Here is a 112,954-nt window from a genome sequence, read left to right on the forward strand (position 1 = left end):
AGCCGATCTATGGCGTTCTTTCCTCACTCAAGTGGTGGGAGGATTTGATCCACGACATGGAAGGGTGGCCTGGCGAGGTCTTTTACCCGGTCTACGAGTACCTCAATGACCTGACCGTTCGGGATGGTCTGGAGGAGTACTGCGAGGCTCTGCAGGGGATGGCTCGCACGAAGCTCACCAGCACGCTGAATCGCCTCGACGAGCGCTATCGCGCCGTGACGCATGAGGACGGTGGCGCTGAGCTCGCACGGTACTGGCGGCCCCTTTCAGAGGGGACCGAGACCCGATGGTGGTGGACTCGAAGGCCGAACCATCTACCCCCGGGTTGGGTTGGCGGTCGCTAGAGCCACGGCGACAACTTTCCCTACATGGTCAAGGCGTCGGCGCTGCGAGCCGCCCTCTCCGCCGGGCTGCGGCCTGGGGCCGATCCCGGCGGGAACGGCCAAGCCGCCCGCAGTCTGATGGCGCAGGTTCGAGCGCCATACTTCGGAGCGGCCCACGATCGCCATCGCCGGATTGATCTCCGTATCCGGCTGGGATCATCGACATCAGGCTGACGCAGGCAGGGGGCTCTGGGGGCCGTGGGTCGGAACCTGATGGACCACTCGCACATCGGTAGCGGTCGCACGGGCGCTCCGTACAGGGCGTGGCTGTCGATAGCCGTCATGCACGTCGCTCGCGATGCCCAGGCGGATCAACTCCCTATGTAGCGCCTCAGCGGCTTCGCGCGACTCCACCGGGCGTGAGGTCGGGCAGCGGGTGCGGCACCGTGGCGGCCAACATCCGCTCGTCCTTGACGTACTACCGGGACGCTGCCCGATCTCGACGGCTGCGAGGTGCTTCTTCGGGATGCCAGCCTGCATGGTCACAAGTAGGCCATCGACGCTGTGGTGGCGGCCGCCGCGCTGCGCTCGGTACGCCCTGCCATCGTTCTGACGTCTGACGCGCACGACAAGAGCAAACTGCGCGGGAAGCAGGGCAGGTGGTCCCTGTCTGACACTGTGCGAGGGCCGGGTGGAAGTTTCCGGAACCATTGCGGGAGGCGAACCGCTACCCAAGGCGTGGCGGCAGCTTCGCCGGCATCGGACATCAGCCCACGGAAGGGACAAAGGTTCGCTAACCTCTTCCGGTGATTTCCTACCGTGCGATCGTCCCTGCGGACCTCGACCGTGTGACCGCGTGGGTCGTGACCGAGCCCGTCGGCTGGATCCCCGCCGACCGTTACCTCGCAGAACTGGCCGAGAACATGTACCGGCCGGAGTGGACGTGGATCGCCAAGGTCGGCGACCGGGTCGTGGGACGGGCGCTGTGGTGGGGGCCGAGGGACAGCGCGCACCCGGTCGCGCTCGACTGCCTCGACGTGGATCCCGCGGTGGGGGAGCGCACCGCCGTCGCCGCCGAGCTGATCAGGGCCGCACTGGCGGTGTTCCCGCGGCCGGTGCAGTACGCGATCAAGGCGGCCGGCGGCTGGCGCGACGATCCGGCCACCTCGGCGGCCGTGGAATGGCGGCGGGCGGCAGCGCACGCGGCCGGCCTCACCCGGGAGGTGGAGCGGCTGCAGTTCGAGTGGGCGCCGGCCGACGGGGTGCCCCCGGCGACCGGGGTGCTGCGGTTCGCCGAGGCGTCCGATGAGGAGTTCCTGGCGGTGTTCACGAGAATCGCCGAGGGCAGCCTGGACTTCCAGACCCGGACGAGCGTGGCGGCCAAGGGCGTGGACGCGACCGCGCGCGAAGAGATGGACTTCTATCTCGGAGCGCCGGGCAAGCGGGAGTGGTGGCGGATCGCCTATACGCACGAGGGCGAGGTGGCAGGCATGGCGATCCCCTCGGCGACGCCGTACAGCGTGAACGTGGGGTATCTCGGGGTGGTCCCGGAGTTCCGGGGGCGCGGATACGTGGACGAGGTACTCGCCGAGATCACCCGCATGCACGCGGCCAACGGAGAGCCGCGCATCACCGCCTCCACCGACGTGGGCAACGCGCCGATGGCGGCCGCGTTCCTGCGCGCCGGATACCGCAACACGGAGATCCGGATCAACCTCTCCAACGCCCTTTAGTCCTACCGGCACGAGAGGTCCCGGCCTGGGCGAGGCGTCGACGTGTCACCCGTCGGCGGGATCTGCCGAGGAGTAGGAGGAGGCGATCCTGGCGTGGTCGTGGTAGATCGACAGTACGCGCGGGCCGGCGGGCGTCCCGTTCCTACGGAGGCACGGGCGTGGCCCTGCCCGGTCGGCCGGACGTCCGGCGAGGGACGGTCAGGCGGTGCGGGCGCCCTGTCGGGGGCTCACGGGGACCTCGAGGACGATGGCGTGGGCGCCGTCGGCGTCGATGAGGTGCTCTTCCAGGGTGGGGCCGGTGACAGCCAGGCGGTGGCGGTGCAGCCAGCCGAACAGGTCCTGTCCGGCTCGGACCATCCCCGCTGAGGGTGGAACGACGGCACGGGCAGGCAGGAGGAGCTGCTCGCCGGTGCCGGTGAGGTCACCGCGGCGGCCTCGGCCGTCCTGCTCACCGCCACGTGGGCGGTCAATCTGGCCGGGCTGCTGTGGGTCGCCGCCACAGCCGCCGGCGCGGCGGGCATCCCGACGCCCGCCGGGCTTCGTGTCACCGGCTTGATCGCCGCGCTCAGCGGCCTGGCCGCGGTCGTGCTTCCGTGGACGACCGGAACCGGCGGCCCCACGGGGGCGCTGGAACAGCTCGGGTACGCGCTCGACCTGCCCGTCATGATCTGGTACGGGGTCCTGGGGTGGCGGTATCTGCGCACGCCGCAGGGGTTCAGGCCTGCGCGGTGAGCAGGGCGTCGGCGAGGGCGGTGCGGGCGTAGAGGACCGAGCGGCCCGCCCGGTGGGTGCTGGTCAGGCCGGCGGCCCGCAGGGCGGTGAGGTGCTGGGACACCGCCGCCGCGGACAGGCCCGAGCGTTGGGCGAGCTCGGTGGTCGAGGCGGGCGTGTCCAGTCCGGCCAGGATCGATGCCCGGGAACGGCCGATCACGGCGGTAAGGGCTTCCAGCTGCGTACGTGTCCGGCGCTCCCACAACAGGCCGATGCCGCGCGCCGGGTAGGCCAGCTGCGGTGGTTCGGACTCGACGGACCGGGTCAGCACCCGCGGCCAGGCGAAGACCGACGGCACCAGGAGCAGCCCGGCTCCGGTCTCGATCCTGGTGATGGCGCAGTGCCGCTCTGTCAGATGGAGGCTGCCGCCGGCCCAGCGCACCGTGTGGTGCAGCTCGTCCAGCGCCTGGGCCGTGCCCTGCTCGGCCACCTGGCGGCCCCGGTGGAAGATGTCCGCCTCCAGGACCGAGCGGATCCTGGCCCAGTAGGGCGCTATCGCCAGGCCCCAGTAGACCTCGATCTCCGCCACGATCCGGGGCAGGCAGCTCCGCGGGGTGCGGTGAAGGCTGCGCAGCCGGGAGGGAAGAGCTCCTTCGCGCTCGGCGGCCAGGTGATCGACGTCCCGCCGTACCTGCTCGGGGTCGGTGGCCTCGATGGCGGCCAGCTCGTCGGAGAGGCCGGGCGAGGGGGCGGTCGGCGTCGGGTTGAGGAAGTCGGGGAGGTGGCCGCTGGGCGGGATCATGTCGGCCAGCCAGCCGCGATCGAGGCCCGCGGCGGCGAGCCGGGGGCGTACCTGGTCGGCCCAGCCGCGCAGCGGGCGCGGCGCCACGGTGGCGGCCAGCGCCCTGAAGCTGGTGACGACTTCCCACATGGGCGAGACGGCGAAGCGGGTCTCGGCCAGATCGTTCACCGAGAACGCGAGCCGCGCCTTCATATCGCCCTCCTTGATTCGGTCTGAGCTTAATCAGTGGATCCTCGACCCGCTGCCCAGCAGTATCCCGGAAGCAGGACGACCCGAAAGGCAGTCACGTACATGTCCGTTGACATCTCCTCCTCCGCCGATGCCGCGACCCAGCGGAAGGCCCGGCTGTTCCGTGCCCTGAGCACCGAGCCCGTGCTGGTGCTGCCCAATGCCTGGGACGCCGCCAGTGCGGCCGTCATCGCCGCGGCCGGCGCCACGGCGATCGCCACGACCAGCGGTGGCGTCTCGTGGTCGCTGGGCCGCGGGGACGGGCAGCGGCTGAGCCGGGACGAGATGGCGCAGGCCGCGCGGCGCATCGTGGACTCCGTCGACGTGCCGGTGACGGTGGACGTGGAGGGAGGGTACGGGCCGGACCCGGCGGATGTCGCCGCGACCGTGCGGGCGGTGGTCGAGGCCGGGGCGGTGGGCGTCAATCTGGAGGACTCCACGGCCGTCGGCGGTCCTCTGTTCGACGTGGCCGAGCAGAGTGCCAGGCTGCGCGCCGCCAGGGAGGCCGCGGCCGCCGCGGCCCTGCCGGAGCTGTTCGTCAACGCCCGTACCGACGTCTTCCTGTTCGGGATCGGTGCGGCGGACGGGCGGTTGGGCGAGGTGCTGGAGCGTGCGGAGGCCTACGCGGAGGCGGGAGCCGACGGCATCTTCGTCCCGGGCCTGCTCGACCTGGACACGCTGAACACCCTCTGCGCGGCATCGCCGCTGCCGGTCAACGCGATGGCCGTCGCGGGCGGACCGAGCGTCAGCGAGCTCGCGCAGGCCGGGGTACGCCGGGTCAGCCTGGGCACCGGCCTGGCCCAGGCCGCCTACGCCGCGACCCGGAGGGCCGCAGCGGAGCTGCTGGGCACGGGCGGTCTCACGGCGCTGGACGGCTCACTGGACTTCAGCGAACTCGACGTCCTGTTCCGCCGCTGATCGAGAAGCCGGAGGGCGGCCGCGTCAGCTAGGACAGGAGGGAGTCGTACGCGACCGAGTGCTGCTGCCCCGACATGAAGGACAGGAACTGCCTGACGAAGGCGCTGCGCGAGTAGGCGTCGGCTCCGCCGGTCAGATCGCGGCGGAAGGCCGTGCGGAACAGGCTCTGGAACTCCTGCGCGTCGATCGCCTGGTCGTCGTCGGCGTCCGTGACGTCGAACAGCACGTCGGCGACCTTGATCAGCCCTGCGCCGGGCAGAGAGACGGCCGTGGCGGCGTATTCCTGCCGGGTGACGCGCCCGTCGTCGTCGGCGTCGAGATTGGTCTGCAGCTCCCGCCACCAGGCGGCGTAGGCGTCGTAGAGCCGCTCCTCGTCCTGCTCGTCCAGGTCGAGCCGGGTGGCGAGCTCTCTTGCCATGGCCGCCAGGTCGGGCCAGGTGAGGTAGCCGTCGCCCGTCTGGTCCAGGACCTCGGCGAAGAACCGGTCGGCCGAGCGGGTGGTCGGGCTGACGTCGTCGGGGGCCGGGGTGACGAGCCTGACCAGGGCCGCGGCCTGGCCGGCCTTGCGGCGTACGGTCTGCCATGGTCCGGAACCACCGGTGTGGCTGGGATCCAGCAGGCTCACGAGCGAGTTGACGTCCACCCAGCCGTCCGGGAGCACGCGGCTGGCGAAGCCGGCGGTGAGGTAGGCCCCGTGCATGAGCGTCCGCGCACCGGGGAGGTCGGGCAGGGCGACCCGGCGGCAGAAGGGCTCCGGCAGCGACGCGATGGTGATCGCGGCGGCCACCGGGCCCGCCACGCTCCGGCCCGCGGCCCACACCGCGGGATGGTTGCGCAGCAGGGGCGGCGCGGGCACGTTGGCGAAGAGCCGGTAGAGGATGACCCGCACGGCCTCGGTGCTCTCCAGGCGGTGGGTGATCATGTCGTCGTAGTAGGCCCAGAACTCCAGCAAGGTGGCGGGGAGCTGGTCGCTGTCGCCCTCGATCAGGGCCAGGAACGCGCGGAACTCGGCGTAGAGCTGCTCCAGCGCGGGCCGGTCGAGCGACTCGCCGCTCAGCCGGTACATCGTCACCGTCGACTCGAACAGGGTCGCCACCACCCAGGCGCGTGCCCCGGCGTCCGTGCCGTCGTAGTGGCGGCCCTGCGGGTCGGTGCCCGAGATGCGGGCGTGCAGGCGGTTGAGGCGGGTCGCCTCCCGGGTGCGAACGTGCTGGTCGGGGTCGAGCACGCGCTGCATGCTCACCAACGTGTTGCGCAGCCGCCGCCACGGATGCGTCACGAACGACGAGTTTTCGATCAGCGCGGCGCCGATCTGCGGGTGCGCGGCCTCCAGGACCGTGGCGCGGGTCACCGCGAGGCCCCACCGCGCGTCGTTGACGAGGCGGCGCAGCATCGAGTCCGGCCCGAAGGCGTCCACGGCCTGCTCCGCGGTGCTCTGGCTCATCGAGGTTCCTCTCCCGTGGTGGCGCTCGACTGGCGGACGTCGCCGAACCGGCGCTGGCGCGATCGGTAGGCGTCAAGGCATTCCCAGAGGTGGGTCGCGCGGAAGTCCGGCCACAGCACCTGCGGGAAGACCCATTCGGCGTAGGCCACCTGCCAGAGCATGAAGTTGGAGATGCGCTGCTCTCCGGAGGTGCGGATGACCAGGTCCACGTCCGGCGTGTCGGAGTAGGGGAGATGCCGGGCGAAGGTGGCCTCGGTGACCTGCTCGGCCGGCACGTCGGCGCGGATCAGCGAGCGGGCGGCCTCCACGATGTCGCGGCGCCCTCCGTGGTCGAAGGCGACCGTCAGCGTCATCTGCCTGTTGTCGCTGGTGAGCGTCATCAGGTCGGTGATGTCCCGGACCAGGGTCGGCGGGATCCGCGGATCCGACATGCCCAGGAACCTGCACCGGACGCCCCGCGCGTGCAACGCCGGCGCGTGCTTGCGGATGGCCCGGCGCACGAGCCTCATCAGGATGTCGACCTCGCCCGCCGGCCTGCGCCAGTTTTCGGTGGAGAAGGCGTACAGGCTCAACCACCTGATGCCGGCCGAGCGGGCCTCCTCGATGATGTCGATGACGGCGGCCTCCGCCGCCTCGTGGCCCGCGGTGCGCGGCAGCGATCGCTGCGCGGCCCACCGCCCGTTTCCATCCATCACGCAAGCGACGTGACGCGGCAATCCGCTGACGACTTTCATAGCTGAGCGTGACTATATCATTACTCAAAGTGTTGTCGAGCGTGGGCTCACTGCGACCAGTGCGAATAGGGCTCCCGCAACTGCGTCTCGAGGATCTCGGTCGCTGACTCCTTGGGCAGGATCGGGTCCTGGAACGACTCCTTCCAGGGGTTGTCGAACAGCCAGGAGAACGGCTCGTCCTTCTCCAGGCGGTCGAAGTACGTGCCCTGTTCGTCGTGATAAAGGTCGACGTATTCGACGTAGGCGATCTGGGGCAGCAGCAGCTCGGCGTCCGCGGGGATCAGGTCGTAGCAGACGCCCATGTTCTGGTTGAACTCGCGCAGATACTGGCGGGCGCGGTCGTCGTCCTCGTCGTCCTCGCCGCCGGCCCACTCCCACAGGTCGTCGATCTCGAAGTCGCCGACGGCCTTGGCGCAGTTTTCCTTGTATCGCCAGTAGAGCTCGCCGAACGTCAGGAGCACGTCGCCCGTCCGGCCCGCGTCGTAGGCGAGCGTCTTCGAGCTGGCGTGCAGCATCCTGAGCGCCTGCTGGCACAGCTCCGCCGCCTCGCTGCCCCACACCTGGGCCAACCCCTTCGAGTGCCCCTCGATCGCGGCCGCCGCGCCGGCCATCCGGCCGGCGAAGTCGTGGAGCACCACGCCGAGGTCCAGCAGGCGTTCCGGATGGCTCCGGTCGAAGAACTTCCTGATGCCGGCCGCGCTGTTGGCCGAGACGTCCTCCTCGCGCCACGGCTCGGTGTCGGACGGAGGCCGGGAGTGACCCGGATCCCGCTGGCCGTGGACGGCTTTCCGCAGCTTGTCCAGACGGCGGTGGAGGATGCCCTCGGCCGTGTCGTAGTTCATGGCGGCGACGTACACCAGCTGGCCGAAGCCCTCGTACGACTCGTGGAACGCCTCTGACCGTTCCTTGAGGCCGGAGAACTTCCGGTTGAGCGCGGTCATCATCTTGTCGGCGGACGTCCATGCGCCGTCCAGATCGGTGCGCATGACCGCGACGGGGGAGTAGGCGCCGAAGTCGGTCCCCCAGACGTAGTGCCCGAAGGCCGAGCTCGGCATGCGGTCCGAATGCGTGCCGTCGCTGACGGAGGTCTTCGCGCCGAGGGCGTCGATGACCATCTGCTTCGAGCGCTTCTTGAGCTCCGCCCGGTCGACGACTATCCCGCGCTCAGGCGATGGCCATGATCGGTCCAGCTCAAGCCCGTCGTGCCACTGCCGCCAGGGTTCGGAGCTCGGGGGGTCCTGCATGCGCGTGTCCTTCCGGCGCCACGGGCCGATCGCGGCGGCCGGGCGCCGCCTACATACATGTTAGGCATGTCTGTAATCTTCCCGTCAAGATCGTGTAACCCCCGACTCGCCGGCTCTTCATCGTGGATCGCTCCAGGTGGCGAGGCGGTGCTGACGCAGGCGGTTTTCATGCGGAGATCATGCGCCCCGTGATCGATCGTGGTCAGTGACGACATTCGCGCTACGGAGGTTACGCATGAAGCACATCCGACACGCAGCCGTCCGCCTCGTGGGCCGGGTCCGCATGGGAGGCATGTACACCTACTGGAACTTCTTCAACTAAGAGGGCCGACGAGTGACGCATGCACCTGGTTCGGAGCGGCCCCCCGGGCCCCGAGGGCACTGGTTGTTCGGCAACACCGAGGAGTACGACCAGGACAGGAACGGCTTCCTGGAGCGGTGTCACCGTGAATACGGGGACGTCTTCTCGTTCGACGCCCGCACCATCGTGGTGTCCTCACCGGATCAGGTGCATGCGTTGCTCACCAGGACCAACAGAGACTTCCTGGCCGAGAATTCGCCGCTGGCGGGAAGCGTGGACACCGAGCGGATGGCGGCCGACGCCGAGCTGTGGACGACGACCCGCCGCGCGGGCTGGCAGGGGCTGCACCGGAGGGTGGCGCAGGCGCACGCCGAACGGCTGCGGGAGATCTTCCTCAAGACCGTCGGTGACGGGGAGATTGACGTGCTCGCCACGATGGCCGACTTCTCCGGCCGGGCGACCGCCGACTTCTGCCTGAGCGCGGACGCGGCAGGCGTCCCGGAGACGCTGGCCGAGAACGTCGCCGCCATCGACCCCCTGTCGCGCGACTCCCTGCAGCTGCCGCCGTGGTGGCCGTCGCGCAAGGTGCGGCGCTTCGCCCGCTCCCGCAAGCGGCTCCTGGCGCTCATGACCGACATCGTGCGCCGCCGCCGGTCGGCCGGGGACTCCGCCGCCGCGCAGGATCTCCTCGGCGTGCTCCTCGCCCCGGGCGATCAGCAGCTGTCCGACCTGCAGATCGAGCGGTTCCTGCGCGGGATCATGCTGGCCGCGCTGGGCGTCCCGGCCGCCGCGCTCACCTGGATCGTGTACGAGCTCAGCACCCGGCCCGACGTGCTGGCCCGGCTGGAGGCCGAGGCCGCGTCGGCCGGCGAGGTCCCGGTCATGGGGGACCTGCCGTACACCGAGGCGTTCGTCAAGGAGGTGCTCAGGCTCTGGCCGCCGACCTGGCTGATCGGCAGGACCGTACGTCACGGGACCGAGCTCGACGGGTGGCGTCTCAAGGCGGGGGATCAGGTGCTGTTCAGCCTGTACCGGCTGCATCGCGACCCGCGCTGGTGGTCCGACCCGGACCGGCTGGTGCCGGAACGGTGGCTGGAGCCCCACGTCGCGCCCGTCAGGCACACCTATCTGCCCTTCGGCGCCGGGCCGAGGGTGTGCGTGGGGACCCAGCTCGGCATGATGCAGCTGACCCTGGCGACGGCCTGGCTGGTCAGCGGCATGAGCCTGGCGCGGACGCGGGAGACGGAGATGGTGCCCGACTTCAGCGGTCTGCTGGTGCCGCGTGACCTGAGGGTCCGGCTGGAGCGGAAGGCGGTGCGGCAAGGCGCCTGAGCTTCTCCTGGACGTTGCCGGCTTCGAGCGCGCGGTGCTGCTTGTGGTAGAGATCGAGCGCCCGCTGCCAGGCGTCGCGGGCGGCGGCGGGCCGGCCCGTCTCGTGGTGGAGGTCGCCGATGCGGACGAGGGTGTCGGCGCCCTGGTAGGCGTTGCCGAGCTGCTCGCGCAGGTCGAGGCACCGGTCGTAGTAGCCGAGCGCCTCATCATGCTGCCCCGTCCGGTGGGCGATGTAGCCGAGGCTGTCGAGGGTGGCGGATTCGCCGTTCAGGTCCTCGTGCTTCTGGAACAGCTCCAGAGCCTGCTCGCAGTACGACCGCGCCTGCGGGTGACGGCCCAGCTTGGCGTGGCACCAGCCGGCGGCGCTGAGCGCGTTGGCCTCCCAGAGGGGGTCCCGGAGCTCGCGCTGCAGGCGCAGGGCGTTCTCGACGTGCGGGAGCGCGCGCTCGGGCGCGCCCAGCTCCAGCCAGCAGAACCCGAGCGTGTGGCTGGTGTGCGCCTGCCCGGCGAGGTCCTCCTCCTGCTCGAACAGCTTGAACGCGAGCAGCAGGTGCTCCAGGCCGTCGTCGGCCCGGGAGTCCTGCGCGTAGGCGTACCCCAGGTACCAATGGGCGAAGGCCCGGGGGACCGGCCGCCCCAGCCGCTCGGCGGCGGCCAGGGCCGTCTCCCAGGACTGGATACGCAGCTCGTGCTGGCACCGCTTGTGGTACGTGTCCATGGCCCACGCCAGCCGCCAGACGGCCGCGTCCAGGCCCAGCCTTTCGGCGTGCCGCTGAACGGCGATGAGGCTGGACTGCTCGTCCTCGAACCACGCCCAGGCCGACGCCGCGTCCTCGAACTCCTCCCGCCCGGCCTCGCCGGAGATCCGCCCGGCCTCGCCGGAGATCCGCGCGGCGAAGGGACGGTTGGGGTTGAGCAGCCGGTCGCCGGCGCACGCGGTGACCACGTAGGCGTCGACCAGGCGGGTCAGCGCCTCCACCCGCTCCTGCTCGGGCAGATCGGACTGCGCGCGTTCGGCGGAGTAGAGGCGGACCAGGTCATGCGTGCGGTAGTGCCCGGGGCGGTGCTGCTGGATCAGGTTGGCGGCTTCGAGGCGCCGCAGCGACACCCTGGTGCGGGAGTCGGGCAGGCCGGCGAGCGCGGCGGCCGACCGCAGGCTGATGTCCGGCCACGGCGCCAGTCCCAGCAGCGCGAACAGCCGGGCGGTGCCGGGGTGGAGTGCCTCGTACGAGGACTTGAACGCGGCCCGCAGGTCCGCGTTCAGGTCACCGGTCTGCAGGGCGTCGAGGCGGGTGGCGGGGCTGCTCAGCTCCTCGGCGAGGACCGACAGGGGAAAGCCGGGGTGCATGGCCGCGCGCGCGGAGAGCACGCTGATCGCCAGGGGGAGGCCGCCGCTGTGCTCGACGAGGGCGGCCGCGCTGTCGGGGTCCGCGCCGAGCCTCGACTCGCCCAGGTGCCGGCCGAGCAGGCGGCGCGTCTCGGCGGGCGTGAGGGCGTCCAGGCCGATCAGGCTCGCGCCGCGGGTGGCGTTCAGGCCCGGGAGGCGGTTGCGGCTGGTGACCACGACGACGCAGCCGGGGCTGCCGGGCAGCAGCGGCTCGACCTGGGCCACGTCGCGGGCGTTGTCGAGGACGACGAGCAGGCGGCGGTCGGCGACCAGCGACCGGTAGAGCCCGGCCTGGGCCTCCTCCCCGGCCGGGACGGCCGCCGCCGGGACACCGAGGGAGCCGAGGAAATGGCGCAGCGCCACATGGGCCGGCAGGGGGTCGCTGCCCGGGTCGAACCCGTGGAGGTTGACGTAGAGCTGGCCGTCGGGGAAGAGGTCGATGGTGTCGTGGGCCCAGTGCAGGGCCAGCGAGGTCTTCCCCATTCCCCCGGTGGCGCTGATCGCGGCGATGGCCACGCTGTTCCTGGTCCGGTCGCGGGCGAGGCGGTCCAGCTCGGCGCGCTCGCGCTCGCGGCCGACGAAGTGCGGTGGCGGGGCGGGTAGCTGCCGGGGGATCGGCGAGGCCGCCGGACGCGGCTGGGGTTCGGGCGTGCTGTCGGAGGTGAGGATCCGCTGGTGGAGCTGTTGCAGCCCGTTTTCGGGCTCCAGCCCCAGCTCCTCGGTGATCCGTTCGCGCAGTCTCCGGTAGACCGCCAGGGCGTCGGCGCGCCTGCCGCTGCGGTGCAGCGCGAGCATGAGCTGGCCGTGTGCCGACTCGCGCAGGGGATGGTCCGCGACGACCGCGGTCAGCTCGGTGACGGCTTCGGCGTGCCTGCCCGCCGCGAGCATGGCCGAGCCCCGCTCCTCCACCGCTTCCAGCCGCAGCTCCTCCAGCCTGGCCACTTCCGCCTGGACGAAGGAGCCGTCGATCCCCACCAGCGGCGCCCCGTGCCAGAGGCTCAGCGCCTCGTCGTAGCGGGTCACCGCGGTCTCCGGGTCGCCCGCGGCCGCCGCCTTGCGGGCCCGCGCCACCCCGTCGAGGAACCTGGACAGGTCGAGCTGGCCGGGTGCCAGCCGCACGACGTACCCGGGCCGCTGCGTGCGGATCAGCTCGTCCCCCGCGGCGGCGCACGTCTTCCTGAGGTCGGAGATCAGCATCCTGACGCGCGAGGAAGGGGAACTCGGCAGCGGTTCGCCCCACAGCGACTCCGCCAGCCGCTGGACCGACACCACGCGGTTGGCGCTCAGCAGCAGGATCGTCAGCAACGCCCCCTGCTTGCCGGTCAGGACGACGGATCCGCTCCCGGTCTGGAGCTCCACCGGTCCGAGAAGGCGGAACCTGGCCCGCGTAAGACCTTCAGCACTCACCGGCGACCTCCCGCGGAACCAGCTCCCCGAGGTGAGGATAGTCGAGGCTTGATCACCGCGCCGGATTCGCATTTCGCAATTGGCGAGGCGCGGCTGCCGCCGGACCTGCCGTGTTTACTTCGCTGTCATCCGGATCTTTCATTATGAAATGAGTACGGCGCAGGCCGATGCCGGCCGCTGAATCACCGTCCAACCATGAAACCACAGGTGGACAGGGGGATTCGGGCGGCAGAAAACGGAGGTATGCATGGACGTGCGGCTCGACCATCTCGTCTGCTGGGTCTCCGACCAGCTCGATTCCCTGCATTTCTACGAGCAGGTTATCGGCCTGCCCGGGGTGCGGGCCGAGGAGTTTCGCGAGGGAAAGGCGGCGTTTCCGAGTGTACGGGTCTCGGCCGAGACCATCCTCGACCTGATGGCGTACGAGGCCTCCATGGGGGTGGACGAGGGCACCGGGGTCAAGGGCAGCACCGGGCATCCGATCAACCACTTCTGCCTGGCCGTCGGAAAGGAGGATTTCGACGAGCTGCAGGTCCGGCTGAAGCGGCACGGGGTCGAGATCACGGGCTCCGGCGTCAACTCCTTCGGCGCCCAGGGCATCGCCCCCGAGACGATGTTCTTCCCCGACCCTGACGGCAACGTCGTGGAGGTGCGCTACTACGAGTGACGGCGCAGCTTGGCCCGGGCGGCGCGGCGTACGAGGGGGCCCATGTCCTCCAGGGCCGCCACCAGGCCCGCCAGGCTCTCCAGGGCGTCGAACGCCTGGTTCGCGCCGTCCGGGTCCACTCCTTCGTAGAGCTCCAGGCCCACGAACGCCGCCGCCGTGGCCTTGGCCAGGCCCGTCACGTCCACGAACTCCGCCAGCGGCGACCTGGCCAGCACCCTCCCCAGCGCCTGCTCGACCTCCTCGATCCACAGGTTGAGGCCGGTGGCGGTGGCCGGTGCGAGCTTGGGGTCGGTCTGGCCGCCCGCGAGGACCTGGGCGAGGGCGGCGACGGTGCCTTCCGCCCGTTCCTCCGCGTGCAGCGCGCGGCCGAGGTCGAGGAGCTCGCGGAGGGTGGTGACGGCGGCGAAGCGGGCGCGGTAGAGGGCGACGCGCTGCCGGGAGCCGTGCTCGACGGCGTCCGCGAGGAGCTGGTCGACGCTGCCGAAGTGGTAGAAGACGAGGGCCTGGTTGACCCCCGCCGCCGCGGCGATCGTCCGGGCGGAGACGCCGGCGATGCCGTGCTCCTTGAGCGTCTCCAGCGCGGCTTCGAGCAGTTTGGTACGTGTGTCGGCCACCGGTCTCACGTTAGCGGGCTCCGGCGTCGCTGCCGGAACTGTCGGTCGGGTCTGGTACACAGGCGGGCATGGGTGTGAGCGTCGATGAGTTCCTCCAGTTGCTGGACGAGTTGCCCGGGGTCCACATGAGCCACGGTGGCGAGTGGATCGGGCTCAAGGTCCGCGACAAGGGCTTCGGCTACCTGTGGGAGGCGACCGAGACCGTCGGGCTCAAGGCCACGATCGAGGAGCAGATCGCGCTGGTGGCCGAGCGGCCCGACGTGTTCGAGGTGCAGTTCACGGCCGGGCGGTTCGGCTGGGTGGTCGTGCACCTCGACAAGATCGACTCTGACGAGCTGTTCGAGCTGGTGGCCGAGGCCTGGTGCCTGACCGCGCCGAAGGCGATGGTGGCCGAGTTCGAGGCCGCGCATCAAATCGGGCAGGGCGCGTTATAGGTGCATTCCGGGTAATCTCGGGCATTGTGGGCGCTGTGCACGTGCGGTTGCGGGAGTGGCGCGCGGACGACGCGCCGGTCGTGCTGAGGGCCTTCCGGGCGCCGGACCTCCGGACCCAGGCGTCCTGGCCCGTCGTCACGCTCAAGGACGCCTCCGGGTGGATCGCCGCCTGGCGCGGGGTGGGCCACGCGTTCGCCATCACGATCGAGGGCCCCGAGGGCGAGCAGGTGGTCGGAAACGTCGCGGTGTCCCGCCTCGACGACCACGACAGCGGCTGGGTGTCCTACTGGGTCGTGCCCGAGGCCAGGGGTCGGGGCATCGCCGCGGCGGCCACCGGGGAGCTGGCCCGGTGGGCGTTCGGCGAGCTGGGGCTCTGCCGGCTGGAGCTGGAGCATCACGTCGACAACCCGGCGTCGTGCCGGGTCGCCGCGAAGGCCGGGTTCCGGCCGGAGGGCGTCCAGCGCGGCGAACGCCAGGAGGTGGAACGCCACGTCCGCCTGGCGACCGACCCCCCGATCGCCGCCTTCCCGGCCCCGTGACCGGCCCCCCGATCGCCGCCTTCCCGGCCCCGTGACCGGCCCCCCGATCGCCGCCTTCCCGGCCCCGTGACCGGCCCCCCGATCGCCGCCTTCCCGGCCCCGTGACCGGCCCCCCGATCGCCACCTTCCCGGCCCCGTGACCGGCCCGCCGATCGCCGTCTTCCTCGCTGCTCGGTGACCGTCACGCACAGCTGACCCGTGGCCACGTACCGCCCCGCTGATCTACCCTTTCTTGGTGGACAGCGAGAGTCTGGCCGCAGCCGGTCTCCTGGAAGCCCTGAGCCGGGCGTCAGGGATGCTCGCGGAATTACGTCACCCGTTCGCCAGAAGCGAGCCCTTCTCCTATTTCCTCCCGCCCGCCGGCGCCCGCGTCGGCACCGGCCTCACGCTGCCCGATGGCCGCGAGGTCCGTTTCGAGGTCTCCATCACCGTCTTCGCCGGCGCCTTCCACATCGAGGGGTCGATCACCGCGGAGGACGAGCCGCTGTTCGAGCTCCCGCGCAAGAGCGTGCCGGACCTCCGTGACGCCCTGGCCGTGCTGGACGACTACGCGGGGGAGGTGGTGGCCCCGGCGGGACGGCTGATCGACCAGCAACTGGACGAAATTGTCTAACTGTCAGACAATGGTGGGCATGAGAAACGGACCACCCGCCGTTGTCGCTGCCTCCGTGCTCTGGGGCACGGCCGGGACGGCAGGACTGCTCGTCTCCGCCGACTCCGTCGCACTGGCCGCCGCACGGCTGGTCATCGGGGGGACGGCGCTCGCGCTCGTGGCCGGGGCCGGCGTCAGGAAGGCGATCAGGCCGAGCCTGCTGCTGGCCGCCGTCGCGGTCGCCGCGTACCAGCTCTGCTTCTTCGCCGCCGTCGCCCGCACGGGGGTCGCCATCGGCACCGTGGTGGCGATCGGGAGCGGGCCCGTCTTCACGGGGCTGCTGTCCTGGCTCCTCCACGGTCACCGGCCGACCGCGCGGTGGGCCGCGGCGACCGCCGCGGCCATCTGCGGGTGCGCCGCGCTCATCGTGGGCGGCGGGGCCGAGGCCGGCGGGCAGACGGTCTCGGGGGTGCTGTTCGCGCTGCTCGGCGGCCTGCTCTACGCCTTCTACGCGGTCATGGCCGCGCGGGCGATCGGCCGCGGGGCCGAGTCCAACGCCGTCATGGGGGTCATGTTCGGCGGTGCGGCGCTCATCATGCTGCCCGTCCTCCTGGCGAACGGGCTCGCCTGGATGAGCGAGCCGCGCGGGCTGCTCGCCGTCCTCTACCTGGGCCTCGGCACCACGGCCCTGTCCTACTTCCTGTACGGCAGGGGCCTGCGGACCACGCCGGTGGCCACGGCCGCCACGCTGGCCCTGGCGGAGCCGGCGGTCGCGGCGCTGCTCGGCCTGGTGGTGCTCGGCGAGCGGCTGGCCCCGATCTCGATCGCGGGCCTGGTGCTCCTCGCGCTGAGCCTGGTGGCCGTGGCGATCCCGGAGAAAGCACGCGACCAAGAGCCCGTGCCGGAAAGGGAGCTAGAGTCGCAGCCGTGACGTTGCCGCTCAGACCCGTCTCCACCGTCGGCGCGCTCGCCGACTCCCTGCGCAGCAGGGTGCTGTCCGGCGAGATCCCGCCCGGCACCCCGCTGCCCGAGCAGGAGATCGCCGCCTCGTACGGCGTCGCCAGGCCGACCGTGCGCGAAGCGCTGGCGAGCCTCGTCCACGAGGGGCTGCTGAGACGCGAGCGCAACCGCAGCGCTTATGTCCCCGAGGTGACGCTTTCGGACCTCGACGATCTCATGTACGTGCGCAGGCCGCTCGAAGACCTCATGGCGCAGGCCGTGGCCGGGCAGCGGGTCCCCGGGGCGGAGGCCGCGCTGCACCGGATGGCGGCCCTGCCCGCCGACGCGCCCTGGTCGGAGAGCGTGGCCGAGCACATGGCGATGCACCAGGCGCTGATCGAGGCGGTGGGCAGCCCCCGGCTCGAACGGCTCTACGGAGTCCTGGCGGCGGAGACGCGGCTCGGGCTGGTGCGGCTCCGGGAGGTCTACACGGACCGGGACGTTTTGGTGCGCGAGCATCGCGAGCTGCTCGACGCCATCGCCGACGGCCCACCGGACGCGGCCAGGGCGGCGGTGGCCGCGCATCTCAGCCACTCGTGGGGCGGTCACTGAGGGGGTCAACCGCACCATTGTGTGCGAACCCTTGCGGGACAGCCCCTGAACTCGCAAGAATCGCGCCCATGCACGGCAATCCGATGCCGGACTCCTACGTATATGTCACGGAAGAGGGCGTCACCCGTCACTACGCGGACGGTAGCGTCGAGGCCCTCGCCTGGGAGGACGTGGTGGAGGTCCGTGTCGTCACCGAGGCCGGGGAGGACGTCCTCTACATCCTGCTCGACCGCGACGGCGAGGGCTGTGTCGTGCCGCGTTCGGCCACGGACGCCACCTTCCTGGCGCGGCTGCGCTATCTGCCCGACTTCGACCTCGATCGGCTGGCCCTGGCCGCCGACTCCACGGGTGACGGGGTTGTGGTCGTCTGGCGCAGTCCTGACCCGCCGTCCGCATTGCCGGATCTGGAGTACGACTAGCGGCTTGATTCAGCCGCAACCTGCCGAAATACCCCCGTAAACCGCACATTTTGCCAGCCAGAACGCTGCACTTATGGATCGTTCCGTCAAGCCCTTCTGTTGCTGAGCCCTCGTCCGATTGTGGACATTGGACGTTATTCCCCGTACCGGAATCGATCTTTACTCTTTAGTGGGGGCCGCCGCCCTTGATTGTGCGTGGGACATGTCAACCCATGTGGTTCAAGGAACGTCCTGTTATCGCGGTGCACAAAAGTTTCTCAGGGTGGTGCTATGAGGGTGGGGACTGGGGAGTCCGCTGTCGTGCTCCTCGGGGCCGTGCCACGCCGCGCGTCGAGCATCTGGACGCGCGCGTACCTGCGGCTCCTGTTAGGCGGGGACACGACCTGCGCACTGCTGGCATGCGTCTGCGTGCTGGGCATCCGGCTCGTCGCCGGGGTGTTCATACCGTGGATCGAGTTCATGCTCGGACTCGGCCTGATCGTCGCCTGGCCCGTCGCGCTCATGATGGGCGGCGCGTACCGGCAGCGCGCCAACGGCGAGGGAACGGACGAGTTCAAGGCCGTCTTCAACGGCGGCGTCGGCCTGATGGCGACCGTCGCCATCCTGGCCTATGCGACGCAGACCGCGGTCGCGCGCAGCTTCGTGATGGCGATGCTGCCGCTGGCGCTGCTGTCCACGCTGTACTTCCGCTACCGGATGCGTAAGCGTCTCCACCGCAGGAGAGCGGTCGGCGACTACATGCGCCAGGTGATCGCGGTCGGGCACCGGGAGTCGATCCTCGACCTGGTGATGCAGTTCAGGCGGCAGCCGCACCACGGGATGCAGGTGGTGGGAGCCTGCCTTCCCCACAGTGCGATGGACAGCGCGCTGGACATCGACCTCGACGGCATCCCCGTGCTCGGCTCCTTCGGCGACGTGGCCGAGGTGGTCGAGCGCGTGCGGGCCGACGCCGTGGCCGTGCTGGCCTGCCCGGAGCTGGACGGGGCCGCGCTGCGCCGGCTGGCCTGGAGCCTGGAGACCGCGCGCACCGACCTCTTCGTGGCCCCCGCGCTCATGGACGTGGCCGGGCCGCGCATCAGCATCAGGCCGGTCGCGGGGATGCCGCTCCTGCACCTGGAGCACCCCGAGTTCGACGGCACCAAGCAGGTCGCGAAGACCGTCTTCGACCGCCTGGTGGCGGCGACCGCCCTGCTGCTCCTGGCGCTGCCGCTGCTGGCCATCGCGCTGGTGATCCGCCTCACCAGCCAGGGGCCCGCGCTGTTCCACCAGGTGAGGGTGGGCAAAGGCGGCAAAGAGTTCCATGTCGTGAAATTTCGTACGATGGTGGTTGATGCGGAGCGGCTCAAGAGCGCGCTTCTGGACTCGAACGAGTTCGACGGCGTGCTCTTCAAGATTAGGAACGATCCAAGAATCACTCGGGTAGGCGCTTTCCTGCGGAAATACTCGCTCGACGAGCTGCCCCAGCTGCTGAACGTGCTCCGAGGAGAGATGTCCCTGGTCGGCCCCCGCCCGCCGCTGCCGGAGGAGGTGGGCCAGTACGGCGCCGACGTCCGCCGCCGGCTGGTGGTCAAACCGGGCATGACCGGGCTCTGGCAGGTCAGCGGCCGCTCCGACCTGAGCTGGGAGGAGTCCGTACGCCTCGACCTGCGGTACGTGGAGAACTGGTCGCTCATCCTCGACCTGCAGATCCTCTGGAAGACCTGGTCCGTCGTCACCCGTGGAGAAGGGGCTTACTAGCGGTGAAAGCACTCGTGCTCGCCGGCGGGTCGGGCACACGGCTCCGGCCCATCACGCACACCTCGGCCAAGCAACTGGTGCCGGTCGCGAACAAGCCGGTCCTCTTCTACGGGCTGGAGGCGATCGCGGCGGCGGGCATCAGGGAGCTCGGCCTGGTGGTCGGCGACACCCATGCGGAGATCGAGTCCGCCGTGGGGGACGGCTCGGCCTTCGGGCTGCAGGTCACCTACCTGCGGCAGGAGGCCCCGCTCGGGCTCGCGCACGGTGTGCTGATCGCCAGGGAGTTCCTGGGCGACGAGGACTTCGTCATGTACCTGGGCGACAACTTCGTCGTGGGCGGCATCAACGACCTGGTGGACAGGTTCGCCCGCGAGCGGCCCGCCGCTCAGATCATGCTGACCAGGGTCGGCGACCCGCGCCAGTTCGGGGTGGCCGAGCTCGACGCCGCCGGCCGGGTGATCGGCCTGGAGGAGAAGCCCGCCCGCCCCAAGAGCGACCTGGCGCTGGTCGGCGTCTACCTGTTCAGCCCGGCCGTCCACGCGGCGGTGGCCGAGCTCAAGCCGTCGTGGCGGGGCGAGCTGGAGATCACCGACGCGATCCAGTGGCTGATCGAGGCGGGGCTGCGCGTCGAGTCCTCGGTGATCTCCGGCTACTGGAAGGACACCGGCAACGTCACCGACATGCTGGAGGTCAACCGGCTGGTCCTGGAGTCGGTCGAGCCCAGCGTACGCGGGCACGTGGACGACGCCAGCGAGCTGGTGGGCCGGGTGGTCGTCGCGGAGGGGGCCGTGGTCGAGCGGTCCAGGATCGTCGGCCCGGTGATCATCGGTCACGGCGCGCGGATCCGTGACAGCTACGTCGGCCCCTTCACCTCCATCGGCGCCGACTGCGCCGTCACCGGCAGCGAGATCGAGTATTCGATCGTGCTGCCCAGGGCCTCCATCGCCGGGGTCGGCCGCATCGAGTCGTCGCTGATCGGCCACGACGTCGAGGTCACCCCGGCACCCAACACGCCCAGAGCCCACCGTCTCGTGCTGGGCGATCACAGCAAGGTACAGATCAGTTCATGACCCGGATCCTGGTGACGGGCGGTGCGGGCTTCATCGGCTCGCACTTCGTCCGCAATCTGCACGACATGTACGTCACGGTGCTGGACAAGCTCACGTATGCCGGCAACCGGGCCAACCTCGAAGGAGCGCGCCACGAGTTCGTACACGGGGACATCTGCGACGCCGAGCTGCTCAGGCGCGTCGTCCCCGGCCACGACCTCGTCGTGAACTTCGCGGCCGAGTCGCACGTGGACCGGTCGATCGAGGGCGCGGCCGAGTTCATGCGCACCAACGCGCTGGGCACCCAGACCCTCCTCCAGGCGTGCCTGGAGGCCGGGGTGCCGAAGGTGGTCCAGGTGTCGACCGACGAGGTGTACGGGTCGATCGACATCGGCTCGTGGGACGAGGACGCGCCGCTGCGCCCGCGCTCGCCGTACGCGGCGTCGAAGGCCGCCGGCGACCTGATCGCCCGGGCCTACGCGATCACCTACGGCCTGAACGTCTCGATCACCAGGTGCGGCAACAACTACGGGCCGAGACAGTACCCGGAGAAACTCATCCCGCTGTTCCTGACGAACCTGATGCGCGGCCGGAAGGTCCCCCTGTACGGCGACGGCGGCAACGTCCGCGACTGGATCCACGTCGCCGACCACTGCGCCGGCATCCGGCTGGTCGCCGAGAAGGGCGAGCCGGGCGAGGTCTACAACATCGCGGGCACGGCCGAGCTGACCAACAAGGAGCTGACCGGCCGCCTGCTCCAGGCCTGCGGCAGGGGCTGGGACGCGGTCGAGTACGTCGAGGACCGCAAGGGCCACGACCGCAGGTACTCGATGGACGACGCGAAGCTGCGGGCGCTCGGCTACCGGCCGGAGATCCCGTTCGAGCAGGGGCTGAAGGAGACCGTCCGCTGGTACGCCGAGCACCGGGACTGGTGGACCTCGTGATCGATCGGCTGTGCCGGGAGGCGGCATGAGGTGGCTCATCACGGGCGCCGGCGGCATGCTCGCCGCCGACGTCCTGGACAGGGCGGCATTGACCGGGGAGCCGGTGCTCGCGCTCGGCCGGGCCGAGCTGGACCTGCGCGACAGGCGCGCGGTGCGGGACTTCGTGTCCGCCTACCGGCCGAGAGTCGTGATCAACTGCGCCGGCTGGACCGCGGTGGACGACGCCGAGGCCGGCGAGGCGGAGGCGCTGGCGGTCAACGGGCATGCCGTGCGCTGGCTGGCCGAGGCCTGCGACCTGGCGGCGGCGCGGCTGGTGCACGTCTCCACCGACTACGTCTTCGACGGGGACGGCGTGGTGCCGTACGCGGAGGACGCGCCGACGGGGCCGATCAACGCGTACGGGCGGACCAAGCTCGCCGGGGAGTACGCGGCGCTGGAGCACGGGCACTACGTGGTGCGCAGCGCCTGGCTCTACGGCGCGGGCGGCGCGAACTTCGTGCGGACCATGATCCGGCTGGCGGACGAGCGGCCCACGGTCGACGTGGTCGACGACCAGCACGGCCAGCCGACCTGGGCGGCCGACCTGGCGGACTACCTCGTCCGGCTGGCCCGCTCCGACCTGCCGCCGGGCGTCTACCACGGCACCAGCGCGGGCGAGACCACCTGGTGCGGGTTCGCCAAGGAGATCTTCGGCCTGCTCGGCGCCGACCCGGACCGCGTACACCCCGTGACCAGCGAGGCCTTCCCCCGCCCGGCCAAGCGGCCGGCCTACAGCGTGCTCGCGCACACGAAGGGGGAGCCGATCCGGCACTGGCGCACGGCGCTGCACGCGGCCTGGCCGGTGCTGATGCGTGGGCGTCGGTGCAGCGTCGTCTGAAGGACTCGGTGCTGTGGCTCATGGTGGCGGGCCTGGCCGGGTGGGCGGGCCTGCGCCTGTGCGGCTGGGAGCCGAAGTTCGTCTGGTCGCAGCTGGTGTCGTTCACTCCGTACGCGGCCGTGCTCGCTCTGGTGCCGCTGGGGTTCGCGATCTACCTGCGCTCCGGGGCGCTGGTGGCGGCCGCGCTCGTCGTGGCCGTCGCCTTCGCGGTCATCGTGCTGCCGCGGGCGATCCCGGAGGGCAACCCGCCCGCCGGCGGTCCGGTGCTGCGGGTGATGGCCGTCAACCTGCTGCACTCTTCCGTGCTGCCGCCCGATCTGGTCGACGCGGTCGAGCGCGAGCGGCCTGACGTGCTGCACCTGCTGGAGTTCACCGACCTGATGCGGGAACGGGTGGAGGAGCTCGGGCTGGGGCGGCTGCTGCCGTACAAGATCGTCTTGCCGGGGGAGGACTCCCAGGGCGCGGCGATCTACTCGCGCTACCCGCTGCGGCCGGGGGACGCGCCGATCGCGGCCCCCGCCTTCGTGGAGAGCCCGCGCCACCTTCCCGCCGTCGTCACCCTGCCGGGCGGGCGGGAGGTGGACCTCGTCGCGGTCCACGCGTGCGCGCCCTCCGAGGGCTGGCGTACGGCGTGCTGGGCGTCGAGCATCCGGGCGCTGCCACCTGCCGGAGGGCGCCTGCGCGTGCTGGCCGGGGACTTCAACTCCACCCTGGACCACGCGGTGCTGCGCGACCTGATCGCCACCGGCTACCGGGACGCCGCCCACGTCACCGGCCAGGGGCTGTCCATGACCTGGCCCTACTACGAACAGTCGCGGTTGTTCCCGAAGGTGGCCATCGATCACGTGCTGGCCGACCCCCGGATCGCGATCCGGAGCTTCCGGACCCTGCGGATGCCCAGGACGGACCATCGCGCGACGCTCACCGAGCTGGTCCTTCCGTGATGTCACGTTTCCGGAGCCGGAACCGATATGTCATGGACACCCAGGGGGATGGATGACGAGGTTGCCGGAGCAGGCCTCCAGGAAGACGATACTCGGCACCACACTGGACGCCCTCACCATGCGCCAGGTGATCGCGCGGTGCGTGGCGGCGGTCTCGGAGAACAGGAGACTCACCATCGGCGTGGTGAACGCCGCCAAGGTGGTCAACATGCGGACGGACGCCGCATTACGGCAGTCCGTGGTCGACAGCGATCTCGTGCTGGCAGACGGGCAGTCGGTGGTCTGGGCGGCGCGGATGCTCGGTCACCGGCTTCCCGAGCGGGTCGCGGGCATCGACCTGTTCACGGAGCTGATGGCCGAGGGGCACCGGCGCGGCTACCGCGCCTATTTCCTCGGCGCGACCGACGAGGTGCTGGCCGGGGTGCTGGCGGAGGTACGGCTGCGCTTTCCCGGGCTGGGCATCGCCGGTTCGCGCAACGGATACTTCGCGGTGGAGGACTCGGCCGAGGTCGCCGCCGAGATCGCCGAATCCCGAGCCGACCTGCTGTTCCTGGGCATCACCTCGCCGAAGAAGGAGATCTTCATCCGCGAGTGGGGCGAGAGCACCCGGGCGCGGATCATCCACGGCGTGGGCGGCTCGTTCGACGTGCTGGCCGGGCACACCCGCAGGGCGCCGCTGCGCTGGCAGCGCCTGGGCCTGGAATGGCTCTACCGCATGCTGCAGGAGCCGTTGCGGCTCGGTCCGCGCTACGTGCGGACCAACGGCAGATTCCTGCTCCTGGTGCTCCGGGAGCGGGCCGGTGTCAAACGCAGGATCGAGGAGACGACGTGACGGATCACCGGATCGCTCTGCTGAGCTCCGGACATCAGGACTTCGTGACGGGCATGGTGGACCTGTCCGTGCGCGGGCTGCCGCCGGGCTACGCCGACGGCGAGTTCGTGTTCACCCGCCGCGGACGCCAGAACGCCGACGGGACGTGGACGGCGGCGCCGGAAGGGCGCAGCATCCGCTACTCGGCGATCGTCGCGCTCGGCGTGGGGACCCTGACGGAGCAGCGGCAGCGGGCGGCCCTGGCCGGTGACAGCCTCCTCGACCTGGTGGGCAACCTGATCAAACGGCTGCCGGAGGTGACGGGGGCCGGCGACGCCGCGCTGATCTGCTGGGCGGCTGCGGAGGCCGGACACGCCGATCTGGACCTGGCGCTGAGCCGGCTCGCGGAGCTCGACACGGGCGCCCAGATCCACACCGTCGAGGCGGCGTGGGCGCTGGCCGCCCTGGTCGCGGCCGGCGTGACCGACGGCCGGGCCGAGCGCGCCCGCGAGCGGCTGCTGGCAGGGCTGCGGGGCAACCGGCTCTACCCGCACGCGCTCGGGAAGGGGCCGCTGGTCCCCCGGTACCGCGCCCACGTGGGCTGCTTCGCCGACCAGGTCTACCCGCTGCAGGCGCTGGCCAGGCTGCACGCCGCCACCGGCGACGCCGAGGCGCTGCGCGCGGCCGAGCAGGTGGCGGAGGGCATCTGCCGCGCGCAGGGCCCGCAGGGGGAGTGGTGGTGGCACTACGACGCCCGTACCGGGTCGGTGGTCGAGGGCTATCCGGTCTACAGCGTCCACCAGCTGTCGATGGGGCCGATGGCGCTGCTCGACCTGGCAGACGCGGGGGGCACCGCCTACGTGGCGGAGATCTCCAAGGGGCTCGACTGGATGATCGAGCGGCCCGCCTTCGTGCTCGAAGAGCTCGCTCTGACCTGGCGCAAGGAGGCCAGGGCGGATCCCCGCAAGCTGGTGCGCGGGGTGCGGGCCGCGGCGACGGGGGTGCGTCAGGGGATGCGGCTCGGCGTGCTGGACCGGATCTATCCGCCGGTGGCCGTCGATCGGGAGTGCCGGCCGTACGAGCTGGGGTGGTTGCTTTATGCGTGGCTGTCCACTTGTGGACAGACCTCGTGACTTCTCCCTGATTCGGTGCGATAGATCGAGTTCAGGGCTCGGGGGAGTTTCGGCTCAAGGGGGTTCTCGTGTTGAGGCGGCTTCGCCATGCGCTCCTTTCCGTCCTGCTGCTCACCACCGGCCTGACGCTCATCGCGCCGTCCGCGGCGCAGGCGCTGCCGGGCAGCTTCCAGAGACAGGTCGTCTTCAGCGGACTGACCAACCCGACCAACATCGAGTTCGCCTCGGACGGCCGGGTGTTCGTCGCCGAGAAGAGCGGCCTGATCAAGGTCTTCGACTCGATCACCGACACCACGCCGGCGATCTACGCCGACCTGCGCACGCAGGTGCACAACTTCTGGGACCGCGGGCTGCTCGGCATGGCCCTGCACCCGAACTTCCCGGCCGACCCGCGCATCTACGTCCTGTACGCCTACGACGCGGTGCCCGGTGGCACCGCGCCGCGCTGGGGCACGGCGGGCGTGAGCGCCGACCCCTGCCCGACCCCGCCCGGCCCCACCGGGGACGGCTGCCTCATCACCGGGCGCTTATCCTCGCTGGCGCCCTCGGGCGGCTCGGTTGTCGAGACCCCGCTGATCACCGACTGGTGCCAGCAGCACCCCAGCCACTCCGTCGGCGACCTCAAGTTCGGCCCCGACGGCATGCTCTACGCCAGCGGCGGCGACGGTGCCAGCTTCAACTTCGCCGACTACGGCCAGGACAACCTGACCAGCTCCGACGTCACCCCGGACAACCCGTGCGGCGACCCGCCGTCGCCGGTCGGCACGGCGCTCACCCCGCCGGCCGCCGAGGGCGGCGCGCTGCGCTCGCAGGACCCGCGCACCGGCGGTGACCCCGCGGCACTCAACGGCACCGTCATCAGGATCAACCCGGACACCGGCGCGGCCGCCCCCGGCAACCCCAACGCCGGCAGCAGCGACCCCAACGTGGCCAGGATCATCGCCTACGGCCAGCGCAACCCGTTCCGCTTCACCATCCGGCCGGGCACCGGCGAGGTCTGGGCCGGTGAAGTCGGCTGGAACACGTGGGAGGAGATCAACCGGATCGCCGACCCCACCGGCCCGGTGAAGAACTTCGGCTGGCCCTGCTACGAGGGCGCCGCCAGGCAGGGCGGCTACGACAACCTCAACCTGACCCTCTGCGAGAACCTCTACGCGGAGGGCGCCGCGGCGCACGCCCAGCCGTACTTCGCCTGGAACCACGGCTCCAGGCCCGCGCCTAACGACCCGTGCCCGTCCGGCGGCTCCTCCTCCAGCGGCGTGGCCTTCTACAACGGCGGCCCCTACCCCGACGCCTACGACGGCGCGATGTTCTTCTCCGACTACAGCCGATCGTGCGTCTGGGTCATGACCAAGGGGGCGAACGGCCTGCCCGACCCGGCCACCATCACCGCGTTCGACTCGGGCATGCCCGCCGTGGAGCTGCAGACCGGCCCCGGCGGAGACCTCTTCGCGGTAGACTTCAGCAACGGGCAGGTCATCCGCTACCTCTACAACAACGCCCCGCCGAGCGCGGTCATCGGCGCTAGTGCCACCTCCGGCAGCGCGCCGCTCGCGGTGAACTTCACCTCCGCCGGATCGGCGGACGCCGACGGCGACCCGCTCACCTTCCGGTGGGACCTGGACGGCGACGGCGACTTCGACGACTCCACCTCCGCCACCCCGTCCTTCACCTACACCCAGCCGGGCTCCTACGTGGTGAAGCTGCGCGCCGACGACGGGCGCGGCGGCCTGGGGGATGCCACCGTCACGATCAACGTGAGCAACACGGCGCCGACCGCGACCATCAACTCCCCGTCGGCCGCCCTCACCTGGGCGGTCGGGGACACGATCGCGTTCTCCGGCACGGGCACGGACGCCCAGGACGGCACGATCCCGGGGGCGCGGATGTCCTGGAAGCTGATCATGCATCACTGCCCCGGCACCTGCCACGAGCACGAGATCACCACGTTCACCGGCGCGAGCGGGTCCTTCGCCGCCCCGGACCACGAATACCCCGCTCACCTGGAGCTCAGGCTGACCGTGACGGACGCGCACGGCCTCACCGACACCAAGAGCGTGACACTCCAGCCGAAGACGGTGAACCTGACCTTCCAGACCGCGCCCGCCGGGCTGCAGCTCGGCTTCAACAGCGAGCAGACCGTCGCCCCCTTCACCCGGACGGTGATCGTGGGCTCCCACAACTCGGTCTCCGCGCCCTCGCCGCAGAGCGCCGACGGCTTCAGCCACACGTTCACCTCCTGGTCCGACGGCGGCGCGGCCGGCCACAACCTCACCGCGCCCGCCACCGCGGCGACCTACACCGCGACCTACCAGCGCTCACAGGCGCCGGACGGCCTGGTGGCCGCCTACGCGATGGACGAGGGCGGCGGTACGGCCGTCGCCGACGCCTCGGGCAAGGGCAACAACGGCACGGCCGCGAACACCGCGTGGAGCGTGACCGGCAAGTACGGCCAGGCGCTGTCGTTCAACGGCACGTCGAGCTGGGTGACCGTGGCCGACTCCGCGTCGCTCCGGCTGACCGGCGGGATGACCCTGGAGGCGTGGGTACGGCCCACGAGCGTCTCCGGGTGGCGGACGGTGCTGATGAAGGAGTTCGGCGCCGACCTGGCCTACGCGATCATGGGCAGTGGCGGCAGTGGCCCGGCGGCGTTCATCTACACGTCGTCGGGGGCCAATGCTCCGGCGGCGAGCAATCTCCCGTTGAACACCTGGAGTCATGTGGCGGCGACCTATGACGGGTCGACGTTGCGGATGTTCGTGAACGGCACGCAGGTGGCCACGAACCCGACGGGTGGCAACCTGCGTACCGGGACGAGCCCGTTGCGGATCGGCGGCAACAGCGGCTCCGGTGAGTACTTCAGCGGTCTCATCGACGAGGTCCGCGTCTACAACAAGGCGCTCACCGCGGCACAGATCACCACCGACATGAACACCCCCGTCGGCCAGCAGGGACCGCCCGACACCCAGGCGCCCACCGCGCCGGGCTCACTGGCGGCGACCGGCGGGCCGGGCAGCGCCCAGCTGACCTGGGCGGCCTCGACCGACAACGTGGGGGTGACCGGGTACACCGTCCACAGGTCCGCCACCGCCGGGTTCACCCCGTCCGGCGCCAACCAGGTGGGCTCGACCGCGAGCACCTCGTTCACCGACGCGGGCGTCGCGGCGGGCACGTACTACTACCGCGTCGTGGCCTTCGACGGGTCCAGCAACACCAGCCCGCCGTCCGGCGAGGCGTCGGCCGTCGTGACCCAGCCGCCCACGGTCAGCGGGCTGGTGGCCGCCTACGGGATGAACGCGGGCAACGGCACCGCCGTCGCCGACGCCTCCGGCAACGGCAACCACGGCACGGCCACCGCGGCGACCTGGTCGGCCGGCAAGTACGGCCAGGCGCTGTCGTTCAACGGCACGTCGAGCTGGGTGACGGTGGCCGACTCCGCGTCGCTCCGGCTGACCGGCGGGATGACGGTGGAGGCGTGGGTGCGGCCGGACAACGTCTCGGGGTGGCGGACGGTGCTGATGAAGGAGTTCGGCGCCGACCTGGCCTACGCGATCATGGGCAGCGGGAGCAGCGGCCCGGGGGCCTTCATCTACACCTCGTCGGGGGCCAACGCTCCGGCGGCGAGCAATCTCCCGTTGAACACCTGGAGTCATGTGGCGGCGACCTATGACGGCTCGACGTTGCGGATGTTCGTGAACGGCACGCAGGTGGCCACCAATCCGACCGGTGGCAACCTGCGTACCGGGACGAGTCCGCTGCGGATCGGCGGCAACAGCGGTTCGGGTGAGTACTTCAGCGGCCTCATCGACGAGGTCCGCGTCTACAACAAGGCACTCACCGCGGCCGAGATCACCGCCGACATGAACACGCCGGTCGGCTAATCCCGGCTGCTCTCGTCACGCAGCCAGGTGGTGTAGTCGCCCGCGCGGACCGCGCGGGCGGCTCGCCGCCTGGCCAGCACTGCCACCATGACGAAGACGACCGCCGCGCCCACCAGGCGCGGGTCCCCGGCCACGATGGCCAGCAGGTCCCGCAGGCCCGTGCGCTCCCCGGCCGTGGCCGAGGTCTGCTCCAGCTCGCTCACGCTGGTCGTGGCCCGCACCCGGCGGCGCATCAGGTCGGCGACGGTACGCGGGGTCTGGATCACCGCCCGCGCGCCGGCCACGATCACGCGCTCGTCCGGCGAGAACGCCAGCGACGCGGCCAGATCGTCGGCCATCGCCGGCGGCAGGGCGCGGATCCGCGCGTTGCCCGCGTCGTTCACCGCGATGACGCCCCGGCCGAACAGCCCGGCGCGCACGTGCGGCAGCCGCGTCCAGATCGCGTAGTAGGCCCGGATCGGCCACGGGCGACCGGCCAGCGCCAGCTCCCGCTCGGGCGCGGCGGCGAGCGGCCCGTCCGGCGCGGCCAGCACCTCGGCCAGCGCGCGGACGGAGGCGGTGCTCAGCTCGATGTCGGCGTCCACGTACAGCCGGGGATACCCGCGTGCCGCCTCGTCGCCCAGCCGCAGCGCCTCGCGCTTGGAGGGGACCGGCGTCGACAGGACGCGGACGTCGTACGGCTGCGCCGCGGCGGCCGTGCCGTCGGTGCAGCCGTTGGCCACCACGACGACGTCGAACTCGCCGGGCGCGGCCTCCCGGAGGAGGCCGTCCAGCAGGCGGCCGATCACCTTGGCCTCGTTGTGGGCCGGTATCACGACGCTCACCACGAGGGGAGTATCCCTGCTTCCTGAGCCTGCTTGAGCGTGGGCGCCGCGGCGTCCTTGGCCGACAGGACGGGCTCCCCGTCGAGCGGCCATTCGATGCCGAGATCCGGGTCCAGCGGGTGGACGCCGTGCTCGCGCGCCGGGTCGTAGGTGGTGGAGCAGAGGTAGAGGACGGTGGCCGACTCGCTGAGCGCCATGAAGGCGTGCCCCAGGCCCTCGGAGAGGTAGACCCCGCAGCGCGAGACGTCGTTCAGCCGCACCGCCTCCCACTGGCCGAAGGTGGGCGAGCCGACGCGCACGTCCACGACGACGTCCAGCACCTCGCCGGAGACGCACATGACGTATTTGGCCTGGCCCGGCGGGACGTCGGCGAAGTGGACGCCGCGCAGCACGCCGCGTCTGGAGACCGAACAGTTCACCTGCGCGAGGTCCATCGATTGCCCCAGCGCCTCCCGCAGGTCGGCGGCGCGGAAACTTTCCAGGAAGTCGCCCCGCGGATCGCTGTGGATGCGGGGGGTGTAGACAAGTGCTCCACTGATGCTCAGGTGCTTCATGAAGATACTTGTAACACTCCTTGGCGCCCCGCCGAAGTACGGAAGTGGGTTTGCCATAGGGGGAAATCTTGTCATTTTCGGGTGGGGCCCATTGTTGAGGACATCGTGCCGGCTATGTGGTTCGGCCGACCTGGTCGGTGTGGTGGATCTCGGGGCGACTCCGCCCTGTGAGCTCTTCCTCACCGCGGAACAGCTCGACGAGCCCGAGCTCACTTATCCACTTCACCTTCGGGTCTGCACCAGTTGCTGGCTGGCGCAGATACCGCCGCTCATCACACCGGAAGAAACTTTCACCGAATACGCCTACTTTGCCTCTTATTCCGCCTCATGGGTGGAACACGCACGGCAGTTCGTCGACTCCGCTGTGGAACGTTTGAAGCCGTCGTTCGTGGCCGAGGTGGCCAGCAACGACGGCTACCTGTTGCAGCACGTCGTCGAGCGCGGCATCAGGTGCCTGGGCATCGAGCCGTCGGCCAATGTGGGACAGGCGGCCAAGGACAAGGGCGTGCCGACGCTCACCGCGTTCCTGACGCCGGAGACGGGCGCCGCGGTGCGGGCCGAGCACGGGCCGGCCGACCTGGTCGTGGCCAACAACGTCTACGCGCACATCCCCGACGTGGTCGGCTTCACCGAGGGCCTGCGCGCCCTGGTGGCCGACGACGGGTGGGTGTCGATCGAGGTCCAGCACCTGCTGACGCTCATGGAGCTGAACCAGTACGACACGATCTATCACGAGCACTTCCAGTACTACACGGTCGCCTCCGCGCAGCGGGCGCTGGCCTCCGGCGGGCTGACGCTGGTGGACGTCGAGCTGCTGCCCACCCACGGCGGATCCATCCGGCTGTGGGCCCGGCCGTCGGGGAGCCCGTCCGACCGGGTGCTCGACGTGCTCGCGCGGGAGAAGGCGGCCGGACTCCATGACCTGTCCGGCTACGCCGGGTTCGCCGACCGGGTCGCACGCGTCCGCCGCGACCTGCTCCGCTTCCTGATCGACGCCGCGGAAGAAGGCAGGACGGTCGTCGGCTACGGCGCGCCGGGAAAGGGCAACACGCTCCTCAACCACTGCGGCATCCGCCAGGACCTGCTGGCCTACACGGTTGACCGCAACCCCTACAAGCACGGCAGATTCACTCCGGGCACCCGGATCCCCATCGCCGCTCCGGAGCGCATCGCCCGAGATCGCCCGGACTATGTGCTGGTCCTGCCGTGGAACCTGCGCGAAGAGCTCACCGCTCAGCTCTCCTATGTGCACGAATGGGGAGGCCGGCTGGTCTTCCCGATCCCACACCTGGAGGTCGTGTGAAGGTTGTCCTGTTCTGTGGAGGCTTCGGCACGCGCATGCGAACGGGCGTGCCGGGCGAGGTGCCCAAGCCCATGGCGCTCGTCGGCCCGCGGCCGCTGCTCTGGCACGTCATGCGGTACTACGCGCACTTCGGGCACAAGGAGTTCATCCTGTGCCTGGGCTACGGCGCCCACCACATCAAGGACTTCTTCCTCGGCTACCAGGAAGCCACGTCCAACGACTTCGTCTTACGCGGCGGCAAGGTCGAGCTGCTGTCGAGCGACATCTCCGACTGGTCCATCTCGTTCGTGCAGACCGGGACCAACTCCCCGATCGGCGAACGGCTGCGCCGCGTCCGTCACCACCTGGACGGCGACGAGGTGTTCCTGGCGAACTACGCGGACGTGCTCACCGACGCGCCGCTGCCCGACATCGTCGACCGCTTCGTCGAGTCGGGCGCGGCCGCCTCGATGATGGTCGTGCCGCCGTCCCAGACCTTCCACTGCGTGGACGTGGGCGAGAACGGCCTGATCGGCGGCATCTCGCCGGTCAGCGAGATGCCGGTGTGGGTCAACGGCGGCTACTTCGTGCTGACCCAGGAGGTCTTCGAGCACATCCCGGAGAACGGCGACCTGGTCGCCGACGGCTGCGTGGAGCTGGCCAAGCGCGGACGCCTGCTGGCCTACCCGCACCGCGGCTACTGGCGGCCGACCGACACCGTGAACCAGCGGATGGAGCTGGACGAGGCCTACTCCCGGGGCGAGCGCCCGTGGGCCCTTTGGGAACGGTCCCGGTGATCGGCCTGCGCGCGGGGCGGCTCGACGGCGTCGTGGCGCTCGCCGCGCACTGTGACGACCTGGCGATCGGAGCGGGCGGCAGCCTGCTGACCGTCTGCGCCGCCCGCCCCGGCCTCCGCGTGGACGCGCTGGTGCTGTCCGGCGGCGGCACCGAGCGCGAGGACGAGGAGCGCGCGGCGCTGGCGGACTTCTGCCCGGGCGCGGACCTGCGCGTCACCGTGCTGAAGCTGCCCGACGGCTACCTGCCGGCCAGGTGGGAGGAGGCCAAGGCCGCGGTGGAGGAGCTGCGCGCCCGTACCGACCCCGGCCTGATCTTCGCGCCCTGGCGCGGCGACGCCCACCAGGACCACCGCGGGCTGGCCAAGCTGGTGCCCACGGCCTTCCGCGACCACCTGACGCTCGGCTACGAGATCGTCAAATGGGACGGCGACCTCGCCGCGCCCGCCGTTTTCCAGCCGCTGACGGAGGAGGTGGCGGAGCTGAAGGTCGATCTGCTCCAGCACCACTACGCCTCCCAGCGGCACCGGCCCTGGTACGACCGCGAGGCGTTCCTGGGCCTGGCCCGCATCCGCGGCATCGAGTGCCATGCGCGCTATGCCGAGGCGTTCCACGTTGCCAAGCTCATCGTCGATCTGGAGAACTGATGCGGGTACTTCTCACCGGCCACCAGGGCTACCTGGGCAGCGTGATGGCCCCCATGCTGGCCGAGGCCGGGCACGAGGTGGCCGGCCTGGACTCCGGCCTGTTCGCCGACTGCCTGCTCGGCCCCGCGCCCGACGCGGTCGAGACGCACGCGGTGGACCTGCGTGACGCGGGTCCCGAGCACGTGGCGGGATTCGACGCGGTGATCCATCTGGCCGCGCTGTCCAACGACCCGCTCGGCGCGCTCGCGCCCGGCCTGACCTACGACATCAACCACCACGCCTCGGTCCGGCTGGCCAGGCTGGCCAAGGAGGCGGGCGTGCGCCGCTTCCTGTACGCCTCCACCTGCTCGGTCTACGGCGCGTCCGGCGGCGAGGAACTGCTGGCCGAGGACGCGCCGCTGCGGCCGGTGACGCCGTACGCCGAGTCCAAGGTGCGGGTCGAGGACGACCTGATCACGCTGGCCGACGACGACTTCACGCCGGTGTTCCTGCGCAACGCCACCGCCTTCGGGTTCTCCCCGAGGCTGCGCGCCGACATCGTGCTGAACAACCTGGTGGGCCACGCGCACCTGACCGGCGAGGTCCGGGTGCTGTCCGACGGCACGCCCTGGCGCCCGCTGGTCCACGCCAGGGACATCGCCGACGCCTTCGCCGCCGCCCTCGTCGCGCCCCGCGAAGCCGTACACGCGACGGCCTTCAACGTGGGCACCGAGGTCAACAACGTGACCGTCGCCGAGATCGCGGCCGAGGTCGTCGCCGCGGTGCCCGGATCGACGCTGACCATCACCGGAGAGACGGGATCCGATCCCCGCTCCTACCGCGTCGACTTCTCGCGGATCAGGGCCGCGCTGGGCTACGAGGCGCGCTGGACGGTCAAGGCGGGCGCGGTGGAGCTGATCGACGCCTACCGCGAGCACGGCCTGACGAAGCAGGACTTCGAGCGCCGCTTCACCAGGCTGGCCCGGCTCGCCGACCGGCGCGAGGCCGGCACCGTCGACGACACCCTGCGGCCATGACCGGCGAGGAGATGCACGACCTGGTACGGCGGCTCTACCCGCTGTGCCGCAGCATCACCGGCGACGGGCTGCGGCGGACCCTGGAGATCATCGGCGAGTCGATCCCGCTGGAGATCACCCAGGTGCCGACCGGGACCAAGGTCCTCGACTGGACGATCCCCCGGGAGTGGAACATCCGCGACGCCTACATCAAGGACGCCGCGGGCCACAGGGTGGTCGACTTCCAGGACTCCAACCTGCACGTCGTGGGGTACAGCGTGCCGGTCGAGGCCACGATGTCCCTGGAGGAGCTGCGCGGGCACCTGCACACCCTGCCCGAGCAGCCGGACCTGATCCCGTACCGGACCAGCTACTACGCCGAGACCTGGGGCTTCTGCCTGAGCCAGGACACCCTGGACGGCATGGCCGGCGGCCCGTACGAGGTCAAAATCGACTCCACGCTGGCCGACGGGCACCTGACCTACGGCGAGCACGTGGTCCGCGGCAGCAGCTCCGAGGAGGTGCTGATCTCCTGCCACGTCTGTCATCCCTCGCTGGCCAACGACAACCTGGCGGGCGTGGCGGTGGCCGTCGCCCTGGCGCAGCGGCTGTCCGACCCCTGGTACACCTACCGGTTCATCTTCGCGCCCGGCACCATCGGCGCGATCACCTGGCTCGCCCTGAACCGGGAGCGCACCGACCGGATCAGGCACGGCGTGACGCTGGCCTGCGCGGGGGACAGCGGCACGATCACCTACAAGCGCAGCAGGCGCGGCGACGCCGAGATCGACCAGGTCTTCGCGCACGTGCTGAAGGACCGGCCGCACACCGTCCTGGACTTCTCACCGTACGGCTACGACGAGCGGCAGTACTGCTCGCCGGGGTTCAACCTCGCCGTCGGCTCGCTGACCAGGACGCCGTACAGCGGATACCCGGAATATCACACCTCGGCCGACAATCCCGACTTCGTGCTTCCCGAGGCGATGGAGGACACCCTTGAGACGCTGTGGACGGCCGTGCGGGTTCTGGAGGGCAACCGCCGCTACCAGAACCTCAGCCCGTACGGCGAGCCCCAGCTCGGGGCCCGGGGCCTGTACGGGTCACTCGGCGGGCGCAGTGACACGAAGCAAGCGCAGATGGCGATGTTGTGGGTGTTGAGCCTTTCCGACGGGCTGAACAGTCTCCTGGACATCGCGGAACGGTCGAACCTGCCGTTCCAGGCAATAGCGGACGCGGCTCACGCCCTGCAGAACGCGGGCCTGGTGAAGGAGTGGATGGGTTGAACCTGGCGCTGAAAGTCGGCGACGCGGTCGAGGTCCTCAGCGCTGAGGAGATCCTCGCCACGCTCGATGACAAGGGAGAGCTGGACAGCCTCCCTTTCATGCCGGAGATGCTGCGGTACTGCGGCCGGCGGCTCACCGTTCACAAGGTGGCCAACAAGCTCTGCGACACGATGACCAGGACCGGGATGCGGCGCATGGAGGACGCCGTCCATCTGACGGGCTCCCGCTGCGACGGCTCCGCCCACGGCGGCTGCCAGACCGCCTGCCTGCTCTACTGGAAGACCGCCTGGCTCAAGCGGGTGGACGGGCCGCCCACCTCGGATCCGGCCATCCGCCCCGAGCGGCCGCTGCTGCCGGTCCTGGAGGTCAACACCCGGAGGGAGCCGGGGCCTGAGGGCGAGGAACGCTTCCGCTGCCAGGCCACGGAGCTGCTGCGCGCCGCCCCGGAACAGCTCCCGTTCCGTGACATGAGGCAGTACGTCACCGACATCCAGGTGGGCAACGCCGGGGTCGGCTCGACCCTGCGCACGCTCCTGTTCGGGCTGTTCAACCGCTACCAGCGCCTGTCCAGGAAGTTCCCGAAGTGGCTGCGCATCAAGGGCGGCCTGGCCTGGGGCTTCGTACGGCCGGGCCCGCACACCGGCCGCACGCCGACGGGCACCACCGACCTCCAGCCGGGCGAGCTGGTGCGGATCAAGTCCAGGGACGAGATCATCGCCACGCTGAACACCAAGGGGTTCAACCGCGGGCTGGGCTTCGAGGAGGACATGGCGCGTTCGTGCGGCCGCGTCGCCCGCGTGAGCGCCCGCGTCGAGCGCTGCATCGACGAGAAGACGGGCGAGATGCTGGAGATGAAGAACCCCTGCATCGCGCTCGAAGGCATCATCTGCGACGGCGTCTACAAGTCCAACTGCCCCCGCGCGTTCGTCCCGTTCTGGCGGGAGATCTGGCTGGAGCGGATCAGCGAGCCTAGCTAGGGAAGGCCGGCATGGCAGAGCAACCGGGCCCGGACATCAGTGACATCGGGCGTAAAGCGGGCCGAGGGGCCGTGTGGAGTTTTCTCGGCACACTGGTCACCCGCGCGGGCTCGTTCATCCTCGGCCTGATCCTGGCCAGGCTCCTCGCACCGGAGGACTTCGGCATCTACGCCGTCGCGCTCGCGGCCACCCAGTTCGTCATGGTGGTCAAGGACGTCGGCGTCATGTCGGCCGTCGTGCAGTGGCGCGGGCGGCTGGAGGACATCGCGCCCACGGCGACGACCCTGACCATGATCTCCGCACTGGGCCTGTACGGGATCTTCTGGGTCGGGGCGCCGTACTTCTCGGCGCTGGCGGGCAGCGCGGAGGCCACGTCCGTGGTGCGCATCCTCACCGCGGTCATCCTGGTCGAGGCGGTCACCGCGGTGCGCAGCGCTGCCCTGTTGCGCTGGTTCCGCACGGGCAAGAACGCCAAGGCGGTCCTCGCCGGCTTCCTGGTCAACGCCCCCGTGGCGATCGTCCTGGCGGTCAACGGGGCGGGCGCCTACAGCTTCGCCTGGGGGCAGCTCGCGGGCGCCGTGGTCACCGGCGTCTTCATGCTGCTCTACGCGCGCCTGCCCTACCGGTTCGGGTTCGACCGGCAGATCGCGGCCAAGCTGCTGCGGTTCGGCATCCCCTCGGCGGCGGGGATCGCGCTGGAGATCATGCTGCTCAACGTGGGCTACATCATCGTCGGCAACATCATGGGCGACGCGTGGCTGGGCTTCTACCTGATGGCCTTCAACGTGTCGAGCTGGGTGCCCGGCATCATCGGCAGCGCCATCCGCATGGTGTCGATCGCCGGCTTCTCCCGGTTGGCCGAGCGCGACGAGGAGTCCCTGTCGCTCGGCGTGCAGCGGACCGTGCCGCTGCTCATCGCCATGGTGCTGCCGCTGGCCGTCTTCATGGCGCTGCTCGCGCACCCGTTGATCATCTTCATCTACGGCCCGAAGTGGGAGCTGGCCGCCGGCGTGCTGCGGTTCCTGGCGGTCCTGATGGTGGTGCGCATGCTCACCTCCTTCGCCCTCGACATCCTGAACGGGCAGGGCGCCACCCGCTCGACGGTCTGGATGAACCTCGGGCACGCGGCGGCGATGATCCCGGCGGTCATCGTCGGCACGCATCTCGACGGCATCCGCGGCGCCGCGGTCGGGCAGGCGGCCGCCGCCGTGTTAGTCGCCCTCCCGCTCGCCGTGCTCGCCGTGCAGCGGGCCGGGGTCCGGCTCGCCCCGGCCCTGCCGGGTCTCGTCCGCCCGGCGGCGGGAGCGCTGGTGTGCGCGGCCGTCATGCTGGGCCTCGCGCTGCTGACCCAGGGGAGCCCCCTGGTCCAGCTCATCGTGGCGGGCGGTGGCGGCCTGCTGGCCTACGTGCTGGTCGTGGTGACCCGCGACCAGTTCCACATTGTGAGCGATCGCCTGGTGCGGCTGCTTCCCGCCCGCGCGCGATGACCTCGAGGAGAAGCGATGCTGGTGTCCATCGGAATCCCGGTCCGCAACGGTGCGGACCGCCTGGAGGCGGCCGTGCGCTCGGCGCTCGCCCAGGACCACGCCGAGATCGAGGTGGTGATCTCGGACAACGCCTCCACCGACGGCACGGAGGAGCTCTGCCGTGAGCTGGCCAGGCAGGACGGCCGCATCGCCTACTACCGGCAGCCGCGCGACCTGCACGTGGTGGGGAACTTCGTGGAGGTGTTACGGCGGGCGCGGGGGGAGTTCTTCCGCTGGATGGGCGACGACGACCTGCTCGAACCGCGCTACGTCTCGCGGACCCTGGAGCCGTTCCTGGCCGATGAGCGGCTCATCCTGGTCACCTCGGACGTCAGCTACACCGGGGCGGACGGGACGGTCCACCAGCCCCGCTACCGCGGCACCCAGATGCTCTCCGACGACCCCATCGACCGCCTGGACGAGCTGTGGGACGTCGTCACCACCCAGCACCACGGGCTCGACCCCCTCTACGGCCTGATGCGGCGGGAGCAGGTGGCAGCCGTGCCCCGGCCGCTGATGATCCGCGAGGACGAGGTCTACGCCACCATGCTCGCGCTGACCGCGCCCTGGGGTCACGTGCCGGAGACGCTCGCCCACCGCAACCTGCGCGAGCGGCGCCTGCCCGGGATCGCCGCGGCGCTCGGCGTGCCGGCCTGGACCGCGCATTTCGCCACCACGCTGCAGTTCCGGGCGATGTACCGAGCCGTGCGGCTCATGGAGCTGTCCACGGAGCAACGCAACCGTGCCCACGCCGTGCTGCTGCGTACCTACTACCGCCGGCAGCACCAGATGCTGACGCACCGCAGCCGCAAACTCGCCGGGTTGGCCGCCCGACTCGTCTCCTCGAAAGGGTGATCTCCTCGTGTTGATCCGCATCGTGCGGCTGCTCATGCAGCCGGGCCGGATCCTGCTGGCCGCCATGCGGCGCCTGCCGTTCGGCTCGTACGAGCTGCGCTGCTCGCTCGACCTCTACCCGAGGCCGCACTACGCCTACGGCGTGCAGCAGGCGGCCGAGCTGGCCAGGCGCCTCGGCGTCGGCCGGATCAGCGTGGTCGAGTTCGGTGTCGCGGGCGGCGCGGGCATGGTGGAGCTCAACCGCATGGCGGCGCTGGCGTCGGCCGCGTCGGGCGTGAAGATCGACGTCTACGGCTTCGACACCGGCGCCGGGCTGCCCAAACCCACCGACTACCGGGACCTGCCCTACATCTGGCGCGAGGGCGACTTCGTCATGGACGTCGACGCCCTGCGGGCCCGGCTGGGAGAGGCGAGCCTGATCCTGGGCAACATCGAGGACACGGTCGGCGAGTTCCTCGACGGCGAGCGTCCGGCGCCGATCGGGTTCGTCTCCATCGACGTGGACTTCTACTCCTCGACCGCCGCGGCGCTGCGGCTGTTCAAGGGCGACCACAAGTACTTCCTGCCCCGCGTGTTCTGCTACCTCGACGACACGGTCGGCGACGACGACCAGATCATCCACAACGACTTCGTCGGCGAGCTCAGCGCGATCCGGGAGTTCAACGAGGAGAACGAGTTGATGAAGCTGGCGCCGATCAACGGGCTGCGGCACAAGCGCCCGGTTCCCGCCCCCTGGAACGACAACATCCAGGCGCTGCACCGCTTCGACCACCCCGACTATTCGGTCTACGTGGGCAGGCCGGACACGCAGACACAGTTGCCTCTGTAACCCCTCCGACTCCCTGTAACGAAGATGCGGGCCAAGGCGAGAGAAGGGAAAAGAACCACGCGAGGGGGAAAATCTCGCTATGTCCGTTTTATTGGCAAATAGCCGAATCAACGATGATGTCCGGCGCAAAATGCTGTTCCAGGGAGACCTCTTCCTCTACTCCGCGACGCCTGCCTCGACCAAGCTGATCGAGTTCGCCCGCGAGTTGATCGAGGAGGCGTTCGAGGGCCGCGACCCCCAGACCGCCCAGCACGAGATGCCGGTGGAGGAGTTCGCGGCACTGCTCGCGGACCTCAAGCCGCGCTTCATCCACCACCCCACCAGCAAGAAGCTCCTCGTCACCCTGCTCGACGAGCTGGGCATGGCGCTGGACAAGACCTACTTCGACGTGCCGAGGCTGCGCACCTCCACCGCGGACCACTACCTCGACTCCGGCATCTCCTACGCCTACCACGCTCATCGCGACTGCTGGTACGCCGCGCCGTTCTGCCAGGTCAACTGGTGGATCCCGATCTACGAGGTGGTCCCGGAGAACGTCTTCGCCCTGCACCCGCAGTACTTCGACCGCCCCGTGCGCAACGGCAGCGGCCGCTACGACTACGCGGAGTGGACCGCCGTGAGCCGGCCCACGGCCGCCCAGCACATCTACACCGACACCCGGGAGCAGCCCAAGCCGGAGGAGGCGCTCGACCTCGAAACCGAGCTCCGGCTGGTGCCGGAGCCGGGCGGCATGCTGCTGTTCTCCGGGGCGCACCTGCACTCCACCGTCACCAACACCTCCGGCAGGACCCGCTTCAGCATCGACTTCCGCACCGTCCACATCGACGACGTCCGCTCCCGCGCGGCGGCGCCCAACGTGGACGCCGCCTGCCGCGGCACCACCCTGCGCGACTTCTACCGGGCCGACGACCTGACGCGCATCCCGGAGGAGCTCGCGGCGGCGTACGAGGCCGAGGCGCTGGCCAAGCTCACCTGACCAACCGCGCGCGTACGGCGTCGCGCAGGCCCCTCCAGCTCCGGTGCCGCTGGAAGGGCAACTCGAAGACCGAGGCGAACAACCACGCCGTCCCCACGCTCACCGGCACTGCCAGGGCGAGCGTGAGGAGAAAGGCAGGCATGCCCGGTGGCACGTGCGGAGCCACGACCAGCCGGTTGATCATGACGACGAGCGGCGAGTGGATCAGGTAGAGGCTGTAGGAGAAGGAGCCCAGCCGCCGGAGCGGACGCGTGTCGAGCAGCCGTACCAGCCAGACCGGTTTGCCCGTCGCCACGCCCGTCAGCAACAACCCGGCGGCCGGGCCGACCGCGAGATCCACCCAGAAGAAGTTGGCGACCACCCAGACCGGCCCGGCGACCACGATCAGCAGGAGCACCGGGACCGCGGCCGCCGCCGCGAACCAGTGCCAGGGCAGGCGCTCCGTACGCTCCTGCGCGCGCACGACGCCGGCGCAGACCGTGCCCATGGCGAAGAGCGCGGCGAACTGCGGGGTCAGCCGCATCAGCAGGTCCACGGCCGGCACGGAGGGCGCCAGCGCCCCCACCGCCACGACGATCAGGGTCACCGCGCCGAGCATCACCGCCGCGCCCAGCTTGCGCAGGACCAGCAGCATCAGCGGGAACACCAGGTAGAGCTGCGCCTCGACGGCGATCGACCACAGGGCCCCGTTGGGGCTGGGGGAGCCGAAGACGTCCTGCAGGAGGAGCCCGTAGATGACGACCGAGTGCCCGGTGGGCGGCTGCTGACCGGGCTGCGGGATGACCGCCCACGCGATCACCAGGCTGAACGCCAGCGCCGCCCAGTAGGGCGGCAGGATGCGCCAGGCGCGGCGGTTGAGGAACGTGGGGATGCCGCCCAGCTGCCAGCCGGACCGGGCGGGCGAGATCGCCAGCGAGAAGCCGGACAGCACGATGAACACCACGACCGCGAAGTGGCCGTAGAGCAGCCATCCCGTCCACCAGGGCGCGTCGTTGACCGGGAACCCGGGGAAGGACAGGAGCCAGCAATGGTGAAGGACGACGAACAACGCCGCCAGCCCCCGTAAGCCGTCGAGCCCGGCCAGCCTGCGCCGCGTCGCCGGACGCTCTACCGTCATCCCCACCGAAGCCCCCGTCGCCGTAGTCGGTAGGTCTATCGCTCCGGCTACGCGCGGTGTAACCGTTCTACGGAGATGTAACGTCTGGCCGCGAATGGGCGATGGTCCGCTATAGAGCAAGCATTGCTGATGCGGGGGAACGTACCAAAATGGAGTTCTGGAAGGCGATCCTTGGTCTTCTCCGCCGAGTTCTCATAGGCCCGCCACTGGTCTGTCTCTCGATCCTGGTGGGCGTGGTGGTGTACGCGGTCATTCCGGCGCACTACACGACGGACGTCTCCCTGGTGCTGGCCACCCCGGTGAACGGGGGCACCGTCCCCTCCGACAGGACCAAGCAGGGACTCACCAACCCCTTCCTCTCCTTCAACGACGCCCTGAAGACCGGGGCGAGCATCGTCATCCTGTCGATGAACACGCAGGACGTCTGGACGCAGCTCGGCGCGCCCAAGGACGGCCCGACGGAGATCACGATCGACGACGGGCGCTCCAACCCCAACGTCCTGGACATCAACGGTCCCTACATCTACATCAGGGTCGACAGCGAGTCCCCGCGGCAGGCCACGGCCGTGCTGATGGCGGCGCGCGAGCGCGTGGCGACCGAGCTGTTCAAATGGCAGAAGGCGCTCGGCGCTCCGCCGAACACCTTCATCACCTCCACCGACATCGTGCCGCCGTCCACCCCCGAGGCCGACTACAGCGTGAACTGGCAGGGGGGGATCGGCGGCGCCGTGCTCTGCCTGTTCCTGGGCCTCGGCATCGCCTACGGCGTGGTGACCAGGCGCGCCCCCAAGCAGCCGGAGCCCCCGGCGCCCCCGGCGCCTCCGGCGGTCCCGGTGGCCGCTCCTATCGCGGCCCCGGAGCCGGTCGAAGCGCCGGAGCCGGTGCCCGTGGACCTCGACGAGGACAGCTCCTCCACCATGGAGTTCCCGGCCTATCGCGGCGAGTCTCTCTCGCCCGTGCCCTGGCCCGGCAAGGCCGCCCAGGACAACGGCGAGGGATGAGGCCCGCGCATGGACTTCTGGGCGACGGCGACCGTTCTGTTCAAGCGGTGGTACGTGACGATTCCGGCCTTCCTGCTCACGATCGTGGGAGCCGTCGGCGTCTTCGCCGTGGCGCCCAAGACCTTCATCTCCAGCTCGGCGCTCGTGCTCACCCTGCCGGTCACCGGCGGCAGCGTGCCGAGCGACCCCAAGTTCCCCAACCCGCGCACCAACCCGCTGGTCTCCTTCGACCAGGGGCTGAGCATGACCTCGTCGATCCTCATCCAGGCGCTGAACACCCCTGAGGCGGTCGCCAAGGTCGGCGCGCCGATCGGCGGCGACGTCACGCTCAAGATCACCAGCGGCGGCACCAACCCCGAGATGATGCCGGCGACCCCGTTCATCGTCATCACCTGCGAGGCGCCGACCGCCGAGCTGGCCCACGGCATCGTCGTGAAGGTCACCGAGCTGGCCAAGCAGGAGCTGCGCGCCCGCCAGCAGCAGGTCAAGGCGCCGCCCACCACCTACGTGAGCGCCACCGTCGTGGTGCCGCCCACCCAGCCCGACGAGAAGAAGGGCAGCCGGATGCGCAGCGCGGTGGTCACCGGTGCGCTGGCGTTCTTCATGAGCCTGTTCGCCGCCTTCGCGGCCGAGAGCTTCGCCCGCCGTCGCCAGGCGCGCCGCCCCATGCCGCCCGAGCTCGGGCTCTACGAGCCCGTCGCGAGCAACGGCACGCGCTCGCTGGCTGGACGCGAAGGATGACCGCGGCCGACCTGGTCCAGCGGCCGCTCCGGCGCGCCGACGGCGCCACGCTGGTCTGCTTCTTCGTCGTGGTCCTGCTGATGCTCCCGGCCCGCCTGGCGGTGGCCGGGCTTCCGCTGTCGCTCACGCCCGCCGAGATCATGGCTCTGGTGCTGGGCCTGGTGTGGGTGTGCGCGCAGATGATCAGTACGACCGGCGTCGCCAAGGGCGGCAACCCGGTCCGCACCGCGATCTTCGTGTACGGCATGATCCTGCTGGCGATCTACGGGTACACGACCTACCTGTACCTGCCGTCCGACGAGCTGAACCTCTCCGACCACACGTTCGTGCTCTACGCGGGCTACGTGAGCCTGCTGCTGATGGTCTGCGACGGCATCGACAGCCGCGAGCGCCTCGACTTCGTGCTCAAGGCGGTCGTGATCGGCGGCACGTTCGCGGCGATCGTCGCCCTGCTGCAGTTCAGGCTCGACTTCGACCTCACCAAGTACATGCAGATCCCCGGGCTGCGCCACTCCTCCGTCGAGGAGGTGCCGACCGTGATCTCCCGATCGGACCTGCGCCGCGTCGCCGGCACGCTCGGGCACCCGATCGAGTTCGGCGCGCTGTCGGCGATGCTGCTGCCGCTGGCCGCGCATCTCGGCTTCCAGGCGCGCAGCCGCGGCCAGGCCGCGAACCGCTGGTGGATCTGCGCCGTCATCATCGCGGCCGGCCTGATGTTCTCGGTCTCCAGGACCGCCGTGCTCGGCCTGGCGGGGGCGGGGCTGATCCTGCTGCTCGGCTGGTCCAACCGGCGCCGGATCGTCACCATCGGCGCGTTCGTGGTGTTCCTGGGCTTCATGAAGGTCCTGGCGCCGGGCCTGATCGGCACGTTCTACAACCTGTTCGCCGGCGCCGGCGAGGACAGCAGCATCATCTACCGCACCCACGACTACCCGTTCGCGATGCGGGAGGTCGACAAGAGCCCGATCTTCGGCCGGGGGCTCGGCACCTGGTACCCGTTCAAGCATCAGGTGTTCGACAACCAGTACCTGCTGTCACTGGTCGAGACCGGGGTGCTCGGGGTGCTGGGGTTCGTCGGCGTGATCGGGTGCGGGATCGTCGTGGCGCTCTGGGTCCGCCGGCTGAGCTCCGATCCGAACGTCCGCAACCTGGGCCTGACCATCGCCGCCTGCCTGGTGATCCCGCTGCTGGGAGCGGCCACCTTCGACCTGCTCTCCTTCCCCGGCATCACCAGCGTGATGTTCCTGCTGGTCGGCGCGGCGGGGGCGCTGCTGCGGCTGGAGCGCCGGGATCAGGCGGACAGGATGCTCCTGAGCTCCTTCCACGAGCCCGCCGACCTGTCGCGCTCGCTGATGGCGGTGACCGGCAACGGCCAGGGCAGCGCGAGGTCGGGGTCGTCGTAGCGGACGGCCAGGTCCTCGGCGGGGTCGTGCTCCCGGTCGATGCGGTAGCAGACGTCGGCGTGCTCGGTCAGCGCCTGGTAGCCGTGCAGGATGCCCGGCGGCACGTAGAGGTGCGCGAACGACACGTCGTCGAGCCGGACGGTGACGTGGGAGCCGAACGTCGGCGACCCCGGCCGCGCGTCCACCAGGAGGTCGAGCACCGCGCCGTGCGCGGCCCGTACCAGCTTGGCCTCGCCCCGGCCCGAGCGGCCGTGCATCCCCCTGATCGTGCCCAGGCGCGAGCGCGACTGGCTGTCCTGGACGAACGCGGTGTGGTCCAGCCCGTGCTCGGCGGCGATCGCGGCGTCGAAGGTCCTGGTGAACAAGCCCCGGTCGTCGTGGCTGGGCGTCGGCACGAACAGCAGCACGCCTTCGAGCTCCAGATGCTCGACTCTCATGGTGTTCCTCTCATCCGGGTAGGGTCCGCAGCCGGCGGGAGGGCCGCAGGAGGACCACGACCGACGCTCTGGCCGTGCGGCGGCCCGCGGCGGCCCGCATGGCCTCGCCGAGCAGGACGGCGAGATAGAAGCCCGCGCTCGCGATCCTGCCCCTGCGCCGCCGGAACAGCCGCACGCGGTTGACCGTGAGCAGCGCGGCCAGCATCGGGCTGGTCTTCGCCTCGCCGCCGATGTGCTCGACCACGGCGGCGGGCTCGTACCAGAGGCTCCAGCCCTTGTCGGCGGCCCGCAGCGCGTACTCGGTCTCCTCGCTGTAGAGCAGGAAGGACTCGTCCCACGGGCCGACCTCGGTGAGCGCCGCGGCGGAGATGAGCATGGCGGCCCCGGTGGCCCAGTCGGCGGGGCCCGGCCGTTCGTAGCGGCCGGGATCGACGATCATCTCGCCCAGCGTGCCGACGCGGCCCGCCAGGTTCCCGCCGAGCAGCGCCTCGGCCAGCGCGCGGCGTACGGCCGGCGTGCGGCGGAGCGAGTGGTGGAGCACGCCCTCGGTGCTGATCAGCCGGGGGACGGCGATGCCGGTGCCCGGACGGCCGAGGGCCCGGCTCAGCACGGCCAGCGAGCCGGGGCGCAGGCGGCAGTCGGGGTTCATCACGAAGACCGCGTCGAGCTCGTGGAGGTCGAGCGCCGCGATCCCGGCGTTGATCGCCGCCGCGTACCCGGCGTTCCTGCCCACTCGCACGGGACGCATGGGCAGGCCGGCGGCCTGTTCCGCGATGCGGAGCGAGTCGTCCTTGGAGGCGTTGTCCGCCACGACGACGGCGGCGAGATCCACCCCATCGGCGCCCTCGGGCAGAGAGGCCAGGCAACCGCCGAGGACCGGAGCGCTGTTGTAGGTCACGATCACGATCGCGACTCGGGGGCAGCCGGGCTTCACATGTCCCCATCGCGCCCCAGGATTGGAGCGTTACAGGTAACAGCTGACACCGCTGAGGCGATGAGGGGGGTAGGGGCCGCGGTGTCGTAGAGACGGAGACACATTTCATGCAGGATCTGCAGGCTTTCACCTTCCGCCGGGATGACCTCTTCCCGCTGGCGGACAAGTATTCCGAGCAGTTCCGTACGGCCTCGCCGTTCCGCCACGTGGTCATCGACGACTTCCTGCCGCCCGAGGTGCTGGAGCCCGTCCTCGACGAGTTCCCCGAGCCGCGGGACGCCACCTGGCAGCGGTTCGACACCGCGCGCGAGGTGAAGCTGGCGCTGGCCGACACCGAGCGCATGGGGCCGGCCACCCGGCACCTGCTGGCGGAGTTCAACAGCGGGGTGTTCGTCCAGTTCCTCGAACGGCTGACCGGCATCACGCAGCTCGTCTCCGACCCGCACTTCGAGGGCGGCGGCCTGCACCAGATCCGGCCGGGCGGCTTCCTCAAGGTGCACGCCGACTTCAACAAGAGCCGCAAGCTCAACCTCGACCGCCGGCTCAACGGCCTGCTCTACCTCAACAAGGACTGGGAGGAGAGCTACGGCGGGCACCTGCAGCTGTGGAACAAGGACATGACCGAGTGCGAGGGCAAGATCCTCCCGGTCTTCAACCGGTTCGTGGTGTTCGCCACGACCGATGACGCCAACCACGGGCATCCGGACCCGCTCACCTGCCCGCCGGACCGGGCCCGGCGCTCGATGGCGCTGTACTACTACTCCAACGGCCGGCCCGAGGACGAGACCACCGACGAGCACACCACGCTGTTCAAGCAGCGGCCCGGCGAGGCGTGGAAGAGCAACCTGCGCCAGGTCGCCAAGCGCTGGACGCCACCCGCGCTGGCCGACCTCGTCGGCGGCCGGAAGCCCACCGCCTAGTGAGGCCGTCCGCCATAGGCTGGTGTCTCGGCCTGGGCCTGGTCGTGCTGCTGACCGGGTGCCAGAACGGCGGCGCCCAGGACAAGCCGCTCGCCACCCAGTCGCTCGCCACGACCCCGACCACGTCCGCCTCGGCCCCGCCGCTGAACCCGGCCGAGCGGAGCTGGCCGGGGCCGGACAACACGGGCGTGCCCAGCAACGTGCCGCTGCGCGAATCCGGGTCCATCCGGGTGACCAAGAACGGCACCGTCATCGACGGCGTCGAGGTGACCGGCTACATCACGGTCGAGGCCGACGACGTGACCATCCGCAACACGCGCGTGCGCGGCACCAAGGGCTGGTGGGGGATCCTCCAGCGCGAGGGGCGCACCGGGCTGAAGGTCGAGGACAGCGAGATCTTCGGCAACGGCAAGGAGCGGACCCAGTTCGGCATCCTCAACCAGGGCAAGATGATCACGGTGCGCCGGGTGGACATCCACACGATCTCCAACGGCATCCTGACCCAGCAGGGCCTGGTCGAGGACTCGTACGTGCACGACCCGAAGTACTACTCCGGCGACCACACCGACATGATCATGTCGACCGGCCCGCCCGCCCCCGGCACCGAGCTGATCATCCGGCGCAACACGGTGATCAACACGCTGGACCAGACGGGCGCGATCGCGCTGTTCCAGGACTTCGGCGTGGTCAAGAACGTGACGGTGGAGGGCAACCTGCTGGCCGGGGGTGGCTGGTCGCTGTACGCGGGAGCCGGGGCCAAGGGCACCTCGTCGAACATCAAGGTGATCGGCAACGTCTTCAGCCGCAGGGTGTGGCCGAAGGGCGGGTCTGCAGGGCCGGTTTCATATTGGGATAAGGACGGGCCCGGAAATACGTGGCACAGTAACACCTGGGAAAACGGTGGTGCGGTAAGTCCGGGATGACGGCCTTTTTTGTGATCAATGCTGATCATTGAGAAAGCTGAGCTTTCTGGGAATTGAGGGGTAAAGGAGTCCTTTTCGGCAAAAAGCCCCTCTTAGTGCTTCCGGCATGGTTACTCTCTCCCCTTGGGGACTCGATGTGGCCGTGATCGGAAGGAGTCACCTGTGTCCAGGCATCGGCGGGGTACTCGAAGTAAGAGGCGGACCGGGTGGTTATCCCTGGCCGGTGTCTCCGCCGTGGCGGTGCTGGCAGGCGGGTACGGCGTCATCGCCTCTGATGTGCTGAAGCCGCAGGCGGTGCTGACGGACGCGAGCGGGGCACGGGCTTCGGCGTCACCGCGGGCCGCGGCCGGTCAGAAGTCCCGGCCGCGTCCCACCACCGAGAGCCCGCGGCCGCGGAAGACCAAGGGGCATTGGTGGTGGCCCCGGCCTACCAAGAAGCCGACCTCGCGGCCGACGCGCAGGCCGACGGAGACGCCGGCGCCCGGCGATTCCGAAGCTCCGGCCGTGACGCCCATCAAGACGCCGACCCTGATCTCCTCACCGACGCCGAGGCCGACGAGGACGAGGACGCCCACCCCTCCTCCCGTGACGCCCACCCCTCCTCCTGCCACGCCGACTCCTCCCGCCACGCCGACTCCTTCTACGACGCCGACTCCTCCTCCCGCGACTCCGACGGTGACGCCGACCCGGACCCGGACCCCGACCGCGACTCCAACGGTGACGCGGACCCCGACGCCGACCGCGACTCCCACCAGGACGCTTCCCGGCACCCCCACGCAGACGCCCCCTCGTACTTCCACTCCCACTCCGACGAAGACGCCGACGACCGCCCCGCCGCCGAGCGGTGGCTGGCCCGGACCGGGGAACACGGGCGTCCCCGAGGGCACCGAGCTGGTCCGCAAGACCGGCTCGATCGTCATCAAGGAGGACGGCAAGGTCATCGACGGCTGGGACGTCACCGGCGACATCACGGTCGAGGCCGACAACGTGACCATCCGCAACACCCGGGTGCGCGGGCAGACCGACTACTGGGGCATCCTCCAGCGCGAGGGCTTCTCGGGCCTCAAGGTCGAGGACAGCGAGATCTTCGGCAACGGCAAGCAGCGCACCCAGTTCGGCATCCTCAACCAGGGCAAGATGATCACGGTGCGCCGGGTGGACATCCACACGATCTCCAACGGCATCCTCACCGACCAGGGCCTGGTCGAGGACTCGTACGTGCACGACCCGAAGTACTACTCCGGCGACCACACCGACATGATCATGTCCACCGGCACCGCCGCCGCCGGCACCGAGCTGATCATCCGGCGCAACACCGTGATCAACACGCTCGACCAGACGGGCGCGATAGCGCTCTTCCAGGACTTCGGCGTGACCCGCAACGTCACCGTGCAGGGCAACCTGCTGGCCGGGGGCGGCTGGTCGCTCTACGCGGGCGCCGGCAGGAAGGGTCTGTCCTCGAACATCAAGGTGATCGACAACGTCTTCAGCCGCAGGGTGTGGCCGAAGGGCGGCTCCGCCGGCCCGGTGTCGTACTGGGACTCCAACGGGCCGGGCAACGTCTGGAAGGGCAACACCTGGGAGAGCGGAGGCGCGAGCGTGCTGGCCGCGGACTAGCTGCGGATCGCGATGACCGACTTCACCAGCCCGGCCAGCCGCTCGAAGCGGATCTGGGACTTGGGGAAGTAGTGCCGCATCTCGGTCACGCTCAGCAGTTCGACCTCCATGGCGATCATCCGGGCGGCGTCGCGGTCGGAGGTCGGGGTGTGGACGAGCGGCCAGCGGCGCAGGATCGTCGTCCGCGCGGCGAGCGGCAGGAACTGGAACCCCGGGAACAGGAAGTGCGGCTCGACCGGGAAATAGCGGTAGGGCGTCTGCACCCAGTGCCGCTCGGCCATCTCGTGGACGGTGTCGGCGAAGCGCTGCCGGCGCTGGTGCCCGCCGACGTGTTCGATGACCGCGTTGGAGAAGACCAGGTCATAGCGCGCGCCACGGATCGCGGCCGGCAGGTCGCAGGCGTCGGCGACATCGGCCCGCAGCCATCCCGGCAGGTCGGTGGGCGGCTGCTCGAGGTTGACGATGTGTACGTGGGCCGGCCTGACCGGGGCGCGCATCCAGGCCCCGGCCGTGCCGCCGAGGTCGAGCACGTTCATCTGGTCGAGGTCGGGGAACCGGTCGGCGAACCATTGCCACCTTCGCGCCCGCGCCTTGGCCCCCAGCGAGTCCGGAGCGTCCACGAAACGGCTGCGCAGGGCATTAAGACGGCTCATAAAGGCGCTCCTCGGGCCAGACAAGTACCCCTATGCTCGCAGAATTATGCCGGCCGGGCTAAGCGTGCGATTCTTTGTGACATTCTTGCGACGCGTACCAATCGACAGTTCGGCGCAACCCTTCGTCCAATTCCGTGACAGGACGCCAGCCGAGCCGGTCCGCGGCCGGTGCTATGTCGCCGACCTGCGTAATATCGTGCGGGCGATCAGGGGCGGCGCCGAATTCGGGTCGCGTGTCCGTGCCGGTGATCCGATAAATCCGCTCGACGACCTCATGGGCCGGGGTCTTGACGCCGGTGCCGATATCCAGCGTGTGTCCGATGGCTTTGTCTGTTTCGCCCGCCAGGACGAACGCGTCGACGACATCGTCCACGTAGATCCAGTCGGCGAGCTTGGCGGCCTTGGTGAGCCGGGGGTGCTGGCCCCGCAGCAGGCAGAGCGTCACGTACGGCACGAGCTTGGTGGTGTCGGGCTGGGCGGGCCCGTAGACCATGCTGGGGCGCAGGACGGTGACGGGCAGGTCCCAGAGCCGGTGGTAGAGCTGCGCGTAGCCGGTGGCGGCCCACTTGGACATCGCGTACGCCGACGACGGCGGCGCCTGGTCGTTGCCCGGGCGCGGCTCCTCGATGGAGCCGGTGAAGACGGTCTTGATCCCGCGTTCGTGCGCGGCGGCCAGCACGTTGACCCCGCCGATGACGTTGCTCTCCAGGGTGGCGCGGAGGACCTCGTCACCTCTCGATCCGGTGACCTCGCCGGCGAGGTGGAACAGGAGCGTCGGCCGTACCGACCGGAAGAGCCGCGTCGTCGCGTCGGCGTCGCTCAGGCTCGTTACGTGCCAGGTCTCGCCATGGCGAGCCTGTTGGGGGCGGCGGCTGACGGCGTGCACCTGGGCGCCGAGCGCTCGTAAGCGCGTCACCAGGTGTGAGCCGATGAATCCGGCCGCCCCTGTCACGAGCACCACGGTCTCCGGCCAATGCAGCATCGTGGATTGACCTCCGTGGGAGATGGAGCCGTCACACCGACGGCTCCATCTAACCATCAACTAGCCGATGCGCCAGGTGTCTCCACCCAGGAGCAGCTCGCTCAGGTCGCCGGGGCCCTTCTGCGCCACGGCCTCCTCGAGCTGCCCGGCCATCAGCACGTCGTACGCCGGCCGGTCGACCTGCCGGAAGATGCCGATCGGCACGTGCTCGAACGCCGGCTCGTCCAGCCTGCTGAGTGCGAAGGCCACCGACGGGTCGGGGGAGTGCGCGTCGTGCACGAGGATCTGGTCCTCGCTCACGCCGTCGCGCGCCACCACCTCGATGCCGCCGTTGGCCGCCCGCACGACGGCCTTGGAAGCGCTCACGATCGGCTGTCCGTGCTCCAGGCGCAGCGTGATGTCGTCGCGGACCTCGGGGTCCTTGAGCTGCTCGAAGGCGTTGTCGTTGAAGATGTTGCAGTTCTGGTAGATCTCCACCAGCGACGTGCCGCGGTGCGCGGTGGCCTCGCGCAGCACCGACTGCAGGTGCTTGCGGTCGGAGTCGATGGTGCGGGCCACGAACGACGCCTCGGCGCCGAGGGCCAGCGAGATCGGGTTGAACGGCTTGTCCAGCGAGCCCATCGGCGTCGACTTGGTGATCTTGCCGACCTCGGAGGTGGGCGAGTACTGGCCCTTGGTCAGCCCGTAGATCCGGTTGTTGAACAGCAGGATGTTCAGGTTGACGTTGCGGCGCAGCGCGTGGATCAGGTGGTTGCCGCCGATCGACAGCGCGTCGCCGTCACCGGTGATCACCCACACCGACAGGTCGGGCCGGGAGGCGGCCAGCCCCGTCGCGATGGCGGGCGCGCGACCGTGGATCGAGTGGAAACCGTACGTGTTGAGGTAGTACGGGAACCGCGACGAGCAGCCGATGCCCGACACGAACACGATGTTCTCGCGCTTGAGCCCCAGCTCCGGCAGGAAGCTCTGCACCGCGGCCAGGATGGCGTAGTCGCCGCAGCCGGGGCACCAGCGGACCTCCTGGTCGGACTTGAAGTCCTTCAGGGTCTGCTTGGCGTCGGTCTTGGGGATGAGCGACAGGCCCTTCCCGTTAACGAGCTCAGTCACTGTCGATCACGTCCTGGATGACTCCGGCCAGCTCCTCGGCCTTGAACGGGAGCCCGCGCACACGGTTGTAGCTGATCACGTCGACGAGGTAGCGGGCCCGCAGCAGCAGCGCGAGCTGGCCGAGGTTGATCTCGGGCAGCAGCACCTTGTCGTAGCTCTTGAGCACCTCGCCGGTGTTGGCCGGCAGCGGGTTGAGGTGGCGCAGGTGGGCCTGGGCCACCTTGCCGCCGTTCCTCCTGATGCGGCGGACGGCCGCGGCGATCGGCCCGTACGTCGAGCCCCAGCCGATGACCAGCACCTTCGCGTCGCCGTCGGGGTCGTCGACCGCCAGCTCCGGCACGTCGATGCCGTTGATCTTCGCGGCACGCGTGCGGACCATCAGGTCGTGGTTGTTCGGGTCGTAGGAGATGTTGCCGGTGCCGTCGGCCTTCTCGATGCCGCCGATGCGGTGCTCGAGGCCGGCCGTGCCGGGGATGGCCCACGGGCGGGCCAGCGTCTCGGTGTCACGCTTGTACGGCAGGAACTCGCCGTCGGCGCCGTTGGGGGCCTCGGTGAAGGGCTGCGAAATATCCGGCAAGTCGGAAACTTCGGGCAGGCGCCAGGGCTCCGAGCCGTTGGCCAGGTAGCCGTCCGAGAGCAGCATGACCGGGGTGCGGTACTTGACCGCGATCCGGGCGGCCTCGATGGCGGCGTCGAAGCAGTCGCTCGGCGACATCGGCGCCACGATCGGCACCGGGGACTCGCCGTTGCGGCCGAACATGGCCATGAGCAGGTCGGTCTGCTCGGTCTTGGTCGGCATGCCGGTGCTCGGCCCCGCGCGCTGCACGTCCACGATGATCAGTGGCAGCTCCGTGGTGACCGCCAGGCCGACGGTCTCCGCCTTCAGCGCCACACCCGGACCGGACGTGGTGGTCACGCCGAGCGCTCCGCCGAACGCGGCCCCGAGCGCCGCGCCGACGCCCGCGATCTCGTCCTCCGCCTGGAAGGTGCGGATGCCGAACCGCTTGTGCTTGCTCAGCTCGTGCAGGATGTCGCTGGCCGGGGTGATCGGGTAGGAGCCCAGGAACAGCGGCAGCTTGGACTGCACGCTGGCGGCGATCAGGCCGTACGCGAGGGCCTGGTTGCCGGAGATGTTGCGATAGACGCCGGGGGCGAGCTGGGCGGGCTTGACCTCGTAGGAGACGGAGAACGACTCGGTGGTCTCGCCGTAGTTCCAGCCCGCCTGGAAGGCGGCGATGTTGGCCTTGGCGATGTCCGGCTTCTTCGCGAACTTCTGCTCGAGGAACTTGACCGTGTGCTCGGTCGGCCGGTGGTAGAGCCAGCTGAGCAGGCCCAGCGCGAACATGTTCTTCGACCGCTCGGCGTCCTTCTTGGACAGCTCGAAGCCCTCGAGGGCCTTGACGGTGAGCGAGGTCAGCGGCACCGCGTGCACGCGCCACTCGCTGAGCGAGTCGTCCTCCAGCGGGTTGGCGTCGTAGCCGACCTTCTGCAGGTTGCGCTTGGTGAACTCGTCGGTGTTGGCGATGATGTCCGCGCCTCTGGGCAGGTCGCCCAGGTTGGCCTTGAGGGCGGCCGGGTTCATGGCCACGAGCACGTTCGGCGCGTCGCCGGGCGTGAGAATGTCGTGGTCGGCGAAGTGGAGCTGGAAGCTCGACACACCCGGCAAGGTGCCTGCGGGCGCGCGGATCTCGGCGGGGAAGTTGGGGAGCGTCGACAGGTCGTTGCCGAACTCCGCCGTGCCCGCGGTGAAGCGGTCGCCGGTGAGCTGCATGCCGTCGCCGGAGTCTCCGGCGAATCTGATGATCACGCGGTCGAGTTGCTGGACCTGCTTGTTCACAGCGCCTCCCTCGTCAGTGCTGTGAACGGAACTCGACTGTGCTCATTGGTGCCCTCGCTGCGCTGGGTCACGGCTCAGTCCTCCTCGACGCCCGAGGCGCGGTCGCCCGGGGCGCGTTCTCTGTATCCATGCTAGATCCTCGGAAGGTCACGCGTTTGCATCCCGCGCATAGCGGGTAAACGCGGTCAAAGTCAGGGTGAGGTGGGAGAACGACGACACAGCCCGGACGCGAGCCTGCAGAGGTCCACATGCAGGCGGGCGTACAGAACGGTTCGGGTCACGAGCGCCAACTATACGTCCCCCCAATACGTGTCCTACGTCAGGGGGCGCTTACCCGGCAGCTCGCTCCCCGACCGGTACAGGTGTCCGGCCTGCATCCCTGCCGAGCCGTACAACTCAGGAACGGTGACGAAGCTGTAACCCTTCCCGCGCAGCCGTTTGAGGATGTCCGGAACGGCGTCAACGGTTTCCCGGTGGATGTCGTGCATGAGAATGATCGCACCTGGATGCGCCTTGCGCACGGCAAGGTCTGCGATGTCGCCCGCTTTATCTGCGAAGAGATCCTTGACGTCGACGTCCCAGTCGACCAGGGCCAGCCCCAGCTCGGCCGCGACGTCGCGCACGGCCTGGCTCGCGGTCCCGTACGGCGAGCGCGCGAGCGTCGGCCGCTGCCCGATGGCGGTCGTGACCGCGTCCTCGGTGCGCGCGAGCGAGTCGGTGATCCTGCTCGTCGCCTGTTTCGACAGGTCCTTGTGGTCCCAGGTGTGGTTCCCGACGAGGTGCCCTTCGGCGCTCATCCTCTTGACCAGGTCGGGCTGGGCGGCGGCGTTGGAGCCGACCACGAAGAACGTCACCCTCGCCTGGTCTTTCCGCAAGATGTCCAGCAATTTCGCCGTATAGGGTCCGGGGCCGTCGTCGAACGTCAGCGCCACACACTTGGCCTTGGCGCAGTCCACGGTCCCCGCCTGGTTGCTGACGGCCTCCGGGCTCTCCGACGGCGCCCTCTTCGCCGCCGCCTCCCGCACGCTGTCCCGCACCTTGTCCTGCGCGCTCCTGGCCGCTTCCCGAACGCTGTCCTGCGCCCGCCGCCCGAACTCGGACAGCAGCGGACGTACCCGCTCCATCGGGATCGCCACGGCCAGCCGCCCCAGCGAGCACGGCCCGATCTGGCAGTCGTCGAACTCGACCACCAGATCCCCGCCCCGGTTGAACGCCATCGAGTCGAACCGGTCGCCCGCGGCGGTGACCTCCTCCCGCTCGACCTGCGACCCGCGCCCCTTGAGCTGCTCGCGCACCAGCTGGGAGAGCTGCCGCAGGGCGTGCTCGCCGTCGAGCAGCCCGGCCGACTCCGCGACCTTCCCGCTGCGCCGGTCGAACCAGTACGTATGTGTTGAGTAGGCCCAGCCCGCGCCCTGGAACTCGCCCGTGCGCAGCCGTACCGCGATCGCCTGGGCGGAGGCGGCGGCGAGCTGCCAGTCCACGTTCAACTCGGGCCGCTGGTAGGCGGCGCGGCCTTTGGTCCGCCCGCCGAAGTCCCGCCACTTCCGCTCGGCCTCGGCGCGCAGGGCGCGGTTGAGCGCGGGGGCGTTCCGGAACTCGGGGTAGCTGATGTGCACATATCGGCTGCCGGCGTAGTGGCCGTCGGTGAGCGTCCTGGTGGACAGGCCGGCAACGGCCGCCGGGTCGACAAAGTCGATCATCGTCGGCTCTGCCGGGACCACGACGCCCCTCTCGGGGGACGCGGCCGCCAGACCGCAGGCGGTCGCCGAGAGGGCCAGCAGAGCGATTCCGGAAAAGAATCGCAATTTGTGCATGAATGTCAGGGTATGGGGCTGATCTTGCTATTTACCCCGTCTTGACGTGATCACGCCCGAGCCTTTGACCGGCGCGGGTACCCGCCTGCCTGGCCCTACGGGCGCTTGTGACTCATTGATCGGGGTTTGTGGGGGATTCCTGAGCTTTGATCCGGTTCGTGATGGGGATCCCGGGTTACGATCTCACTCATGGAGGGCTACTTCGAGTCCTACGTGCTCGTCGCCGCACTGCTCGCCATCGGCGTCGCCATCGTGGCCGGCGCCCTGATGGCCAACCGCCTCCTCCGCCCGACCCGCCCAACCCCGGACAAGCTGACGACGTACGAGTGCGGGGTCGACCCGGTCGGGGAGGGATGGGCGCAGTCGCAGGTCCGCTACTACGTCTTCACGTACCTGTATGTGGTGTTCGCGGTGGACGCCGTCTTCCTGTTCCCCTGGGCCACGGTCTTCGACGCACCGGGCTACGGGCTGACGACGCTCGTGGAGATGTTCGTCTTCCTGGGCTTCATCGCCCTCGGCATCCTGTACGCCTGGCGCAAGCGCGTACTCACCTGGACCTGACCGAGCTGACAGGGCCCTCGACGTCGTCTCGACTTGCGCCATCCCCTCACCTCGACCTCCCACTTTTACCTTCACCCTGTGTTCACTTTTACCTGCACCCCGGTGTTAACTCCCACCTCACCTGCCTTAACCTCCACCCCACCTTCGCGCCTCCATCCCCTTGGCGCCTCCCACCGCCTGCGCCCGCCTGCCACCGCCTGCGCCCGCCTGCGCCCGCCTGCCACCGCCTGCGCCCGCGTTCCCTCCCTGGCGCCCCACTCCCGCTTCCGCTCCGGGCCCCCGCCCCGCGACCCCGCATTGTCTCCCCCTGCCGTAGCCGAGCCTCTGCTGCGCCCGCGCTCTGCGCCCGCGCTCTGCGCCCGCGCTCTGCGCCCGCGCTCTGCGCCCGCGCTCTGCGCCCGCGCTCTGCGCGCTCCCGCGTCCTGCGCGCTCCCGCGTCCTGCGCGCTCCCGCGCCCGCGGAATCCACGTCCCCACACCAGCCCGCCCCATGCCTGCGCAAGCCCTGGCCCGCCCCCCTGCACCCCGGTCTTGCCGGATGCCCCGCCCGCGATCCTGCGCCAGCCCGGCCCGCACTCCCCGCCTCGTCTTGCCCGATGCCCGCCCCGAGAGAGCCTTGCCCCACTCGCGACCCCGCTAGAAGCCCAGCACCGTCCGCTTCCCGTCAGCGTCGAGCCCTCCGCCCGCCGATAAGTCAGCTCCACCCACTCCGCCCACCCTGCTCGACCTGATCAGCGCGCGGAGGCCGAGACGGCCGCGCCAACACGGTGTCCTCCGCATCACGAAGACCCCCGAAAAACCGCGACAGCCCCACCAAGCCAAGAACTCCCCAACCACCCCCCAACCGAAGATTCCTTTGCCTGACCTGCGATCCGCGCAAGAATGGTCAACATGGCAGCAACAGACCTCCCGATGCCCACCGTGGGCCCGATCTCCAGGTTGGCGCCCAAGCCGATGCGCTTCGTGCTCAACTGGGGCCGGCGCTACTCACTGTGGGTGTTCAACTTCGGGCTGGCCTGCTGCGCCATCGAGTTCATCGCGACGTCGATGAGCAGGCACGACTTCATCCGTTTCGGCGTGATCCCGTTCGCGAACGGCCCGCGCCAGGCCGACCTGATGATCGTCTCCGGCACGGTCACCGACAAAATGGCCCCGGCCGTCAAGCGGCTCTACGAGCAGATGCCCGACCCCAAATACGTGATCTCGTTCGGAGCCTGCTCCAACTCCGGCGGCCCCTACTGGGACTCCTACTGCGTGACCAACGGCGTGGACCAGATCATCCCCGTCGACGTGTACGTCCCCGGCTGCCCGCCGCGCCCAGAGGCCCTCCTGTACGGGATCATGAAGCTCCAGGAGAAGATCGCCGACGAGAAGCTCAGCGACCGGTACGTGTGGTCCCGCTCCCACGGGGAGGACGCGTGACCACCGAGGGAACTCCGGACCGCCCAGACAACACCTCCGAGCCCTCGAACGCCTCCAACCCCCACGACCGGCAGCCACCCGAGCACCCCGAGACCCGCCCACCCGCACAGCCGTCCGAGGGGTCCGGAACTCACTCGTCCGAGCAGTCCGGGACTCGCCCGCCCGCACAGCCGTCCGAGCAGGCAGGGGCTCGCCCGCCCGCACAGTCGTCCGAGCAGCCCGAGACCGGCCCACCCGCACAGCCGTCCGAGGGGTCCGGAATCCACTCGTCCGAGCAGTCCGGGACTCGTCCGCCCGCACAGTCATCCGAGCAGCGCGAAACCCGCCCGCCCGCACAGCCGTCCGAGCAGCCCGACCCCCGCCCATCCACCCAACCGACGGACGACGGCACCCACCAGCCGACCCAGCCGACACCGCATCAGCCATCCGACACCACCGGCCTCCCTGGCGGTCTTGCCCAGGTGGAGGCCCGGTTCGGGGACCGCGCCGAGATCTCCGAGTCCTACGGCGACACCACGATCGACGTGCCCCCCACCGACTGGATCGAGCTCCTGACGTTCGTTCGAGACGACCTCGGCTACGCGTTCTTCGACTGGCTGACCGGCGTGGACGACCCACCAGACGCCTTCCTCGTCGTGGCCCACGTCTACAACTTGACCGCCGGAGCAGGCCTGCTCCTCCGCACCCGCGTACCCCGCGAAGACCCCCACCTCCCCACCGCGGTAGGCGTCTACCGGGGCGCGAACTGGCACGAGCGCGAGACGTACGAGATGTTCGGCGTGATCTTCGACGACCACCCCTACCTCGTGCCCCTCCTCCTGCCCGACGGGTTCGAGGGCCACCCGCTCCGCAAGGATTTCATCCTCGCCGCCCGCGTGGCCAAGCCGTGGCCCGGCGCCAAGGAGCCCGGCGAATCGGGACATGGCGCACCGAGCCGCCGCAAGACGCTTCCGCCAGGAGTTCCAGCCGACTGGGGGCCGCCCGATGCTTGAAGTGGTGCTGAGCTTCGTCGTCATCCTCATCGTGTTCCTGGTTCTGCCGCTGATCGTCGGCCAGACCGAGCACAAGGTCATGGCTCACATGCAGTCGCGGCTGGGCCCCATGTACGCGGGCCGTTTCCACGGCTGGGCGCAGCTCATCGCCGACGGGGTGAAGTTCGCGCAGAAGGAGGACGTCATCCCGGCCGCGGCCGACCGCCGCATTTTCATGATCGCCCCCGGCGTGGCGCTCGTCCCGTACCTCGTCGTACTGATCGCCATCCCCATCGACCGGGGCCGCGTGGCCGTGAACCTCGACCTCGGCCTCTTCTTCGTCCTCGCCGTCATGGGCGTCGGCGTCCTCGGCTCGATCATGGCCGGGTGGGCCTCGGCCAACAAATACTCGGTACTCGGCGGCATGCGTTCGGCCGCCCAGCTCATGTCGTACGAGCTGCCGCTGGTCCTGGCGGCCTCCTCCGTCGCCATGGCCGCGGGCACGCTGTCGATCCCCGGCATCGTCGAGGCGTGGCAGTGGTGGTGGCTGCCGTGGCAGGCCGTCGGCGGCGTCGTCTTCTTCCTCGCGGGGCTCGCCGAGCTGCGCCGACCCCCGTTCGACATGCCGATCGCCGAGTCCGAGATCATCATGGGCCCGATGACCGAGTACACGGGCATGCGCTTCGCGCTGTTCATGCTCTCCGAGTACGTCGGGATCGTGGTCCTGTCGTTCCTGACCACCGTCCTGTTCCTTGGCGGCTGGCACGGCCCGTTCCTCCCCGGCTGGCTGTGGACTCTGATCAAGGTCTTCGCGCTGTCGTTCGTGGTGATCTGGCTGCGCGTCACGTTCCCCCGGCTGCGCGAGGACCAGCTCCAAAAGCTCGCCTGGGCCGTCCTGGTCCCCCTGGCCCTGGGCCAACTGGCCCTGACCGGCATCATCAAGGTTCTCGTCTAGAATCGAAACTTTAGGTTCGCTTTATTCGTCGTACCTGGGCAAGGGGCCTTGGGGGGTATGACGGTGGACCATCTTGTCCCGATCTCAGGCGCGACAGAGGGCGAACTCCGCCCGGAAACCGTTCTGACATCACACGGCCGAACCTTGGTCGTCACCGACAATGCTTCAGGCCATTCCGTACGCGTGACACCCGCAAGTCTCTACCACTACAACTGCCGGCAGGTCACCGCCAAAACCGGCCAGCTCCAACTCGTGCAAGGCATAGCAGCCCTGGACGCGGACGGCCTGGTCCTGCTGGACCTGCCGGGCGAGTGGCACAAGCCCGACCTCGACCTTTTCGCGCACAGGGCAGGCATTCCGTTGCTGGACGCCCGCTCCTACCCACCGGCCCGCGTACGCGCGGTCCTGGCAAGCCGCGCCCCCGGCTGGCAACGCCTACGCGGCCTCCGGCCGTTATTCCCGCGCAAATGGCACAAGCCGCTGGCCATTTGCGCGGGAATCGCAGGCATGGCCCTCATGGCCTACCTCGCGTCCCTGGGAATGTGGGCCGCCTGGCGCGCCGTCTCGTCACTCGGCCGCTTCCTGCTAGAAATATTCGAATCGAAATGGCTGATGGTCGCCTTCAGCCCCGCGCTGCTGGTCCTACGTCCCGTCTTCGGCCGAACAAACCGCTGGCAGGTACGCAGGGGCACCCTCCTGCCCTCAGCGGGCCGCGGCGGACCGTACCTCAAAGCAAATTCCTCCGGCAAACTCCAGATCTTCCACGGCACGGAGCTCACGGCCACCCGGCAAATCGGCGCATCCCCACGCGAAGCCTTCAGCTTGCTCCTCTATCAGTACGACAGCCTCACCGGCCTCTTCATCCTCGACGTGGCCGGGAGCCCCCTTTACCACCTCCCGGGCCACTGGCTCCCCAAACACGCCCACACCTTCACGAAACGCCACAACCTCTCCCTCGCCGTACACCGCATCTCCCGCGAGGAGTACCTCAACCTCACCAGAACCACCAAGGAAGCCACCCCCTGACGCCCGCCAGGCTCAGCAGCCCCAGAGACGCCAATCCGACCCTCGAACTCCGGGACAGCAGCTCCACCAGGCGAAGCCACACCCTCGCAACTCCGGGACAGCAGCTCGAGTCACGCCAAGCCGCCCTGGACAACTCCGGGGTAGCAGCTCCACCAGGCGAAGCCACCCCCTCGCGACTCCGGGGCAGCGGCCCGAGTCACGCCAAGCCACCCCGGACAACTCCGGGACAGCAGCTCCACTAGGCCAAGCCGCACCCTTGCAACTCCGGGGCAGCAGCTCCACTAGGCCAAGCCACACCCTTGCAACTCCGGGGCAGCAGCCCGAGACACGCCAAGCCCCTCGACGACTCCAGATCAGCAGCTCCACCAGGCCAAGCCGCCCCCTCGCAACTCCAGGGCAGCGACGCCCAAGCGCGTCACACAGCAACCGACAAAACCCATCCCGCCCAAGATCAGGAGCCCGGAGGCCACCCTGGGCGGCGATAACTCAATGCACGATCGCCAGCATCACATCAGATGCCGAAGGCCGATCCTCCGGCCGCTTGTTAAGACAAGACCCCACAACCCCCCGCAAAGCAGACGGTAACGGCGACAAGTCCGGATGAAGCGTGAGCACCCGGTTGAACACGGCAGGCACGGTGTCCTCCCCGAAGGCCGGCCGCCCCGTAGCCGCGAACATGATCGTCACAGCCCAGCTGAACACATCGGAAGCCGGCCCCACGGCCTCCCCGGTCAGCTGCTCAGGCGACATGTACGGCGGCGTCCCGACCATCTTCCCCGACGTCATCGTCACTTGATCCAGTGCCCGGGCGATCCCGAAGTCGATCACCCTGGGCCCGTCATTCCCGATCAACACATTGCTCGGCTTGAAATCACGATGCACGATCCCCGCCTTGTGGATAGCCGCCAGCGCTCCGGCTGTGGATAACGCCAGTCTGGTCAGACTGTCCTCATCACGCGGCCCGTGCTTCTTGACGAGCTGCTCCAGCGAGGGCCCCTCCACGTATTCGCTGACAATGTAGGCGTGCTGCCCGGAGATGTTCACGTCGAGCACACGGGCTGTGGAAAACGTCGCCACCCGCCGCGCCGCGTCCACCTCCCGCGCGAACCTGGCCCGCGCCATCTCATCGACGAGATCATGCAGGACCTTCACTGCCACCCGCGTCCCGTTGGGCGCCATGGCCAGGTAAACCGCGCCCTGCCCACCGCGGCCGAGCGACTGGAGCACCCGATAGTGCCCGATCCACTCAGGCTCTCCGGGACGCCGCGGGCGCGACTGGGGCTCGGTCGTACGCCGCCGGTAGTTCTCAGCAGGGCCGTGACCTGGCGGATGAGTGTCGGCGAAGTCGGGACGCCGCTGGTACGTCTCCGCCGAAGCGGGACGCGGTCGGTGCGCCTCAGCAGGTCGGGGATGCCGCTGATAGGGGCCGGGCTCCTGATGCCCATGGTGATGGGAGGGCGAGGTCGTCCTCTGGTGCAGATCCGTGTGCTGCGGATGCACCGGCCTCTGGGGCGGCGGCCGAAGCCGCGCCCGCACCATGATCGGCACCAGGAATCCCGAGTGAATGGCCCCGCCGAGCCAGCTGATGAACAGACCCACCGAGACCAGCGCGGCCAGTGGATCGGGGATGTCTTCAAAGGTGTCGTACGCCAGCGCCGAGATCACGAACGAGCCGATGCAGACCAGATACGCGGACGCCGCGAAGACCTGCCAGATGCTCCGCAGCCAGAACGCGGCGAACCCGATGGTGAACGGGGTCGCCAGCCCGCACGTGAACAGGGGCAGGCAGGCCCAGACGACGGCGGCCGCCCAGGCCCCGCCACCGGGACGGACCTGATGGCTCTGCTGCATGGCCGAGAGACTATCGCCCCGGCACGGTTCATACCGGGCATGCACACAGCTTGTGGATAACTCCCCGTCAACCTGTGGACGGCTGTGGAAAACCGGGGACCCTGTCCCCGCTCATTTGCCTGCGGGACCAATTGCGTCATGATATTGAAGCATGGGGCGGATACCAGGAGTCGGGCTAGCAAAGGGGCTGTCCATCACCCTTCGCCACATGCTGCGCAAATCGGTGACGCAGCAGTATCCCGAGGTCCAGCCTGCCCTCCCGCCCCGCAGCCGTGGCGTCATCGCCCTGGTCGAGGAGAACTGCACCTCTTGCATGCTCTGTGCCCGGGAGTGCCCCGACTGGTGCATCTACATCGACTCCCACAAGGAGACGATCCCGGCCCCCGAGGGCGGCCGCCCCCGCCAGCGGAACGTCCTCGACCGCTTCGCCATCGACTTCAGCCTGTGCATGTACTGCGGGATATGCATCGAGGTCTGCCCGTTCGACGCCCTCTTCTGGTCTCCGGAGTTCGAGTACGCGGAAGGCGACATCCGCAACCTCCTCCACGAAAAGGACAAGCTGGCCGCCTGGACCCAGACCGTCCCCCCGCCTCCGGCCCACGACCCGGGCGCCGAGCCCCCGAAGGAGCTCACCGCCGCCCCCCGCCGTCCCGCCGCCCGTACGGCACGCACAGCGGAACCACCCCAGCGCAGAGGTACGGCAGCCAGCCCCTCCACAGACACACCGAAGACCGGGCCGGCAGCGGGAGCAGACGCGACAAGCCCCGCCCCCGAAGCGCCGGACACACAGCCCGCAACAGGAGCAAAAGGCCCCCAGTCCACAACCACAGCAGAGCGCCGGCCAGGAGCCCCCGGAACAACCTCCGAGGCAGGAGCCCCCCGAACAACGTCTGAGGCAGGAGCCCCCGGAACAACGTCTGAGGCCCGTGTCCCCGGGGCAAGGCCCGGAGCCGGCGAATCCGGGACGATGCCCGAATCCGGCACCCCAGGCACGGAGCTGGACACCCCAGGCATGGGCCCGGACACCGCAGGGACGACGCCCAGCCCCGACGCCCAGGCTGGGGAGCCCACCGCAGGCGCGCCCGGATCAAGCCCTGCCACCGCTGCTCCGTCACGCGCGCCAGGCGGACGCCAACGCCGACCCATCCAGAACGTACGGGGGATCCGCCCTCCAGGCGCCCTCCCCTCCCGCGCCAAGGACGACACCCCGACCTCTTCCACCGCACCAGGTAACACGAGCGCCGACGCGCCGAGCTCCGCCTTCCCCCCGGAAGAGGGCCAGACGATCACATCTCGCCCCGCAGGAGAAGACGAGAAAGCCCCAGCCCCCACAACGGAGGAAGACAACACGGCAGACGTCGCGCCGACGACCAGCGCGTCCTCCTCGACGGGGGCCACCACCTCGTCTCCCACGGAGGTCGGCGAGACCGGTCCCTCCGCGACCGAGCCATCCCAGGGACAGGCCTCATCCACAGGACAGCCATCCCAAGAAAAGTTGTCCACAGCCTCGGGCGTCCCGCAACCGAAGCCCGAGCCGGACGAGCAAACTTCTGCCGCGAGCCCCCGCAGGCGCAGGATGGCCGATCCACGGTCCATCCGACCACCCGGGCGGCTCGGTCCTGACGAGACAAGGGAGTCCGAGGAGGAGTCGTGACCGAGGCGGTGCCCTCCTACCTGTCACCCACCGGGCAAGAGATCGTCTTCTTGCTGCTGGGCGCGGTAGCGGTTGGATCGGCGCTGCTTGTCGTCACGACCAAACAACTCGTCCACGCCGCCCTCTGGCTCGTGGTGTCCTTCGGCGCCCTGGCGGGCTGCTATCTCGTGCTGACCGCCGAGTTCGTGGCCTGGGTCCAGGTGCTGATCTACGTGGGCGCGGTGGTCGTGCTGATGCTGTTCGGCATCATGCTCACCCGGGCCCCCATCGGCCGCTCCACAGACCTGGACAGCGGCAACCGCCTGGTCGCAGCCCTGGTGGCGGTGGCGACCGCGGCCATTCTCGTCACGGTGGTGATCGACGGATTCCACACCGCCTATACACCGTTGACCCCAGGCCATGGAGCCGCGAAGGAGCTGGGCGCCAGTGTGTTCGCCACCTGGGTGCTCCCGTTCGAGGCGCTGTCCGTACTCCTGCTCGCGGCCCTGATCGGCGCCATCGTCCTGTCCCGTACGGACATCCCCGGCGGCTCGCCATCCGATCAAACGGGGGACAACAGACCACCCGACCAGACGAGCGCCACAAGCTCGCCCACCCGGCCGGAGACCAGCCCGTCACCCCCCGACATCCGGGACGACTCGGTGCCCGACCCGACCGGGGGTAATCTGCCGCCCGATCAGACCGGGGGTCATTAGTGCACATCGTCTACCCGGCCGTGGTCTCCGCCCTCCTGTTCTCCATCGGCGTCTATGGCGTGCTCGTCCGTCGCAACACGATTCTCGTGCTGATGTCGGTCGAGCTGATGCTCAACGCCGTCAACCTCAACCTGGTGGCGTTCGACGTGTGGCTGGCCGACCGCCTGCACAGCGGCCAGGTCCTCACCTTGTTCGTCATCGTCATCGCGGCCGCCGAGGTGGGCCTGGGCCTCGCGATCGTGCTGGCGCTCTACCGCAACCGCCGCACCGTCGACATCGACCACCTCCGCGACCTCGCCGAACCCACCGACGAGCTCTCAGAAACGCCGGCGATCACGGGCATCCCCAACGATCCCGCCGAGGAGGCCGCGCACTCAGCAACAACACCGGTACGAGCCCACGCCCTCGCCCCGGAACACCCACTTGACCCCAGGACGCCTGACCCCACTACGCCTCGCTCCACCGCCCCCGATCCGGCCGCCTCCGGTCCGGCCGCCTCCGGTCCGGCCGCCTCCGGTCCGGCCGCCTCCGGTCCGGCCGCCTCCGGTCCGGCCGCCTCCGGTCCGGCCGCCTCCGGTCCGGCCGCCTCCGGTCCGGCCGCCTCCGGTCCGGCCGCCTCCGGTCCGGCCGCCTCCGATCCCGTCCCGTCCCACCCCGCCGCGTCCGATCCCGTCTCGTCCGGCCCAACCGAGCCCGATCCCGCCCAGCCCGATACCGCCCAGCTCGCCAACACGGTTGAGCCCGCCAAAGGCCATCCGCCCGCCACCGCCGACCCCAACGAGCACCGCCACGCCCAGTCGGCTCAGGCGCCCCGAGAAGCCTCAGACGACTCGGACGGGACAAGCGATGCCGACCGGGCAGGGCAGTCGGAGACCGAAGGCGGCCGTGGGGGCGAGCACCCCGTCAAGCGAGGTGGCACGCCGTGACGACATTCCCGCTCATCGCCGTGCTCCTGCCCTTCGTCGCCGCCGCGGCAGGCCTCCTGCTCTCCCGCTGGCCGCACCAGCGCCCAACCACCCCCTCCACTACAAGAGGGGCCAACGCGGCGCCGCAGCCCAAGACGCCCAGCCCAGGCACCCCAGCCGGCCACCTCGGCAGGACGACGCCCGCCTCCGGAACCAAGACATCAAGCCCCAAGCCCACAGCCGCCGCGACAGAAACCGCGACCTCCGCGCTAGAGGCCACGACGTCCGAGCGCGACACCAAGACAGCCAAGACCGTCAGGACAGCCAAGGCCGCCGGGACAGTCGGGACTGCCGGGACAACTGAGGCAATCAAAGCGGCGGCCCAGCGAGCCAACACCCGGGCAGCCTGGATCGCGATCCTCCCCACCGCGCTCTCAGCGATCCTGGCGGGCTGGCTCGCCTGGGGCCCGGGCGTCGCCTACCTGCACGGCGCGACCATCTCCCCACCCACAGGCCAGACGTACGGCACCATCGTCACCGGCAGCATCCCGATCACGCTCACCCTCCAGGCCGACAACCTGTCGAGCATCCTCGGCGTCCTGGTCACCCTCGTCGCCCTGGCCGTACAGGTCTACTCCGTCGGCTACCTCAAGGACGACCCGCGCTACCCCTCCTACAGCGCGTTCATCAGCCTCTTCACCAGCGCCATGCTCCTGGTGGTCTATGCGGGCGACCTCCTGGTCCTCTACGTGGGCTGGGAGATCATGGGCCTCTGCTCGTACCTCCTCATCGGCCACTGGTGGGAAGACCGGAGCAATTCACGCGCGGCGGTCAAAGCATTCCTCGTCACCCGCCTGGGCGACGTCGGCTTCCTCTTCGGCATCTTCGTGCTCGGTCTCGCGGCAGGCAGTTTCCGCATCAGCGACGTGCTGGGCAAAGTGCCGGAGATGTCCTCGGCCACCCTCGTGACCGCCACGATGCTCCTGCTGGCCGGGGTAGCAGGCAAGAGCGCCCAGGTCCCGCTGCACACGTGGCTCCCTGACGCCATGGCGGGCCCCACGCCGATCAGCGCCCTGATCCACGCCGCCACCATGGTCGCCGCCGGGATCTTCATCGTGGCCAGGCTGTTCCCCGCGTTCCTCGCGGCCCGGCCCACGCTCGACGTGCTGGCCGTCGTCGCGGCCCTGGGCATGCTGGGCTCCGCGCTGGCCGCGTTGGCCCAGGACGACCTGAAACGCGTGCTCGCCTACTCCACGATCAGCCAGCTCGCGTACATGGCAGGCGGCCTGGCCGCGGGCTCCGACACGGCGGCCATCTTCCACCTGCTGACTCACGGCGCGTTCAAGGCCCTGCTGTTCCTGTGCGCGGGTGCGGTGATCCACCACGTCGGCTCCAACCTGATGACCCAGATGGGCGGTCTGCGGCGCGAGCTGCCGGTGACGTTCGTGACGATGACGATAGGTTTCGCCGCCTTGATGGGCATCCCTCCGGCCAGCGGCTTCTTCAGCAAGGACGGCATCCTGCTGGCCATGGACCGCGCGCTGTCCACCGGTGGGCTGACGGACGCGGCCGCGCTCCTCCTGTACGGCTGCGCGCTCGCGACCGTGGCCGTCACCGGCGCGTACGCCACCAGAGCCTGGCTACGCACGTTCTTCGGCCAGGCGCGGGCCGTAGCGCTCCCCGAGCCGGAGCCGGGCACGGCCCACGTCGTGGACATCACCGAGGCCCCCCGTACGATGCTCGTTCCTGTCATCGTCCTCGCCGTCCCAGCCCTGCTGCTGGGCTTCGCCGGAGAACTGCACCTGGACCTCGGTGTCGCCGTCGTCAGCGTCGTGCTCGCCGCGCTCGGCGCCGGGACGGTGTACGCGTTCTGGCGCATCGACCCGATCGCCGACCCTGCCCGCCTGCTGGGGCCGTTGCGGGGGCCGTGCGAGCGGGCGTTCTACGTGGACGGCCTCTACGCCGCACTGTTCGTACGCCCGATCCTGGCCCTGGCCAGGCTCGTGGTGCGGACGGACGACGTGGTCGTGGACGGGGCGGTGCGCGCGTCCGGAAGGTCGGCGCGCGGATTGTCCGGAGTGCTGCGACTGGCCCAGAACGGCAATGTCCAGCTCTACGTAAGCGGCGTGCTGGCCGGTGTCCTGCTGATCGCGGTGGGGGCGGTGGTGTTCGCATGATGGCCTGGCTCTCCGTCGCGCTGCTGGCCGTGCCGCTGCTCGGCGCCCTCCTGCTCCTCCTCGCGCCACACCGGCTGCGCCCGCTGCTGCACACGTACGGACTGACCCTGTCCGGCCTGACGTTGGCACTGGCCGCGCTGATGGCGGCGACGTTCGACTACTCGCGGGGCGCGCGGCCGCAGTTCGAGGTCGACCGGGCGTGGATCCCCGGGCTGGGGCTCCGCTTCCACCTCGGCGTCGACGGGATCTCGCTGCCGCTGATCGTGCTGACGGCGCTCCTGACGTTCCTGTGCTTCGTCTACCTGTGCTGGGGCGCCGCGCGGACGGGGTTCGTGGGGGCGCGGCCGAGGGCCCTGGTGTTCACGCTGCTGGTGCTCGAAGTGGGCATGATCGGTACGTTCCTGGCCCTCGATCTGCTGCTCTTCTTCGTGTTCTTCGAGATCGTCCTCATCCCGATGTACTTCATGATCGGCATCTGGGGTGGCGAGGGTCGCCGGGCGGCGTCGGTCAAGTTCATCCTGTACACGCTGCTCGGCTCGGTCGTGATGCTGCTCGGCCTGCTGCTCGTATGGGCCCAGACCGGCACGCTCGACATCGAGGCCCTCAGCGCGGCCCATGGCGCCGGCATGGCGAGATCCGTGCAGATCCTGGCGTTCGTGGCGATCGGCATCGGGCTGGCGGTGAAGACCCCCATGTGGCCTTTGCACACCTGGCTGCCCGACGCCCACACCGAGGCTCCCACCGTCGGCTCGGTGCTGCTCGCCGGGGTGCTGCTGAAGATGGGCACGTACGGTTTCGCCAGGATCGCCATTCCCGTCCTTCCCGAGGGTGCGATGGCGGTCGCGCCGTGGCTCGGTGCGTTCGCCGTGGTGGGCATCATTTATGGCGCTCTGGCCTGTCTCGCCCAGCGCGACCTCAAACGCATGATCGCCTACTCGTCCGTCGGCCACATGGGCTTCGTCCTGCTGGGGTTCGCCACGCTGACCCCGGTCGGCATCAACGGCGCCCTCTTCGCGAACGTCGCCCACGGCCTCATCACCGGCCTGCTGTTCTTCCTGGCCGGGGCGATCAAGGACCGCTACCACACCGCAGACATGCCTTCGCTGGGCGGCGGCATGCTGGCGACGCTGCCGCGGCTGGGCTCGTTGCTCACCTTCGCGTCGATCGCCTCACTGGGGCTGCCGGGACTGGCCGGGTTCTGGGGGGAGATGCTGGCGCTGTTCGGGGCCTTCCAGCCGGCGCACGGGCTGCCCCGAGCGCTGTTCCTGACGTACATGGCGATCGGGGGTCTGGGGGCGGTCCTGACGGCCGCGTACTTCCTGGTCATGTTGTCCCGCGTGACCCACGGGCGCCCCCGCTTGGACGAGCGGGAAGGCGTCACACCGGACGAGCGTCCCGTCGTACCTCTCGGCTCGACGGCAAGACGCTCGGCGACCGCCACCCTGCAGCCACCCCCGAGACCGGAGCCCTACAGCGGCCAGAACAAGCCCCCAAACCCCACCGAACCCGGCACCCCTCCGGACCACGCCGCATCGTCCGGTGACGACGCGTACCTGGAAGACTCCGGGCCCTTGAGCGGCGGCGCCCTCCTGGGCGCTGCCGAATCTCCCGGCGGCCCTCAGCGGACTACCGGCGCACCAGGGCAGCAGGTGGCAGACGACCTCAGGAGTTACGAACTGCTGGCATGGACGCCGCTGATGGTCCTGATCCTGCTCTTCGGGCTCTGGCCCGGCCTCCTCCTGTCGCTCACCACACCGGCCGTGCAGACCCTGCTGGGAGCCGTCTCATGATCCAGCAGATCGACTACTTCGTGATCGCGCCCCCACTGGCGCTGGCCCTGGTGGCCGGTCTGGTGCTGATGCTGGACGCCTTCCTCCCGGCCCGCCCTCGTACGAAGCCCGTGCTGGGACTTGTCACCCTGGCAGGCGTCCTGGTCGCGCTGGCCTTCGTCGTCGCCCAGGCGATCAGGGGAGGTCCGCCGCAATCGACCTTCTGTGTCCCGGCCGACCTCGCCGGACCCGCCAGGCTGTGCTCATTCGTGGCGGACGGGTTCACGCTGGTGTTCGCGGGCGTGGTGCTGGTCGCGGCCGTGGTGGTCGTGCTGATGTCGATGACCGAGCTAGCGGCCGGCGGCATCCCAGTGGGTGAGTGGTACTTCCTCCTCCTTTGCACTCTTGTCGGCGCGGTGACCCTGCCCGCCTCCCGAGACCTGATCATGCTCGTGGTGGCGCTCGAGCTGGTCTCGCTTCCGGTCTTCGCCCTCACCGCCATGAAGCGCTACGACGGCCGGGCCTCCGAGGCCGCCGTGAAGCTCTTCGTGGTGTCGGTGGTGTCGACGGCCGTCATGTTGTTCGGCGTCTCGCTTCTGTACGGCGTCGCGGGCACGGTCTACCTGTCCCGCCTGGCGGCTGTGTTCAGCGGTCAGACCCCGGCGCCGGGGTTGGCGGAGAGCACGACTTTGCCGGCGGCCCAGAGTCTGCCCGCCGTCGTCTCGGTCGGAGTCGTGCTCGTGGTGGCGGGGTTCGCCTTCAAGATCGCCGCGGTGCCGTTCCACTCCTGGGCGGCCGACGTCTACCAGGGCGCCCCGGTCCCTGTGGCCGCGCTGCTCTCGGTGATCTCCAAGGCGGCCGGGTTCGCCGGATTGATCCTCGTCCTGGTCGCCGGGCTGTCCGGGCAGGCCGCCACGTGGGCGCCCATCGTCGGGATCATCGCCGCGCTGACCATGACCGCGGGCAACCTGCTCGCCATGCGTCAACGCTCCGCCGTACGCCTGCTGGCCTGGTCCTCCGTCGCGCAGTCCGGCTACATCCTGGCGCCGCTGGCGGTGGCGGCCCAGGGCATCACGCCCCGGCTCGCCGGGCGAACCGCTGCATTCCCAGCCGGAACCGCTGCATTCCCAGCCGGAACCGCCGCATTCCCAGCCGGGACCGGCGCTTTTCCGGCCGGTTCCGGCGCGTTCCCGGCCGGAGTCGGGCCCGGCGTGGTCGGCACCTCCACCGCGTACCTGGTCATCTACGCCGCCATGAACCTCGGCGCGTTCGCGGTGGTCCTGCTCGTCTCCAGGACCGCCACCCGCAACGAGCTCGACGACTACCGGGGACTGGTGTTCCGGCGCCCCGCCGCGGGGCTCGCGCTGGCGTTCTGCCTGGTCTGCCTGGCCGGCCTGCCACCAGGCCTGGCCGGGCTCTTCGCCAAGGTGTTCGTCTTCCGCGAGATCGTGGAGGGCGGCTCGGGCTGGCTGGCCCTGATCATGGCCGTCAACACCGTGATCGGCCTCTACTACTACGCCGTCTGGACCGCGCGGCTCTTCACCCCTCCCACGGCACCGGTGCTCGCCCGGCACCGCCCGATGCCCACGACGTGGCTGGCCATCGGCCTCGCGGTGGCAGTCGCCGTGCTGTTCTCGATCGCCCCCCAACTGGTCCTGGACATGACTTCACTGTCCGCCTTCGGTTGAGAGACGGGCCATGGGTAAGAAGAAAGTCGCGCTCCGCCCGCGGCTGAGCACACCGGGGAGCGGCTGGGGAACGAAGCACCGGGTCGTGGTCGTTGGAGGAGGTGGACCCAGACCACGAAGGGGGGAAACCTTGCACCACAACGGTCTGCGCACGGCCATCCTGCTGGGCGGCCTGTCGGCGCTGATTGTCGCGGTGGGCGCGTGGTTGGGCGGCGGCGCCGGTGTGCAGATCGCGCTCGTGCTCGCCCTGGCGAGCAACGGAGTCGCCTACTTCTTCTCCGACCGCATCGCCCTGTCGGCCATGCGTGCCAGGCCGGTCAGCGAGGTGGAGCAGCCCACGCTCTACCGGATCGTACGAGAGCTCTCCACCGAGGCTCGCCAGCCGATGCCGCGCCTGTACATCTCGCCGACGGTGCAACCGAACGCGTTCGCGACCGGCAGAAGCCCTCGCCAGGCCGCGGTGTGCGTGACGTACGGCCTGACCAAGCTGCTCGACGAGGCCGAGCTGCGCGGAGTGATCGGGCACGAGCTGTCACACGTGTACAACCGGGACATCCTCATCTCCTCCGTCGCCGGCGCGCTGGCCACGATGATCACCTGGATCAGTTATGTGGCCGTGTTCTTCGGTGGCTCGGACGATGACGAGGGGCCGGGCTTCGTGGGCGCGCTGCTGATGATGGTGCTCGGACCGGTGGCGGCCGGGATGGTGCAGATGGCGATATCCCGGACCAGAGAGTTCCAGGCCGACGAATCGGGCGCCAGGTTGACGGGTGACCCGCTCGCCCTGGCCTCGGCGCTCCGCAAGATCGAGATGGGCGCCCGCAGGCTTCCGCTCCCCGAGAACAGTCGCCTCACGTCGGCCTCCCACATGATGATCGCGAACCCGTTCAGCGGCTCGGGCTTCGGCCGCCTGTTCTCCACGCATCCGCCCACGTCCGAGCGGGTCGCCCGCCTCGAGCGGATGGCCGGCTACCGCCGCTGACCCATGCGCCGATTAACCAAGGCGGAGCGCAGGCTCTGGAACGCGTTCCCCACCGGGCAGACCGTCGAGCTGGGCCCGTTCAAGATCGGCAGGCCCCGCACGGCCGGCGCGAACGCCCCCACGGACGGCCACACGTGGGGGCCCGAACGTTCGATCAGAGCCGAAGTGATCGCCCAGTTGCTCCTCGGCGCCCGCGACACAGGCACCGGCTCGGTCCCGGCGGTACGGCTGCGCGGCGCCCGGATCACCGGCAGGCTCGCGATCGTCGGCGGCACGATCCCGTACGAGCTCAACCTGATCGGCTGTCACCTGGACGAACCCATCCGTTTCACCGGTTCCACCACCCGCACCGTACGCCTGACCGACTGCCACCTCCCGGGCCTCAGCGGCGGCGGCATGCGGGTGGCCGGCCACCTCAGCCTGTCCGGCTCGATCGTCACCGGCACCGTCGGCCTGAGCCGGTCCCAGTTCGAGAGCGGGCTGTGGCTGGGCGGCACCAAGGTGACGGCCGACGACGACGAGGGATGGGCCCTCTACGCCAACGCCGTCGTCGTGGACTCCGGCACGTACATGCGCAACGCCGACTTCACCGGAGCAATCGGCCTGGTCGGCGCCCGCCTCAACGGCGGACTCTTCCTGGACGGCGCAACCCTCCGCAATCCCGGCAAGCAGGCCCTCGTCGCCGACAACATGACCGTCGAGGACACCATGCGCTGCACCGACGGATTCCTGGCATCGGGCTGCGTACGGTTACGCGGAGCGCGAATCAACGGGACGCTCTCGCTCGACGGGATCATCCGAAGCCCGGACACCCGCTACGCCCTCCATGCAAGCCACATGGAACTCCGCGAGCTCTACCTGAAGCCCGCAGAGCCCATCGAAGGCGTCGTCACCCTCGCACACACGACCCTCGGCACCCTGCACGACAATCCGGACACCTGGCCCGAGAAACTACGCCTGAACGGCCTCACCTACGACCGCCTGCGCGGCTCCGGCGTAACCCGCCGAATCGACTGGGTGACCCGGGATCCGGAGGGGTTCAGGCCGCAGCCGTACGAGCAACTCGCCGCCTGGTTCCTCAGTGACGGCAACGACGCGCTCGCCCGGCGCACCCAGCTCGCCAAACTCCGCGCCCGCCGGCAGACGCAGGGCCTCGGAAGCCGCGCGTGGGGGCGGCTGCTCGACGTCGCGGTCGGGTACGGCTACCGCCCCTGGCTGGCGGGCATGTGGTTCACCCTGCTCCTGGCGATCGGTACGGTCGTCTTCGCCATCAACTCCCCGAGAGCGCTCAAACCCACCGAGAGCCCCGATTTCAACGCCTTCGCCTACACCTTCGACCTTCTGCTCCCGATCCCCGCATTCGGGCAACGAGAGCTGTTCGACCCGGGCGGGTGGACGCAGTGGCTCGCGTACGGGCTGATCGTCTCCGGCTGGATCCTGGCCACGGCGCTGATCGCCGGCGCTACGCGGATCCTCCGCCCCCAGTGATCTCGCGCAGGATGGACGCGAGATCGGTCGGGAAGAAGTCCTCCTCCGTGCTCTCGAGCTCCTCCGCGCTCCACCACCGATAAGCCATCGTCGTGTCCTTCTCGACCTGCTCCATGTGATCGAACGACACGACCGCATCGGCCCCCACCCAGATCGCGAAGAACGTCTGATCCTGCGTGATGGCGTACTCGGACCAGTTGAACTCGATCACGCTGTTCCCGTACGGCCCGCTGAGCTCGTCCGCGTTCGCCCGGATCCCGACCTCTTCGAACAACTCCCGCACCGCCGCCTCCGGCAACGTCTCGCCATCCTCCGCCGCCCCGCCGATCGTGTACCAGAACGGCTCATCGGGCCTGGCCGGGTCAAAACCATGGAGCAGGAGGACCCGATCTTGATCATCAATGGGCAGGGCGCGCGCCGTAATGCGGCGCAGGGGGATCTTCGTCACATTCACCGAGCTTACGATCGAGCCCCGACATACTCATCCACGTCCACACCACGCAGGTCCGGCGGGGCGTCGGGCTCAGCCTGAGCCGCCGCGAGCATATCGGCGGATTCGGCTGAGCCTTTGCTCTCCAGGGATCGATGAGCTCGGGCTAGAGGGACCCCGGCTGGAACTTGGCCTTGGATTGGACGGAACTGAGGTACTCGTTCAAGTGCCGCCGAAGCCCGGCCATCTCGTCGCCGAGAGCTGCGAGATCCTGGCTGACCTCAATACGGAACTCGGCGATGTCGGCCCTTATCTGGGCGACTTCGGCCGTTGTGGCCTTGCGGGCGTCACTGGTGTGCGTGCCCGCTTCGAGCGCCTGCATCCGTGACATCAGGTCGAGAAGGCGTGCTTCTACGTCCACTGTTCCACCCTTACGGCAGAGGGAGTACTCCCTTGTGGTTGACTCCATCCAGGGTCTCACTGAGTGAGTAATCAGTGACGGACAGTTTTTCAACCTCTGTACAGATGCCCGTAGTCAGGCAGTGGTTCCTTCATACCGGTACTCAAATTCTTACTCCCCGGGAGTAAGACCGAACTCCCGGATGGAGGCCGCCGAAGAGCCCTGGCCAGCGAAAACGGGGCCAAGGGGACGGAATCAGAAGATGGGGCGCCGCGTCGACGATCGACACAAGGTCTCCGGTATATGAGTCAACGACCCAAAGACCGTCAAACGTGGAGACCTCGCCGACGAACCGCGCTCGGCTGCCCGGCAGGACCTACATCAAGGGTCAACTGCTCTTGGATTAGAGCCGCCATCCCCATCGGAACCGGCCAGGCGATGGGCGTGGAGACCGCCCGGGCGATCGTCACCGCCAGCGCGGGCGCGGCCTGGTCACCCGGCGCGCCGGAGGAGGCCTGCGCCGGCGAAACTTCTCGCCTGCACGGTGACATATGCATCTGTTCGCCTGGCGAATTTTGAACAAACTGAGCTGCAGACGCCCTGAAATAGGAATCACCCCGTTCACGAGAAAGGCTCTCGCCATGACCAGCCGGCTCACCGAACCTTCCGTTTCGCCGCTCGGCGACGCGGCCAAGCCCCCGGTCGCCGACCGGGCCGCGTTCCAGGCCGAACTCGACCGGCTTCGGGCCCGGGAAAAGGCCCACACCCGCGAGGGCGACGCGATCGCCGCCGTCCGCCGCCGCCTGCCGATGGTCAAGGTCGATCCACAGACCCCGCTGATCGGGGCGGACGGGCCAGTGCCGCTGATCGACCTGTTCGCCGGCCGGTCCCAGCTGATCGCCTACTACCACATGTGGCACTCCGGCCGGCCCGCCGCCGAGCAGTGCGAAGGCTGCACCTTCAGCACCTCGCACGTCACCGAGCTGGCCTACCTGCACTCCCGCGACGTCAGCTACGCGGTCTTGGCCGCGGGGCCCTACGAGGAGGCCTCGCGCTACCGCGACTTCATGGGCTACCCCGTTCCCTGGTACTCGGTGCCGCAGGACTCCGTGGACCGGCTGATCGCCGGTCGGCACTTCGGCATCCTGGCCTGCTACCTGCGCGACGGTGACCAGGTGTTTGAGACCTACTGGACCACCGGCCGCGGCAACGAAGCGATGGCACCGTCGTACGGACTGCTGGATCGCACCGTCTACGGCCGGCAAGAAGACTGGGAGGACTCTCCGGAAGGCTGGCCGCAGCGCTGGGGCTCCAAGGGCGGCCAGTTCCAGCTCGACGGCCGCCCGACCGCCCAGTGGCCGCGCCTGCAGGCCGGACGCGACGACGACCTCGGCCCCCTTCCGGGCGTCTGACCGCGTGCACCTACCCCTGCACCACCGGCCATGCCCTGACGGCACCGTCGCACAGACCAACGGCCGGCGGGAATTCGCCTGGCCGGCGTGTGGCCCCATCCGCCGAGAGATCGGCAAGATCAACGGGCGGAACGGTGCGGGCCGGCGGCTCCAGTCGCTTGCGCAGCGGCATCGTCGCGCATATGGGCGCTGGCGGTCCGCGCAGTGGGCACCTCGCCCCAGGCTGGCCTGCATCGTCCACGGCGCCTTCGGCTAGGCGCCGCTGATCGCTGATCCACAAGGGCACCTCGACCACGGCCGTGTAACTCGCTCTCAACACCGAGGACGCGTACATGTGGGGGAGCGGCCCGAGGCACAGGAGAAGACGCGTGCCCTCGCGGACAGCGCGCTCGACCGTGTGCCCCGGATGTGCCCTCCGAGCCCTGCGGAACGCTGGAACGCCAGTTCAAAGGCCTGAATTAGGCCCCGCTAGCGGTAGTTCACGAACTGGAGGGCGATGTCCAGATCCTTGCCCTTCAGAAGGGAGATGACGTCCTGAAGGTCGTCCTTCTTCTTCGAGCTGACCCGAAGCTCCTCGCCCTGAATCTGCGCCTTGACCCCCTTCGGCCCCTCGTCGCGAATCAGCTTGGAGAGCTTCTTCGCGTTCTCCTGGTCGATGCCTTCCTTCAGGCTGACCAGCATCCGGTACTCCTTGCCCGACAGCTTGGGCTCACCCGCGTCGAGGATCTTCAGCGAGAGGCCCCGCTTGACCACCTTCTCCTTGAACACGTCGAGAGCGGCATTCGCCCGCTCCTCGCTGTTCGCCTTGATCTCGATGTCGTTCTGCCCTGACCAGCTGATCGCGGCCCCCGTACCCTTGAAGTCGAAGCGGTGCCCGATCTCCTTGACCGTCTGGTTCAGAGCGTTGTCGACCTCCTGCCGGTCGATCTTGCTCACGATGTCGAAAGACGAATCGGCCAAAACACTCATCCTCTCAGCGGCGAAAGCACTACCCGGATCCTGCTTCCCCGGCGTACGCGAAACGCGCGGACCCAGCGCACGAGCCTAGCCAGCATCGGCCCGCCGCGCAGGACACCGCTCCCCGTACGGAGAACCGCCCAGATTCGCGCCCCTCTCCACCCGTTTCGGCGCGGCACCGAACGGAGATCAGGCGCGTACCCAACCGTTGTCACGTACACCTCGGAAGTCCGCTATCCTTCTATCTGTCGCCGCGAGAGCGGATGGCAAGGCAGGTTGCCCGAGTGGCCAAAGGGAGCGGTCTGTAAAACCGTCGGCTCAGCCTACGCAAGTTCGAACCTTGCACCTGCCACACCAGCGGGAAGAGGCCCGTCACCAGTGGAAACGCGGTGACGGGCCTCTCGCTTTGCATCCGGCTGGCTACGGCGGACACTGGCGGGCTACGGTTGATCGTTCCCAATGCGTTCCCAATGCGTTCCCAAAGGATCAAGCCCAAAGGATCAAGGCCAGCGGATCATGACCGCCCAGGCGGCACTCACGGGGAGCACCAAGTGAACCTCTTGGACAGGTTCCGATCGCACTCACGCCGTACCCGTGGTGGACGCGCGAGGTCTTGGCTCAGCACGGTATGTACCGGTCAACGACCTGATCCCGCACCTGGCCGAGCGCGGCATCGCCCTGCCCGCCTTCCTTGCAAGCGGCGTCACCCCGAGATACATCGAACGACCCTCCAGCGAGCACCGCTGGCGTCTTCCAGCGCCTGGTGGGCGGCCTGTAGCGGGAATTTCGCTACAGGCCGCTGCGGCGGCGTTATCGGGTGTGGTCGGCGCGGTTCCACCAGAAGGCGGTCGTGATGCCTCCGGCCGAGCCGGTGGCTGCAACCAGCAGGAGACCGATAAGGCCCGGCGGGTCCTGGTTCTCGCCGGCGATGCCGGCGTACAGGCCGGGCACTGACCACGGGAAGTAGGCTCCGTAGCCGAGCGCGGCGATCACCTGGGCGCAGAACATGAGGCCGAACAGGGCGCCGACGGCGGCCAGGTAGCCGCGGCCCATGCTGGCGGTCAGGGCCAGGGGCGTGGTGGTCAGGGCGGCCAGCGCGGTAGCGGCCAGGATGCGCCCGACACCTGCAACGGCGATGGGGGCGGACCAGGCGGGCAGGCCGAGAAGGGCGCCGATGAGCAGGCCGAGACCGGCCAGCAGGATGGCCAGCAGCAGCGCCCAGACGGCGGCGACGGCGAACTTGGCGGTCACGATGGCGGTGCGGGAGGTGGGCAGGGCGAGCAGGTCGGTGGCGGTGTGGTCGCTGAATTCGCGGCCGAACAGCCAGATGGCGATGAGCCCGTAGACGCCGCCGCCGCCCACCGCGCCGGCTTGGGCGAGCAGGGCGAGGTAGCCGGGCCAGTCGGCGCTGGCGCCCGACAGTTGAGCTTTGTCGCCAAGTAGCCCCAGCGCTCGGGCACGGGCGGGGTCGGCCAGGATGAACATGAACATGCCGCACACCATCGCGGCGAGGGTGAAGGCCAGCGCGGTGATCCAGGGCAGGCGGCTGCGCCGCACCTTGAGCAGTTCGGCCCACAGTGCCTCACGCATCCCGGGTCCCCTCCTCGGCGATCTGGCCGGGCTGTTCGGCGGGCGCTGTCTGTCGGATCGTGCGCAGGAAGTAGGTCTCCAGGTCTTCTTCCTCCAGGTGAAGCTCGGTGGGCGGCACTCCGCCGTGCACCAGCACGGTGGCGACCTGGTCGGGCCGGGCGAGGGCGCGCTCGTCGGTGAGCAGGAGCCCGCCCGGTGCGGCGGGTGCGGGGTGGTAGCCGTGCGCGTGCAGCACCGTGCGGGCGGCGTCGTCGTCGCGGGTGGTCAGGCGCAGGTGGCGGCGGCGGTGGCGGTCCAGTTGGTCGGCGTCGTGTTCGCCGATGAGGCGGCCGTGGTGAAGAATCCCGATGCGGGTGGCCAGGCGGGCGACCTCGGCCAGCAGGTGACTGGACAGGAACACGGTGGTGCCGTGCTGTTGGGCGAGGTCGGCGAGCAGGGCGCGGATCTCGGCGACGCCGGCGGGGTCAAGGCCGTTGACGGGTTCGTCGAGGATGAGCAGGTCGGGGGCATGGAGAAGGGCCCTGGCCAGGGCCAGGCGTTGCAGGTTGCCGAGCGACAGGGTACGGGCGCGGCGCTCGGCGTAGGGGGCCAGCGCCAGGCGTTCGATGATGTCGTCGGCGGCGCCGGGCAGGCGGCGCAGCCGGCGGACCACCTCCAGGTTCTCCCGTACGGTCAGCTCCGGGTAGGCGGTGGCTGCCTCCACCAGGTAGCCCACCCTCGCCCAGGCGGTGCGGTCGCCCGCCGAGAGGCCGGCGCCCAGGACGTGCACCGTCCCGGCGGTGGGGGCGATCATGCCGAGCAGCATGCGGATGAGGGTCGTCTTGCCGGCGCCGTTGAGGCCGAGCAGGGCGTAGATCTGTCCCGCCCGCACGTGCAGGGTGACGTCGTCGACGGCCGTCACGTCGCGATAGCGCTTGCTCAGGTGGGCGATGTCGATGACCGGCGCGGTCGCGCGGGTCGGGGGTGGGGACGCAGGTTCAGATCTGGCGCCATCAGATGGCGGGATTCGGGGGCGCACGGGCACATCCTTGTCTCGAACGGACTGGACATGCCGACCAGGCTTCCCGGCTCACCTGACGTCAGGTTATCCCTGCCGAACCCTGCCGGACAGTGCGATTCGCTGTCCCGGTCACGTGGGCGCGGGCCTGGTGACGCCGGTGTTGGGAGGCATGCTCAGCGCGGTGCGTGTTTCTCTTCCCAGCGGCGCAGCAGGCCGGGCAGTTCACCCAGCAGGAATTCGTAGAAGTCGCGCATCCGCGTCAGCCGTGCGTGGGCCAGGTCGCCGGAGGCGGTGGCGGCGATGCCGGTCTCGGCGGCCTGCAGCATGACGTTGACGACGGTGTTCTGGGTGGAGAACAGGGTGGCCCAGGCGTCGTCGCGTAGCCGGTAGTGCTCGCGGCGGCTGCCGGGCGCGGGCAGGCGTTCGATGAGACCGACCGACAGCAGGGCCTTGACCGCGCCGGACACCGATCCCGCGCTGACGCCGAGCCGGTCGGCGATATCGCCCATGGTGGCGGTCTCGGCGTCGGTGAACAGGAAGACCGCCAGGGCCCGCGCCGACATGCGTTGCAGGCCGCCCTCGGTCAGCACCAGTGCCAGCCGTTCGGCGGCCTGCCACCGTTCCTGATCGCTCACCCGGTCACCTCCTCCGGGCAGCATAGCGAAGCCATGTGGACTTCAGAAATTTCCGAACTTTCGCTATATTCCTGGTATCAACCTCCGTCAGGAGCGCGATGGAGTGCCGGGAAGCCTGGTCGGCGAACACCACTGCCGACCCTGGAAGGCGATCCCGATGACTCTTCTCAGCCGCTTGTTCGACGTCCGTCCCGAGCACCGGCATCGGGTACGCGTACAGCGCGACCTGGAGATCCCCGCAGCCGACGGTGTGCGCCTGCTGGCCGACCGCCACTTCCCCGCCGACGTCGAGCGGCCGCCGCTGGTCCTGCTGCGCAGCCCGTACGGCCGAGGCAACGCCCTGGACCGCATGCCGGCACTGCTGGCCGAACGCGGCTACCAGGTGCTCTATCAGAGCCTGCGCGGAACGGCCGGATCAGCCGGACGCTTCGACGGCTTCACCATCGACCCCGCCGACGCCGACGGAACGCTCACCTGGCTGCGCGCCCAGCCCTGGTTCGGCGACCGGCTGGCCACGTGGGGAGCCAGCTACCTCGGCTACACCCAGTGGGAGCTGGCCGCCCGCGACATCCCCGAATGGAAGATCGCCCTCATCCAGGACGCCCCAGCGGAGTTCGCACACCGCTTCATGTACCCGGGCGGCGCCTTCGCGCTGGGCAACGCCCTGGGCTGGGTCCAGATCGTGGACCGGATGTTCACCGGCGACTACTCCACCATCCGCCAACTGCCGGCCATGGCCACCGCAGCCCGCAAACTGATGCGGGCCACCCTGACGCTCCCCCTGAATGAGGCCGACCTCGCGCTGACCGGACACCGCGTCCCCTGGTTCCACGAATGGATCGAACACGGCCCGGACGACCCCTATTGGTCCCGCATGGACCACCGCGCGAACGTCGCCCGCATGCCGCCCACCGCGCACCTGCAAGGCGGCTGGGACGACTTCTTCCTGCCCGGCATGCTCGCCGACTACGCCGCGCTGCGAGCCACGGGACGCCAGGTCCGGCTGCTGATCGGACCATGGGGACACGGCAGGGGCCTCTACACCCGCCACGGCATGCGCGACGCGCTGGCCGCATTGGACGCGGCTCTGCTCGGCAGACAGCCACCATCAGGGGTGCGGTTGTACATGACGGGTGCGGGCCGCTGGGAGGACCTGCCCGAATGGCCGCCCCCGCATGAGCCGACCCCCTGGCACCTGCACCCCGGCGGACGACTCGGCAACGAAGCCGCCACGGACGGCATGCCGCCCAGCCGCTACCGCTACGACCCCGGCGACCCCACCCCCACGATCGGCGGCACCGCGGTCGGCCTGTCCGCCGGCCGCAACGACAACCGCCGCATCGAGGTCAGAGCGGACGTTCTCACCTTCACCTCCGACCCGCTGCCACATGACATCGACGTCATCGGCCCGGTGAGAGCACGCTTGCACGCCCGCTCGTCCATCCCGCACGCCGACTACTTCACCCGCTTGTGCGATGTGTCACCCCGTGGCCGTTCGACCAACCTGTGCGACGGCATCGTCCGCCTCAGCGAGCCGGGCGACGTCCGGGTCGCCGACATCGAACTGTGGCCGCTGGCTCACCGCTTCGCGCGTGGCCACCGGATCCGGTTGCAGGTCGCCGGCGGCGCCCATCCCCGCTTCGGCCGCAGCACCGGCACCGGCGACCCCCTCGCCACGGCACGCGATCTGCGCCCGTCCAGCCACGAGATCTTCCACGACCCGGACCACCCCTCGGCCATCTGGCTTCCCGTCCTGTCAGGGATGTCATGAACCTGCTCACCCTCGGCGCGGTCCATCACGTCGGCCGCGCCCTCGTGGACGTCTCGCTTGAGCGTGGCGATGAGGTGGCCACGCTGAATCGGGGCCCGAGTCGCACGCACGCGGTCGGCGTGGCCGTACCGCCCCAGCCCCAGCGGCATCCCGCCTCCGGCACCCTTGCCACCGCCATCCGCCTGGCCGCCACTGGCATCAGGATGGCGACCACCTTCGTCGATCTGGAGTCGTTGTCATGACCAAGAACCACCTCCGTGACCTGCCTACCGCGGTCGACCGGGACGCGTTTCTGGTTGCCCTTGCTGCCGACGGGCCGGTCAGCCGCGGCGTGTATCTGGACGGCAGCCCCGTCTGGCTGGTCACCGGCCACGCCGAGAGCCTCCTCGTGCTGACCGACCCGCGCTTCAGCAGCGACCCGGCCAAACAGGCCACCTTCGACCTGGCCGCAACCGCCGGTCTGCCCGACGACGTGGCCCCGTACCTGCTGCGCACGCTCGGCGCCTACGACCCGCCGGACCACACCCGGCTGCGGCGGCTGGTGTCGCGGGCGTTCACCGCTCGCCGCATCGAGCGGCTGCGCCCGCGTATCCAGCAGATCGCCGAGGAGTTGCTGGACGGCCTGCCGGAGCAATTCGACCTCATCGAGCGCTTCGCCTACCCAATGCCGATCCAGGTCATCTGTGAACTGCTCGGCGTGCCGATGGAAGATCGCGACACCTGGCGGGCGTGGGCCGGCGACCTGACCGCCCCGGACCCGGCCCGGATCGCGGCCGGGGCACGCGGGCTCGTGGCGTACATGGCCCGGCTCATCGCCCACAAGACGGGCCAGGGCGGCGATGACCTGCTGTCGGCGCTCATCACAGTGAGGGACGACGATGGTGACCGGCTCAGCGAGCAGGAGCTGATCGCGTTGTCCATCAGCATCCTGATCGCCGGCCACGAGACCACGGTCGGCCTCATCAGCCAGAGCGTCCACCTGATCCTCACCCGGTCGCTGAAACTCGGCGACGATGACATCGCTCGCGCGGTGGAGGAGTTCCTGCGCTACAGCGGTCCCGCCGAGATCGCCGTCCTGCGCTACGCGCTCGAACCGGTCGAGCTCGGCGGCGTCACCATCGGCGCGGGTGAGGCCGTGCAGGTGGTGTACGCGGCGGCCAACCGCGATCCGCGCCGCTTCGACCGGCCGCAGGTCCTCGACCCATACCGGGCGGACAACCCGCACCTGGGCTTTGGCCACGGCATCCACTACTGCCTCGGCGCCGCACTGGCCCGGACCGAGACGCAGATCGCGCTCACCACCCTCCTGCGCCGCTTGCCGGGGCTGGAGCTGGCTGTCCCTGCCGACCGGATCGGTTGGCAGCCCGGCTTGAGGCGGGCGCTGACCGCTTTGCCGGTACGTGTTCGGGCGAGCTGAGCGTTGTGCGTTCGGCGGGTCCCAGATCACGCAAGCCGGCATGCGCAGTCAGATGAGCAGCAGGTGGCATAGGCCGCCAGCAACACCAGCGACCAGCTGCGGGCGAGCGGCATCTCCGGGACGAGCAGCGTCCAGAGGAATCCGCTGATGATGACCATGACGACGTTGACGGTCGAGGTGACGGCGGGCCAGAACACCGGCCAGGCCGAGACCGCCGACTTCGACTACGATGGGATCCCTGACCGCTGCCGGCAGCCCTGGTTCTTCGCCCGCAGCACCCTGACTGCCGGTGAAGAGGGGAAAGCACCCCGGCCTCCGGGCTCAGGAGAGGTTGCTGTCATGGGTGCGTCTGCTGGGCGGGCGGATACAAGCCGGCCTGGCGGTAGACGGCGGTGAGGTAGCGCAGCATCTCGGCGGCGTCCGGCGGATCCGGCTGCAGCACGCGATAGGTCACCGCCCCGGCCATCATGTCGATCAGCACGTCCAGGTCGGCGTCGGGTGCCACCATGCCGTCCTGCTGGGCGCGCCGGAGCATCGCGGCGGCCAGCTCGCGGCGGGGCAGGATGTAGTGCCTCCAGTAGACGGCCATCAGCGAAGGATGGCTCACGGCGGAGCCCATGATGCGGGCGACCAGCGCGCGGAAGTCGGGGCTCGCGGCCATCTCGGCCGCTGCGGGAAGGATGTGTTCGACGATGGCCTGTGGCGGCAGGGCGTAGACGTCGGCGGCCGACGGCGTCACCTCGTCGCTGACCCACCGTTCGATGGCCTGGGCGAGCAGGTCCTCTTTGGTGCTCCAGCGGCGGTAGACGGTCAGCTTGCCCACCCCGGCGCGCTTGGCGACCTGTTCGATGCTGGTGCCCTCGACGCCGCGTTCGACGAACAGCTCCAGCGCGGCGTTCAGGATCGCGGTGTCGGTCTCGGGGTCGCGCGGGCGCCCGCGCCCTCGGGTGGTGGTCATCCGAGGGCTCCGTCCAGCCAGCGGGCGAGCTCGGCGGGGCCGCCCTTGCAGGCCAGGTGGGCGTCCGGGCGGACGAGCATGGCGAGCCCGCTCGCGGGCCCTGCGGCGCGGAGGCTGACCACCTGGTCGCCGAGCCGCTGCCGGGCTGCCTCGAAGGCGGCCTGATCGCCGAGCACGGCCCACTTCCCGCGCAGCTCGGCGTGCAAGCGTGTGCGGCTGCCGCCGGGGCGTTCGCAGGCCAGGTCACCGATGCGGTCGCCGGGGCGGGGCTTGCGACCGCGCCCACCGAGCGGGCCACGCCGGTAGCTCACCCAGAGCTGGGAGGTCGTGTACGTGGTCCAGCGCTGGATCCATGCCTGGTTGAACACCCGCATCAGCACCTGGTCGCGCAGGAAGCGGCCGAGCGGGCTGCCGGCGATGTTGACCTTGGTGGCGGCGGTGCTGCCGCGCAAGACCTGGGTGGCCAGCGGGCGGCGTTCGGCCTGGTAGGTGTCGAGCAGGCGCTCTGCGGCCAGCCCCTGCACGACCAGGGCCAGCTTCCAGGCGAGGTTCTCGGCGTCGCCGAGCCCGGTCAGCATGCCCTGCCCGCCGAACGGAGCGTGCACGTGTGCGGCATCCCCGGCCAGCAGGATGCGCCCGTCGCGGTAAGTATCGGCCAGCCGCCGGTGGACGCTGAACAAAGACGCCCAGGTGACGTCGTGCAGACGCAGGCCGGTCAGGCCGGTGCGTTCGGGCAGGATGCGTCGCATGCGTTCGGCGATCTGTTCCTCGCCGGGCTTGTCGTCGCGGAAGGTGGCGTCGTAGGCGAGCAGCCGCCACTGATCACCTGGCATCGGCATGGCGCCCAGCACGCCGTCGGGGTGCGTCCAGCCGCTGGTGCCCGACCGGTCCAGCTCGGGGTCGAGGCGGCCGTCGACCAGCAGAAATCGCTCACTGACCTTCACCCCGGGAAACCGGATCCCCGCCAGCCTGCGAACCGCGCTGGCGCTCCCGTCACAGCCCACCAGCCAGCCCGCCCGTACGGTACTCCCATCGGCCAGCGCCGCGGTGACCCCAGCCGTGTCCTGACCCAAGGCGGTCAGTCTCTTGTCCCATTCCGGCTGCCTGCCCAGCCCGGCAAGCCGCTCACGCAGCCGCGCCTCGACCCTGGCCTGAGAGATCACCATCGGCGCAGCCGCAGTGCCCAGCCCCGGGTCGCCGAACCGGATCTTCATCATCGGGCGGTCCCCCGCGTACGAGGTGATGGTCATGGCCCGCACCGACTCCTCCGGCAGATCGCCGAGAGCATCCAGCCGGTCCAGCACCTCCGAGCCGCGGGCGTGCACGAAGTTCGCCCGGGACGTGGTGGCCGGCCCCTCGGCCTTGTCGATCACGCGCACCGAGACGCCGTGCTGCCGCAACGCGCACGCCAGCGCCAGGCCCACGGGCCCCGCGCCGACCACCAGAACATCGGTCTCCATGATCAGCCTTCATTTTATTAACGAAACGGGATCGTAAATATAATCCCGCAACTACTCCGATGTGTCCAGAGGAGGGCGGCTTGCTTCAGCTTGATCCAGGCGTGCAGCGCCAGGCCGGCGGCGACCGAGATGATGGCGGGCCACAGCAGCGTCGCGGATGGTCAGAGGAGGTAGCGCAGCCACAGGTACGGGGCGACCAGGGCGACGGTGACCGCCGTGACGATCAGGCCGTACTTGGTGAACTGCCAGAAGCTGATCGGCGTGCCGTTGCGGGCGGCGATGCCGAGCACGACGACGTTGGCCGCGGCGCCGACCGCGGTGGCGTTGCCGCCGAGGTCGGCGCCGAAGGCCAGCGCCCACCACAGCACGTCGTGCCCACCGTTGGCCTGGACGAGTTGCTCCACGATGGGGCTCATCGTGGCGACGTAGGGGATGTTGTCCACGATGGCCGACAGCGCGGCTGAGACGCCCAGCAGTCCCAGGGCGGTGGCCTCCGGTTGCCCGCTGGTGGCCGAGACGGCGGCCCGTGACAGTTCCTTGATGACGCCGGTCTCGACCAGGGCGCCGACCATGACGAACAGACCGGCGAAGAATACCAGCGTGGGCCACTCGACCTCGGCGATGGCCTCTTCGGTGGTCACCTTGGTCGCGGCCACCAGCACGCCCGCGCCCAGCAGCGCGACCACCGAGGGCTCGTAGTGCAGCACCGGGTGCAGCACGAACGCGGCCATCACCAGGGCGAGCACGGCCAGCGACTGCCACAGCAGCCGCCGGTCGGCGATCGCCTCCCTCTCGTCCAGCGCCATGATGGACTCGGCGCGTTCGGGGTCGTAGCGGAACGACCGGCCGAACATCAGCCAGCACAATCCCACGAACACCGCCGTCAGGACGACGACCATCGGGGCCATGTGGGCAAGGAAGTCGTTGAAGGTCAGACCCCCGCGGCTGGCGATGATGATGTTCGGCGGGTCGCCGACCAGGGTGGCAGCGCCGCCGATGTTGGAGGCCATCGCCTCGGCGATCAGGAAGGGCGCCGGGTTGACGGCGAGCCGTTCGCACACCAGGAACGTCACCGGAGCGATCAGCAGCACGGTGGTCACGTTGTCCAGCAGCGCCGAGGCCGCCGCGGTGATCAGCACCAGCAGCACCATCAGCCGGAACGGCCGGCCCCGGGCACGTTTGGCGGCCCAGATGGCGAGGTATTCGAAGACGCCGGTCTGCTTGAGGACACCGACGATGATCATCATGCCCAGCAGGAGGAAGATGACGTTCCAGTCGATCCCCGCATGCCGGGAGAAGAACGCCGCCTCGCCCTTGGTGGCATGGATCAGCAGCATGATCCCCGCCCCGCCGAGCGCGGCCGCGACCCGGTGGACCTTCTCGGTGGCGATCAGTGCGTACGCGACCAGGAAGACCGCCACGCTCACCCACGCGAGCACGCTCATACCGGGAGCATCCGGTCCAGCAGTGCCTGCAGCGTCACCGCCCCCATCAGCCGCCGGTGCTCGTCGACGACGGCGACCAGCGGGCTGTGGGTGCGCGCCATCAGCGCGGCCAGTTCCAACACGGTCGCCTCAGGGTCGGTGACCGGGAGCTCGCGTGGCTGCCGTGGCAGGGCGTCGCGTACGGTACGGCCGTGCAGCTCGCGCAGGAAGGCGTCGGCGTGTGCCTCGTCCACCACCCGCGCCAGCGCCGGATCGTCCTGGCAGTAGCCGGGCACGGCCAGACGCAGCACCTGCGTGCCGGGCAGGATCGTGACCGGCGAGTCTTCGCCGTCGACCACGATGAGACCCGGCAGATCCTGCTCGGCCAGCAACCTGGCCGCGTCGACCACGGGAGAATCCAGGCGGACCGTAGGGAAGTCGGTAAGCAACTCTCGGGCGCGCACCGGCACATCCTTCGCTCAACGGGGACAGAACGTGCCGACCAGACTTCCCGGCTCACCTGTAGACAACGTATCAAGGCCTGTCAAGATCGCCGCGAGCGGATCGGCAGCTCACCGCCCCGTTCACCGTGAAGGCGGCCGTCTGCGCCGTCAAGAATCCGTCTGTTCGCTTGACACGGCCGCTGCTAAGGTGAGCGTCGGTGCGCCGGGAAGTCTGGTCGGCAAGATCGCGGTAGCTGGACCGACCGGAGGCGTTCCATGATGTGTTCTTCGCGGTGCCCTTGATGAGCGCGTCACTGACGGCGTTCGCGGGCGTGCTGCTGCTGGCTGTGCTGCTGTCCAGCCTGGCCCACCGCACCATCCTGTCCACGGCCGCGCTGTTCCTGGTGGCCGGGTTCGTCCTCGGCGACGGGGTGTTGGGCGTGGTCTCGCTCAAGCCGGGCGACGAGCTGGTGGCGACGCTGGCCGAGCTGGCTCTGTTCACCGTGCTGTTCACCGACGGCATGCGGGTGGGCTGGCCGGAGCTGCGCAGCGCCTGGAGACTGCCGGGGCGGGCGCTCGGCTGGGGACTGCCGCTCACCCTGGTCATCACCGCCGTGGGTGCGCACTACCTGGTGGGGCTGGGCTGGGTCGAATCTCTGCTGATCGGTGCCATCCTGGCGCCCACCGACCCGGTCTTCGCGGCCGCCCTGGTCGGCAACGAGAAGGTGCCACCCCGGCTGCGGCAGCTGCTCAACGTTGAGTCGGGTGTCAACGACGGGCTCGCGCTGCCGTTCGTCATTCTCTTCCTTGCCATCGCCTCCGGAGCGCAGAACCTGCACCTGGGTGAGCTCAGCCTGGAGCTCGGCCTTGGCGTGCTCATCGGAGTCGTCATCCCCTGGGCGGCGATCAAGCTGGAGCAGACGCGCTGGTTCTCCGCCTCGACGCAGTACGAGCCGCTCAACGCCCTGGCCATCGGCCTGCTCGTGCTCGCCGTCGGCAAGGCCACACACGGCAACCTGTTCCTGGCCGCCTTCTTCGCCGGCATCACCGTCGCCACCATCGGGCAGCGGCAGCGCGAGTCGTTCGAGCACTTCGGCGAGCTCATCGCCGAAGTTTTCAAGCTGGCCGCGCTGCTGGTATTCGGCGCGCTCATCACCCCGTCCCTGCTCGGGTCGGTCGGTTGGCAGGGATGGCTGTTCGCGATCCTCGCCCTCGTGCTCGCCCGGCCGGCGGCCATCTGGCTGTCGTTCCTGCGATCGGGGCTGTCGGTGCGCGAGCAAGCGGCGGTGGCCTGGTTCGGCCCCAAGGGCTTCGCCTCCGTCGTGTACGGGCTGCTCGTGCTCGGCTCCGGCATCGCGCCCGCCGAGCAGGTGTTCCAGCTCGTCGCGGTGACCATCGTGGCCTCGATTCTGCTGCACTCCTCGACCGACATCGTGGTGGCGCGCTGGTTCGATGACGAGCGTGAGGTCCCGGCCTGGTACGGGATCGTCACCCGCAAGATGCACCGACAGGAGTGACCGTGCCGGGGCTGATCCGCCGGACTGTTCACCGTGATGCGCTCCGGAAGCGGCTTCGTCGCCGACATGCTCACTGCGCCGGGCAGGTCAGCCAGCCCACGCTGGTCATCGCCACCCGCAACGATCGGTCAGCGCCCTTCGCTCATGCCGAATTCTCGGCAGCGGCGATACCGAATGCCGAACTGGCGGACACCCGGGCCGACAGTCACCTGATCTGGTTTGGCCCTGACTATCCCCACATCGCCGCGAAGATCCGTGATTTCCTCGCCGCAGGCTGAGCGCGGCTACCGCTTCTCGGCGTAGACGAATCGTTCGAGGTCGGACACCGGCAGCTCACGGCCCGCCGGCTCCAGGTATCGGGCCTGATATTCGGCGGCGCCGACCTGCTCACGCTCCACCCAGCCATAGCTCGCCAGCAGGCCGCTGACCTCGCCCGGAGCCAGGCCGAACCGCCACAGCCGCCGCTTGACCACGAACTCCTCATACAGCGCCGTAGCCCCGTGGCCGCCACCGTCCAGGAAATCCCGCAGCACGTAGGTGAACAGCAGCCGGCTGCCTGCCGCGGCCTGGGACAAGAACGCCAAGGTGGCGCGAACCCCCTCCTCGGTCAGGTACTGCGTGACCGCCTCCCACACGAACACCACCGGCCTGCCGGTCTGGAACCCGTGCTCGGCCAGCACCCCGCCCAGATCGTCGATCTCGAAGTCGACACCGATCAGCCGCACGTGTTCCGGCACGGCGCCGGACAGCGTCTGCAGCCGCTGCCGCTTGTCCTCGACGTTCGCCGGCAGGTCCAGCTCATAGGCGCGCCCGCCGGACGGCGTCAGCCGGCAGGCACGGGTGTCCAGCCCCGCCCCGAGCACCACCACCTGCGTGATCCCGGCCTGGAAGGCCTCAGTGGCCTGGTCGTCGGCGTAACGCTTGCGGCACAGCACGGCGCCCCAGATCCCCGGTGCGCGTTTATCCGATGCTGCGATCATCCATCGGCGCACGGCAGGCCATCGGCATGCCCGGACGGCTGCGCGCAGGCTCACGGGCAGCAGACCGATCGCCAGCCCGTCATCGATCAGGCGTCGGCCGGGTGGCTCGTACTGCTCGGCGGCGGCGATCATCATGGGGCCGAGCGCGGTCTGCGCCGCTGCGGGCCGTCGCGTCATGCCTCATCCCTCCGATCGGCCCGTGCCTGCGATGGTGGCGGTGGGGCGTCATCGAACACCTTGGCCATCCACTCGAACGTGGCGTGCGCCTGACGCATCCGTCCCTCCTGCTGGCCGGTCAGCGCCAGCCCATCCCGGGTGATGTCCAAGAACGCGGCGATCCCGGCGACCTGCCGGCGCACCACAACCGTCCAAGCGTCCTCGGCCATCCGGTAGTAGACGGTCCGCTCGCCTGGCCGGGTCCGCCAGTCGAGGAAGCCCATGCTGGTCAGGAGCCGCAGGTTCGAGGTCAGCGAGGCGCGGCTGGCGCCGATGGCGTCGCTGATCTGCCCGGCGGACTGCTCGGGTGGATCGCAGACCATCAGCCAGCCCAGCACCCGCCCGGCGATCGGCGGCACCCCGTCGCGCGCCAGGTACATGGCGACCCGCTCTACCCACTCCAGCAGTTGCTCTTGCTCAGTCACGCCCGATCCGCCTCCTCTTGCAGCTATTTTAGTATGCGCTAAAATTCATGTATTGATCAAGGATACGCCCCACCCGTGGGGCGTGCTGTTGGTGAGCCGGGAAGTCTGGTCGGCCCGTGACCTGCGGTCGCGGAGAAACGGGAGGACTTTCCTATGGCCACGCGTACTCTCACGGTGCTACTCGGCAGCGGCGTCGCCGCCGGTGTGCTCGTACCGGTGCTGTTGTGGGCCGACGGCGCCACCCGCCCCGGCTACAGCCTCTGGCACCACGGTGCCAGCCAGCTTGGCACCGGCGAACGTGCTTGGCTGCAGACGGCCAACTTCGTGCTGGGCGGGCTGCTCCTGCTGGCCTTCGCGGCCGGGCTGCGCCGAACTCTGCGTGGCGGCCGCGGCGCCACCTGGATACCGGCACTGCTCGCGGCCGTGGCGACCGGGATGATCGTGGCCGGGCTGGTGCCCACCGATCCAGCGCTGGGCTACCCGCCCGGGCAACCCGCCCCGGCAACCGGCGCGCTCACCACCAGCGGCCTCATCCACCAGGCGGCCGGCTTCGCCCTGTTCGCCGGGTTAAGCGCCGCCGCGTTCGTGCTGGCCCGGCGCTTGGGACAGCAGAGTCGCGCCTGGGCCGTCTACTCGCGCCTGTCCGGCGCCCTGATCATCGCCTTCGCCTTCGCCGCCGGAATCGCCTACCGCCTCGACGTCCTGAGCGTGTGGCGCCCGGCTCCCGCGGGCCTGCTCGAACACCTCTCCCTGCTGACCGGCTTTGGCTGGATCATCGCGGTGGGCGTTCACCTCCTGCGCAGCCACGTCCCCGGGGGCCCGAACACACCTCCGGCAGGCACCCAGGGACCCGCCCAGGTCGGATGACAGTCAACACTTTGGCGACAACTGCGGAGCGGAGCTACCACCGACAGGCTCCCGCCCCGCGCGCTTTCCGGCGGCACGTTAGACGCAGCCGCTACCGGGGAGTGCCGGCGTGCTTGGCCGTTGCGCCTGCCACACGCAGTAAGCGCAGCTCAGAGGCCCTTCGGGGCCTCTTCTGCGTTTCGGGGCCATGCAGCCGCAGGCGGCTCTGAGCGGCCGTTTGCCGGTGGTCGCGCCAACGTCCAGCAAGTGAGCGAGGCGGTGTGCGTCGGACGTGCTGGCAATTACTTCAGCGCCATGGCCGATGACATTGAAGGTTGCGTACAACGTATTTGCGTCGCATGCGGGGACGCCTCATATATCGCCGACAGTGCCGGCTGTGTGAATGACGCTGACCTCGAAGAATGTGCTTGCCCATGTGGAGGCGAAGAGTTCGCCGCAGCAGTGGGATTCGCCTTCCGCAGTGACGGTGAAGTGCGTTGGGGCGCACCATGTCAGGCAGGTTCGAGGTGGTCGGCGAGGCGGCGGAGGGTGATCGCGAACCGGCCGCGGAGGCGCAGAAGAACAGGCCGGCGCGAGCGCGGCGGGATCATGCGTAACCGTGCGGCCTCGGCTCGCTGCTCGGCGAGGTAGGCGCGGGCCAGCTCCTCATGCATGGCATACACGGAAGGCTCCTCAGGGTTCTTCGGGGAATGCGTGGTAGAAGATGAAAATCGGGCGAGTATCCGGCACAGCCTCGCTCGATTCGACACGCGATTTGGTCAGCTCGCGCCACGGCTGCAATACGGCATAGAGCTGGTCGGCGAGCTGTGCGAGCTCACCCTTGGTGAGCCTTAGGTGGTGGCTGCCTCCGAAGGCCGCGTTGCGCCAGTCCTCGGGAAACGTCATGTGAGTGCGTTGGAAGTCGCGCAGCCGCTCGAACTGGTCGATCACCCACTGTGAGGTCCACGCCTGCACCGCGGCTCTGGCTTCCGGGGCTTCGAAGTCTCTCACCAATGCCCACCCGCCCATAGCTGCCCGCACCCAGCGTTCCCGGCTGTCCCGGGCCAGCTCCGGCACGTCCTCGATCAAGCCATGTTTCTGCATTTGCCGCAGGTGATAGCTGACCTGGCCGGGGTCGGCATTCATCCGTCTGGCGAGCTCGCTTACCGTGACCGGGCCAATCCGGAAGAGGAGGCTGAAGAGTTTCATCCGAAACCGGCTGGTGAAGACCTTGAGCACGTCCGGGTCATCGATCTGTCGCATGGCCACGACGGTAAGACCAGCAGGTGAAGACGCTCAAGACGTCTACTGGATCTTGAAATCGCGCGTTGGTGGGATCGAGGCTGACGGCATGACGGGGCGATCGTGCCTGCCTCTGCATCGCGCAATATAAGCGCAATGATCTCGAGGCTGTTTTCGCAGGCCGAGCGGCCCATCCCGAATTCGGCGATGTGGTCGCGGAGGATCTTGACCAGGATGGGCGGGATGGGCACGGGCCGGACGTCATCCCGTCCGCGGTGCTTGAGCGGGCGGCAGCAGCACGGGCCGCCACGCCGACCGCCACCCCCGCCGACCCGAGCGAACTCGCCGCCCCAGCGCCACGCCGCCGCACGGATTCAGCCCTACGATCGCCACGTGTGGACCGGCCTCCTTCGTTGGCCGGAGGCGATCGACGATCCGGCGCTTCGTTCCTCAGCACCGGCTCACCGGATAGCGGCCGCCTGCCCGTACTTCCCCCCGCATCCGTGCACCCGCAGCCTGTCATGGCCCCGATCCACGATCATGCCCTCGTCCGTAGGAGCGCCCGCATGAGCGCCATGCACGACTACTACCGCGCCCCCGATCGTGCCACCGCAACTTGGCGACCGAACGAGCTACGGGCATCGGCCAAACCCCTCCCTGACGCTCCAGCGTTCGACGTTGTGGAAACCAAGTGGATCGATCCGACCGGATGCCTCGGCGACCTCGTGGCCGTCATCAAGGGCGTCCCCTACTCGAACGACCTGGTCGAGACCGTCACCTTGTACCCGCCACCCGAAGGGGCGCCAAAGACCGAAGACGAATGGCTGGCCCTGCCGGAAGACTCTCCCTATAAGGAGGGGCCCGAGATCGTGGAACTCTCGGTGAACGCACGCGACGCACTCGCCGAGGTCGATGATGCCCGACTAGCCGAAGTGGCCCGGCAATGGATGAAGGAACATCTCTCCAGCGTCGACGGTGACCACGTGCTCGATCTGGTCAAGGAGTTCGTTGGGGTGGCGCGGAGAGCCAAGGAGCGCGACCAACTGCTCTACTGCTGGTGGATCCCCGGCTAGTCAACATCCCGTCCAGACGCCGAAGGTGGCAACACGATCAAGACAGCTCACCGACTGGCGCGACGGTATGCGTTCCGCCGCCCGTGCACCGCCAAACGGCGATCCCACGGTCCAGCTCGGCACGCAAGCCACGATCGTGCGTGGCACAGACAGGCCAGACCTTCCAGATCAGTTCCATGATCGTTTCTTGGACGGCATCGGCGACCTCCGCGAGCGCCCCCTGAGCGTCGTTTCCCGCGATGGGCGGGATGCCGTTGCCATGGGAACCACCCTGGAACTCCACCCAAGCATGACCGCTGCAGTCCCAGTCGTAGGTGACCAAGCTGAGCGTGCCGATGATTCCTCCGGAGCGAACGTCACGCTCCACGACCTCTAACGAGTGCTCCAGCGTCGCCCACAGACGGGGCTCGAGGGCGAAGGTCGGCTCGAAGTTGATCTCGCCGAGAAGGCTCTCGCCCAGGCGAGTCAGGTCCTCCGTAGTCAGATGGGCAGGGGAGCGATCGAGGAGTTCCCGCGTAGCCGGAGTGCACACACCCCACTCCTCCAGCAAGGAGGCCAGCTCGAGAACGGGTTCGGCGTTGAGGCCCCCGTCGCGCAATGCCGTGTAGATACGGCCACTCAACTCGTCGACCACCTGTTTGGCTTGCTCTTCGGAGTGCACGCTGCAGTGTTACCTACCGCATGAACCCAGGCAAGCGAGATCTTCGCGCGATATCGATGATGCACGAACTCGACCGTGATTAACATCAGCAGAGAAGTTCCCCAAAACGACCGGCCTGCCCCTGATCCGCCACAATCACAGGTGTGCGTCTCTTATTGAGATCGGCCCTGGCAGGGTCCGCAGTGGCGGTCTTACTACTGCTACTCCTCTCCTGGCCGACCACCGACTCGGATTCCGAGCTCAAGCTGGCGATGGCGTTCGCGCTGGCGCCCTTCCCTCTCAGCATGGTGGCCGCGTGGCTGGCCCGCCTGCCCTACTGGCCGGTCGTTGGTCTGGTAGCCCCTTTCGCCATGTTGGCGGTCGTCATCATCCAGCCGGAATATGACTCCTGGGTGTCCAATGACACTCTCGCGTTCTGCATGCTGATAGCGGTCCCCGTGGTGGTCGGCTTCATGCTCACGGCCCTGGTCTGCGGGCTGTTTCTCGGGGAGACCACACGTCCTTCAGGAGAAGACGCGGCGTAAGACGACAGGTGAGGCTCGGTCACGCGTCCACTCGTGGCTGTTCCGACCCAGCGGTCGGCGTGCAATATACGTGCAATGATCATGAGGACGGTGCGTGCCGGTATCGCTTCGTCCCAGGTAGCAGGTCAGGGTCGTCAGGTATTTGACCAGAGCCGGAGCAGGTCAGAGGATCATGAGCCGGAATTCCCGACCCGTTTCCTCCTCGGTGTGACGACCGTGGACGGGATGACCGGGCAAGGGACCTGCGCTTGCGCGTCATGAATCGCTAGCCACCCCTGGCGGGACGCTCCAGCTGCTGGGAGCTACACAGTGAGCTCGCGGTCAAGAAAGCTTCGGGGAGGCGGCGGTTCTGCGGAGAGCCGCCTCGTACTGCCGTCTGTCGAAGACAAAAGGACCAAGCGCCCTGAGATCCCAGTTGGGACGGTGGCCGTTACGGAACCCAGACCAAGTGACGGTCTGCTCGGTTACCTCGACCTGCGCGGTCAACGGCCAACATCCCCACTCGCCGCATTCGCAGCCCAGCAGCACCGTCTCTCCTTCGGAAAACCACTGGAGGTGGGGTGCTCCGAGGAAATGGGTGCTTGGCCAGCAGATCACGTCCCGCTCCAGTAGTCCCGCATAGGCCCCCGCGATGCTTGGGTTGGGGGCCAGTGGTAGTTCGACGACGCGTGCGAGTTCGATGAGATTGATGCCGTCGATCAGGATGTCCATGTGCGGATAGGCGCTCGGGGGGACCGGCCCTACAACGCGGAACTCGATCATATTCACGGCGACACCTTATGTTCTGGTTCTAAGATGCTTCACGACCTTCGGGCGGTCACCAACATAAGCCGGCAGAGAGTCCGAGATGCGCCGTGCCCGTTGCGCGCCTGTTCCGCCGGTGGCCAGCGGAAGCCACTGGAACTCAGGCTCAATCGAGCTACATGATCTTGAAAGCAAGTTCGAACCTCGCCCCTGCCACACCAGCGGGAAGAGGTCCGTCACCAGCGGAAACGTGGTGACGGGCCCTTCGTTGTGTCCAGCTGTCTACGGTTCACGCCGGTCCGCCATGGGTGGCTACGCTGAATACGCGCTGAAGATCATCGGGCTTACCCGGGGAGTGCGGCGGCTTCGGTGACGTCGGGGGTAGTGCTGCCTCGATGCTGTGAGGGCGGGCTGACGCGCCGCGTGCGCCGAGATTGGCGAACGCAAACGACTGGCGGGACTCGCCTTCGCCGGGTTCCGGCTGCATCGACGGCCCCGAGAGACTACATACCGCATGCTCTCAGACCCTGCACCACCGCAACGGTTCGATACGGCGACGCGACCTCCACAGAATCGGCCCGACGTCCGCACCGCCCGCCCAGACTTCCGGGCCAAGGATTGGCCTGGAATGATCAGGCGCGGATGAACCTACCCAAGGAGTACTTATGGCCGCCAAGCTCCTCGCGTTCGTCGCCTTCTTGCTGATCGGCTCAGGCGTACTTGCTGGCCTGATGCCTGTTACTTCGGAAGGTGAGGCTTGTGGTTCTGCATTCATTACTGCCTCTCTCCCCGATTACTTAACGGATGAGACTCGTGACTTGGCAGTAGAAGAAATGGACTACAGGGACAGATGCAAGGATGTTCGAAACCTTGTTCAGATTCCCGCTACCGTCTTGATCGCCGCAGGGGCAACCACGTTGATCGCTGCTTTCTTCTTGCGGAGAACAGTCTCTATAGCGAGAAAGTGACCGACACGCTGTCGCCCTACGGTCATCACGAGCAGCAGCAAAGTGCAGCAGCCGCGCCACGCGACCACGGCTGTGAGCGACCGCCTCCGACTGGCTTCACCATGGACCCCTGACCGAATGCTCAGGCCGGCGGTGCCGCGCTGCCCCGCAGATGCAGCCCTCACGATCGCCACTGCATGGCTGGCCGCCATACCTGCTTGGGGCGATCGACGATCCAGGGTTCGTTCCTTGCCTTGGCTCACCGGGGGAACGTGGCTGATCCGCAGGCTCCGGGGGCGATCGTGGCTTGTGTCCGGTCGTTGCGCGCGTGCAAGAAACGTTCCAGGGCCTTCTCGGCGCGACCGGCTGATCACGCAGGCTGGGACCTGCGATGGGATCAGGCCATAACGATCGCGGACCTCGGTACCGTCCGAACGGCGGTGTGGGCGTCGTGGTACGTGTCGATACCTTTGGTGATCTCATCGGGAACGGTCGCTTGGGGTGTCATCGCGTCGCATCCCCGGCGGCATCGGCCGATGATTCGGGGTCATGGGTGATGATGCCGAGTGCTGAGGCGTGACTGACGATCCACGTGGCTTGACACCCATAGTCGCCCGTTCTGGTGATCCGGGGGTCGACACCCTCCCGGAGGCCGTTCTTTCGCGAACACCGGCGTACTGCTCCCATGCGGTCTCTCAAGGCACATTAGTGTTGCCGCGTCGCTACCCTGACGCCATCTGTCACTGAGCGGAGTCATTCGGATACTTAGGGATCGGTCGTGATTCACGCCGTTCGATCCGGGAGGTACTCCTGTGACCCGCTCTCTGCACGAGTCCAACATCGCTGCCCTGTTCGCTCTGCTTGACAGCACGGGCGACGGGCAGATCGCTGCCGATGACTTCAAGCGCATCGCGGACAAGGCGTGTGCCGCGGTGGCCCCTGACCCGGGCTCGCGTCAGCATCAGGCCATTCAGCAGTTGTGCGCCGACTGGTGGGAACGCATCCGTGAGGACGCCGACCTCGATGGCGATGCCGCGGTGAGCGAGGCGGAATTCGCCCAGGCGGTGGACCACTTGGTCGCGAGCCATCCGCAGTTCCAGCAGATGACCAGCGCGCTGTCGTGCGCCGCCTTCGACGCCGCCGACACCGACGAAGACGGGTTCATCTCAGCGCCGGAACTCGATCGCTTCTTCGGCGCAATGGGTATCCCCCACGAGGTGGCCGAGGGTGCTTTCGCCCAACTGGACACCGACGGCGACGGCAGGATCTCTCGCCAGGAGTACGCCGAAGGCGTTTGGGTGCTGCTCACCAGTGAAGACCCCGTCGCCCCTGGATCGGCGATCCTGGGGCAGACGCGTGGGGGCTGAGCTCCTGTGAGTGTAGGCCGCCAATATGCGGGAGTAAGACCCAGGTCCGGAATGCGCGGGATGATGCCGTAGGCATCCTGCCACATCAGCGGAAGAGGCCCGTCACCAGCTGAAATTCGGTGACGGGCCTCTCGCTTTGTGTCCGGCCGTCTACGGCCGGCAATGGCGAACTACGGTTGATCGTTGCCATTGCGTTCTCAAGGATCAAGACGGGCGTGGTGACCGGGAGACCGTTCTCGCCTGGGCCGCTGCCGGCGCCGGATCACCCCCACAGGCGTGGGTGCCAGGCGTGCGTTCCCGGCCATAACGCGTGTAGGTAGGGCCACCTCCACGTGAAGGTGACCCAGTTGGTGACTGCCTGGGAGGGGGCTCCCCGCACACCCGTGGGGTGACCGTTGGCCGTGCACAGGAGGTGGGACTACCAGCGGCAGCACCTCGAAGATCGCTAGGCGCGGCTGGAGTGCTAGCGCGGCGCATGCTCCCCACTTAACCGAATTCGTGGAATTTTCCGGCATGTACCTGACTATGATCACAACGATTTCGGCTCCGCGAGAATGAGGTGTGCATGAAGCGAGCGAGGGTGCGCAGCGCCGGTGTGGTGGCGCTGGCCCTGGTCAGCCTGGTGGGGGTCGGCTCCACTGCGCAGGCCGAGGCGGACCCGGAGGTGAGTTCCTGCGAGCTGGACCTCTGCCTGTACGAGCACGACAAGTTCAAAGGCGCAGAAGAGGAGTTCATGTTCGAGGGCTGGGGCCTGTGCTACAACGTGCTCAAAGTGAACAACAAGGCGAGCTCCATGCGGAACAACACCGCCGCCAGGGTGCAGTTCTACAACTCCGCCAACTGCTCCGGCGCGTACGGCTACGCGGCAAAGCCGAGTTCCTCGGACGGCGACCTGACGAACAACGGGTTCGACAACAAGACCAGCTCCATCAGGTACGTCAGGCCGTAAGGCCCTGAACCGCTCGCAGGACATCGAGTTCGGTACCCCGCCCCGTGGCCGATCGGAGGAATCAGCGTGTCTGTTCGGCTGCGGGGAGCGGTCGGGGTGCTCCTGACCGTGGCGACAGCCGCCTGTTCGACGGCGGCGGCGACGGAGCCGCGGGTTCTGGTACCGACGCCGGGGGTGGAGGCGCGCGAGCTCTCGATCCCCTTCGACCGGTACAACCTGTCCCCGTCAGACATCGGCATCCTTGAGGGCGCCGAAGAGCTCCTCATCCGCGACTGCATGCGGCGGCGGGGCATGGCGTGGGAGGTGCTGCCGCAGAGCGCGGCGGAGGACGTGGAGCCGGCCAACCGCCGCCGCTACGGTGTCGTCGAACCGGAGATCGCTCGCCTCTTCGGCTATCACAACCCGCCGGACCGCCCTACCGTGGCCCGGCGCGTCGCCGCACGTGCCGGCCGTATGCGAAGCCTGTCGGCGAAGGAACGGCAGGCCGCGTACGGCGAGAAGGACGGCTGCCTGGAACAGGCGCGGCACCACCTGGAACAGGGCACCCCGCAGGTCGACGAGGCCCTGTTCAACAGGCTCATCTCGGAGACCTTCGAGCGGTCTCAGGGGGATCCGGAGGTCGTCCAGGTCTTCCGGGCCTGGAGCACGTGCATGCGGGAGCAGGGCCTGCAGTACGCCGACCCGCTCGCCGCCATCACCGACCGGCGGTGGATGAAGGGCGGCCCCGCCTCCCAGGAGGAGATCCGCGTGGCGCAGGCGGACGTGGAGTGCAAGGCGCAGACCGACCTCGTCTCCATCTGGTCCGCCGTGGAGAAACGCATCCAGGACGATGCCGTCGCAGCTCACCCCGCCGAGTTCCATGCGCTTCAGGAGACCAAGGATCGGCAGCTCGCGGCCGCCCGCGCCGTCCTCGCCCGCGGCTGACCGGCCCCGGCGCGCCGCCGCACCCCAGCCCGCCGTCCGGGCGCGCGGCCTGAGGGCCGGTCCCGGACGACAGCGGGACATCGGGCCGGCCGCCGCACGCCAGCCTCGCCGTACCAACCGAACGCGCCGACCGGGGTTGCCACGCCGCCCGAGCGCGCTGTCGACGTCCGTCTCTACTCGCTCCGATCCTCACTCCGGAGACGTCGTTGCCACCATGCCCAATCGGAGTCGGGTGAAGTGGGCGGCATTGGCGAAGTTCGACGGAGGTAGTACGAGTCTATGGGCAGGACCAGAGCATACAGATGCGGCCAAGCAACCAGGGCTGCCGCCACCGTCCCCGGCCACATGCGGGTGTGTTCGAGGGCGATCACCGCGGCCATAGGACGGCGGCCACGCCCGGGAACATGATGGATCAAAGCTCTGTGGGTCCCGCACGCCGATCCTCGCGTACGGACCTCGGAAGGGCGCCTACGCGGCATGGCCCTTTCTGGTCGATGGCATAACCATGACGATCGCATATGAGGGTGTGCCGTCTGAGCCCAAGTGCCGAAAGAAGCCATGCCTCCGGCGGGGCGCTCCAGCTCCGGGATGATCGCCACGCGCAACCCGGGATGATCAGCCCGGCGGCTGTGCGCGTCGCGCGACAGAATGAACCCATGGCGCAGCTGAGCGAGGACGAGGCCATGCTCAGGGGAGCATGGAGACTTCTGCGTGACGCTTTGAAGCATCTGGCCTGGCCTGCCGCCGATCAGGTCGCCTGGCTCGGATCGGCCATGCACCCTGACGAGCTGGCCCTCGATTTCGATCACGCGTACGGGGTGTCCTGGATGCCTCGGGAAGCGGGGTGGATCAGCGATGAACTGTCGGGACTTCTCGACGAGATCGACCGGCTCACCGCTGAACTGACAGACGAGGGCCCGCAGCCCTGGAGCGCCGAGGGGTTGCAGAGCCATCCCACATGGCAGCGCTTGAGAGTGCTTGCCTGTCACGCTCTGGCACTCATGCCGCCGGCCCCATGGGAGACGACCGGACAGCCGCGCCTTACAACGTGACTCGCATATGCCTAGCGATCAAGAATGTGATGATGGTTCATGAGCTACGACCTTGCGGTCCTCGGCATGAGTGGCCCTGTCGATGCCGAGACGGCCGGCCAGATGTTGGATCGTTGTAGTTCCGCACGACGCCATGTCGAAGGCGAGCTTGATGAGCGAGTCGTCGCCTTCTATGAGGAGTTGCGCGCGCACTTCCCCGGCTATCCGCCGTACGGACCCGAGAGTCCCTGGATTATTGCATCTGCCACAGCAGCGGGAAGAGGCCCGTCGCCAGCGGAAACGTGGTGACGGGCCCCTTGTGTTGTGTCCGGCTGTCCACGGAGTTCACTGGGTGGCTAGGACTGATCGTTCCTCTTGCGTTCCCAAGTGATCAAGCGTGGCGGATCTTGGTGCGATGTGGGCCGAGGTGATCAGGGTTCTGTACGTCCTCGCGGATGGATGGGGCGAAGCGGCCGCTACCCCGCGTAGGTCTCGAACTCGGCGACCTTCGGGGTGCTCGCCGAGCCGGTGATCCTGAAGGTGATCTTGCTTAGTGAGGTCGGCGTGAAGGTGATGGAGCCCGCCCCGCTGCCGGACTTCAGGACCGCTCCGGTGCCGGCGTTGATGAGCTGCCAGGCTCCGATGCCGCCCTCGGCCCCCGACGCCTCACGGATGACGACCCTGGAGACCGTCGTGGCGGAGCCCCACTTGATCGAGATGTCACCGGTCGAGCCGGCCGGCGACCAGAAGGTGCTCAGGTTGCCGTCCCGCACGTTGCCGTAGCTGGTCCCGTCGGCCTTGCTGGAACCGTCGGAGCCGGCTCCGATGCTGAGGTTGGACCCGCCGGGCGGAGGGGTGGGTGTCGGCGTGGGGCTGATGGTCGGTGTCGGTGTGGCCGGCGGGGTCTGCGGCGTGCAGCTGCCGTTCGACTCCTGGAGACCCTTGTTGGCGCCGGCCGTCTGGAGGACGAGGCTCGGCACGCAGCTCGCCCCGTCGAGGCTGTAGGAGTAGGGGACGCTGACGCTGGTGTTGGATTGCGGGTTGGGGCCGGCGGGGTTGTTCTCGCTGCCCGGGGCGGACCAGGTCACGTTGTCGAAGATGTTGCCGCTGACCTGCCAGTAGCCGGCCTCGCTGGTGTAGAAGGTGCCCAGGACGTCCTTGGAGTTCTTGAAGTAGTTGTTCTCCACTTTGGCGCGAGCGCCGGCCCGGGAGTTGATGCCCGACTCGTGGAGGCTCACGTAGGAGTTGTTGTAGATGTGGGCGATGCCGCCACGCAGCAGGGGTGTACGGGAGTCGATGTTCTCGTACAGGTTGTGGTGGAAGGTGATGTAGCCGTTCGAGCGGTCGCTCTCGCTGGATCCGATGAGCCCGCCGCGGCCGGAGTTGCGCAGGATGCTGTAGGACAGGGTCACGTACTGGGTGTCGTTCTTCATGTCGAAGAGGCCGTCGAAGCCTTCTGCCTCCCCGCCCGAGGCTTCCAGGGTGACATGATCGACCCAGACGTTGCGGACGCTGCTCTCCATGCCGATGGCGTCACCGCCGTTGGACGTGGGTGAGCCAGACTTCTTGACGTTGCGGACGGTCACGTTGCGGATGATGATGTTGCGGGCTTCGCGGATGTGGATGCCCAACTGGTCGAAGACGGCTCCGCCGCCGACCCCGATGATCGTGACGTTGCTGATCTGCTTGAGTTCGATCACGTCGGCGGCGGTGTTGCAGCTTCCGCCCGAGACCTTGGTGGTGTTGCCGTGGTTGATGGTCCCTGAGACCTCGATGATGATCGGGGTGCTGCTGCTGGCCCGGTTGCACAAGGCCGTATGAATCGCGGTCCCCGTGGTGGCTCTCACCGTCTGTCCGCCTGCTCCACCGGTGGTCCCGCCGTTGGCGCTCGCGTAACCGCTGGCGCTGCCGGCCGCCGCTGATGCCTGCAGTACGGGTAAGGCCACACCGGCGGCGGCCGCGATGGCCACCGCGGCCAGCACCACCTGGAGTCGCAACGCGACTGCTCGTCTCATCCTCGGTTCACCTTCACCTTCTCCTTCGAACAACGGGTGCGATTTTCTCTGCGCGGTCGCTGTCGCGGTCCTGCTGCCGCGGCATCGGGCTTGTTGCAGGGTCAGGTCGGCCGCTGAGGCCCGGCTCCGGCCTTCGACGGCACGGTGAAGGCCGGAGCCGGCAGCGAATGCGCACCGCTCACATGAACGGACACCTCCGCGTTGGGGGGTGACCCACACCGTAGGAAAGCGCTTTCCGGGTGTCAATGCGGCGTGAAACTTTCATGTCGCCCCCCGAGGAGTGTCGGAAGCGCGAGGCTGTCGGGCATGGGGATGGGGATGGAGCAGGCGCTGGATCGCGTCTCTTGTGTGCGGGGGCCGCCGGGTGCCGGGGCGGTGGACTGTACCCCCGATGACGCTGGCCGAGCCGGCTTCGGCGGCTAGGCGCCGGTGATCAGGCGTCGTTCCAGGTCGATGATCGGCTCGATGCTCTGCAGGTCGTAGTTGCTCAGAATGACGGCCGTCCAGTTCGTGTCGAGGTAGATGGACCAGCTCGTCGATATGCCGCCTGCGCCGCCTCCGTGGGTGATGATGCGCTGGTTGTTGAAGGTGGCGGCCACTGGCCCGTACGCCTGGAAGCCCTCTCCGCGAAGGGAGTTGCCGGAGGTGTCCTCCTTCAGGGGCTTGGCGGAGATCTTTCCGTTCACATACAACTCGGTGTAGGGCCGGGCGGTGAGCTTGCCGCCTTGCAGCGCGATCGCGAAGCGTACGAGGTCCGGTGCGGTGGCGAAGCCGTTGCCGCCGCCTGTTCCCATCCATCCCCGGGCGGAGTTGCTGCCTTGGCCGGCGTCGCCGTAGACGGAGCCCTTGTCGAGGTTGCGGACGGCGTCCACGCGCGTGCCGTCCTTTTGATGCATGTACGGATGGGCGATGCGCTTGTCGGTCAGCCACCGGCGGCGGTCGTAGTAGGCGGAATCCTCCATGCCGGCCGGGAGGAAGATGTTCTGGCGGACGTAGTCCTGGAACGACGTGCCGGAGACCTTCGCAACGAGTTCGCCGAGCAGCGTGTAGCCCATGCTGCTGTAGGCCTTTTTCGTCCCGGGGGCGAATTCCAGCTCGAAGGTCTTCAGGTTCGCCCAGAAGTCTGCCATCTGCTGCTCGTAGCTGTTGTGGATCTGCTCCGGCGGCGGATTCTCGCCTGGGCGCCGGGCGTCACCCAGGCCGCTGGTGTGGGTGAGGAGATGATGCACGGTGATGCGTTCGGCCATCTCCGCCGGCAGGCCGTCCAGATGCTTGCTCACCAGGTCGTAGAACTTGAGCTTGCCCTGCTGGGCGAGCTGCACGACAGCCAGGCCGGTGAACGGTTTGGAGGACGAAGCCAGAGCGTAGATGGTGTCGATCTTGTTGGGGATCCTGCCTTCCTTGTCCGCCCAGCCGTAGGCGCGGGCCAGGACCTGGCGGCCGCGGTATGCGATCATCACGGTGCCGGAAAACTGGTCCTTGTCCGCCAGTTCTTTGATGTGCCGGTCGAAGGCGCCTCCGGGACGCAGGTCCTTGGGGATGCGGCCAGAGCCTGAGGAGAGGTCGGTGTTCGCCTCGGCGGTTTCCTGCGAGGCCAGCAGGCCACCGGCCGCCAGCGGGACCGCGCTCATGAATCCGAGGGCGGAGCGGCGCGAAGGGCCGTGGTCGGGCGAGGGATGCGACAACGCCATGGAAATCCTTTCGCGAGGAAAGTCTGCGAGGGGATGCAAGCACGCAGTCTGTTTCTTCGGCGTTTCTGCGGCGTGCTGCCAGGATCCGCCGGCTCGCCCGAGGCGGGCCCGACCGGCGCCGACCTCGCTATAACTGCCGCACTTAACGCGCGCCAGTTACTGTGGCATACTCCTTGTTCGCCGTGATCAACATATGTGGGGTGGGATATGCGACAGGGTTTATGGCGACTGATTAGTGGTGTGTTGGCGCTGCTTCCGACGATGTATTCCCCGTGCGGTTGGGCCAGGGTGACCCCCGGCTACTGCGAGATCACCAGCTCGGACGCCGGTTTGGGGTTCTCCGCCCTCGCCTCGGTGGCGTTCGGCGGGAATACGCTGATTTGGCTGGCGATTATCGAGTCCACGCTGATGATATTCGCATTTCCCGCGCTGCTCGTGGCACTGACGGGCAAGTGGCCTGGGCGCCGGTTCACTCAGGCCGTGATCGGGTTTCTGATCATCGGCGGGATGGTGAACGTACTGGTGAACGCTCTGGGCAGAGTGCTGGGAAACGAGGGTTTCCTTATTGTCGTTTTCGAGAGGCTGCCGCGGGGTGGCTGGTATCTGCCGTCCATCTGGTTCGGCTTCGCGCTCATAGCTGCCGCCTACGCCCTACGCCGAGCCGTCGGCCAACAAGGCAAAGAGGCCGAAGCCCGGCGCATGCGCCCCTGACCCCGTGACGAGTGCGGGCACGTGATGGAGGCGAAGACCTTCGCCACGTCGATGTGACCTCGCCGGATGTAGGTTCATCTACTGCAGGTGGCGAACGCAGGAGGAATCTCCATAGCCTGCCCGTGTGGCGGCTGGTTGGCTGTCCGTATGCGAGTTATCGTGCCCGCCACCGAAGGACGGGCGGTAAAGGTCAGGACCGGTCAGCGCGTACGGGTCACCGACCTCGAGGGAGGTCAGGTCGGCGACGTGTTCGCGTTCGCCGCGGACGACGTGAACGAGCACCTCAGCGCGTCGCACACCCGAACCGCCACCGGCCGCCTGTTCCCGGCGATCGGCGAGCAGTTCGTCACCGACCGGCGCAGGCCCATCCTCACCCTGGTGGAGGACACCTCCCCTGGATGGCATGACATGCTCATCGCCGCCTGCGACCCGGCCCGTTATCGGGCTCTGGGCGTGCCGGGGTTCCACGCGTCGTGCGCGGACAACCTGGCCAAGAGCATGGCCGGACTCGGTCTCGCCGTGCCGGTCACCCCGCAGCCCGTCAACGTGTTCATGAGGATCCCCGTGGCGGACGACGGCCGGCTGAGCTGGCTGAACTCGATCAGCCGCCCGAACGACGCGATCACGTTGGAGGCGGCCATGGACTGCGTGGTCGTGGTCTCGGCCTGTCCGCAGGACCTGGTCGGGATCAATGGGCACAAGCCGACGCCGTTGGCGATCGATCTCCTCAACGGTCAGAACGACACAAGTACGTCAAGGAGTAAGTGAACGATGAACGATGTCCAGCACCCCGCCCTGCGACCGGACCGCATCGGCGATCTCCACCTCGCCAACCGGCTGGCCGTCTCGCCCATGACCAGGGTGTCCGCCGCCGTCGACGGAACGCCGACGGCCGAGATGGCGGACTACTACGCGGCTTTCGCCCGCGGCGGTTTCTCCCTCGTCCTGACCGAGGGAACCTACACCGATATGCGCTACAGCCAGGGGTACGCCAACCAGCCCGGCATCGTCACCGACGGCCACGAGGCCGCCTGGCGGGACATCACCGGCCAGGTGCGCGACGCCGGAGCGCCGATGATCCTTCAGCTCATGCACGCGGGCGCGCTGTCGCAGGGCAACCGTTACCGCGACGACACGGCGGCGCCGTCGGCCGTGCTGCCGCGCGGGCAGAAGATGCCGGAGTACGGCGGGTACGGCCCCTGGCCGACGCCCCGCGCGATGAGCCAGGACGACATCGCCCAGGTGGTGGACGGCTTCGTGACGTCGGCCGTGCGCGCCCGGCGGGCCGGCTTCGACGGGGTCGAGGTGCACGGCGCCAACGGTTACCTCGTGGACCAGTTCCTGACCGACTACACCAACCGGCGCGACGATCGCTATGGTGGCACGGTCGCCAACCGGGTACGACTCGCGGCAGAGATCGTCTCCGCCATCCGCGCGGAGGTCGGTCCGCGTTTCTGCGTGGGGATCCGCTTGTCGCAGGGCAAGGTCAACGACTTCACCCACAGATGGGCGGGCGGCTCCAGGGAAGCGGAGACCATCTTCGCCGCGCTCGCCGAAGCGGGGGCGAGCTACCTGCACATCGCCAGCGAAGGACGGGACTGGGTGGAGACCGCGACCCTGGACGGGCAGGTGACGATCACGGGCCTGGCCCGGAGGGTGACCGGGCTGCCCGTGCTGGCCAATGGCGGCATGCACGACGTCGCCCGGGCGGCCATGGTGCTGCAGGACGGTCACGCGGACGTACTGACCCTCGGACGGGGAGCGCTCGCCAACCCGGACTTCCCGCGGCGCCTGGCCCAGGGGCTGCCCATGGCGGCCTTCGATCGCCGGCTGCTGGAGCCCATGGCGACGCTGAGCAACGCCCGCCTGTGGCGACCGGCGGCCGGAGTGCCGGCTTGAGCGCGCCCCGGCGAGCCGAGCAGGCGGGCGAGATCGGCGGCGGCTGGCGGGGCCGGTCCGCCGCGGTCGTGGCGCTCACCTTCGACGTGGACGCGGAGACCCCTGTGCTCGCGCAGGGCCGCGGCTTCGCCGAGCACGCGAGCACGATGTCCCACCAGGCGTACGGTCCCGAGGTCGGCCTGCCCCGCATTCTCGACCTCCTGGACGAGCTGGACGTCCCCGCCACGTTCTTCGTGCCCGGCTGGGTCGCCGAGCACCGCCCCGCACTCGCGCCGTCGATCGTCGAGCGGGGCCACGAGGTGGCGCACCACTCCTACAGCCACCGGCCGCCCACGTCGATGACCGCCGAGGAGGAGCGCGCGGACTTCGAGCGCGCGCTGGCGGTCTTCGACAGCCAGGGCATCGAGATCCGCGGGCACCGCGCGGCGCTGTGGGAAGCGTCCTGGCTGACGGCCGAGCTGGTCGCGGAGCACGGCCTGCGCTACGACTCCTCTCTCATGGGGGACGACAAGCCGTACAAAGTGGTCACGCCCGCAGGCGAGATCGTCGAGCTGCCCGTCCACTGGTCGCTCGACGACTGGGAGCAGTACGCGTTCCTGCCCGCACCCCATGTCGGCTCCGTCATCGAGTCTCCGGTGAAGGTGCTGGAGCTGTGGCGGGCCGAACTCGACGGGATGCGCCATTACGGCGGCCTGTTCAACCTGTGCGTTCACCCGTTCCTGTCCGGCCGGCCCGGCCGTGCGCTGGCGTTGCGGCAGTTCCTGGAGTACGCGCGGAGCTGCGCGGACGTGTCCTTCGCCCGCTGCCGTGACGTGGCCGAGCGGGCGGCCGGGGACGCCGCCCTGACCGTGCGCCGGCCCCGCCCACCGGCGGTGGATCCGGACGTCTACCCGGAGTGAGCCCGATCCGGACGTTCTACCCGGACCGGGCCCGGTCCATCGCCTCGACGGTCAGTGCCAGGAACAGATCGACCCGGTCCTCCGTGCGTCCCACGTCTCTGCCGGTGAGCTCGGCGATCTTGGCCAGCCGGTTGCGCAGGGTGTTGACGTGGACGTGCAGTGCCCCGGCCGTCGCCGCCCACTGCCCGTCATGATCGAGGAACGTCCGCAACGTCAGCTCCAGCTCCCCGCCCCGCCGCGCGTCATGGTCCTTCATCGGGCCGAGGATCTTGCCGGCGAACTCGTTCAGGGTCTCGGCGTCGAGCAGCCCGAGGAGCAGCCGGTGCGTGCCCAGCTCGGCGAAGGCCCGTACGGAAGGACCCGTGCGGGTGCGCCGCAGGACCCGGCACGCCTCCCTGGACTGCAGGAGCTGAGGGCGCAGCTCGGCCGCGTGCGCCGCCAGCCCTCCCAGGCCGACGACCGGCCGCAGCCCGGGGAAGCGCCGCTCGATGCCCCGCGCCAGGCGCTCGGCGAGCACCGGCAGCTCGTGCTCGGGATGGCGCCAGGGCAGGACGGCGACGACGTCCTGCGTGCCGCCGGCCACGACTGCCGGAACTCCCTCGACGGCGAAGAACTCCACGATCACCTCCGCGAGCCCGTGCATCGTCGCGGCACCGCCGTCCGCGAACGCCACGGCGCACACGGCCAGCGGACCGCCCGGATCCACGCCGAACGCGCGGAGCCGCCCAGGAACCTCCGCCGCTCGCCAGCCTCCCGAAAGGACCATCTCCAGGAGCTCGCTGGCGAAGCGCATCTCGATCGCCTGCACCGCCTGCTGCTTGGCCACCTCCAGGCTGAGGAAGCGAGCCGTCTGCTCCAGCGCCTGCCGCTCGGGCGTCGCGAGCTCGCGCAACGGGCGCAGGCAGATGAGAGCCGCGTCGATGTCGCCGACGGCGCCCACCGGGAACAGCGCCGCGTGCCCCAGATCTCCCAGCTCCACCTCCAGCGCCGGAGGCTTCTTGGCCAGTGCCGTGGCCACGGCGTGCAGCTGTTCGCCGTCCAGGCTCGCGCCGGCCACCGCGAGGGAACGCGCCATCCGGTCGACCACCGCCAGGGGCAGGTCATGCTCACGGCGCAGGATGTCGAGCACGCCGGAGGCGCCGGCGCCCCGGGAGATCGCCGTGGCCAGAGCGTCTCCCCGGCGCACCATGCCGACCAGCGACTGCTTGCGTTCGTCGGCCAGCATGTCGGCCATGGCCTGCGAGACCGCGGTGAACGGCACCGCGACGGAGATCTCCAGCAGCGGCAGCTCCTCTTGGCGGCAGGCTTCGACCAGCGCGCCGGGAGTGTCCGGCAGCTCCGCGCGCAGGCCGAACACGATGCCACTGGCCTTGGCCTTCTTGACGTTCGTCACGAACTGCGCGGGAGGCACCCGTTCGAGCCACAACCCATTGGTCAGCACGATCTCTCCTTCGCGTACGTAGTGCGAAGGGTCGGGCAGCTCGGTGTTGTGCACCCACGCGACGGGCGCGTCCAACGCGCCCGGCCGGCCGGGCACCAGCAGACGGAGCTCCAGCGAGGCGCGGTCCAGCAGGGATTGGAGCGTGAACACGCTGTAACTATATACAGTGAATACTTCGATCTATAGAAGATCATCCAATGAGCTGACCCACGGCGCGCAGCCGGCGCCTCACCACGACAATCCCGTGTTGCGCAGCCTGCCGTCCCTGGATCCGCCCCGCCATCACGAGCTACGCCGCCTGGTGGCCAGGGTTTTCACGCCCCGCGCGGTCTCGGCCCTGGAGCCCTCCATCGCCGAGACCGTCAGGAAGCCGCTGGCCGGGGGCAGTGGTGAGGCGGTGGACGGGTTCGCCTCGCCGCTGACGGTCGCCACGCTCGCGGGGCTGCTCGGCATCTCGCCGGAACGCAGGGCCGACTTCGTCCGCTGGACGATCACGATCTCCGAGTTCGCCGGGGCCAACGCCGAGGACCCCGTACGGCAGGCACGCTTCCACCAGGACCTGGCCGGCGTTCGCGTCGGTGGTCAGACGGGGATGAACAGCGCCTCGAACGGCGGGTCGCCGACGCCGGTCGTGACGTGCCCCATTCCTGTGGTGTCGGCGGCGAGGACGAGGTCGCCGGGGCCGAAGCGACGCCGGCCGCCGTCGCTGACCGTCACCTCGATCATGCCGCGCAGCATCACCACCCACTGCTCACGTGGCGCCGGGTGCGCGGTGCTGTCGAACGCGGCACTGCGCAGGAACCGTACGCCATCTCTCGACGGCAGCTCACCGACGGCCATGGCCGGCACCCCGTCGGCCACCTGCCGGTGTTCCAGTGCGATCTCGCCGTCCTCGAACGCCGATCCGCCGTCCTCCTTGCGGACAATCCTGGTGAAGCGCATCAATTCGCTCCGATGAACTGGTGGTCGGTACGGATCCGGCCCTCGCTGTCCAGGGCGAGGATGTCCAGGCCGCCGCCGACGGCCTGTCCCGTGCTGGTCGACACCATCGACCACCGGATGCCGAGCACGTTGGGCAGCAGGAGGGCCGCCTCTTCGGCGCACTCGAAGACGTGTTCGCCCGACGCGACGAACATCTCGTACGCACGGGTCACCCTGGCGTTCAAGGCGTCGTGGCCCCGGACTTCCAGCGGCGGCACCGGAAACGCCAGCCCCGCGGCGGCCTCACGGATCTCCTGCGGCGGGTCGACCAGCACCTGGACCCCGTCAAGCGCCCACACTTCGCGGATGAGCGCGGCCCGCGCCGCCGGATCGGGTTCGTTCCACTGGGCGACGTATCGGTCGGCCCATTGCTTGATGTCGAGTGGGTTGCTCATGCACAGCAGTGTGCGGATTCCGTTGCGCTCACGCGATTCCCTGCAGGGAATCGCGCGCCGCTGCCCGTTCGGGGAGGTGGGCGAGCAGGGGTCGCAGCGGAGGGCGTCGGAGGAGTCAGGGGGAGTGCCGTCTCCACGCGCCGCCTGGCCGCCGGGGATGCAGCCCGGAGTTCCGTGAGCGTCGCTGAGCGCTTGACGGGGGCCATCGGCCGCTCACCGCGTTTCCTTCACCGGCTCCGAACCCACCGATCGCGACAAATGCCGTGGCAAGATGATTTGCCACGGCATTTGTCATCCGCCTTTTCGGGCGGCCGAGAGCGATTTCGACTCAATCGCCGATCGCGGTGCCAGGGGATGCCCCCGGCCGCGGGGGAGGGCGTCGTCGCCGACCTCGTCCCCGGGCCTTCTCACCTCAGTTCGTACTGTGCGTCAGGACTACCACTCGTGGTGGTGGTCGAACTTCCGGTCGTGGTCGAACTTCCGGTCGTGGTCAAACTTCTTCTCACGGTCGAACTTCTTCTCGCGCTCGAACTTCTTCTCGTGCTCGTTCTCGTCGCGCTCGAACTTCTTGTCACGCTCGGACTCTTCGTGCTCGAACTTCTTGTCGCGCTCGTCCTCGTCGTGCTTGAACTTCTTCTCCTGCTCGAACTTGTCGCGGTCGAACTTCTTCTCCCGGTCCGACTTCTTGTCGTGGTCGAACTTCAGGTGGTCGATCTTGACGTGGTCGAACTTGAAGCGGTCGAACTTCTTGTCCCGGTCGAACTTCTTCTCGCGGTCGGCCTTGTCGCGGTCGAACTTCTCGTCACGCTCGGACTCTTCGTGCTCGAACTTCTTGTCGCGCTCGTCCTCGTCGTGCTCGAACTTCTTCTCGCGCTCGAACCTGTCGCGGTCGAACTTGTTCTCGCGCTCGAACTTCTTGTCGCGCTCGAACTTCTTCTCGTGCTCGTTCTCGTCGTGGTCGAACTTGTTGTCGTGGTCGAACTCGTCGTGGTCGAACTTCTTCTCGTCCTCGAACTCGTCGTGGTCGAACTTCTCGTCGTGGTCGAACTTGTCGTGGTCGAACTTCTTGCGGTGCTCGAACTTCTCTTCGTGCTCGGACTTCTCGTCACGACCCCACCAGAGGACATCGCACACGCCCCACTCGCTGGCGCAGCCCGCGGCCGGCTTCTGCGTGGGGACGAACCCGGCTCTGGCGCCCGCGCTCGCGCTCGCCGCTACCTGGCTGAGCGGAACGAACATGAGGCCGGTGGCGGCAGCGGCCAGAGCCAGCTTCGCGATACGCCTGTTGCGCGATGTCGGCATTTGCCGAATTTCAGTATTCACGTGCTCTCGTTTCCATTCATGGATAAATCGACGCGAAATCCGACGCCCACATCTCGGTAGGCATTCAGACAGAAGCGTACATACCCGCAAGGATTATCTCATTCACCTCAATGAACTCCAATAACCCGTCAAATTCAATACCTTTAAAGAGGGGATCGTCGAGCGAATATTTTGGCGTTTCTTTGCGTGTGGTGAGACATGCCATGACGCCGGTCCCGGCTAATTAACTTTCGCCGACGCCCGGGCCGCCGGTCGTCCCGCGTAACCGCGCGCGTATCTGCGAGCCGGCGATTACGCGGCCGTTTGAGACCGGGGTGAGGGGGCGCCGA

General features: G+C 69.1%; 111 protein-coding genes, 1 tRNA gene and 2 pseudogenes (1 of these 114 cut by a window edge). 70 read left to right on the forward strand and 44 right to left on the reverse strand.

Features of this window, described 5'->3' with window-relative positions:
* Both H4W80_RS38205 and H4W80_RS38210 read left to right on the forward strand, forming a co-directional pair.
* Positions 1 to 344: the 3' portion of a hypothetical protein gene (locus H4W80_RS38205; RefSeq protein WP_192789501.1), read on the forward strand. The gene continues 79 nt to the left of window position 1, outside the view; only the last 344 of its 423 coding nucleotides appear in the window; its start codon lies off the left edge, out of view; its stop codon occupies positions 342 to 344.
* 785 nt (positions 345 to 1,129) lie between these two features.
* Complete coding sequence (locus tag H4W80_RS38210; protein ID WP_225963882.1) at positions 1,130 to 2,056, forward strand: GNAT family N-acetyltransferase; 927 nt, start codon at positions 1,130 to 1,132, stop codon at positions 2,054 to 2,056.
* Between the two features lie 198 nt (positions 2,057 to 2,254).
* On the opposite strand, the gene H4W80_RS38215 is transcribed toward H4W80_RS38210, so the two are convergent.
* A complete protein-coding gene (locus tag H4W80_RS38215; protein ID WP_192789502.1) occupies positions 2,255 to 2,413 on the reverse strand; it encodes a hypothetical protein in 159 nt (52 codons plus the stop codon).
* A 195-nt stretch (positions 2,414 to 2,608) separates the two neighbouring features.
* Here H4W80_RS38215 and H4W80_RS38220 point away from each other — a divergent pair, with 195 nt between their 5' ends.
* Positions 2,609 to 2,788, forward strand: coding sequence for a hypothetical protein (locus tag H4W80_RS38220; protein WP_192789503.1), 180 nt, complete (start codon positions 2,609 to 2,611; stop codon positions 2,786 to 2,788).
* Here H4W80_RS38220 and H4W80_RS38225 read toward each other — a convergent pair.
* Positions 2,772 to 3,761 (reverse strand): ArsR/SmtB family transcription factor, encoded by a 990-nt coding sequence (locus H4W80_RS38225; RefSeq protein WP_192789504.1) that lies wholly within the window; start codon positions 3,759 to 3,761, stop codon positions 2,772 to 2,774. The two genes, H4W80_RS38220 and H4W80_RS38225, sit on opposite strands and share 17 nt — an antisense overlap.
* Positions 3,762 to 3,860: 99 nt before the next feature.
* Between H4W80_RS38225 and H4W80_RS38230 the strand changes: the two genes are divergently transcribed.
* On the forward strand, positions 3,861 to 4,715 hold the full coding sequence (locus tag H4W80_RS38230) for an isocitrate lyase/PEP mutase family protein (RefSeq protein ID WP_192789505.1): 855 nt from the start codon (positions 3,861 to 3,863) through the stop codon (positions 4,713 to 4,715).
* 28 nt (positions 4,716 to 4,743) lie between these two features.
* Here H4W80_RS38230 and H4W80_RS38235 read toward each other — a convergent pair whose 3' ends face one another.
* Genes H4W80_RS38235 through H4W80_RS38245 form a run of 3 tightly spaced genes read right to left on the reverse strand, consistent with a single transcriptional unit; the run spans position 4,744 to position 8,137 of the window.
* Positions 4,744 to 6,159, reverse strand: a complete 1,416-nt coding sequence (locus tag H4W80_RS38235) for an oxygenase MpaB family protein (protein WP_192789506.1) — start codon at positions 6,157 to 6,159, stop codon at positions 4,744 to 4,746.
* Positions 6,156 to 6,893 carry a polyprenyl diphosphate synthase gene (gene uppS / locus H4W80_RS38240; protein WP_192789507.1) on the reverse strand — a complete coding sequence of 246 codons (738 nt, stop codon included), beginning with the start codon at positions 6,891 to 6,893 and terminating at the stop codon, positions 6,156 to 6,158. The genes H4W80_RS38235 and uppS overlap by 4 nt, the downstream gene beginning before the upstream one ends.
* A 47-nt stretch (positions 6,894 to 6,940) precedes the next feature.
* Positions 6,941 to 8,137: a hypothetical protein gene (locus H4W80_RS38245; RefSeq protein WP_192789508.1), complete on the reverse strand. Its 1,197-nt coding sequence runs from the start codon at positions 8,135 to 8,137 to the stop codon at positions 6,941 to 6,943.
* Between the two features lie 385 nt (positions 8,138 to 8,522).
* Here H4W80_RS38245 and H4W80_RS38250 point away from each other — a divergent pair, with 385 nt between their 5' ends.
* Positions 8,523 to 9,770 carry a cytochrome P450 gene (locus H4W80_RS38250; protein WP_225963883.1) on the forward strand — a complete coding sequence of 416 codons (1,248 nt, stop codon included), beginning with the start codon at positions 8,523 to 8,525 and terminating at the stop codon, positions 9,768 to 9,770.
* Here the strand turns inward: H4W80_RS38250 and H4W80_RS38255 are convergent.
* A complete protein-coding gene (locus H4W80_RS38255; protein WP_192789510.1) occupies positions 9,700 to 12,564 on the reverse strand; it encodes an AfsR/SARP family transcriptional regulator in 2,865 nt (954 codons plus the stop codon). The genes H4W80_RS38250 and H4W80_RS38255 overlap by 71 nt on opposite strands.
* Positions 12,565 to 12,811: 247 nt before the next feature.
* On the opposite strand from H4W80_RS38255, the gene H4W80_RS38260 reads away from it, so the two are divergent.
* Positions 12,812 to 13,231 carry a VOC family protein gene (locus H4W80_RS38260; protein ID WP_192789511.1) on the forward strand — a complete coding sequence of 140 codons (420 nt, stop codon included), beginning with the start codon at positions 12,812 to 12,814 and terminating at the stop codon, positions 13,229 to 13,231.
* On the opposite strand, the gene H4W80_RS38265 is transcribed toward H4W80_RS38260, so the two are convergent.
* The gene (locus H4W80_RS38265) at positions 13,222 to 13,845 is read right to left on the reverse strand and encodes a TetR/AcrR family transcriptional regulator (RefSeq protein ID WP_318787254.1); all 624 of its coding nucleotides are present in this window, start codon (positions 13,843 to 13,845) and stop codon (positions 13,222 to 13,224) included. The genes H4W80_RS38260 and H4W80_RS38265 overlap by 10 nt on opposite strands.
* A 68-nt stretch (positions 13,846 to 13,913) precedes the next feature.
* On the opposite strand from H4W80_RS38265, the gene H4W80_RS38270 reads away from it, so the two are divergent.
* The 14 genes from H4W80_RS38270 to H4W80_RS38335 all read left to right on the forward strand — a co-directional run bounded on the left by H4W80_RS38270 (position 13,914) and on the right by H4W80_RS38335 (position 28,756).
* A complete protein-coding gene (locus H4W80_RS38270) occupies positions 13,914 to 14,279 on the forward strand; it encodes an MmcQ/YjbR family DNA-binding protein (RefSeq protein WP_192789513.1) in 366 nt (121 codons plus the stop codon).
* A 26-nt stretch (positions 14,280 to 14,305) separates the two neighbouring features.
* Positions 14,306 to 14,818: a GNAT family N-acetyltransferase gene (locus H4W80_RS38275; protein ID WP_318787255.1), complete on the forward strand. Its 513-nt coding sequence runs from the start codon at positions 14,306 to 14,308 to the stop codon at positions 14,816 to 14,818.
* A 235-nt stretch (positions 14,819 to 15,053) separates the two neighbouring features.
* Positions 15,054 to 15,431, forward strand: coding sequence for a hypothetical protein (locus tag H4W80_RS38280; protein WP_192789514.1), 378 nt, complete (start codon positions 15,054 to 15,056; stop codon positions 15,429 to 15,431).
* A 19-nt stretch (positions 15,432 to 15,450) separates the two neighbouring features.
* Positions 15,451 to 16,341, forward strand: a complete 891-nt coding sequence (locus tag H4W80_RS38285) for a DMT family transporter (protein ID WP_192789515.1) — start codon at positions 15,451 to 15,453, stop codon at positions 16,339 to 16,341.
* The gene (locus tag H4W80_RS38290) at positions 16,338 to 16,961 is read left to right on the forward strand and encodes a GntR family transcriptional regulator (RefSeq protein ID WP_192789516.1); all 624 of its coding nucleotides are present in this window, start codon (positions 16,338 to 16,340) and stop codon (positions 16,959 to 16,961) included. Before H4W80_RS38285 ends, H4W80_RS38290 begins: the two co-directional genes overlap by 4 nt.
* Before the next feature lie 68 nt (positions 16,962 to 17,029).
* The gene (locus H4W80_RS38295; protein ID WP_192789517.1) at positions 17,030 to 17,380 is read left to right on the forward strand and encodes a hypothetical protein; all 351 of its coding nucleotides are present in this window, start codon (positions 17,030 to 17,032) and stop codon (positions 17,378 to 17,380) included.
* A 270-nt stretch (positions 17,381 to 17,650) separates the two neighbouring features.
* On the forward strand, positions 17,651 to 19,117 hold the full coding sequence (locus H4W80_RS38300; RefSeq protein ID WP_192789518.1) for a sugar transferase: 1,467 nt from the start codon (positions 17,651 to 17,653) through the stop codon (positions 19,115 to 19,117).
* 2 nt (positions 19,118 to 19,119) lie between these two features.
* Positions 19,120 to 20,187 carry a glucose-1-phosphate thymidylyltransferase gene (locus H4W80_RS38305; protein ID WP_192789519.1) on the forward strand — a complete coding sequence of 356 codons (1,068 nt, stop codon included), beginning with the start codon at positions 19,120 to 19,122 and terminating at the stop codon, positions 20,185 to 20,187.
* On the forward strand, positions 20,184 to 21,110 hold the full coding sequence (rfbB, locus tag H4W80_RS38310; RefSeq protein WP_192789520.1) for a dTDP-glucose 4,6-dehydratase: 927 nt from the start codon (positions 20,184 to 20,186) through the stop codon (positions 21,108 to 21,110). The genes H4W80_RS38305 and rfbB overlap by 4 nt, the downstream gene beginning before the upstream one ends.
* Before the next feature lie 25 nt (positions 21,111 to 21,135).
* The gene (gene rfbD / locus H4W80_RS38315; protein WP_192789521.1) at positions 21,136 to 21,987 is read left to right on the forward strand and encodes a dTDP-4-dehydrorhamnose reductase; all 852 of its coding nucleotides are present in this window, start codon (positions 21,136 to 21,138) and stop codon (positions 21,985 to 21,987) included.
* Positions 21,972 to 22,931, forward strand: a complete 960-nt coding sequence (locus H4W80_RS38320; RefSeq protein WP_192789522.1) for an endonuclease/exonuclease/phosphatase family protein — start codon at positions 21,972 to 21,974, stop codon at positions 22,929 to 22,931. The genes rfbD and H4W80_RS38320 overlap by 16 nt, the downstream gene beginning before the upstream one ends.
* A gap of 52 nt (positions 22,932 to 22,983) precedes the next feature.
* Positions 22,984 to 23,763 (forward strand): WecB/TagA/CpsF family glycosyltransferase, encoded by a 780-nt coding sequence (locus H4W80_RS38325; protein WP_192789523.1) that lies wholly within the window; start codon positions 22,984 to 22,986, stop codon positions 23,761 to 23,763.
* Complete coding sequence (locus tag H4W80_RS38330) at positions 23,760 to 24,875, forward strand: hypothetical protein (RefSeq protein WP_192789524.1); 1,116 nt, start codon at positions 23,760 to 23,762, stop codon at positions 24,873 to 24,875. The genes H4W80_RS38325 and H4W80_RS38330 overlap by 4 nt, the downstream gene beginning before the upstream one ends.
* Before the next feature lie 68 nt (positions 24,876 to 24,943).
* Positions 24,944 to 28,756, forward strand: a complete 3,813-nt coding sequence (locus H4W80_RS38335) for a LamG-like jellyroll fold domain-containing protein (protein ID WP_192789525.1) — start codon at positions 24,944 to 24,946, stop codon at positions 28,754 to 28,756.
* On the opposite strand, the gene H4W80_RS38340 is transcribed toward H4W80_RS38335, so the two are convergent.
* A complete protein-coding gene (locus tag H4W80_RS38340; RefSeq protein WP_192789526.1) occupies positions 28,753 to 29,583 on the reverse strand; it encodes a glycosyltransferase family 2 protein in 831 nt (276 codons plus the stop codon). The genes H4W80_RS38335 and H4W80_RS38340 overlap by 4 nt on opposite strands.
* Positions 29,577 to 30,134, reverse strand: coding sequence for a dTDP-4-dehydrorhamnose 3,5-epimerase (rfbC, locus tag H4W80_RS38345; RefSeq protein WP_192789527.1), 558 nt, complete (start codon positions 30,132 to 30,134; stop codon positions 29,577 to 29,579). The genes H4W80_RS38340 and rfbC overlap by 7 nt, the downstream gene beginning before the upstream one ends.
* Here rfbC and H4W80_RS64730 point away from each other — a divergent pair.
* The 11 genes and pseudogenes from H4W80_RS64730 to H4W80_RS38395 form a co-directional block, all read left to right on the forward strand.
* Positions 30,133 to 30,414: pseudogene (locus H4W80_RS64730) on the forward strand (class I SAM-dependent methyltransferase); the annotation flags it as partial. The gene rfbC and the pseudogene H4W80_RS64730 sit on opposite strands and share 2 nt — an antisense overlap.
* An 84-nt stretch (positions 30,415 to 30,498) precedes the next feature.
* Positions 30,499 to 31,437: a class I SAM-dependent methyltransferase gene (locus tag H4W80_RS38350; protein WP_318787638.1), complete on the forward strand. Its 939-nt coding sequence runs from the start codon at positions 30,499 to 30,501 to the stop codon at positions 31,435 to 31,437.
* The gene (locus tag H4W80_RS38355) at positions 31,434 to 32,213 is read left to right on the forward strand and encodes a sugar phosphate nucleotidyltransferase (RefSeq protein ID WP_192789529.1); all 780 of its coding nucleotides are present in this window, start codon (positions 31,434 to 31,436) and stop codon (positions 32,211 to 32,213) included. The genes H4W80_RS38350 and H4W80_RS38355 overlap by 4 nt, the downstream gene beginning before the upstream one ends.
* The gene (locus H4W80_RS38360) at positions 32,210 to 32,857 is read left to right on the forward strand and encodes a PIG-L deacetylase family protein (RefSeq protein ID WP_192789530.1); all 648 of its coding nucleotides are present in this window, start codon (positions 32,210 to 32,212) and stop codon (positions 32,855 to 32,857) included. The genes H4W80_RS38355 and H4W80_RS38360 overlap by 4 nt, the downstream gene beginning before the upstream one ends.
* Entirely contained in the window at positions 32,857 to 33,873 is a 1,017-nt protein-coding gene (locus tag H4W80_RS38365) for an NAD-dependent epimerase/dehydratase family protein (RefSeq protein WP_192789531.1), read from the forward strand. Before H4W80_RS38360 ends, H4W80_RS38365 begins: the two co-directional genes overlap by 1 nt.
* Positions 33,870 to 35,135 (forward strand): DUF4910 domain-containing protein, encoded by a 1,266-nt coding sequence (locus H4W80_RS38370; RefSeq protein ID WP_192789532.1) that lies wholly within the window; start codon positions 33,870 to 33,872, stop codon positions 35,133 to 35,135. Before H4W80_RS38365 ends, H4W80_RS38370 begins: the two co-directional genes overlap by 4 nt.
* Entirely contained in the window at positions 35,123 to 36,112 is a 990-nt protein-coding gene (locus H4W80_RS38375; RefSeq protein ID WP_378525710.1) for a hypothetical protein, read from the forward strand. The genes H4W80_RS38370 and H4W80_RS38375 overlap by 13 nt, the downstream gene beginning before the upstream one ends.
* An 11-nt stretch (positions 36,113 to 36,123) precedes the next feature.
* Positions 36,124 to 37,599 carry an oligosaccharide flippase family protein gene (locus H4W80_RS38380; protein WP_192789533.1) on the forward strand — a complete coding sequence of 492 codons (1,476 nt, stop codon included), beginning with the start codon at positions 36,124 to 36,126 and terminating at the stop codon, positions 37,597 to 37,599.
* Between the two features lie 15 nt (positions 37,600 to 37,614).
* Positions 37,615 to 38,493 (forward strand): glycosyltransferase family 2 protein, encoded by an 879-nt coding sequence (locus H4W80_RS38385; RefSeq protein WP_192789534.1) that lies wholly within the window; start codon positions 37,615 to 37,617, stop codon positions 38,491 to 38,493.
* 7 nt (positions 38,494 to 38,500) lie between these two features.
* Positions 38,501 to 39,322, forward strand: coding sequence for a class I SAM-dependent methyltransferase (locus H4W80_RS38390; RefSeq protein WP_192789535.1), 822 nt, complete (start codon positions 38,501 to 38,503; stop codon positions 39,320 to 39,322).
* A gap of 130 nt (positions 39,323 to 39,452) precedes the next feature.
* Positions 39,453 to 40,298, forward strand: coding sequence for a hypothetical protein (locus H4W80_RS38395; RefSeq protein ID WP_225963887.1), 846 nt, complete (start codon positions 39,453 to 39,455; stop codon positions 40,296 to 40,298).
* Here the strand turns inward: H4W80_RS38395 and H4W80_RS38400 are convergent.
* On the reverse strand, positions 40,291 to 41,415 hold the full coding sequence (locus H4W80_RS38400; protein WP_192789537.1) for an acyltransferase family protein: 1,125 nt from the start codon (positions 41,413 to 41,415) through the stop codon (positions 40,291 to 40,293). The genes H4W80_RS38395 and H4W80_RS38400 overlap by 8 nt on opposite strands.
* 233 nt (positions 41,416 to 41,648) lie before the next feature.
* On the opposite strand from H4W80_RS38400, the gene H4W80_RS38405 reads away from it, so the two are divergent.
* Genes H4W80_RS38405 through H4W80_RS38415 form a run of 3 tightly spaced genes read left to right on the forward strand, consistent with a single transcriptional unit; the run spans position 41,649 to position 44,560 of the window.
* The gene (locus H4W80_RS38405; protein WP_192789538.1) at positions 41,649 to 42,416 is read left to right on the forward strand and encodes a hypothetical protein; all 768 of its coding nucleotides are present in this window, start codon (positions 41,649 to 41,651) and stop codon (positions 42,414 to 42,416) included.
* Positions 42,417 to 42,425: 9 nt separating this feature from the next.
* Positions 42,426 to 43,157 carry a GumC domain-containing protein gene (locus H4W80_RS38410; protein ID WP_192789539.1) on the forward strand — a complete coding sequence of 244 codons (732 nt, stop codon included), beginning with the start codon at positions 42,426 to 42,428 and terminating at the stop codon, positions 43,155 to 43,157.
* On the forward strand, positions 43,154 to 44,560 hold the full coding sequence (locus tag H4W80_RS38415; protein WP_192789540.1) for an O-antigen ligase family protein: 1,407 nt from the start codon (positions 43,154 to 43,156) through the stop codon (positions 44,558 to 44,560). The genes H4W80_RS38410 and H4W80_RS38415 overlap by 4 nt, the downstream gene beginning before the upstream one ends.
* Here the strand turns inward: H4W80_RS38415 and H4W80_RS38420 are convergent.
* Positions 44,449 to 44,997, reverse strand: a complete 549-nt coding sequence (locus H4W80_RS38420; protein WP_192789541.1) for a dTDP-4-dehydrorhamnose 3,5-epimerase family protein — start codon at positions 44,995 to 44,997, stop codon at positions 44,449 to 44,451. The two genes, H4W80_RS38415 and H4W80_RS38420, sit on opposite strands and share 112 nt — an antisense overlap.
* 10 nt (positions 44,998 to 45,007) lie before the next feature.
* Complete coding sequence (locus H4W80_RS38425; RefSeq protein WP_192789542.1) at positions 45,008 to 45,931, reverse strand: glycosyltransferase family 2 protein; 924 nt, start codon at positions 45,929 to 45,931, stop codon at positions 45,008 to 45,010.
* Between the two features lie 107 nt (positions 45,932 to 46,038).
* On the opposite strand from H4W80_RS38425, the gene H4W80_RS38430 reads away from it, so the two are divergent.
* The gene (locus H4W80_RS38430; protein ID WP_192789543.1) at positions 46,039 to 46,851 is read left to right on the forward strand and encodes a 2OG-Fe(II) oxygenase; all 813 of its coding nucleotides are present in this window, start codon (positions 46,039 to 46,041) and stop codon (positions 46,849 to 46,851) included.
* Positions 46,851 to 47,774, forward strand: a complete 924-nt coding sequence (locus H4W80_RS38435; RefSeq protein ID WP_192789544.1) for a right-handed parallel beta-helix repeat-containing protein — start codon at positions 46,851 to 46,853, stop codon at positions 47,772 to 47,774. Before H4W80_RS38430 ends, H4W80_RS38435 begins: the two co-directional genes overlap by 1 nt.
* A 350-nt stretch (positions 47,775 to 48,124) precedes the next feature.
* On the opposite strand, the gene H4W80_RS38440 is transcribed toward H4W80_RS38435, so the two are convergent.
* Positions 48,125 to 48,403 carry a hypothetical protein gene (locus H4W80_RS38440; protein WP_192789545.1) on the reverse strand — a complete coding sequence of 93 codons (279 nt, stop codon included), beginning with the start codon at positions 48,401 to 48,403 and terminating at the stop codon, positions 48,125 to 48,127.
* Positions 48,404 to 48,491: 88 nt separating this feature from the next.
* On the opposite strand from H4W80_RS38440, the gene H4W80_RS38445 reads away from it, so the two are divergent.
* The gene (locus H4W80_RS38445; protein ID WP_192789546.1) at positions 48,492 to 49,391 is read left to right on the forward strand and encodes a right-handed parallel beta-helix repeat-containing protein; all 900 of its coding nucleotides are present in this window, start codon (positions 48,492 to 48,494) and stop codon (positions 49,389 to 49,391) included.
* On the opposite strand, the gene H4W80_RS38450 is transcribed toward H4W80_RS38445, so the two are convergent.
* The 6 genes from H4W80_RS38450 to H4W80_RS38470 all read right to left on the reverse strand — a co-directional run bounded on the left by H4W80_RS38450 (position 49,388) and on the right by H4W80_RS38470 (position 55,784).
* Positions 49,388 to 50,044 carry a class I SAM-dependent methyltransferase gene (locus H4W80_RS38450; RefSeq protein WP_192789547.1) on the reverse strand — a complete coding sequence of 219 codons (657 nt, stop codon included), beginning with the start codon at positions 50,042 to 50,044 and terminating at the stop codon, positions 49,388 to 49,390. The two genes, H4W80_RS38445 and H4W80_RS38450, sit on opposite strands and share 4 nt — an antisense overlap.
* 58 nt (positions 50,045 to 50,102) lie before the next feature.
* Positions 50,103 to 51,026: an NAD-dependent epimerase/dehydratase family protein gene (locus tag H4W80_RS38455; protein WP_192789548.1), complete on the reverse strand. Its 924-nt coding sequence runs from the start codon at positions 51,024 to 51,026 to the stop codon at positions 50,103 to 50,105.
* A gap of 60 nt (positions 51,027 to 51,086) precedes the next feature.
* Positions 51,087 to 52,133, reverse strand: coding sequence for a 2-oxoacid:ferredoxin oxidoreductase subunit beta (locus tag H4W80_RS38460; RefSeq protein ID WP_192789549.1), 1,047 nt, complete (start codon positions 52,131 to 52,133; stop codon positions 51,087 to 51,089).
* Entirely contained in the window at positions 52,126 to 53,970 is a 1,845-nt protein-coding gene (locus tag H4W80_RS38465) for a 2-oxoacid:acceptor oxidoreductase subunit alpha (RefSeq protein ID WP_185070064.1), read from the reverse strand. Before H4W80_RS38465 ends, H4W80_RS38460 begins: the two co-directional genes overlap by 8 nt.
* Before the next feature lie 191 nt (positions 53,971 to 54,161).
* Positions 54,162 to 54,251, reverse strand: a complete 90-nt coding sequence (locus H4W80_RS64735) for a putative leader peptide (protein WP_350733556.1) — start codon at positions 54,249 to 54,251, stop codon at positions 54,162 to 54,164.
* Positions 54,252 to 54,284: 33 nt separating this feature from the next.
* The gene (locus H4W80_RS38470) at positions 54,285 to 55,784 is read right to left on the reverse strand and encodes a polysaccharide deacetylase family protein (RefSeq protein WP_192789550.1); all 1,500 of its coding nucleotides are present in this window, start codon (positions 55,782 to 55,784) and stop codon (positions 54,285 to 54,287) included.
* 189 nt (positions 55,785 to 55,973) lie between these two features.
* Here H4W80_RS38470 and H4W80_RS38475 point away from each other — a divergent pair, with 189 nt between their 5' ends.
* The 5 genes from H4W80_RS38475 to H4W80_RS38495 all read left to right on the forward strand — a co-directional run bounded on the left by H4W80_RS38475 (position 55,974) and on the right by H4W80_RS38495 (position 60,718).
* Complete coding sequence (locus H4W80_RS38475; protein ID WP_192789551.1) at positions 55,974 to 56,345, forward strand: NADH-quinone oxidoreductase subunit A; 372 nt, start codon at positions 55,974 to 55,976, stop codon at positions 56,343 to 56,345.
* An 890-nt stretch (positions 56,346 to 57,235) separates the two neighbouring features.
* Positions 57,236 to 57,766: an NADH-quinone oxidoreductase subunit B gene (locus tag H4W80_RS38480; protein WP_192789552.1), complete on the forward strand. Its 531-nt coding sequence runs from the start codon at positions 57,236 to 57,238 to the stop codon at positions 57,764 to 57,766.
* Positions 57,767 to 58,227: 461 nt separating this feature from the next.
* A complete protein-coding gene (locus tag H4W80_RS38485; protein WP_192789553.1) occupies positions 58,228 to 58,758 on the forward strand; it encodes an NADH-quinone oxidoreductase subunit C in 531 nt (176 codons plus the stop codon).
* Positions 58,751 to 59,692: an NADH-quinone oxidoreductase subunit NuoH gene (gene nuoH / locus H4W80_RS38490; protein WP_192789554.1), complete on the forward strand. Its 942-nt coding sequence runs from the start codon at positions 58,751 to 58,753 to the stop codon at positions 59,690 to 59,692. Before H4W80_RS38485 ends, nuoH begins: the two co-directional genes overlap by 8 nt.
* Positions 59,693 to 59,749: 57 nt before the next feature.
* Positions 59,750 to 60,718: a hypothetical protein gene (locus H4W80_RS38495; protein WP_192789555.1), complete on the forward strand. Its 969-nt coding sequence runs from the start codon at positions 59,750 to 59,752 to the stop codon at positions 60,716 to 60,718.
* A 486-nt stretch (positions 60,719 to 61,204) separates the two neighbouring features.
* Here H4W80_RS38495 and H4W80_RS38500 read toward each other — a convergent pair whose 3' ends face one another.
* Entirely contained in the window at positions 61,205 to 62,569 is a 1,365-nt protein-coding gene (locus tag H4W80_RS38500) for a serine/threonine-protein kinase (protein ID WP_192789556.1), read from the reverse strand.
* Positions 62,570 to 62,882: 313 nt separating this feature from the next.
* Between H4W80_RS38500 and H4W80_RS61555 the strand changes: the two genes are divergently transcribed.
* The 8 genes and pseudogenes from H4W80_RS61555 to H4W80_RS38540 all read left to right on the forward strand — a co-directional run bounded on the left by H4W80_RS61555 (position 62,883) and on the right by H4W80_RS38540 (position 73,927).
* Entirely contained in the window at positions 62,883 to 64,223 is a 1,341-nt protein-coding gene (locus H4W80_RS61555) for a 4Fe-4S binding protein (RefSeq protein WP_225965719.1), read from the forward strand.
* On the forward strand, positions 64,220 to 64,918 hold the full coding sequence (locus H4W80_RS38510) for an NADH-quinone oxidoreductase subunit J family protein (protein WP_318787256.1): 699 nt from the start codon (positions 64,220 to 64,222) through the stop codon (positions 64,916 to 64,918). Before H4W80_RS61555 ends, H4W80_RS38510 begins: the two co-directional genes overlap by 4 nt.
* A pseudogene (gene nuoK, locus H4W80_RS38515) lies at positions 64,918 to 65,199 on the forward strand (NADH-quinone oxidoreductase subunit NuoK); the annotation flags it as partial. The gene H4W80_RS38510 and the pseudogene nuoK, both read left to right, overlap by 1 nt.
* A gap of 641 nt (positions 65,200 to 65,840) precedes the next feature.
* A complete protein-coding gene (locus H4W80_RS38520) occupies positions 65,841 to 68,000 on the forward strand; it encodes an NADH-quinone oxidoreductase subunit L (RefSeq protein ID WP_318787257.1) in 2,160 nt (719 codons plus the stop codon).
* Positions 68,000 to 69,790, forward strand: a complete 1,791-nt coding sequence (locus H4W80_RS38525; protein WP_192793991.1) for a complex I subunit 4 family protein — start codon at positions 68,000 to 68,002, stop codon at positions 69,788 to 69,790. Before H4W80_RS38520 ends, H4W80_RS38525 begins: the two co-directional genes overlap by 1 nt.
* Positions 69,787 to 71,457 carry an NADH-quinone oxidoreductase subunit N gene (locus tag H4W80_RS38530; RefSeq protein ID WP_192789557.1) on the forward strand — a complete coding sequence of 557 codons (1,671 nt, stop codon included), beginning with the start codon at positions 69,787 to 69,789 and terminating at the stop codon, positions 71,455 to 71,457. The genes H4W80_RS38525 and H4W80_RS38530 overlap by 4 nt, the downstream gene beginning before the upstream one ends.
* A 130-nt stretch (positions 71,458 to 71,587) precedes the next feature.
* Positions 71,588 to 72,439, forward strand: a complete 852-nt coding sequence (gene htpX / locus H4W80_RS38535; RefSeq protein WP_185070073.1) for a zinc metalloprotease HtpX — start codon at positions 71,588 to 71,590, stop codon at positions 72,437 to 72,439.
* 3 nt (positions 72,440 to 72,442) lie between these two features.
* Complete coding sequence (locus H4W80_RS38540) at positions 72,443 to 73,927, forward strand: hypothetical protein (protein ID WP_192789558.1); 1,485 nt, start codon at positions 72,443 to 72,445, stop codon at positions 73,925 to 73,927.
* Here H4W80_RS38540 and H4W80_RS38545 read toward each other — a convergent pair.
* Together H4W80_RS38545 and H4W80_RS38550 are read right to left on the reverse strand one after the other, a co-directional pair.
* Positions 73,902 to 74,375, reverse strand: a complete 474-nt coding sequence (locus H4W80_RS38545) for an NUDIX hydrolase (RefSeq protein ID WP_192789559.1) — start codon at positions 74,373 to 74,375, stop codon at positions 73,902 to 73,904. The two genes, H4W80_RS38540 and H4W80_RS38545, sit on opposite strands and share 26 nt — an antisense overlap.
* A 148-nt stretch (positions 74,376 to 74,523) precedes the next feature.
* Complete coding sequence (locus H4W80_RS38550; RefSeq protein ID WP_192789560.1) at positions 74,524 to 74,778, reverse strand: hypothetical protein; 255 nt, start codon at positions 74,776 to 74,778, stop codon at positions 74,524 to 74,526.
* 620 nt (positions 74,779 to 75,398) lie between these two features.
* Between H4W80_RS38550 and H4W80_RS38555 the strand changes: the two genes are divergently transcribed.
* A complete protein-coding gene (locus H4W80_RS38555; protein WP_192789561.1) occupies positions 75,399 to 76,169 on the forward strand; it encodes a DUF899 family protein in 771 nt (256 codons plus the stop codon).
* Between the two features lie 468 nt (positions 76,170 to 76,637).
* Here H4W80_RS38555 and H4W80_RS38560 read toward each other — a convergent pair whose 3' ends face one another.
* Positions 76,638 to 77,129 (reverse strand): YajQ family cyclic di-GMP-binding protein, encoded by a 492-nt coding sequence (locus tag H4W80_RS38560; RefSeq protein ID WP_192789562.1) that lies wholly within the window; start codon positions 77,127 to 77,129, stop codon positions 76,638 to 76,640.
* Between the two features lie 267 nt (positions 77,130 to 77,396).
* Between H4W80_RS38560 and H4W80_RS38565 the strand changes: the two genes are divergently transcribed.
* Positions 77,397 to 77,478 (forward strand) — tRNA-Tyr (locus H4W80_RS38565).
* A gap of 458 nt (positions 77,479 to 77,936) precedes the next feature.
* On the opposite strand, the gene H4W80_RS38570 is transcribed toward H4W80_RS38565, so the two are convergent.
* The 3 genes from H4W80_RS38570 to H4W80_RS38580 form a co-directional block, all read right to left on the reverse strand.
* Positions 77,937 to 78,716, reverse strand: a complete 780-nt coding sequence (locus H4W80_RS38570; RefSeq protein ID WP_192789563.1) for an ABC transporter permease — start codon at positions 78,714 to 78,716, stop codon at positions 77,937 to 77,939.
* The gene (locus H4W80_RS38575) at positions 78,709 to 79,734 is read right to left on the reverse strand and encodes an ABC transporter ATP-binding protein (protein ID WP_318787258.1); all 1,026 of its coding nucleotides are present in this window, start codon (positions 79,732 to 79,734) and stop codon (positions 78,709 to 78,711) included. Before H4W80_RS38575 ends, H4W80_RS38570 begins: the two co-directional genes overlap by 8 nt.
* 155 nt (positions 79,735 to 79,889) lie before the next feature.
* Positions 79,890 to 80,351 carry a GbsR/MarR family transcriptional regulator gene (locus H4W80_RS38580; RefSeq protein ID WP_192789564.1) on the reverse strand — a complete coding sequence of 154 codons (462 nt, stop codon included), beginning with the start codon at positions 80,349 to 80,351 and terminating at the stop codon, positions 79,890 to 79,892.
* Between the two features lie 157 nt (positions 80,352 to 80,508).
* Between H4W80_RS38580 and H4W80_RS38585 the strand changes: the two genes are divergently transcribed.
* From H4W80_RS38585 to H4W80_RS38595, 3 genes are read left to right on the forward strand one after another with little or no spacing between them, the layout of a single operon-like run.
* The gene (locus tag H4W80_RS38585; RefSeq protein WP_192789565.1) at positions 80,509 to 82,122 is read left to right on the forward strand and encodes a CocE/NonD family hydrolase; all 1,614 of its coding nucleotides are present in this window, start codon (positions 80,509 to 80,511) and stop codon (positions 82,120 to 82,122) included.
* Complete coding sequence (locus H4W80_RS38590; protein ID WP_192789566.1) at positions 82,119 to 82,364, forward strand: hypothetical protein; 246 nt, start codon at positions 82,119 to 82,121, stop codon at positions 82,362 to 82,364. The genes H4W80_RS38585 and H4W80_RS38590 overlap by 4 nt, the downstream gene beginning before the upstream one ends.
* A complete protein-coding gene (locus H4W80_RS38595; protein ID WP_192789567.1) occupies positions 82,361 to 83,539 on the forward strand; it encodes a cytochrome P450 family protein in 1,179 nt (392 codons plus the stop codon). The genes H4W80_RS38590 and H4W80_RS38595 overlap by 4 nt, the downstream gene beginning before the upstream one ends.
* Positions 83,540 to 83,565: 26 nt before the next feature.
* Here the strand turns inward: H4W80_RS38595 and H4W80_RS38600 are convergent, their stop codons facing one another.
* The 5 genes from H4W80_RS38600 to H4W80_RS38620 form a co-directional block, all read right to left on the reverse strand.
* Positions 83,566 to 83,736: a hypothetical protein gene (locus tag H4W80_RS38600; protein ID WP_192789568.1), complete on the reverse strand. Its 171-nt coding sequence runs from the start codon at positions 83,734 to 83,736 to the stop codon at positions 83,566 to 83,568.
* Positions 83,737 to 83,876: 140 nt separating this feature from the next.
* Complete coding sequence (locus H4W80_RS38605) at positions 83,877 to 84,497, reverse strand: TetR/AcrR family transcriptional regulator (RefSeq protein WP_192789569.1); 621 nt, start codon at positions 84,495 to 84,497, stop codon at positions 83,877 to 83,879.
* Positions 84,494 to 85,957: an FAD-dependent oxidoreductase gene (locus tag H4W80_RS38610; RefSeq protein WP_192789570.1), complete on the reverse strand. Its 1,464-nt coding sequence runs from the start codon at positions 85,955 to 85,957 to the stop codon at positions 84,494 to 84,496. The genes H4W80_RS38605 and H4W80_RS38610 overlap by 4 nt, the downstream gene beginning before the upstream one ends.
* Positions 85,958 to 86,118: 161 nt before the next feature.
* A complete protein-coding gene (locus H4W80_RS38615) occupies positions 86,119 to 87,402 on the reverse strand; it encodes an ArsB/NhaD family transporter (RefSeq protein ID WP_192789571.1) in 1,284 nt (427 codons plus the stop codon).
* Positions 87,399 to 87,845: a CBS domain-containing protein gene (locus H4W80_RS38620; protein ID WP_192789572.1), complete on the reverse strand. Its 447-nt coding sequence runs from the start codon at positions 87,843 to 87,845 to the stop codon at positions 87,399 to 87,401. The genes H4W80_RS38615 and H4W80_RS38620 overlap by 4 nt, the downstream gene beginning before the upstream one ends.
* A gap of 281 nt (positions 87,846 to 88,126) precedes the next feature.
* Here H4W80_RS38620 and H4W80_RS38625 point away from each other — a divergent pair, with 281 nt between their 5' ends.
* Together H4W80_RS38625 and H4W80_RS38630 are read left to right on the forward strand one after the other, a co-directional pair.
* Positions 88,127 to 89,341, forward strand: coding sequence for a cation:proton antiporter (locus H4W80_RS38625; protein ID WP_192789573.1), 1,215 nt, complete (start codon positions 88,127 to 88,129; stop codon positions 89,339 to 89,341).
* 2 nt (positions 89,342 to 89,343) lie between these two features.
* Positions 89,344 to 89,619, forward strand: a complete 276-nt coding sequence (locus H4W80_RS38630) for an alpha/beta fold hydrolase (protein WP_192789574.1) — start codon at positions 89,344 to 89,346, stop codon at positions 89,617 to 89,619.
* Between the two features lie 6 nt (positions 89,620 to 89,625).
* Here the strand turns inward: H4W80_RS38630 and H4W80_RS38635 are convergent, their stop codons facing one another.
* Together H4W80_RS38635 and H4W80_RS38640 are read right to left on the reverse strand one after the other, a co-directional pair.
* Positions 89,626 to 90,498, reverse strand: a complete 873-nt coding sequence (locus H4W80_RS38635) for an SAM-dependent methyltransferase (RefSeq protein WP_192789575.1) — start codon at positions 90,496 to 90,498, stop codon at positions 89,626 to 89,628.
* Positions 90,495 to 90,962, reverse strand: coding sequence for a GbsR/MarR family transcriptional regulator (locus H4W80_RS38640; protein WP_192789576.1), 468 nt, complete (start codon positions 90,960 to 90,962; stop codon positions 90,495 to 90,497). The genes H4W80_RS38635 and H4W80_RS38640 overlap by 4 nt, the downstream gene beginning before the upstream one ends.
* A 153-nt stretch (positions 90,963 to 91,115) precedes the next feature.
* Between H4W80_RS38640 and H4W80_RS38645 the strand changes: the two genes are divergently transcribed.
* Positions 91,116 to 91,829 carry a DUF998 domain-containing protein gene (locus H4W80_RS38645; RefSeq protein ID WP_192789577.1) on the forward strand — a complete coding sequence of 238 codons (714 nt, stop codon included), beginning with the start codon at positions 91,116 to 91,118 and terminating at the stop codon, positions 91,827 to 91,829.
* Between the two features lie 491 nt (positions 91,830 to 92,320).
* Here H4W80_RS38645 and H4W80_RS38650 read toward each other — a convergent pair whose 3' ends face one another.
* Together H4W80_RS38650 and H4W80_RS38655 are read right to left on the reverse strand one after the other, a co-directional pair.
* On the reverse strand, positions 92,321 to 92,491 hold the full coding sequence (locus tag H4W80_RS38650; RefSeq protein WP_192789578.1) for a hypothetical protein: 171 nt from the start codon (positions 92,489 to 92,491) through the stop codon (positions 92,321 to 92,323).
* Between the two features lie 10 nt (positions 92,492 to 92,501).
* The gene (locus tag H4W80_RS38655) at positions 92,502 to 93,071 is read right to left on the reverse strand and encodes an ArsR/SmtB family transcription factor (protein ID WP_192789579.1); all 570 of its coding nucleotides are present in this window, start codon (positions 93,069 to 93,071) and stop codon (positions 92,502 to 92,504) included.
* Between the two features lie 545 nt (positions 93,072 to 93,616).
* Here H4W80_RS38655 and H4W80_RS38660 point away from each other — a divergent pair.
* A complete protein-coding gene (locus tag H4W80_RS38660; protein ID WP_192789580.1) occupies positions 93,617 to 94,123 on the forward strand; it encodes a hypothetical protein in 507 nt (168 codons plus the stop codon).
* 37 nt (positions 94,124 to 94,160) lie between these two features.
* On the opposite strand, the gene H4W80_RS38665 is transcribed toward H4W80_RS38660, so the two are convergent.
* On the reverse strand, positions 94,161 to 94,784 hold the full coding sequence (locus H4W80_RS38665; RefSeq protein ID WP_192789581.1) for a hypothetical protein: 624 nt from the start codon (positions 94,782 to 94,784) through the stop codon (positions 94,161 to 94,163).
* 143 nt (positions 94,785 to 94,927) lie between these two features.
* On the opposite strand from H4W80_RS38665, the gene H4W80_RS38670 reads away from it, so the two are divergent.
* Positions 94,928 to 95,308: a hypothetical protein gene (locus H4W80_RS38670; protein ID WP_192789582.1), complete on the forward strand. Its 381-nt coding sequence runs from the start codon at positions 94,928 to 94,930 to the stop codon at positions 95,306 to 95,308.
* A 321-nt stretch (positions 95,309 to 95,629) separates the two neighbouring features.
* Here the strand turns inward: H4W80_RS38670 and H4W80_RS38675 are convergent, their stop codons facing one another.
* Positions 95,630 to 96,070: a hypothetical protein gene (locus H4W80_RS38675; RefSeq protein WP_192789583.1), complete on the reverse strand. Its 441-nt coding sequence runs from the start codon at positions 96,068 to 96,070 to the stop codon at positions 95,630 to 95,632.
* Positions 96,071 to 96,717: 647 nt separating this feature from the next.
* Between H4W80_RS38675 and H4W80_RS38680 the strand changes: the two genes are divergently transcribed.
* From H4W80_RS38680 to H4W80_RS38705, 6 genes are all read left to right on the forward strand, one after another.
* Entirely contained in the window at positions 96,718 to 97,020 is a 303-nt protein-coding gene (locus H4W80_RS38680) for a hypothetical protein (RefSeq protein WP_192789584.1), read from the forward strand.
* 791 nt (positions 97,021 to 97,811) lie between these two features.
* Positions 97,812 to 98,366, forward strand: coding sequence for an EF-hand domain-containing protein (locus H4W80_RS63940; RefSeq protein WP_192789585.1), 555 nt, complete (start codon positions 97,812 to 97,814; stop codon positions 98,364 to 98,366).
* 565 nt (positions 98,367 to 98,931) lie between these two features.
* Entirely contained in the window at positions 98,932 to 99,315 is a 384-nt protein-coding gene (locus H4W80_RS38690; protein ID WP_192789586.1) for a peptidase inhibitor family I36 protein, read from the forward strand.
* A 66-nt stretch (positions 99,316 to 99,381) separates the two neighbouring features.
* Entirely contained in the window at positions 99,382 to 100,239 is an 858-nt protein-coding gene (locus tag H4W80_RS38695; protein ID WP_192789587.1) for a hypothetical protein, read from the forward strand.
* 656 nt (positions 100,240 to 100,895) lie between these two features.
* A complete protein-coding gene (locus tag H4W80_RS38700; protein WP_192789588.1) occupies positions 100,896 to 101,291 on the forward strand; it encodes a hypothetical protein in 396 nt (131 codons plus the stop codon).
* Positions 101,292 to 101,330: 39 nt separating this feature from the next.
* Positions 101,331 to 101,579, forward strand: a complete 249-nt coding sequence (locus H4W80_RS38705; protein WP_192789589.1) for a hypothetical protein — start codon at positions 101,331 to 101,333, stop codon at positions 101,577 to 101,579.
* A gap of 167 nt (positions 101,580 to 101,746) precedes the next feature.
* On the opposite strand, the gene H4W80_RS38710 is transcribed toward H4W80_RS38705, so the two are convergent.
* Together H4W80_RS38710 and H4W80_RS38715 are read right to left on the reverse strand one after the other, a co-directional pair.
* Positions 101,747 to 103,285: a pectate lyase family protein gene (locus H4W80_RS38710; protein WP_192789590.1), complete on the reverse strand. Its 1,539-nt coding sequence runs from the start codon at positions 103,283 to 103,285 to the stop codon at positions 101,747 to 101,749.
* A gap of 419 nt (positions 103,286 to 103,704) precedes the next feature.
* The gene (locus H4W80_RS38715) at positions 103,705 to 104,976 is read right to left on the reverse strand and encodes a serine hydrolase domain-containing protein (protein WP_192789591.1); all 1,272 of its coding nucleotides are present in this window, start codon (positions 104,974 to 104,976) and stop codon (positions 103,705 to 103,707) included.
* Between the two features lie 288 nt (positions 104,977 to 105,264).
* Between H4W80_RS38715 and H4W80_RS38720 the strand changes: the two genes are divergently transcribed.
* The 4 genes from H4W80_RS38720 (at position 105,265) to H4W80_RS38735 (ending at position 108,485) form a co-directional block, all read left to right on the forward strand.
* Complete coding sequence (locus H4W80_RS38720; RefSeq protein ID WP_192789592.1) at positions 105,265 to 105,687, forward strand: hypothetical protein; 423 nt, start codon at positions 105,265 to 105,267, stop codon at positions 105,685 to 105,687.
* 147 nt (positions 105,688 to 105,834) lie between these two features.
* Complete coding sequence (locus H4W80_RS38725; RefSeq protein WP_192789593.1) at positions 105,835 to 106,455, forward strand: DUF1989 domain-containing protein; 621 nt, start codon at positions 105,835 to 105,837, stop codon at positions 106,453 to 106,455.
* A gap of 3 nt (positions 106,456 to 106,458) precedes the next feature.
* Positions 106,459 to 107,586 carry an oxidoreductase gene (locus tag H4W80_RS38730; RefSeq protein ID WP_192789594.1) on the forward strand — a complete coding sequence of 376 codons (1,128 nt, stop codon included), beginning with the start codon at positions 106,459 to 106,461 and terminating at the stop codon, positions 107,584 to 107,586.
* Positions 107,583 to 108,485: a polysaccharide deacetylase family protein gene (locus H4W80_RS38735; RefSeq protein ID WP_225963889.1), complete on the forward strand. Its 903-nt coding sequence runs from the start codon at positions 107,583 to 107,585 to the stop codon at positions 108,483 to 108,485. Before H4W80_RS38730 ends, H4W80_RS38735 begins: the two co-directional genes overlap by 4 nt.
* Positions 108,486 to 108,501: 16 nt before the next feature.
* On the opposite strand, the gene H4W80_RS38740 is transcribed toward H4W80_RS38735, so the two are convergent.
* From H4W80_RS38740 to H4W80_RS38760, 5 genes are all read right to left on the reverse strand, one after another.
* Positions 108,502 to 110,076, reverse strand: coding sequence for a PucR family transcriptional regulator (locus tag H4W80_RS38740; protein ID WP_192789595.1), 1,575 nt, complete (start codon positions 110,074 to 110,076; stop codon positions 108,502 to 108,504).
* A gap of 132 nt (positions 110,077 to 110,208) precedes the next feature.
* On the reverse strand, positions 110,209 to 110,445 hold the full coding sequence (locus tag H4W80_RS38745; protein WP_192789596.1) for a hypothetical protein: 237 nt from the start codon (positions 110,443 to 110,445) through the stop codon (positions 110,209 to 110,211).
* 63 nt (positions 110,446 to 110,508) lie between these two features.
* Positions 110,509 to 110,868: a cupin domain-containing protein gene (locus tag H4W80_RS38750; protein ID WP_192789597.1), complete on the reverse strand. Its 360-nt coding sequence runs from the start codon at positions 110,866 to 110,868 to the stop codon at positions 110,509 to 110,511.
* Entirely contained in the window at positions 110,868 to 111,302 is a 435-nt protein-coding gene (locus tag H4W80_RS38755; protein ID WP_192789598.1) for a hypothetical protein, read from the reverse strand. The genes H4W80_RS38750 and H4W80_RS38755 overlap by 1 nt, the downstream gene beginning before the upstream one ends.
* Positions 111,303 to 111,737: 435 nt before the next feature.
* Positions 111,738 to 112,604 (reverse strand): hypothetical protein, encoded by an 867-nt coding sequence (locus H4W80_RS38760; RefSeq protein ID WP_192789599.1) that lies wholly within the window; start codon positions 112,602 to 112,604, stop codon positions 111,738 to 111,740.
* Between the last annotated feature and the right edge of the window lie 350 nt (positions 112,605 to 112,954).

The organism is Nonomuraea angiospora (genome assembly GCF_014873145.1).
Taxonomy (GTDB): Bacteria; Actinomycetota; Actinomycetes; order Streptosporangiales; family Streptosporangiaceae; genus Nonomuraea; species Nonomuraea angiospora.

Coding starts and splice junctions, on each gene's coding strand:
- rfbB (WP_192789520.1), top strand. CDS start 20,184: ATGACCCGGATCCTGGTGACGGGCGGTGCGGGCTTCATCGGCTCGCAC.
- H4W80_RS38225 (WP_192789504.1), bottom strand. CDS start 3,761: ATGAAGGCGCGGCTCGCGTTCTCGGTGAACGATCTGGCCGAGACCCGC.
- H4W80_RS38400 (WP_192789537.1), bottom strand. CDS start 41,415: ATGACGGTAGAGCGTCCGGCGACGCGGCGCAGGCTGGCCGGGCTCGAC.
- H4W80_RS38385 (WP_192789534.1), top strand. CDS start 37,615: ATGCTGGTGTCCATCGGAATCCCGGTCCGCAACGGTGCGGACCGCCTG.
- uppS (WP_192789507.1), bottom strand. CDS start 6,893: ATGAAAGTCGTCAGCGGATTGCCGCGTCACGTCGCTTGCGTGATGGAT.
- rfbD (WP_192789521.1), top strand. CDS start 21,136: ATGAGGTGGCTCATCACGGGCGCCGGCGGCATGCTCGCCGCCGACGTC.
- H4W80_RS38710 (WP_192789590.1), bottom strand. CDS start 103,285: ATGAGACGAGCAGTCGCGTTGCGACTCCAGGTGGTGCTGGCCGCGGTG.
- H4W80_RS38660 (WP_192789580.1), top strand. CDS start 93,617: ATGAGCGCCATGCACGACTACTACCGCGCCCCCGATCGTGCCACCGCA.
- H4W80_RS38595 (WP_192789567.1), top strand. CDS start 82,361: ATGACCAAGAACCACCTCCGTGACCTGCCTACCGCGGTCGACCGGGAC.
- H4W80_RS38480 (WP_192789552.1), top strand. CDS start 57,236: ATGGCAGCAACAGACCTCCCGATGCCCACCGTGGGCCCGATCTCCAGG.
- H4W80_RS38655 (WP_192789579.1), bottom strand. CDS start 93,071: ATGCGACAGATCGATGACCCGGACGTGCTCAAGGTCTTCACCAGCCGG.
- H4W80_RS38615 (WP_192789571.1), bottom strand. CDS start 87,402: ATGAGCGTGCTCGCGTGGGTGAGCGTGGCGGTCTTCCTGGTCGCGTAC.
- H4W80_RS38585 (WP_192789565.1), top strand. CDS start 80,509: ATGACTCTTCTCAGCCGCTTGTTCGACGTCCGTCCCGAGCACCGGCAT.
- H4W80_RS38420 (WP_192789541.1), bottom strand. CDS start 44,997: ATGAGAGTCGAGCATCTGGAGCTCGAAGGCGTGCTGCTGTTCGTGCCG.
- H4W80_RS38605 (WP_192789569.1), bottom strand. CDS start 84,497: ATGACCACCACCCGAGGGCGCGGGCGCCCGCGCGACCCCGAGACCGAC.
- H4W80_RS38235 (WP_192789506.1), bottom strand. CDS start 6,159: ATGAGCCAGAGCACCGCGGAGCAGGCCGTGGACGCCTTCGGGCCGGAC.
- H4W80_RS38270 (WP_192789513.1), top strand. CDS start 13,914: ATGGGTGTGAGCGTCGATGAGTTCCTCCAGTTGCTGGACGAGTTGCCC.
- H4W80_RS38300 (WP_192789518.1), top strand. CDS start 17,651: ATGAGGGTGGGGACTGGGGAGTCCGCTGTCGTGCTCCTCGGGGCCGTG.
- H4W80_RS38525 (WP_192793991.1), top strand. CDS start 68,000: ATGGCCTGGCTCTCCGTCGCGCTGCTGGCCGTGCCGCTGCTCGGCGCC.
- H4W80_RS38730 (WP_192789594.1), top strand. CDS start 106,459: ATGAACGATGTCCAGCACCCCGCCCTGCGACCGGACCGCATCGGCGAT.
- H4W80_RS38430 (WP_192789543.1), top strand. CDS start 46,039: ATGCAGGATCTGCAGGCTTTCACCTTCCGCCGGGATGACCTCTTCCCG.
- H4W80_RS38295 (WP_192789517.1), top strand. CDS start 17,030: ATGCACGGCAATCCGATGCCGGACTCCTACGTATATGTCACGGAAGAG.
- H4W80_RS38285 (WP_192789515.1), top strand. CDS start 15,451: ATGAGAAACGGACCACCCGCCGTTGTCGCTGCCTCCGTGCTCTGGGGC.
- H4W80_RS38590 (WP_192789566.1), top strand. CDS start 82,119: ATGAACCTGCTCACCCTCGGCGCGGTCCATCACGTCGGCCGCGCCCTC.
- nuoH (WP_192789554.1), top strand. CDS start 58,751: ATGCTTGAAGTGGTGCTGAGCTTCGTCGTCATCCTCATCGTGTTCCTG.
- H4W80_RS38495 (WP_192789555.1), top strand. CDS start 59,750: ATGACGGTGGACCATCTTGTCCCGATCTCAGGCGCGACAGAGGGCGAA.
- H4W80_RS38555 (WP_192789561.1), top strand. CDS start 75,399: ATGACCAGCCGGCTCACCGAACCTTCCGTTTCGCCGCTCGGCGACGCG.
- H4W80_RS38725 (WP_192789593.1), top strand. CDS start 105,835: ATGCGAGTTATCGTGCCCGCCACCGAAGGACGGGCGGTAAAGGTCAGG.
- H4W80_RS38610 (WP_192789570.1), bottom strand. CDS start 85,957: ATGGAGACCGATGTTCTGGTGGTCGGCGCGGGGCCCGTGGGCCTGGCG.
- H4W80_RS38715 (WP_192789591.1), bottom strand. CDS start 104,976: ATGGCGTTGTCGCATCCCTCGCCCGACCACGGCCCTTCGCGCCGCTCC.
- H4W80_RS38415 (WP_192789540.1), top strand. CDS start 43,154: ATGACCGCGGCCGACCTGGTCCAGCGGCCGCTCCGGCGCGCCGACGGC.
- H4W80_RS61555 (WP_225965719.1), top strand. CDS start 62,883: ATGCTCTGTGCCCGGGAGTGCCCCGACTGGTGCATCTACATCGACTCC.
- H4W80_RS38500 (WP_192789556.1), bottom strand. CDS start 62,569: ATGCAGCAGAGCCATCAGGTCCGTCCCGGTGGCGGGGCCTGGGCGGCC.
- H4W80_RS38625 (WP_192789573.1), top strand. CDS start 88,127: ATGAGCGCGTCACTGACGGCGTTCGCGGGCGTGCTGCTGCTGGCTGTG.
- H4W80_RS38540 (WP_192789558.1), top strand. CDS start 72,443: ATGCGCCGATTAACCAAGGCGGAGCGCAGGCTCTGGAACGCGTTCCCC.
- H4W80_RS38245 (WP_192789508.1), bottom strand. CDS start 8,137: ATGCAGGACCCCCCGAGCTCCGAACCCTGGCGGCAGTGGCACGACGGG.
- H4W80_RS38635 (WP_192789575.1), bottom strand. CDS start 90,498: ATGACGCGACGGCCCGCAGCGGCGCAGACCGCGCTCGGCCCCATGATG.
- rfbC (WP_192789527.1), bottom strand. CDS start 30,134: ATGAAGCACCTGAGCATCAGTGGAGCACTTGTCTACACCCCCCGCATC.
- H4W80_RS38230 (WP_192789505.1), top strand. CDS start 3,861: ATGTCCGTTGACATCTCCTCCTCCGCCGATGCCGCGACCCAGCGGAAG.
- H4W80_RS38690 (WP_192789586.1), top strand. CDS start 98,932: ATGAAGCGAGCGAGGGTGCGCAGCGCCGGTGTGGTGGCGCTGGCCCTG.
- H4W80_RS38755 (WP_192789598.1), bottom strand. CDS start 111,302: ATGAGCAACCCACTCGACATCAAGCAATGGGCCGACCGATACGTCGCC.
- H4W80_RS38365 (WP_192789531.1), top strand. CDS start 32,857: ATGCGGGTACTTCTCACCGGCCACCAGGGCTACCTGGGCAGCGTGATG.
- H4W80_RS38450 (WP_192789547.1), bottom strand. CDS start 50,044: ATGAGCCGTCTTAATGCCCTGCGCAGCCGTTTCGTGGACGCTCCGGAC.
- H4W80_RS38750 (WP_192789597.1), bottom strand. CDS start 110,868: ATGCGCTTCACCAGGATTGTCCGCAAGGAGGACGGCGGATCGGCGTTC.
- H4W80_RS38410 (WP_192789539.1), top strand. CDS start 42,426: ATGGACTTCTGGGCGACGGCGACCGTTCTGTTCAAGCGGTGGTACGTG.
- H4W80_RS38570 (WP_192789563.1), bottom strand. CDS start 78,716: ATGCGTGAGGCACTGTGGGCCGAACTGCTCAAGGTGCGGCGCAGCCGC.
- H4W80_RS38680 (WP_192789584.1), top strand. CDS start 96,718: ATGGCCGCCAAGCTCCTCGCGTTCGTCGCCTTCTTGCTGATCGGCTCA.
- H4W80_RS38380 (WP_192789533.1), top strand. CDS start 36,124: ATGGCAGAGCAACCGGGCCCGGACATCAGTGACATCGGGCGTAAAGCG.
- H4W80_RS38325 (WP_192789523.1), top strand. CDS start 22,984: ATGACGAGGTTGCCGGAGCAGGCCTCCAGGAAGACGATACTCGGCACC.
- H4W80_RS38700 (WP_192789588.1), top strand. CDS start 100,896: ATGGCGCAGCTGAGCGAGGACGAGGCCATGCTCAGGGGAGCATGGAGA.
- H4W80_RS38470 (WP_192789550.1), bottom strand. CDS start 55,784: ATGCACAAATTGCGATTCTTTTCCGGAATCGCTCTGCTGGCCCTCTCG.
- H4W80_RS38530 (WP_192789557.1), top strand. CDS start 69,787: ATGATCCAGCAGATCGACTACTTCGTGATCGCGCCCCCACTGGCGCTG.
- H4W80_RS38475 (WP_192789551.1), top strand. CDS start 55,974: ATGGAGGGCTACTTCGAGTCCTACGTGCTCGTCGCCGCACTGCTCGCC.
- H4W80_RS38645 (WP_192789577.1), top strand. CDS start 91,116: ATGGCCACGCGTACTCTCACGGTGCTACTCGGCAGCGGCGTCGCCGCC.
- H4W80_RS38455 (WP_192789548.1), bottom strand. CDS start 51,026: ATGCTGCATTGGCCGGAGACCGTGGTGCTCGTGACAGGGGCGGCCGGA.
- H4W80_RS38760 (WP_192789599.1), bottom strand. CDS start 112,604: ATGCCGACATCGCGCAACAGGCGTATCGCGAAGCTGGCTCTGGCCGCT.
- H4W80_RS38705 (WP_192789589.1), top strand. CDS start 101,331: ATGAGCTACGACCTTGCGGTCCTCGGCATGAGTGGCCCTGTCGATGCC.
- H4W80_RS38675 (WP_192789583.1), bottom strand. CDS start 96,070: ATGATCGAGTTCCGCGTTGTAGGGCCGGTCCCCCCGAGCGCCTATCCG.
- H4W80_RS38370 (WP_192789532.1), top strand. CDS start 33,870: ATGACCGGCGAGGAGATGCACGACCTGGTACGGCGGCTCTACCCGCTG.
- H4W80_RS38260 (WP_192789511.1), top strand. CDS start 12,812: ATGGACGTGCGGCTCGACCATCTCGTCTGCTGGGTCTCCGACCAGCTC.
- H4W80_RS38215 (WP_192789502.1), bottom strand. CDS start 2,413: ATGGTCCGAGCCGGACAGGACCTGTTCGGCTGGCTGCACCGCCACCGC.
- H4W80_RS38395 (WP_225963887.1), top strand. CDS start 39,453: ATGCTGTTCCAGGGAGACCTCTTCCTCTACTCCGCGACGCCTGCCTCG.